Source organism: Acidovorax sp. NN32 (assembly GCF_057597245.1).
Map to the genome: position 1 here is coordinate 3,155,392 of NZ_CP199679.1, position 113,872 is coordinate 3,269,263.

At 63.5% G+C, this 113,872-nt stretch carries 107 protein-coding genes, 7 tRNA genes and 1 other RNA gene (2 of these 115 running past the window's edge); 44 read left to right on the top strand and 71 right to left on the bottom strand.

What is annotated here, in order from left to right; translation table 11 throughout:
- The 15 genes from ACT89O_RS14630 to ACT89O_RS14700 form a co-directional block, all read right to left on the bottom strand.
- Positions 1–68, bottom strand: partial view of a GNAT family N-acetyltransferase gene (locus ACT89O_RS14630; RefSeq protein ID WP_218299891.1) — the start only. Its footprint begins 391 nt before the window's first position; only the first 68 of its 459 coding nucleotides appear in the window; it begins with the start codon at positions 66–68; its stop codon lies off the left edge, out of view.
- 268 nt (positions 69–336) lie between these two features.
- Entirely contained in the window at positions 337–1,353 is a 1,017-nt protein-coding gene (locus ACT89O_RS14635; RefSeq protein WP_487260435.1) for an NADP-dependent oxidoreductase, read from the bottom strand.
- Between the two features lie 95 nt (positions 1,354–1,448).
- Positions 1,449–1,880, bottom strand: coding sequence for a PaaI family thioesterase (locus ACT89O_RS14640; protein ID WP_121420368.1), 432 nt, complete (start codon positions 1,878–1,880; stop codon positions 1,449–1,451).
- Between the two features lie 146 nt (positions 1,881–2,026).
- Positions 2,027–2,818: an SDR family oxidoreductase gene (locus ACT89O_RS14645; protein ID WP_055394014.1), complete on the bottom strand. Its 792-nt coding sequence runs from the start codon at positions 2,816–2,818 to the stop codon at positions 2,027–2,029.
- A 387-nt stretch (positions 2,819–3,205) separates the two neighbouring features.
- Positions 3,206–3,415, bottom strand: a complete 210-nt coding sequence (locus ACT89O_RS14650) for a hypothetical protein (RefSeq protein WP_487260436.1) — start codon at positions 3,413–3,415, stop codon at positions 3,206–3,208.
- On the bottom strand, positions 3,415–5,268 hold the full coding sequence (locus ACT89O_RS14655; RefSeq protein WP_487255241.1) for an acyl-CoA dehydrogenase: 1,854 nt from the start codon (positions 5,266–5,268) through the stop codon (positions 3,415–3,417). The genes ACT89O_RS14650 and ACT89O_RS14655 overlap by 1 nt, the downstream gene beginning before the upstream one ends.
- A 55-nt stretch (positions 5,269–5,323) precedes the next feature.
- The gene (locus ACT89O_RS14660) at positions 5,324–5,806 is read right to left on the bottom strand and encodes a hypothetical protein (protein WP_487255242.1); all 483 of its coding nucleotides are present in this window, start codon (positions 5,804–5,806) and stop codon (positions 5,324–5,326) included.
- A gap of 352 nt (positions 5,807–6,158) precedes the next feature.
- Positions 6,159–7,334, bottom strand: a complete 1,176-nt coding sequence (locus ACT89O_RS14665; protein WP_055394022.1) for an acetyl-CoA C-acyltransferase — start codon at positions 7,332–7,334, stop codon at positions 6,159–6,161.
- Positions 7,335–7,374: 40 nt separating this feature from the next.
- On the bottom strand, positions 7,375–9,474 hold the full coding sequence (locus ACT89O_RS14670; RefSeq protein WP_487260437.1) for a 3-hydroxyacyl-CoA dehydrogenase NAD-binding domain-containing protein: 2,100 nt from the start codon (positions 9,472–9,474) through the stop codon (positions 7,375–7,377).
- A gap of 189 nt (positions 9,475–9,663) precedes the next feature.
- Positions 9,664–10,359, bottom strand: a complete 696-nt coding sequence (locus ACT89O_RS14675; RefSeq protein WP_121420373.1) for an ABC transporter ATP-binding protein — start codon at positions 10,357–10,359, stop codon at positions 9,664–9,666.
- Position 10,360: 1 nt separating this feature from the next.
- Complete coding sequence (locus ACT89O_RS14680) at positions 10,361–11,155, bottom strand: ABC transporter ATP-binding protein (protein ID WP_055394028.1); 795 nt, start codon at positions 11,153–11,155, stop codon at positions 10,361–10,363.
- 2 nt (positions 11,156–11,157) lie between these two features.
- Complete coding sequence (locus tag ACT89O_RS14685; RefSeq protein ID WP_121420374.1) at positions 11,158–12,486, bottom strand: branched-chain amino acid ABC transporter permease; 1,329 nt, start codon at positions 12,484–12,486, stop codon at positions 11,158–11,160.
- Between the two features lie 4 nt (positions 12,487–12,490).
- The gene (locus tag ACT89O_RS14690; protein WP_055394032.1) at positions 12,491–13,444 is read right to left on the bottom strand and encodes a branched-chain amino acid ABC transporter permease; all 954 of its coding nucleotides are present in this window, start codon (positions 13,442–13,444) and stop codon (positions 12,491–12,493) included.
- Positions 13,445–13,512: 68 nt separating this feature from the next.
- On the bottom strand, positions 13,513–14,745 hold the full coding sequence (locus tag ACT89O_RS14695) for a branched-chain amino acid ABC transporter substrate-binding protein (RefSeq protein WP_055394034.1): 1,233 nt from the start codon (positions 14,743–14,745) through the stop codon (positions 13,513–13,515).
- 187 nt (positions 14,746–14,932) lie between these two features.
- Positions 14,933–16,576, bottom strand: a complete 1,644-nt coding sequence (locus tag ACT89O_RS14700; RefSeq protein WP_487260438.1) for a 3-(methylthio)propionyl-CoA ligase — start codon at positions 16,574–16,576, stop codon at positions 14,933–14,935.
- Positions 16,577–16,792: 216 nt separating this feature from the next.
- Here ACT89O_RS14700 and ACT89O_RS14705 point away from each other — a divergent pair, with 216 nt between their 5' ends.
- A complete protein-coding gene (locus tag ACT89O_RS14705) occupies positions 16,793–17,479 on the top strand; it encodes a Crp/Fnr family transcriptional regulator (protein ID WP_487260439.1) in 687 nt (228 codons plus the stop codon).
- 40 nt (positions 17,480–17,519) lie between these two features.
- Here ACT89O_RS14705 and ACT89O_RS14710 read toward each other — a convergent pair whose 3' ends face one another.
- A complete protein-coding gene (locus ACT89O_RS14710) occupies positions 17,520–19,226 on the bottom strand; it encodes a carboxylesterase/lipase family protein (RefSeq protein ID WP_487260440.1) in 1,707 nt (568 codons plus the stop codon).
- 194 nt (positions 19,227–19,420) lie between these two features.
- Here ACT89O_RS14710 and ACT89O_RS14715 point away from each other — a divergent pair, with 194 nt between their 5' ends.
- The 6 genes from ACT89O_RS14715 (at position 19,421) to ACT89O_RS14740 (ending at position 24,128) form a co-directional block, all read left to right on the top strand.
- Positions 19,421–20,470: an AraC family transcriptional regulator gene (locus tag ACT89O_RS14715; RefSeq protein ID WP_487260441.1), complete on the top strand. Its 1,050-nt coding sequence runs from the start codon at positions 19,421–19,423 to the stop codon at positions 20,468–20,470.
- Positions 20,471–20,532: 62 nt separating this feature from the next.
- Positions 20,533–22,017 (top strand): protein adenylyltransferase SelO, encoded by a 1,485-nt coding sequence (locus ACT89O_RS14720; protein WP_121420379.1) that lies wholly within the window; start codon positions 20,533–20,535, stop codon positions 22,015–22,017.
- Complete coding sequence (gene msrB / locus ACT89O_RS14725) at positions 22,014–22,427, top strand: peptide-methionine (R)-S-oxide reductase MsrB (protein ID WP_055394045.1); 414 nt, start codon at positions 22,014–22,016, stop codon at positions 22,425–22,427. The genes ACT89O_RS14720 and msrB overlap by 4 nt, the downstream gene beginning before the upstream one ends.
- 25 nt (positions 22,428–22,452) lie before the next feature.
- Positions 22,453–23,001 carry a septation protein A gene (locus ACT89O_RS14730; RefSeq protein WP_055394047.1) on the top strand — a complete coding sequence of 183 codons (549 nt, stop codon included), beginning with the start codon at positions 22,453–22,455 and terminating at the stop codon, positions 22,999–23,001.
- Between the two features lie 13 nt (positions 23,002–23,014).
- Positions 23,015–23,275, top strand: coding sequence for a BolA family protein (locus tag ACT89O_RS14735; RefSeq protein ID WP_487260442.1), 261 nt, complete (start codon positions 23,015–23,017; stop codon positions 23,273–23,275).
- A gap of 67 nt (positions 23,276–23,342) precedes the next feature.
- On the top strand, positions 23,343–24,128 hold the full coding sequence (locus ACT89O_RS14740) for a peptidylprolyl isomerase (protein WP_055394051.1): 786 nt from the start codon (positions 23,343–23,345) through the stop codon (positions 24,126–24,128).
- A gap of 150 nt (positions 24,129–24,278) precedes the next feature.
- Here the strand turns inward: ACT89O_RS14740 and ACT89O_RS14745 are convergent, their stop codons facing one another.
- The 4 genes from ACT89O_RS14745 to ACT89O_RS14760 form a co-directional block, all read right to left on the bottom strand.
- Complete coding sequence (locus ACT89O_RS14745; protein WP_487260443.1) at positions 24,279–25,073, bottom strand: acetyltransferase domain-containing protein; 795 nt, start codon at positions 25,071–25,073, stop codon at positions 24,279–24,281.
- Between the two features lie 171 nt (positions 25,074–25,244).
- Positions 25,245–25,321, bottom strand: a tRNA-Pro gene (locus ACT89O_RS14750).
- A 206-nt stretch (positions 25,322–25,527) separates the two neighbouring features.
- Positions 25,528–25,779 carry a translation initiation factor IF-1 gene (gene infA, locus ACT89O_RS14755; RefSeq protein WP_010465645.1) on the bottom strand — a complete coding sequence of 84 codons (252 nt, stop codon included), beginning with the start codon at positions 25,777–25,779 and terminating at the stop codon, positions 25,528–25,530.
- A 226-nt stretch (positions 25,780–26,005) separates the two neighbouring features.
- The gene (locus ACT89O_RS14760; RefSeq protein WP_255577660.1) at positions 26,006–27,193 is read right to left on the bottom strand and encodes an HPP family protein; all 1,188 of its coding nucleotides are present in this window, start codon (positions 27,191–27,193) and stop codon (positions 26,006–26,008) included.
- A 525-nt stretch (positions 27,194–27,718) separates the two neighbouring features.
- On the opposite strand from ACT89O_RS14760, the gene ACT89O_RS14765 reads away from it, so the two are divergent.
- The 7 genes from ACT89O_RS14765 to asd all read left to right on the top strand — a co-directional run bounded on the left by ACT89O_RS14765 (position 27,719) and on the right by asd (position 34,055).
- Positions 27,719–28,906, top strand: a complete 1,188-nt coding sequence (locus tag ACT89O_RS14765; RefSeq protein ID WP_228898323.1) for an ABC transporter substrate-binding protein — start codon at positions 27,719–27,721, stop codon at positions 28,904–28,906.
- A gap of 155 nt (positions 28,907–29,061) precedes the next feature.
- Positions 29,062–29,703, top strand: coding sequence for a LysE family translocator (locus ACT89O_RS14770; RefSeq protein ID WP_487260444.1), 642 nt, complete (start codon positions 29,062–29,064; stop codon positions 29,701–29,703).
- A 21-nt stretch (positions 29,704–29,724) separates the two neighbouring features.
- A complete protein-coding gene (locus ACT89O_RS14775) occupies positions 29,725–30,588 on the top strand; it encodes a branched-chain amino acid ABC transporter permease (protein ID WP_487260445.1) in 864 nt (287 codons plus the stop codon).
- 73 nt (positions 30,589–30,661) lie between these two features.
- Positions 30,662–31,660 (top strand): branched-chain amino acid ABC transporter permease, encoded by a 999-nt coding sequence (locus tag ACT89O_RS14780; protein WP_487260446.1) that lies wholly within the window; start codon positions 30,662–30,664, stop codon positions 31,658–31,660.
- Positions 31,653–32,426: an ABC transporter ATP-binding protein gene (locus tag ACT89O_RS14785; RefSeq protein ID WP_487260447.1), complete on the top strand. Its 774-nt coding sequence runs from the start codon at positions 31,653–31,655 to the stop codon at positions 32,424–32,426. The genes ACT89O_RS14780 and ACT89O_RS14785 overlap by 8 nt, the downstream gene beginning before the upstream one ends.
- 1 nt (position 32,427) lies before the next feature.
- Positions 32,428–33,141 (top strand): ABC transporter ATP-binding protein, encoded by a 714-nt coding sequence (locus tag ACT89O_RS14790; protein WP_228898306.1) that lies wholly within the window; start codon positions 32,428–32,430, stop codon positions 33,139–33,141.
- A gap of 62 nt (positions 33,142–33,203) precedes the next feature.
- Positions 33,204–34,055 carry an archaetidylserine decarboxylase gene (asd, locus tag ACT89O_RS14795; protein WP_055394066.1) on the top strand — a complete coding sequence of 284 codons (852 nt, stop codon included), beginning with the start codon at positions 33,204–33,206 and terminating at the stop codon, positions 34,053–34,055.
- Positions 34,056–34,115: 60 nt separating this feature from the next.
- Here asd and ACT89O_RS14800 read toward each other — a convergent pair whose 3' ends face one another.
- From ACT89O_RS14800 to ompA, 29 genes are all read right to left on the bottom strand, one after another.
- Positions 34,116–34,325: a hypothetical protein gene (locus tag ACT89O_RS14800; protein ID WP_055394068.1), complete on the bottom strand. Its 210-nt coding sequence runs from the start codon at positions 34,323–34,325 to the stop codon at positions 34,116–34,118.
- 130 nt (positions 34,326–34,455) lie between these two features.
- On the bottom strand, positions 34,456–35,274 hold the full coding sequence (hutG, locus tag ACT89O_RS14805) for an N-formylglutamate deformylase (protein ID WP_228898302.1): 819 nt from the start codon (positions 35,272–35,274) through the stop codon (positions 34,456–34,458).
- A 21-nt stretch (positions 35,275–35,295) separates the two neighbouring features.
- Complete coding sequence (locus tag ACT89O_RS14810) at positions 35,296–36,678, bottom strand: formimidoylglutamate deiminase (protein WP_228898301.1); 1,383 nt, start codon at positions 36,676–36,678, stop codon at positions 35,296–35,298.
- 3 nt (positions 36,679–36,681) lie between these two features.
- Positions 36,682–37,521 carry an alpha/beta fold hydrolase gene (locus ACT89O_RS14815; RefSeq protein ID WP_487260448.1) on the bottom strand — a complete coding sequence of 280 codons (840 nt, stop codon included), beginning with the start codon at positions 37,519–37,521 and terminating at the stop codon, positions 36,682–36,684.
- Entirely contained in the window at positions 37,518–38,801 is a 1,284-nt protein-coding gene (hutI, locus tag ACT89O_RS14820) for an imidazolonepropionase (protein WP_487260449.1), read from the bottom strand. Before hutI ends, ACT89O_RS14815 begins: the two co-directional genes overlap by 4 nt.
- 89 nt (positions 38,802–38,890) lie before the next feature.
- Entirely contained in the window at positions 38,891–39,505 is a 615-nt protein-coding gene (locus ACT89O_RS14825; RefSeq protein WP_487260450.1) for a HutD/Ves family protein, read from the bottom strand.
- Positions 39,506–39,538: 33 nt separating this feature from the next.
- A complete protein-coding gene (locus ACT89O_RS14830) occupies positions 39,539–40,429 on the bottom strand; it encodes a phytanoyl-CoA dioxygenase family protein (RefSeq protein ID WP_487260451.1) in 891 nt (296 codons plus the stop codon).
- 61 nt (positions 40,430–40,490) lie between these two features.
- Complete coding sequence (locus ACT89O_RS14835; RefSeq protein WP_431149516.1) at positions 40,491–41,285, bottom strand: amino acid ABC transporter ATP-binding protein; 795 nt, start codon at positions 41,283–41,285, stop codon at positions 40,491–40,493.
- Positions 41,282–41,950 (bottom strand): amino acid ABC transporter permease, encoded by a 669-nt coding sequence (locus ACT89O_RS14840; RefSeq protein WP_121506132.1) that lies wholly within the window; start codon positions 41,948–41,950, stop codon positions 41,282–41,284. The genes ACT89O_RS14835 and ACT89O_RS14840 overlap by 4 nt, the downstream gene beginning before the upstream one ends.
- Before the next feature lie 34 nt (positions 41,951–41,984).
- A complete protein-coding gene (locus tag ACT89O_RS14845; protein ID WP_121506131.1) occupies positions 41,985–42,734 on the bottom strand; it encodes a glutamine ABC transporter substrate-binding protein in 750 nt (249 codons plus the stop codon).
- Between the two features lie 32 nt (positions 42,735–42,766).
- A complete protein-coding gene (locus ACT89O_RS14850; RefSeq protein ID WP_228898282.1) occupies positions 42,767–43,513 on the bottom strand; it encodes an IclR family transcriptional regulator in 747 nt (248 codons plus the stop codon).
- Between the two features lie 105 nt (positions 43,514–43,618).
- On the bottom strand, positions 43,619–45,343 hold the full coding sequence (gene hutU, locus ACT89O_RS14855) for a urocanate hydratase (protein WP_487260452.1): 1,725 nt from the start codon (positions 45,341–45,343) through the stop codon (positions 43,619–43,621).
- A gap of 38 nt (positions 45,344–45,381) precedes the next feature.
- Positions 45,382–46,923: a histidine ammonia-lyase gene (gene hutH, locus ACT89O_RS14860; protein ID WP_218299912.1), complete on the bottom strand. Its 1,542-nt coding sequence runs from the start codon at positions 46,921–46,923 to the stop codon at positions 45,382–45,384.
- 65 nt (positions 46,924–46,988) lie between these two features.
- Positions 46,989–47,801, bottom strand: a complete 813-nt coding sequence (gene hutC / locus ACT89O_RS14865; RefSeq protein WP_487260453.1) for a histidine utilization transcriptional repressor HutC — start codon at positions 47,799–47,801, stop codon at positions 46,989–46,991.
- A 30-nt stretch (positions 47,802–47,831) separates the two neighbouring features.
- A complete protein-coding gene (locus ACT89O_RS14870; RefSeq protein ID WP_228898274.1) occupies positions 47,832–48,611 on the bottom strand; it encodes an ABC transporter ATP-binding protein in 780 nt (259 codons plus the stop codon).
- Positions 48,608–49,444, bottom strand: coding sequence for an ABC transporter permease (locus tag ACT89O_RS14875; RefSeq protein WP_121506125.1), 837 nt, complete (start codon positions 49,442–49,444; stop codon positions 48,608–48,610). The genes ACT89O_RS14870 and ACT89O_RS14875 overlap by 4 nt, the downstream gene beginning before the upstream one ends.
- A 22-nt stretch (positions 49,445–49,466) precedes the next feature.
- The gene (locus ACT89O_RS14880; protein WP_121422772.1) at positions 49,467–50,432 is read right to left on the bottom strand and encodes an ABC transporter substrate-binding protein; all 966 of its coding nucleotides are present in this window, start codon (positions 50,430–50,432) and stop codon (positions 49,467–49,469) included.
- A gap of 395 nt (positions 50,433–50,827) precedes the next feature.
- Positions 50,828–52,240 carry a HAMP domain-containing sensor histidine kinase gene (locus ACT89O_RS14885; RefSeq protein ID WP_121420400.1) on the bottom strand — a complete coding sequence of 471 codons (1,413 nt, stop codon included), beginning with the start codon at positions 52,238–52,240 and terminating at the stop codon, positions 50,828–50,830.
- On the bottom strand, positions 52,237–52,965 hold the full coding sequence (locus tag ACT89O_RS14890) for a response regulator transcription factor (protein ID WP_487260454.1): 729 nt from the start codon (positions 52,963–52,965) through the stop codon (positions 52,237–52,239). The genes ACT89O_RS14885 and ACT89O_RS14890 overlap by 4 nt, the downstream gene beginning before the upstream one ends.
- Positions 52,966–52,982: 17 nt before the next feature.
- Positions 52,983–53,309, bottom strand: a complete 327-nt coding sequence (locus tag ACT89O_RS14895; RefSeq protein WP_121420402.1) for a hypothetical protein — start codon at positions 53,307–53,309, stop codon at positions 52,983–52,985.
- A gap of 17 nt (positions 53,310–53,326) precedes the next feature.
- Positions 53,327–53,794 (bottom strand): Spy/CpxP family protein refolding chaperone, encoded by a 468-nt coding sequence (locus ACT89O_RS14900; RefSeq protein ID WP_487260455.1) that lies wholly within the window; start codon positions 53,792–53,794, stop codon positions 53,327–53,329.
- 151 nt (positions 53,795–53,945) lie between these two features.
- A complete protein-coding gene (locus tag ACT89O_RS14905) occupies positions 53,946–54,221 on the bottom strand; it encodes a hypothetical protein (protein WP_487260456.1) in 276 nt (91 codons plus the stop codon).
- A gap of 40 nt (positions 54,222–54,261) precedes the next feature.
- On the bottom strand, positions 54,262–54,465 hold the full coding sequence (locus tag ACT89O_RS14910) for a hypothetical protein (RefSeq protein ID WP_121420405.1): 204 nt from the start codon (positions 54,463–54,465) through the stop codon (positions 54,262–54,264).
- A 165-nt stretch (positions 54,466–54,630) separates the two neighbouring features.
- Positions 54,631–54,942: a hypothetical protein gene (locus ACT89O_RS14915; protein WP_487260457.1), complete on the bottom strand. Its 312-nt coding sequence runs from the start codon at positions 54,940–54,942 to the stop codon at positions 54,631–54,633.
- Positions 54,943–55,091: 149 nt separating this feature from the next.
- Positions 55,092–55,352: a hypothetical protein gene (locus ACT89O_RS14920; protein ID WP_121420406.1), complete on the bottom strand. Its 261-nt coding sequence runs from the start codon at positions 55,350–55,352 to the stop codon at positions 55,092–55,094.
- Positions 55,353–56,220: 868 nt separating this feature from the next.
- Positions 56,221–56,607, bottom strand: a transfer-messenger RNA (tmRNA) gene (ssrA, locus tag ACT89O_RS14925).
- A gap of 12 nt (positions 56,608–56,619) precedes the next feature.
- On the bottom strand, positions 56,620–57,285 hold the full coding sequence (locus ACT89O_RS14930; RefSeq protein WP_487260458.1) for an HAD-IA family hydrolase: 666 nt from the start codon (positions 57,283–57,285) through the stop codon (positions 56,620–56,622).
- Positions 57,286–57,295: 10 nt separating this feature from the next.
- Positions 57,296–58,006, bottom strand: coding sequence for a bifunctional 2-polyprenyl-6-hydroxyphenol methylase/3-demethylubiquinol 3-O-methyltransferase UbiG (ubiG, locus tag ACT89O_RS14935; protein WP_487260459.1), 711 nt, complete (start codon positions 58,004–58,006; stop codon positions 57,296–57,298).
- A gap of 93 nt (positions 58,007–58,099) precedes the next feature.
- Positions 58,100–58,738 (bottom strand): outer membrane protein OmpA, encoded by a 639-nt coding sequence (gene ompA / locus ACT89O_RS14940; RefSeq protein ID WP_055402503.1) that lies wholly within the window; start codon positions 58,736–58,738, stop codon positions 58,100–58,102.
- 224 nt (positions 58,739–58,962) lie between these two features.
- On the opposite strand from ompA, the gene gyrA reads away from it, so the two are divergent.
- From gyrA to mnhG, 16 genes are all read left to right on the top strand, one after another.
- Positions 58,963–61,629, top strand: a complete 2,667-nt coding sequence (gene gyrA, locus ACT89O_RS14945) for a DNA gyrase subunit A (protein WP_121506110.1) — start codon at positions 58,963–58,965, stop codon at positions 61,627–61,629.
- 106 nt (positions 61,630–61,735) lie between these two features.
- Positions 61,736–62,845, top strand: coding sequence for a 3-phosphoserine/phosphohydroxythreonine transaminase (gene serC, locus ACT89O_RS14950; RefSeq protein ID WP_121506109.1), 1,110 nt, complete (start codon positions 61,736–61,738; stop codon positions 62,843–62,845).
- A 54-nt stretch (positions 62,846–62,899) separates the two neighbouring features.
- Positions 62,900–63,997 carry a prephenate dehydratase gene (gene pheA, locus ACT89O_RS14955; protein ID WP_218300002.1) on the top strand — a complete coding sequence of 366 codons (1,098 nt, stop codon included), beginning with the start codon at positions 62,900–62,902 and terminating at the stop codon, positions 63,995–63,997.
- Positions 63,998–64,009: 12 nt separating this feature from the next.
- On the top strand, positions 64,010–64,882 hold the full coding sequence (locus tag ACT89O_RS14960; RefSeq protein ID WP_055402512.1) for a prephenate dehydrogenase: 873 nt from the start codon (positions 64,010–64,012) through the stop codon (positions 64,880–64,882).
- Positions 64,883–65,017: 135 nt separating this feature from the next.
- On the top strand, positions 65,018–67,060 hold the full coding sequence (locus tag ACT89O_RS14965) for a bifunctional 3-phosphoshikimate 1-carboxyvinyltransferase/cytidylate kinase (protein ID WP_487260460.1): 2,043 nt from the start codon (positions 65,018–65,020) through the stop codon (positions 67,058–67,060).
- A gap of 191 nt (positions 67,061–67,251) precedes the next feature.
- Positions 67,252–68,952, top strand: a complete 1,701-nt coding sequence (rpsA, locus tag ACT89O_RS14970; protein WP_304439398.1) for a 30S ribosomal protein S1 — start codon at positions 67,252–67,254, stop codon at positions 68,950–68,952.
- Positions 68,953–69,090: 138 nt separating this feature from the next.
- On the top strand, positions 69,091–69,426 hold the full coding sequence (locus ACT89O_RS14975; RefSeq protein WP_455423998.1) for an integration host factor subunit beta: 336 nt from the start codon (positions 69,091–69,093) through the stop codon (positions 69,424–69,426).
- A gap of 121 nt (positions 69,427–69,547) precedes the next feature.
- A complete protein-coding gene (locus ACT89O_RS14980; RefSeq protein ID WP_055402518.1) occupies positions 69,548–69,877 on the top strand; it encodes a LapA family protein in 330 nt (109 codons plus the stop codon).
- Entirely contained in the window at positions 69,867–71,024 is a 1,158-nt protein-coding gene (lapB, locus tag ACT89O_RS14985; protein ID WP_487260461.1) for a lipopolysaccharide assembly protein LapB, read from the top strand. Before ACT89O_RS14980 ends, lapB begins: the two co-directional genes overlap by 11 nt.
- 40 nt (positions 71,025–71,064) lie before the next feature.
- Entirely contained in the window at positions 71,065–71,529 is a 465-nt protein-coding gene (locus tag ACT89O_RS14990; protein ID WP_487260462.1) for a ComEA family DNA-binding protein, read from the top strand.
- 385 nt (positions 71,530–71,914) lie between these two features.
- Positions 71,915–74,881: a monovalent cation/H+ antiporter subunit A gene (locus ACT89O_RS14995; protein ID WP_487260463.1), complete on the top strand. Its 2,967-nt coding sequence runs from the start codon at positions 71,915–71,917 to the stop codon at positions 74,879–74,881.
- On the top strand, positions 74,872–75,237 hold the full coding sequence (locus ACT89O_RS15000; RefSeq protein ID WP_015014440.1) for a Na+/H+ antiporter subunit C: 366 nt from the start codon (positions 74,872–74,874) through the stop codon (positions 75,235–75,237). Before ACT89O_RS14995 ends, ACT89O_RS15000 begins: the two co-directional genes overlap by 10 nt.
- On the top strand, positions 75,234–76,961 hold the full coding sequence (locus tag ACT89O_RS15005; RefSeq protein WP_487260464.1) for a monovalent cation/H+ antiporter subunit D: 1,728 nt from the start codon (positions 75,234–75,236) through the stop codon (positions 76,959–76,961). Before ACT89O_RS15000 ends, ACT89O_RS15005 begins: the two co-directional genes overlap by 4 nt.
- Entirely contained in the window at positions 76,958–77,488 is a 531-nt protein-coding gene (locus tag ACT89O_RS15010) for a Na+/H+ antiporter subunit E (protein ID WP_487260465.1), read from the top strand. Before ACT89O_RS15005 ends, ACT89O_RS15010 begins: the two co-directional genes overlap by 4 nt.
- Positions 77,485–77,763 (top strand): K+/H+ antiporter subunit F, encoded by a 279-nt coding sequence (locus ACT89O_RS15015; RefSeq protein WP_055402533.1) that lies wholly within the window; start codon positions 77,485–77,487, stop codon positions 77,761–77,763. Before ACT89O_RS15010 ends, ACT89O_RS15015 begins: the two co-directional genes overlap by 4 nt.
- Entirely contained in the window at positions 77,760–78,152 is a 393-nt protein-coding gene (gene mnhG, locus ACT89O_RS15020) for a monovalent cation/H(+) antiporter subunit G (RefSeq protein WP_487260466.1), read from the top strand. The genes ACT89O_RS15015 and mnhG overlap by 4 nt, the downstream gene beginning before the upstream one ends.
- A gap of 51 nt (positions 78,153–78,203) precedes the next feature.
- Here the strand turns inward: mnhG and ACT89O_RS15025 are convergent, their stop codons facing one another.
- Together ACT89O_RS15025 and ACT89O_RS15030 are read right to left on the bottom strand one after the other, a co-directional pair.
- Complete coding sequence (locus ACT89O_RS15025) at positions 78,204–81,854, bottom strand: hydantoinase B/oxoprolinase family protein (protein ID WP_487260467.1); 3,651 nt, start codon at positions 81,852–81,854, stop codon at positions 78,204–78,206.
- 79 nt (positions 81,855–81,933) lie between these two features.
- The gene (locus tag ACT89O_RS15030) at positions 81,934–82,470 is read right to left on the bottom strand and encodes a winged helix DNA-binding protein (protein WP_487260468.1); all 537 of its coding nucleotides are present in this window, start codon (positions 82,468–82,470) and stop codon (positions 81,934–81,936) included.
- A gap of 187 nt (positions 82,471–82,657) precedes the next feature.
- On the opposite strand from ACT89O_RS15030, the gene ACT89O_RS15035 reads away from it, so the two are divergent.
- The 5 genes from ACT89O_RS15035 (at position 82,658) to ACT89O_RS15055 (ending at position 86,978) form a co-directional block, all read left to right on the top strand.
- Positions 82,658–83,641, top strand: a complete 984-nt coding sequence (locus tag ACT89O_RS15035) for a TRAP transporter substrate-binding protein (protein WP_055402541.1) — start codon at positions 82,658–82,660, stop codon at positions 83,639–83,641.
- Between the two features lie 18 nt (positions 83,642–83,659).
- Positions 83,660–84,169, top strand: a complete 510-nt coding sequence (locus ACT89O_RS15040) for a TRAP transporter small permease (protein ID WP_121420420.1) — start codon at positions 83,660–83,662, stop codon at positions 84,167–84,169.
- Between the two features lie 20 nt (positions 84,170–84,189).
- A complete protein-coding gene (locus ACT89O_RS15045) occupies positions 84,190–85,494 on the top strand; it encodes a TRAP transporter large permease (RefSeq protein ID WP_121420421.1) in 1,305 nt (434 codons plus the stop codon).
- Positions 85,495–85,606: 112 nt separating this feature from the next.
- Positions 85,607–85,993 carry a fluoride efflux transporter CrcB gene (crcB, locus tag ACT89O_RS15050; protein ID WP_487260469.1) on the top strand — a complete coding sequence of 129 codons (387 nt, stop codon included), beginning with the start codon at positions 85,607–85,609 and terminating at the stop codon, positions 85,991–85,993.
- 121 nt (positions 85,994–86,114) lie between these two features.
- Complete coding sequence (locus ACT89O_RS15055; protein WP_055402549.1) at positions 86,115–86,978, top strand: LOG family protein; 864 nt, start codon at positions 86,115–86,117, stop codon at positions 86,976–86,978.
- Between the two features lie 39 nt (positions 86,979–87,017).
- On the opposite strand, the gene ACT89O_RS15060 is transcribed toward ACT89O_RS15055, so the two are convergent.
- The 7 genes from ACT89O_RS15060 to ACT89O_RS15090 all read right to left on the bottom strand — a co-directional run bounded on the left by ACT89O_RS15060 (position 87,018) and on the right by ACT89O_RS15090 (position 95,383).
- Positions 87,018–88,214, bottom strand: coding sequence for an MFS transporter (locus tag ACT89O_RS15060; RefSeq protein ID WP_431149534.1), 1,197 nt, complete (start codon positions 88,212–88,214; stop codon positions 87,018–87,020).
- Positions 88,211–89,737 (bottom strand): DNA recombination protein RmuC, encoded by a 1,527-nt coding sequence (locus tag ACT89O_RS15065; RefSeq protein WP_487260470.1) that lies wholly within the window; start codon positions 89,735–89,737, stop codon positions 88,211–88,213. Before ACT89O_RS15065 ends, ACT89O_RS15060 begins: the two co-directional genes overlap by 4 nt.
- An 81-nt stretch (positions 89,738–89,818) precedes the next feature.
- On the bottom strand, positions 89,819–90,811 hold the full coding sequence (locus tag ACT89O_RS15070) for a 2-hydroxyacid dehydrogenase (RefSeq protein ID WP_487260471.1): 993 nt from the start codon (positions 90,809–90,811) through the stop codon (positions 89,819–89,821).
- Positions 90,812–90,980: 169 nt separating this feature from the next.
- Complete coding sequence (locus ACT89O_RS15075) at positions 90,981–92,393, bottom strand: sodium:proton antiporter (protein WP_487260472.1); 1,413 nt, start codon at positions 92,391–92,393, stop codon at positions 90,981–90,983.
- Between the two features lie 115 nt (positions 92,394–92,508).
- On the bottom strand, positions 92,509–93,729 hold the full coding sequence (gene pncB / locus ACT89O_RS15080; protein ID WP_176886269.1) for a nicotinate phosphoribosyltransferase: 1,221 nt from the start codon (positions 93,727–93,729) through the stop codon (positions 92,509–92,511).
- A gap of 230 nt (positions 93,730–93,959) precedes the next feature.
- Positions 93,960–94,445 (bottom strand): acyl-CoA thioesterase, encoded by a 486-nt coding sequence (locus tag ACT89O_RS15085; RefSeq protein ID WP_121420425.1) that lies wholly within the window; start codon positions 94,443–94,445, stop codon positions 93,960–93,962.
- Positions 94,442–95,383, bottom strand: coding sequence for a histone deacetylase family protein (locus tag ACT89O_RS15090; RefSeq protein WP_121420426.1), 942 nt, complete (start codon positions 95,381–95,383; stop codon positions 94,442–94,444). Before ACT89O_RS15090 ends, ACT89O_RS15085 begins: the two co-directional genes overlap by 4 nt.
- A gap of 199 nt (positions 95,384–95,582) precedes the next feature.
- On the opposite strand from ACT89O_RS15090, the gene ACT89O_RS15095 reads away from it, so the two are divergent.
- From ACT89O_RS15095 to ACT89O_RS15105, 3 genes are all read left to right on the top strand, one after another.
- Entirely contained in the window at positions 95,583–96,131 is a 549-nt protein-coding gene (locus ACT89O_RS15095) for a phasin family protein (protein WP_055402564.1), read from the top strand.
- 420 nt (positions 96,132–96,551) lie between these two features.
- Positions 96,552–97,604: an extracellular solute-binding protein gene (locus ACT89O_RS15100; protein WP_121506091.1), complete on the top strand. Its 1,053-nt coding sequence runs from the start codon at positions 96,552–96,554 to the stop codon at positions 97,602–97,604.
- A gap of 115 nt (positions 97,605–97,719) precedes the next feature.
- On the top strand, positions 97,720–98,478 hold the full coding sequence (locus ACT89O_RS15105; RefSeq protein WP_487260473.1) for a 3-hydroxyacyl-CoA dehydrogenase: 759 nt from the start codon (positions 97,720–97,722) through the stop codon (positions 98,476–98,478).
- A 204-nt stretch (positions 98,479–98,682) separates the two neighbouring features.
- On the opposite strand, the gene ACT89O_RS15110 is transcribed toward ACT89O_RS15105, so the two are convergent.
- From ACT89O_RS15110 to folC, 12 genes are all read right to left on the bottom strand, one after another.
- Positions 98,683–101,565: a bifunctional diguanylate cyclase/phosphodiesterase gene (locus tag ACT89O_RS15110; protein ID WP_487260474.1), complete on the bottom strand. Its 2,883-nt coding sequence runs from the start codon at positions 101,563–101,565 to the stop codon at positions 98,683–98,685.
- A gap of 143 nt (positions 101,566–101,708) precedes the next feature.
- A tRNA-Asp gene (locus ACT89O_RS15115) sits at positions 101,709–101,785 on the bottom strand.
- A 52-nt stretch (positions 101,786–101,837) separates the two neighbouring features.
- Positions 101,838–101,913: transfer RNA gene (locus ACT89O_RS15120), tRNA-Glu, on the bottom strand.
- 30 nt (positions 101,914–101,943) lie between these two features.
- Positions 101,944–102,019, bottom strand: a tRNA-Ala gene (locus tag ACT89O_RS15125).
- Positions 102,020–102,083: 64 nt separating this feature from the next.
- Positions 102,084–102,160: transfer RNA gene (locus ACT89O_RS15130), tRNA-Asp, on the bottom strand.
- Between the two features lie 52 nt (positions 102,161–102,212).
- Positions 102,213–102,288 (bottom strand) — tRNA-Glu (locus ACT89O_RS15135).
- A 30-nt stretch (positions 102,289–102,318) separates the two neighbouring features.
- Positions 102,319–102,394 (bottom strand) — tRNA-Ala (locus ACT89O_RS15140).
- 65 nt (positions 102,395–102,459) lie between these two features.
- Positions 102,460–103,881, bottom strand: a complete 1,422-nt coding sequence (gene gltX, locus ACT89O_RS15145) for a glutamate--tRNA ligase (RefSeq protein ID WP_121420429.1) — start codon at positions 103,879–103,881, stop codon at positions 102,460–102,462.
- Positions 103,882–103,999: 118 nt separating this feature from the next.
- Complete coding sequence (gene purF / locus ACT89O_RS15150; RefSeq protein ID WP_055402574.1) at positions 104,000–105,505, bottom strand: amidophosphoribosyltransferase; 1,506 nt, start codon at positions 105,503–105,505, stop codon at positions 104,000–104,002.
- 78 nt (positions 105,506–105,583) lie between these two features.
- Positions 105,584–106,072 carry a CvpA family protein gene (locus ACT89O_RS15155; protein ID WP_487260475.1) on the bottom strand — a complete coding sequence of 163 codons (489 nt, stop codon included), beginning with the start codon at positions 106,070–106,072 and terminating at the stop codon, positions 105,584–105,586.
- Positions 106,073–106,098: 26 nt separating this feature from the next.
- Positions 106,099–106,932, bottom strand: coding sequence for an SPOR domain-containing protein (locus ACT89O_RS15160; protein ID WP_487260476.1), 834 nt, complete (start codon positions 106,930–106,932; stop codon positions 106,099–106,101).
- 33 nt (positions 106,933–106,965) lie between these two features.
- On the bottom strand, positions 106,966–108,291 hold the full coding sequence (gene folC / locus ACT89O_RS15165; RefSeq protein WP_055402580.1) for a bifunctional tetrahydrofolate synthase/dihydrofolate synthase: 1,326 nt from the start codon (positions 108,289–108,291) through the stop codon (positions 106,966–106,968).
- A gap of 48 nt (positions 108,292–108,339) precedes the next feature.
- Here folC and ACT89O_RS15170 point away from each other — a divergent pair, with 48 nt between their 5' ends.
- The 4 genes from ACT89O_RS15170 to argG all read left to right on the top strand — a co-directional run bounded on the left by ACT89O_RS15170 (position 108,340) and on the right by argG (position 111,431).
- The gene (locus ACT89O_RS15170) at positions 108,340–108,726 is read left to right on the top strand and encodes an ArsC family reductase (RefSeq protein WP_487255286.1); all 387 of its coding nucleotides are present in this window, start codon (positions 108,340–108,342) and stop codon (positions 108,724–108,726) included.
- A gap of 146 nt (positions 108,727–108,872) precedes the next feature.
- A complete protein-coding gene (locus tag ACT89O_RS15175) occupies positions 108,873–109,529 on the top strand; it encodes a glycine zipper 2TM domain-containing protein (RefSeq protein ID WP_121420433.1) in 657 nt (218 codons plus the stop codon).
- Positions 109,530–109,680: 151 nt separating this feature from the next.
- Positions 109,681–109,998 (top strand): pyrimidine/purine nucleoside phosphorylase, encoded by a 318-nt coding sequence (gene ppnP / locus ACT89O_RS15180; RefSeq protein WP_121506085.1) that lies wholly within the window; start codon positions 109,681–109,683, stop codon positions 109,996–109,998.
- Between the two features lie 95 nt (positions 109,999–110,093).
- The gene (gene argG, locus ACT89O_RS15185) at positions 110,094–111,431 is read left to right on the top strand and encodes an argininosuccinate synthase (RefSeq protein WP_055402586.1); all 1,338 of its coding nucleotides are present in this window, start codon (positions 110,094–110,096) and stop codon (positions 111,429–111,431) included.
- Positions 111,432–111,561: 130 nt separating this feature from the next.
- On the opposite strand, the gene murB is transcribed toward argG, so the two are convergent.
- Positions 111,562–112,635, bottom strand: a complete 1,074-nt coding sequence (murB, locus tag ACT89O_RS15190; protein ID WP_487260477.1) for a UDP-N-acetylmuramate dehydrogenase — start codon at positions 112,633–112,635, stop codon at positions 111,562–111,564.
- A gap of 74 nt (positions 112,636–112,709) precedes the next feature.
- Between murB and ACT89O_RS15195 the strand changes: the two genes are divergently transcribed.
- Together ACT89O_RS15195 and ACT89O_RS15200 are read left to right on the top strand one after the other, a co-directional pair.
- Entirely contained in the window at positions 112,710–113,195 is a 486-nt protein-coding gene (locus ACT89O_RS15195; protein ID WP_055402590.1) for a YajQ family cyclic di-GMP-binding protein, read from the top strand.
- Positions 113,196–113,337: 142 nt separating this feature from the next.
- Positions 113,338–113,872, top strand: the 5' portion of a protein-coding gene (locus ACT89O_RS15200) for a retropepsin-like aspartic protease family protein (RefSeq protein ID WP_487260478.1). It continues 113 nt past the right edge of the window; only the first 535 of its 648 coding nucleotides appear in the window; it begins with the start codon at positions 113,338–113,340; its stop codon lies beyond the right edge, outside the window.

Here is a 113,872-nt window from a genome sequence, read left to right on the forward strand (position 1 = left end):
CGCAGCGCCAGCGCATCGTGCAGGGCGTGCACGCCCAGATCATCGAAGCGGGCCCAGGTCCAACGCATTAGAACCTGCTCCCGGCCTTTTCATGGGGTGCGTTGCCCCACAAAGGCAGTGGATGCAAGGCGCCCACCGAAAGCCGCACTGATGTGCGGCGAGGATGGGCAACGCAGCAGACGCTGCCTTTGCGGGGCAACCCGGAGGGCATGGCAGCAAACAGCCACGCTCGTCGTTGCCCACCTTGCCCAGGCCGCCAGCATGGGCTGCGGTGGACGCCTAGATCGTGACTGTTTGCTGTCATGCGCACCCCATGAAAAGGCCGGGAGCAGGTTCTTAGATCAGCTTCACCAGCTGTTTGCCGAAGTTCTTGCCCTTGAGCAAGCCCAGGAAGGCCTCGGGCGCAGAGGCGATGCCCTGCGCAATGGTCTCGCGTGGGCGCAGCTTGCCGGTGCCGACCAGCGTGCCCAGCTCCTTGAGCGCATCAGGCCAGACTTCCATGTGCTCGCTCACAATGAAACCTTCGACTTTCATGCGGTTGATGAGCATGAGCGCGGGGTTGGCCATGGGCAGCGGCGCGCCGTCGTAGCCAGCGATCATCCCGCACAGGGCAATGCGGCTGAAGGCGTTCATGCGCAGCATGACGGCGTCCATGATCCAGCCGCCCACGTTTTCGAAGTAGCCATCGATGCCGTTGGGGCACGCTTCCTTCAGGGCTTTGGACATGGCCTTCACGTCGCTGTGTTCCTTGTAGTCGATGCAGGCGTCAAAGCCCAGTTCTTCCACGGCGTACTTGCACTTGTCGGCGCCACCGGCAATGCCCACCGCACGGCAGCCCCGGGCCTTGGCCAAAGCGGCAAAGGCGCTGCCCACGGCGCCAGTAGCGGCGCTTACCACCACGGTGTCGCCTTCCTTGGGCACAATGATCTTGACCAGGCCGTACCAGGCCGTGACACCCGGCATGCCCACGGCGCCCAGGTAGTGCGACAGCGGCACATGGGTCGTATCGACCTTGCGCAGCGCGCCGGGCTGGTCGGCATTGACCACGCTGTATTCCTGCCAGCCGCCCATGCCCACCACCTTGTCGCCCACCGCGTACTTGGGGTGCTTGCTCTCGGCCACTTCACCCACGGTGCCACCGATCATGACTTCGCCCAGCGCCTGCGATGCGGCGTAGCTCTTGCTCTCGTTCATGCGGCCGCGCATATAGGGATCCAGGCTCAGAAAGTGGTGGCGTACCAGCACCTCGCCTTCCTTGAGCGCGGGCGTGTCGGTGGCCACCAGCTTGAAGTTGCTGACCACGGCTTCGCCTTGGGGGCGGTTGTCGAGAACGATTTGTTGGTTGCGTGGCATGAGAGGCTCCTTCAGAATGTCTATCACTATGAATTCAATAGCTGCCAGCGCTTATGGATAAAGCGCTAGGGGCCAATTTGGCTTAAAAATCTGACTCAATCGGTGGAAATGACCTTGAGGTCATTCACATTGCGCCCATCGACTGGCAGGCGCCGCACGTACTTGAACGTGCCGGTGGCATGGCAACACACCTTGCCCTGCGCGTCATACACCGTGCCTTCGGTAAAAGCCATGGTGGCCGTGCGGTGAATGAGCCGCCCCTTGGCCACCAGCGGCCCGCGTGCGGGCTGCATGAAGCTGGTCTTCATCTCAATGGTGACCACGCCCATGTCGGGCGTCTCGCTGCGCGCCGCCGTGGCCATGGTCACGTCCAGCAGCGTCATCGACGCACCGCCGTGGGTCACGGCAAACGAGTTCAAGTGCTCGGGCTGGGCTTCGTAATGCAGCTCAGACTCGCCGCCTTCCATACGCTGCAGCGTGAAGCCCAGGTGGTGGACAAAGGGAATTTCGACACCGAAACTTTTCAAGGGATTTCCTCAGAACACAAACCTCAAATACTGGCGCGGCCCAGACCAGGGCAGCCGAGCAAGGGCCGCCCCGCAGCGAGGGCTGCGTCCTCCTTCCCGGCGAAGCCGAGAGAAGGGGGAAGGCGCGCAGCGCCTCAGGGGGATGCTCACCCGCCGGTGACAATACTCACGCCCCCGTCCACCGCCAGCCATTGGCCGGTGATGTGCTTGCCCGCATCCGACGCGTACAACGCGCACAGGCCCTTCAGATCTTCATCATCGCCGAGACGGCCCAGCGGGGCGTGGGCGGCCAGCGCTTCCTCGCCCATGGCCTTGAGCGTACCCACCGTCATTTTGCTCGGGAAGAAACCCGGGCAGATGGCGTTGACGCGGATGTTGTACGCGCCCCATTCAGCGGCCAGTGCCCGTGTGAAGTTGATCACCGCGCCCTTGGAGGTGTTGTAAGCAATGGTGTTCATGCCCTTGGGGTTGCCGCCCAAGCCTGCGATGGACGCTACGTTGATGATGCTGCCGCTGCGGCGCGCGATCATGCTGTGCTTGGCGATGTGCTGACTCAGGATGAAGTAACCGCGCACGTTGAGGTTCATCACCTTGTCCCACGCGTCCACGGGATGGTCTTCGGCAGGGGCCCCCCAGGCTGCGCCTGCGTTGTTGACGAGGATGTCCACATGGCCCAGGCGCTCCAGGGTCTCGTCGGCCAGGCGCCGGATGTCGTCTTCCTTGGCGCAATCAGCGGCGATCCACCGTGCGTCGATACCCGCAGCCTGCAGGTCAGCGGCAGCCTCTTCCAGGTCAGACGCCTTGCGCGAGCTGAGCATGATCTTGGCACCCGCTTCGCCCAGCGCGTGGGCCAGTTGCAGCCCCAGGCCGCGCGAGCCGCCGGTGACCAGTGCGGTCTTGCCGGTGAGGTCAAACAGTTGTTGGATGGTACGGGTCATGCTGAAAGTCTCCTTCGGTTTTGGATGGATCTGTCGTTGGGTGTTTGCCCCACGCGCCCGAGGATTGTGCGATGCAATGCGGGCGCTTTGTGTCGCGGGGGTGTCGGGCGTTCAGCTAAGCGCCTGTTCAAAATTTTTCTGGAGCCGCACAAGTGCCTTGCCGGGATGGGATGCAAGGCGCGGTGCGCCGCCGATAGCCCGTGCTATCGGCAAGCGCCGCAACGCCGTAGACCGCCCGGCAAGGCACTTGCCCGAAGGGTTGGAGTGAAATCGGGCGATTGGACGCCCCGGCTGCTTGCATGGGCATGAGCCCATGCGGCGCATCCGAAGCATCCACTCATCCCGATTGCACTTCAATGCGGTCTCCAAAAAGACTTTGAACAGGCTCTAAGGGCCGGGGTCGGTGTGCAACCGGGCCCGCACCGCGATCAGCAGCACACCCACCACGGCCAGCACCCCGCCGCCCACGATGAGGCTCCAGCCCAGAGCCTCATCGGTGCGGGCGGTGGCGATGCCCAGTATCAGCGTGAGCAACCCGCCGTAAATCAGCACCCAGATGAGCTTGTGCAGGCGTTGCAGGGTGAGTTGCGCCGCCATCAAAACGCCTCTTCAGGGAAGGCCGCGCAGGTGGCATCGCGCGTGCTCACTACCTGCAGCCAGGCACCGATCTTGGGCAACTCGTAGTGGAAGAAAAAGCGCATGCCGCCCATGCGTCCCACGCTCGCGGGCTGGGCCAGATCGGCATCCCGAGCCAGCGTGGCCAGGGCCACGTCCAGCCAAACCCAGGCGAGCACCGTGTGGCCAAAGGCCTGCATGTAGGGCACGGCATTGGCCAGCGCATCGGCAGGCTGGCCCGTGGCCCAGGCGGCCTTGGTGGCGGCGCCCACGTCCTGCAGCGCCTTGCCCAGCGCGTTGGCATGTGCCGCCAGCGCGGGCACCTGGATCGCGCGCTCGATGGTGGCATTGATGCGCCCGGCCAGCAGTTGCAGGCCGCGGCCGCCTTCCATCAGCACCTTGCGGCCCAGCAGGTCCATGGCCTGGATGCCGTGCGTGCCCTCGTGGATCATGTTCAGGCGGTTGTCGCGCCAGTACTGCTCCACCGGGAAATCGCGCGTATAACCGTAGCCGCCATGGATCTGGATGGCCAATGAGTTGGCCTCCAGGCAGAACTCGCTGGGCCAGCTCTTGGCAATGGGGGTGAGCACCTCCAGCAGCAGGCGGGCTTCGTCGGCCGTCGCCGCGTCGCCCGTGTGCTGCTCGTCCACCAGCTTGGCGCAAAACAGGTTGAGCGCGAGCGCCCCTTCGCCATACGACTTCTGGGCCAGCAGCATGCGCTTGACGTCGGCGTGTTCGATGATGCGCACCTGGGGCTGGGCGGCGTCCTTGACCACGGCAGCGGCGCCATCCTTGGGGCCCTGCACCGGGCGTCCTTGGGGCCGGTTCTTGGCGTAGTCCAGGCTGGCGTAATAGCCCGCCAGCCCCAGCATGGTGGCGGCCATGCCGATACCGATGCGCGCCTCGTTCATCATGTGGAACATGCAGTGCAGGCCCTTGCCGGGCTGGCCCACCAGGTAGCCCACGGCCCCGGCCTTGCCCTCAACCGGGAACTTGCCTTCACCGAAATTAAGCAGCGTGTTGGTGGTACCGCGCCAGCCCAGCTTGTGGTTGAGGCCCGCCAGCGCCACGTCGTTGCGCACGCCGGTGAGCTTGCCTTCGGTGTCCACCAGTTTCTTGGGCACGATGAACAACGAGATGCCCTTGGTGCCCGGCACCAGCTTGCCGTCCGGCCCCGGGATCTTGGCCAGCACCAGGTGCACGATGTTTTCGGTCAGCTCATGGTCGCCCGAGCTGATCCACATCTTGTTGCCCGTGAGGCGATACCTTGCGCCCAATGGGTCGGCCTCGAAGCCATCGCCATCAGGCACTGCGCGCGTGGCCACATCCGACAGCGAGGAGCCCGCCTGCGGCTCGGACAGACACATGGTGCCCGACCAACGCCCGTTGAATTCATTGAGTGCAAACACCTGCTTTTGCGCCTCGGTGCCATGCACCATGAGCAGGTTGGCGTTGCCCGAAGTCAGCAGGTTCGAGCCGATGCTGATGGATGCCACCGCAAAGAAGCTGTTGGCGGCCGCCTCGACGGCATAGGGCAGCTGCATGCCGCCGACCTCGTAGTCCTGCGCGGCCGACAACAGGCCGGATTCCGCGTAGGCCTTGCGCGCCTCGTAAGTCGCCTGGGGCAGGATGACCTTTTCACCGTCGAAGTGTGGCTCCTCGATGTCTACGGTGCGGTTGAAGGGCGCGTACTTCTCGCGAGCGATGCGCTCGCAGGTGTCGAGCACCGCATCGAAGGTTTCGCGCGAGTGGTCTGCAAAACGCGTGCGGGCCGTGAGGGACTGGGCATCGAGCCAGTCATACAGCAGAAAGTCGAGCGTGGAACGCAGGGTCATCAGAAGGTCTCCTTGTGGCTGCGCGCATGCCCGATCTCCATTGGCCTGATAGGGCTCAGCGTGCAGGCAGCACGATGTTCTTGAAACACCAGTAGTCCATGTCCGAATCGGGCTTGGGCTGGCAATTGGCTTCTCCGAGCTGCAGGCGTGTGGCACCTGCAGGCAGTGGCGGGAACGTGATCTTGACGAGCTTGTTGCGGCCGGGCTTGACCACATCCATCTTCACGTTGCAGAAAGACAGGCCTCCAATCGACAGCTGCGGCAGCACGGTGCCGGTGCCCAGGTCCTTGAGCGTGAACGCATCGGGCGAGCCAGTGGGTTGCGCACAGGCCTCGAACGATTCATCGGTGGTGTTCTTGACGACAAGCGTCACCCGCGTCTGTTTGGCGTCCACCACGATGTCCTGCAAAACCACGTCGGAGTCCGACTCCAGCGGCAGCTGGAGCTTGTAGGTCTGGCTCTGGGCATGGGCACCGCATGCAACGGCAAGGGCCGAGAGGGCGACACAGTGGCGAAAGGAAGGAAGCAGACAACGCATGGGAGGTACCGGGTTCGGGATGGAGAAAGGAGACAGGTTCAGTGCCACAGGCAAGCCGGTGGTCGCGCGGATTCTGCCCGCGCCAACCGCGCCGAGGGGCGCATCATGCCCTGGCAAAGCAACAATTTGTAGCCAGCGTCTCTTCACCCCCTCGGCCCTGCTCGGCCCCGGTGTCTTCCTCTCATCCCCTTCTACCGGCAGTTCAGGCATCCCTCTGAAATTTGCTGGGCGGAGAGCCAACGCATGTGGTCCGCCCATGGGCCCCACCACCGCTGCTTGCGCCACCCACAAAGGGGCAAGCGCACAGGAAACACGTGAAGGTGCCGCCTGTTGCGCCGCCCCAAGCCAAGTTTTACAGCACTTCGAAAATGCCCGCAGCGCCCATGCCGCCACCAATGCACATCGTCACGCACACCTTCTTCGCACCACGGCGCTTGCCTTCGATAAGCGCGTGGCCCGTGAGGCGCTGGCCCGACACACCGTAGGGGTGGCCCACGGCAATCGCGCCGCCGTTCACGTTCAGGCGGTCGGCCGGAATGCCCAGCTTGTCGCGGCAGTACAGCACCTGCACGGCAAAGGCTTCGTTCAGCTCCCACAGGTCGATGTCCTGCACCGTGAGGCCCAGCTTTTTCAGCACCTTGGGCACGGCAAACACGGGGCCGATGCCCATTTCGTCGGGCTCGCAACCTGCCACCGCAAAGCCGAGGAAGCGGCCCAGGGGCTTGAGGCCCTTCTTGCTGGCGTACTCTTCGCTGGTCACCACGCAGGCGCCGGCGCCGTCGGAGAACTGGCTGGCGTTGCCGGCAGAGATCAAACCGCCAGGCAGCGCCGAGCGAAGGCCGCTGATGGCTTCTACCGTGGTGCCTTCGCGTGTGCCTTCATCCTTGCTCACGGTGACCTGCTTGGTGATCAGGCCCAGCGTTTTGTCGGCCACACCGGCGGTCACGGTGATGGGGGCGATTTCTGCGTCGAACAAGCCAGCGGCCTGCGCTGCGCAAGCCTTCTGCTGGCTGGCGGCACCGTATTCGTCCATGGCTTCGCGGCCGATGTTGTAGCGCTTGGCCACTTGCTCGGCGGTCTGCAGCATGCTCCAGTAGATCTCGGGCTTTTGCTTGGCCAGGGCCAGGTCCTGGATCATGTGCAGATTCATCTCCTGCTGCACGCAGGAGATGCTTTCGACACCACCGGCCACGAACACATCGGCTTCGCCAGCGATGATGCGCTGGGCGGCCATGGCAATGGTCTGCAGTCCAGAGGAGCAGAAGCGGTTGACCGTGACACCGGAAGCGGTGATGGGCAGGCCGGCCTTCAGGGCGATCTGGCGCGCGATGTTGCTGCCGGTGGCACCTTCGGGTGTGGCGCAACCCATGATGACGTCGTCCACGTCAGCGCCGTCGATGCCGGCGCGCAACACGGCGTGCTGCACGGCATGGCCGCCCAGGGTGGCGCCATGCGTCATGTTGAAAGAACCCTTCCAGCTCTTGGCGAGCGGCGTGCGGGCGGTGGAAACAATCACTGCGGAGGTCATGTGAATTCCTTTGATTCTGTAGATGGGTGCACGCGGCTATTTACTGGAAGGCCTTGCCTTCGGCGGCCAGCTTGGCCAGCAGCGGAGCGGGCTTCCAGAACGCTGCGTCATCCAGCGGGTTCTTGGCAAAACGGTCCATGGCCTGCACCACATTGAACAGACCCACTTCGCTGGCGTAGTGCATGGGGCCGCCACGGTGGATGGGGAAGCCGTAGCCGGTCAGGTACACCATGTCGATGTCGCCGGACTTGCTGGCAATGCCGTCTTCCAGGATGTGCGCGCCTTCGTTGACCAGTGCGAACACCAGGCGCTGCACGATTTCTTCATCCGAAATCTTGCGCGGCGTGATGCCCAGCTCCTTGCGGTGGTCTTCGATCATCTTGTTGACCAGGTCGCTCGGGATCGCGTCGCGCTTGCCGGCCTGGTAGTCGTACCAGCCTGCGCCGGTCTTCTGGCCGAAGCGGCCCAGTTCACACAGCTTGTCGGCCGTGCGGCTGTACTTCATGTCGGCGCGCTCGACGGAGCGGCGCTTGCGGATGGCCCAGCCAATGTCGTTACCCGCCAGATCGCCCATGCGGAACGGGCCCATGGCAAAGCCAAACTTTTCGATGGCCTTGTCCACCTGCTGGGGAGTGCAGCCTTCGTCCAGCAGGAAGCCAGCCTGGCGGCTGTACTGCTCGATCATGCGGTTGCCGATGAAACCATCGCACACGCCCGAGACCACGGAAGTCTTCTTGATCTTCTTGCCGATGGCCATCACGGTGGCCAGCACATCCTTGGCGGTCTCCTTGCCACGCACCACTTCCAGCAGCTTCATCACGTTGGCAGGGCTGAAGAAGTGCATGCCCACCACGTCCTGCGGACGCTTGGTAAACGCTGCGATCTTGTCCACGTCAAGCGTGGAGGTGTTGGAGGCCAGGATGGCGCCGGGCTTGGCCACAGCGTCGAGTTGCTTGAACACGGCTTCCTTGACGCCCATCTCTTCAAACACGGCTTCGATGATGAGGTCGCAGTCCTTGAGATCGTCGTAGCTCAGCGTGGTGCTCAGCAGGGCCATGCGCTGCTCGTACTTGTCCTGCTTGAGCTTGCCCTTCTTGACCTGGGCTTCGTAGTTCTTCTTGATCGTGGCCACGCCACGGTCCAGGGCTTCCTGCTTCATCTCCAGGATCTTGACGGGGATGCCTGCGTTCAGGAAGTTCATGGAAATGCCGCCGCCCATGGTGCCCGCGCCAATCACGCCCACCAGCTTGATGTCGCGCTTGGGGGTGTCAGAGGCCACATCAGGGATCTTGCTCGCCGCACGCTCGGCCATGAACAGGTGGCGCAGTGCGCGCGACTCGGGCGTCCACATCAGGTTGATGAAGATCTCGCGCTCGACCAGCATGCCTTCGGCGAACTTCTTCTTGGTGGCGGCTTCAACAGCGTCCACGCACTTGGCGGGTGCGGGGAAGTTCTTGGCCATGCCCTTGACCATGTTGCGCGCGAACTGGAAGTACGCGTCGCCTTCGGGGTGCTTACAGGGGAAGTTGCGCACCAGGGGCAGCGGGCGGGCATCGGCCACGCTTTGCGCGAATGCCAGGGCTTCTGCCGCCAGCGACTCGGCCGACGCGGACATCTTGTCAAACAGCTTCTGGCCGGGCACGGCGCCGATCATTTCGCTCTTGACGGGCTCGCCGCTCACGATGAGGTTGAGCGCGGCTTCCACACCAATCACGCGGGGCAGGCGCTGCGTACCGCCTGCGCCGGGGATCAGGCCCAGCTTGACTTCTGGCAGTGCAATCGAGCAGCCAGGCGCCGCAATGCGGTAGTGGCAACCCAGGGCCAGTTCCAGCCCGCCACCCATGGCCACGCTGTGCATGGCGGCCACGACGGGCTTTGCCGAGTTTTCAATGGCGGCAATCACCGACAGCAGGTTGGGTTCTTGCAGCGACTTGTCGGTGCCGAACTCCTTGATGTCGGCGCCGCCAGAGAACGCACCACCGGCACCGGTGATCACGATGGACGTGACCGCTGCATCGGCATTGGCACGGCCAAGGCCTTCGACGATGCCCTGGCGGGTCGATAACCCAAGTCCGTTGACGGGAGGGTTGGCCATGGTGATCACGGCAACGGAGCCGTGGACTTTGTATTCAGCGGTCATGGTGCTGTTGTTCCTTGGAAAGTGAAAAAGAACGATCGTGCGTTTTTATTGTAGAGACTTCAAACCCATTTGGCGTGTCAATTTGTCCCGGGCGGGACAAGGGGGTTTGCAGTGCAACATTTGGTAGAGCAAAAAAAGAGGCGCCTTCAGCTATCGGGCGCCTCTTTAGCCATGGTTTTTCAGAAATCGTCAGACTTCAAGCCATTCCTTGCGGATGTAGTTGTCGGCCCGCAGGCTGTCCGGTGTGCCCTGGAACACGATCGAGCCGTGCCCCATGACCAGCGCGCGGTCCGAGATCTTCATGGCAATGGTCAGCTTCTGCTCGATCAGCAGCACCGAGATACCCCGCGCCTTGATGGTCTGCAGGTACTGCCCCACCAGCTCCACGATCTTTGGGGCCAGGCCTTCGGTGGGCTCGTCGATGATGATCAGGTCGGGGTCGCCCATCAGCGTGCGGCATAGCGTAAGCATCTGCTGCTCGCCGCCCGACATCACACCCGCCTCGGTGTGCTGGCGCTCCTTGAGGCGCGGGAACATCTCGTACATGTCGTCAAACGACCAGCGGCTACCCTTGCCTTTGCCTTTCTGGCCCAGCAGCAAGTTCTGGTGCACGGTGAGGTTGGGGAATACATCGCGGCTTTCGGGCACGTAGCCCACCCCCAGGTGGGCGATCTCGTAAGCCTTCTTGCCATTGAGGTCCTGCCCCTTCCAGTTCAGCGTGCCCTCCCAGTCCACCAGGCCCATGATGGCCTTGGCGGTGGTGGAACGGCCCGAGCCGTTGCGCCCCAGCAGGGCCACGATTTCACCGGGTTGTACGTCGAAGGTCACGCCATGCAGCACATGGCTCTTGCCGTAATAGGCGTGGAGATTTTCGATTTTCAGCATGTCAATGTCCCGCCCCTTGCTCGTCCGCAACGACAGAGCCCAGATAGGCCTCCTGCACGCGCTGGTTGGCGCGCACCTTGTCAGGCGTGTCATAGGCAATGACCTCGCCATAGACCACCACAGCAATCTTGTCCGCCAGGCCAAAGACCACGCCCATGTCATGCTCCACCGTCAGCAGCGTGCGGCCTTCGGTCACTTCCTTGATGAGGTGGATGAAGCGCGTGGTCTCGGTCTTGCTCATGCCGGCCGTGGGCTCGTCGAGCAGGATCACGTTGGCACCACCCGCGATGGTGATGCCGATCTCCAGGGCGCGCTGCTCGGCATAGGTGAGGTTCATCGCCAGCGTGTCGCGCTTCTTGTCGAGCTTGATCATTTCCATGAGCTGCTTGGCGCGCTCATTGGCATCGTGCAGGTTCGACAGGAAACGCAGGAACGTGTACTTGTAGCCCATGCTCCAGAGCACACCGCAGCGCAGGTTCTCGAACACCGAGAGCTTGGGAAAGATGTTCGTGATCTGGAAGCTGCGCGACAGCCCCTTGCGGTTGATCTCATACGGCGCCAGCCCGTTGATGCGCTGGCCATTGAGGATCACATCCCCGCTTGTGGGGGCAAAACGCCCACTGATGAGGTTGAACAGCGTGGACTTGCCCGCGCCATTGGGGCCGATGATGGCCACGCGTTCGCCCGAGGCCACGGACAGGTTCACGCCACGGATAATTTCCGTCTTGCCAAAGCTCTTGCGCAGGTCGCGCAGTTCCAGGGCATAGGTGGTGTTGGTTGGGTTGTCAGCTGCCATGTTTACAGCGCCTCCCCACGCTTGATTTCATGTTCGATCTCTTCCTGGATCGTGCTCCACTGCCGCAGGAACTGGCGGCGGCAGAGTTCAAAAAGTCCAAAGCCCGTGACCATCACGAAAATGGCGCCAAACCAGCTCGTAAAGCCCGCGGCATTGAGCGTCGCCCCCAGGAAGGTCAGTTCTGGCCCCAGGGCCGCGTTGAGCTGCAGGTGGTAGGTCATCTCGATCATGCAGGCTGCGCCCATCACCCCCACCAGCGCCGTGCCGCCCAGCGCCAGGTAAGAACTCCAGAGCTGACGCAGCTTGCCGTACTTGGCCAGCCGCAGGTTCATCATGATCAGGCTGGCAATCCCTCCGGGCGCATACATCACCATGAACAGGAACACCAGGCCCAGGTACAACAACCATGCCTTGGACAGTTCGGACAGCAACACCGACGCCAGCACCAACAGCACCGCGCCGATGATGGGGCCGAAGAAGAACGTGGCCCCGCCGAGGAAGGTGAACAGCAGGTAGCCACCGGAGCGAATCACGCTCAGGCTGTCAGCTCCCGTGATGATCTCGAAGTTGATGGTGGCCAGCCCACCCCCGATGCCAGCAAAAAAGCCCGCGATGATGAACGCGAAGTAGCGCACACGCTGGGTGTTGTAGCCGATGAACTCGACGCGCTCGGGGTTGTCGCGCACAGCGTTCAGGATGCGGCCCAGCGGCGTGCCGGTGAATGCAAACATGGCGGCAGTGCAGACAAAACAGTACGCTGCAATCAGGTAGTACACCTGAATCGCAGGCCCGAAACTGATGCCAAAGAAGGCTTTGCCATACACCCGGTCCGTGGTGATGCCGCCTTCTCCGCCGAAGAATTCGGGGAACATCAGCGCCATGGAGGCCACCAGTTCGCCAATACCCAGCGTGATCATGGCGAAGGTGGTGCCGGACTTCTTGGTAGTGACAAAACCGAGCAGGATGGCAAAAAATGCCCCTGCCAGACCGCCCACCAGTGGGATGAAAACCAGCGGAATGTGCACAGAGCCCTTGGTGGCCATGTTCATTGCATGAATGGCGATGAACGAACCCAGGCCGGTGTAGACCGCATGGCCAAAGCTCAGCATGCCGCCCTGCCCCAGCAGGATGTTGTAGGACAGGCAGATGATGATCAGGTAGCCGATCTGCGAGAGCATGGTCAGCGCCAGGCTGCTGCGAAACAGCATGGGCGCCACGATGAGCATGACCGCGAACAACGTCCAGATGATGAGGCGCCCGACGTTCCAGGGCTTGAACCGGTAGTGCGACGTGGCGCTGGAAGCGACAGTAGTGGTTGTAGTGGAATTCATGGCATCAGTCCTCCCGCGTGCCCAGCAAGCCCTTGGGGCGGAAGATCAGGATCAGCACGAGGAACAGGTAGGGCAGGATGGGCGCGACCTGGGAAATCGTGAGCTTGAGCAAGGGGTAGCCGAAGGTTTGGTCAGTCACCGCCACGCCCACGGCCTTGAAGACATGGATCAGCGAATAGTCCAGCGCCACGGCAAAGGTCTGCACCAGACCGATGAGCAGCGATGCCAGGAAGGCACCTGCCAGCGAGCCCATGCCACCCACCACCACCACGACAAAGATGATGGAACCCACTGAGGCCGCCATCGCAGGCTCGGTGACATAGGTGTTGCCACCGATCACCCCCGCCAGGCCGGCCAGCGCGGCACCACCGCCAAACACCAGCATGAAGACGCGCGGCACGTTGTGGCCCAACGCCTCGACCATCTCGGGGTACTTGAGGGCGGCCTGGATGACGAGACCGATGCGCGTGCGTGTGAGCAGCAGCCACACCGACACCAGCATCAGCAGGGCCACGAGCATCACAAACGAGCGCGACTTGGGAAATTGCGTGCCATAGAGCGAAAACAGCGGACCCTGCAATTGCTCGGGCAGGCCATAAGGCACCGTGGAACGGCCCCAGACCAGTTGCACCACTTCCAGAATGAGGTAGGACAGGCCGAACGTGACCAGCAGTTCGGGCACGTGGCCGAACTTGTGCACCCGGCGCAGGCAATAGCGCTCGAACGCGGCCCCCAGCGCAAACACGACGAGGGGTGCCAGCACCAGCGCTGGCCAGAAGCCCACCACCCCAGAGATGGTGAACGCGAAGTAGGCACCCAGCATGTAGAAGCTGGTGTGTGCAAAGTTGAGCACGCCCATCATGCTGAAGATCAGCGTGAGGCCGGAACTCAGCATGAACAGCAGGAGCCCGTAGCTCACGCCGTTCAGCAAAGAGATCACGAAAAACTCAGGATTCATTGGAATTTTTCACTGCAGGGGTAAAAAAAAGGCCCGAGTGGTCGGGCCTCGAAGCGATTGCGCAAGGCTTACGGGCGCTTCATCTGGCACGACGTGGGCGTGCTCGCCACATAGGGCTCGTAGTACTTCACAGGCACAAAGGTGTAACCCGTGTTTTCAGAGTCGATCGGGAACTTGCCGCCAGCCTTCTCCCACTTGGAGATGAACAGGCCCTGCTGCAGTTGGTGATCGGTCTTGCGCATCTCGACTTCGCCATTGAAGCTCTTGAACTTCATGCCCTCGAACGCAGCAGCCACCTTGACCGGATCGGTCGACTTGGCCTTGGTAAAACCTTCGGACAGCATCGTGAACGCGTGGTAAACCGCGCCCGTGTACATGTCGTCGTTGAACTTCTTCTTGTAGTCCACCACGATCTGGTTCAGCGGCCCGGGCAGGTTCATGTGGGCATAGGCCACCATGTAGACGCGCCCTGCTGCGGCCGATCCCATAGCGGTGGGGCTGCCAGTGACCGAGCCGTAGTAGGTGTAGAAGTTGACGTTGTTCAGGCCCGCGTCGTTGGCGGCCTTGATCAGCAGCGCCAGATCAGAACCCCAGTTGCCGGTGATCACGCTGTCGGCGCCCGACTGCTTGATCTTGGCAATGTAGGGAGAGAAATCACGCACCTGAGCCAGCGGGTGCAGATCGTCGCCGACGAACTGCACGTCAGGGCGCTTGCGCTGCATCATTTCCTTGGCGAACTTGGAGACCTGGTGGCCGTGCGAGTAGTTCTGGTTGATCAGGTAGACCTTCTTGACCTCGGGCATGTCCTTCATGTACGTGGTCAGGGCTTCCATCTTCATGGAGGTGTCAGCGTCCAAGCGGAAGTGCCAGTAGCTGCACTTGCTGTTGGTGAGGTCTGGGTCCACGGCAGCGTAGTTCAGGAACAGGACTTCCTTGCCAGGGTTGCGCGCGTTGTGCTTTTCCAGCGCATCCATGATCGCCAGTGCGGGGCCGGAGCCGTTGCCCTGCACCACGTAGCGCGCACCCTGGTCCATGGCCGAGCGCAGGGCGCTGGTGGTTTCCTGGGGACTGAGTTTGTTGTCGATGCCGATGATTTCGAATTTGACGCCTGCAGGGTTCTTCTTGTTGAACTCTTCAGCGATGAACTGGAAGCTCTTGAGCTGGTTCGTTCCCACTGCCGCCATCAAGCCAGACAGAGGGTCGAGCCAGGCGATTTTCACCGTCTCGCCCTTTTGAGCGAAGGCCCCGCCAGCGCTTGCCAAGATTACCGAGGCTGCTACAGCCTTAATAGCGAACTTCATGCTTTTGTCTCCTTGTAAATCGACACAACGCAGCGTACCGCGTTGCAACAAAGCGATGCTCAGGGATTGCCCCTACCAGCGTCGCACACGTGACTGGCACAGCACTCCCCCGAGCGCGCACCAGCCTGGGGCAATGCAAAAAATGGCGTTCGCAAGCGATGCGCACATGTGCACTGCCCCACCCTGATCACAGGCCTGGAAGCTTGTAATCCTTGAGCTGCTCACGCAGCTTGGTCTTGAGCATCTTGCCGGTGGCGCCCAATGGAATGGCATCGACGAACACCACGTCATCGGGGATCTGCCACTTGGCCGTCTTGCCTTCGTAGAAGGCCAGCAGCTCTTCGCGCGTCACCTCGGTGCCCGGCCGCTTGACCACGGCCACGATGGGGCGCTCGTCCCACTTGGGGTGCGGCATACCCACACAGGCCGCCATGGCTATTGCGGGGTGGGCCATCGCAATGTTCTCGATGTCGATGGAACTGATCCACTCGCCACCGGACTTGATCACATCCTTGCTGCGGTCGGTGATCTGCATGAAGCCGTCAGCGTCGATGGTGGCCACATCGCCCGTGGGGAACCAGCCCCGGCCCTGCGCGTCTTTGACGAGTGGATTGCCGCCCTCGCCCTTGAAATAGCTGCCGACGATCCACGGCCCCTTGACCAGCAAATCCCCGTAGGTCTTGCCATCCCAAGGCAACTCGCTGCCGTCGCCCCCCACGATCTTCATGTCCACACCGTAGATCGCGCGGCCCTGCTTTTGCAGGATCTTCATCTGGTCATCCTTGGACATGGCCAGGTGCTTGTTCTTCAAGGTGCACAGCGTGCCCAGCGGGCTCATCTCGGTCATGCCCCAGGCGTGCAGCACCTCCACACCGTAGTCTTCCTTGAAGGCATGGATCATGGCGGGCGGGCAGGCTGAGCCACCGATGACAGTGCGGCGCAGCGTGGAGAACTTCAGACCCGCGGGCTTCATGTGGCCCAGCATCATCTGCCATACGGTGGGCACGCCAGCTGCGTAGGTGACCTTCTCGCCTTCGATCAGTTCGTAAATCGACTTGCCATCCATGGCGGGACCAGGGAACACCAGCTTGCAACCCGTGAGTGCCGCCGAGTAAGGAATGCCCCAGGCATTGACGTGGAACATGGGCACCACCGGCAGCACGGAGTCGCGTGCGGAAAGGCACATCACATCAGGCAGCGCTGCCGCATAGGCATGCAGCGTGGTCGAACGATGGCTGTACAGCGCGGCCTTGGGGTTACCTGTGGTGCCGCTCGTGTAGCACATGCTCGACGCGGAGTTCTCGTCAAACTCGGGCCAGGCGTAGTCGGGCGACTGCGCACCGATCCAGGCTTCGTAACTGGTGAGGCCAGGGATGCCTGAATCCGCAGGCAGCTTGTCGGCATCACACAGCGCCACCCACTTCTTCACCGTGGGGCACCTGGCATGCACGGCCTGCACGAGGGGCAGAAAGGTCACGTCAAAACACAGCACCTGGTCTTCGGCATGGTTCATGATCCACGCAATCTGGTCGGGGTGCAGGCGCGGGTTCACGGTGTGCAGCACACGGCCCGAGCCGCTCACACCAAAGTACATCTCCATGTGGCGGTAGCCGTTCCAGGCCAGCGTGGCTACGCGGTCGCTGAACTGCAGCTTCATTTCATCCAGCGCATTAGCCAGGCGGCGTGCGCGGACAGCCAGGTCGCGGTAGGTGTAGTGATGGATGTCGCCCTCGACCCGGCGGGACACGATTTCGGCGTCGCCATGGTGGCGCTCGGCGAACTCAATCAGCGACGAAATCAGCAACGGTTGGCTCTGCATCAGGCCCAGCATGTGTGCTCCTTGGATGTTGTAGTGAAGGGAACGATCATCGTAGCGCGGGGGTTCTCATGGCGGTGTCGCCCAGGCAAGCGGCCCCGCCAGACCGACACCCCCAACAGGGGTTCAGTGTGCGCGTGTCCAGCGTGCCTGCCAACACCTGTCGTCCCGTTGACAAAGGGCAAGGGAATACCCTGAACGTACGGCTCCCGAACAACGACAATCACGCCCATGCTCAGCTCCGCGCCGTCCGCACAGCGATTCATCGAAGCCCAGCCCTGGTTTGCAGGTGTCCCCGTGGCCCTGCAGGAGAGGCTGCGCGACGAGGTGTCCGTGCAGCACGCCGACAAGGGCACAGTCATGATGCCGGCCGGCAGCGCAGTGCAAGGCTGGCATGCAGTGTTGTCAGGCTTGGTGATGCTGCAAAGTCCCGCCAGCCAGGGCCGCGCCTCGGCGTTCATCGGAGTCCCCGATGGCGAGTGGTTTGGCGAAGGCTCAGCCATGAAACCCGAGCCCCGCCGGTACCACGTGGTGGCGCTGCGGCCCACCACGCTGCTGTGCCTGCCTCTGCCACTGTTTGCCACGTTGCGCGAGGCCAGCCTGGGCTTCAACCAGTTTCTGGTGCAGCACCTGAACATGCGCCTAGGCCAAGCCATGACGATCATCGAGGCCGGGCGCACGCAATCCCCCGAACACCGCGTGGCGCTGTACCTGAGCCGCCTGTTCTGGCGCAGCACACGGCGGCTGAACCTCACGCAGGAAGAGCTCGGCCAACTGGTGGGCCTGTCACGCCAGACGGTGAACAAGGTACTGCGCGTGCTGGAAGGCCGGGGCATCGTGTCGCTGGACTTCGGCCGTGTGGCTATCGTGGACGACGAGGCGCTGAACGCGTACCTCGCCGCCACTGCGGCACGCTGACGCACTGCAGAGTGCACAAACACGTTCACCCTCATCCCTCTCACTGCACGCTCAGGCGCACGGCCTTCTGGTCGGCGTCGAACACGAGCCGACTGGGCCACGGCGTCCAGTTTTGGTTGACCGTTGCGTTGTTCGGGTTGCCCGTGTGCACAAAGGCCCGCATGGTGTCCATCATCGCGCGCGACAGCGCCAGTCGGCCGGGCTGATTGGCCGTACTGTTGGCTGCTTTGGCAAAGACCGAAGGTCCAAAGTTGCCGAACAGGAACGGCAGGTCAAACGCATGCGCCGCGCCGTACACATCGTTCCAGGGCGCGGGCTGCTGGGCCCAGTTGAACTGGTAGCTCCATACCGTGGATTGCTGACTGCGCAGGGTATTGAGCAGGTTGTCGCGGCTCGGATCGATGAACACACTGCCCAGCAGGCGGGTGCGCGCGTTGTAGCCCGTGCCGGGCGCCGTGACCGGCAGGTAAGAGGCATCCAGGATGTCGCCAGCCGTGAGCGTGGTGGGAGCATCGGGGTTGAAGTTCTGCATCATCACAAAGCGCTCGGCGTCGGAGATCTTCATGCCCGGCTTGCCGCCCAGCAGCGCCAGGAAAGGCGCAAACAGCTTGCCCTCCTCGCCCGTGTAGCCAGACAGCACGGGCACCTTGTGATAGCGGCCAGCGCCCATTTCGGCGATCGGATCGGCGGGCACCACCACGCCATCAGGGATGGGGCCCGAGCCCGTGAGACCGTTCTTGAGCACCGTCTGCAGCACTACCCGCGCGTCCTTGCCACGCAGGTAGCTGGCTACCTGCGCAGGGGGCCATCCCGCAACGAGCGCCTGTGCATCAGCAAGCGCAGGCGCCAGGCCATCAGCCAGCGCCAGATGCGCCAGCAGCATGCCCGCCTGCGCGGTGTACCGGGAGGCCGGGTTGAGCGTGGGAATCGAACCGGGCGGCAGGTTCGTCGCCAGCGAAATTCCGCCACTGACCGGTACGAGCTTGTGGAACAACCCCGCGGCCTGGGGCGCGACCAGCAGCGCCAGCGCGTTGATGGCGCCCGCGGACTGCCCCATCAGCGTGACATTGCCAGCATTGCCGCCAAAGCTGGCAATATTGTTCTGGATGAAGCGAAGTGCCTGCACGTTGTCGAGCAGCGCGTAGTTGCCGGTGTAGGGCTGCGTGCCGGTGTGCAGTGGCGGCATCTGGAAGTAGCCCAGAACGTCGAGCCGGTAGTTGGCCGTGACCACCACGGCGTTGGCAGACCGTGCCAGCGCAGCGCCGTCGTAGACGGGATCGGCCGTATAGCCCGAGATGGCACTGCCGCCATGGAGGAACAGCAGCACAGGCAGCTTGTCTTGCGAGGTGGCTGGGCGCCAGATATTGAGGGTCAGGCAGTCCTCGCTGCCTACCGGCGTGCCCAGGGTCTCGCCAATCGTATTGTCAAACCGGTTGTTGGCACCGGGGCCGTAGATGCGGCCCATTTGCAGGCAGGCACTGCCAAAACGTGTGGCGTCACGCTCTCCGGACCAGGCGGCCGGGGCTGCGGGCGGTTGCCAGCGCAGCTCGCCCACGGGTGGCTTGGCAAAAGGAACACCTTTCCACGCGTAGGTGCCGGTCACCGCACTGTCGTCCACACCGCGCAAGGTGCCGTACACCGTCTCGCGCACCTCGGGCGCAGAGCCGGAACCACCGCCGCAGCCCACCATTGCTGCGGCCGAAAACACCGCTCCCAACCATTGCAAACGCCAGCGCGAATCGACCATGTCTTGTCTCCTTGGGGGTTTTCAGGAATGGGTCGGGCCTCTGTCTGCAGTCACACTACGGGCAGGGCACAACCTCGGAGGCGATTGTGGGAACCGGGTGGCGTTTGGCTACTATCGCAACCTTGCCAAAACACTGACTTCAGGCCACCAACGCGCGTAAACCCTGATCCGCCATTTCTTCCATTCGCCACCCCATGACCTCCCGCACAAGCTCTGCCGCCTGGGTGCGCGGCATCACCGACATGATGGCCAGCGAAGGCTTGCCTGCTGCCGAGTTATGCGCCGAAGCGGGCATCGATCTGGCGGCGCTGCAACTGCCACAAACCCGTGTTGATGTGGACAAGATCAGCCGCCTGTGGGAGCTGGCGGTGGCACGTTCGGGCAAGGTGGCGCTGGGGCTGTGCCCGCAGCTCACAGCGCGCTACGGCAATGTGGATGTGGTGGGCTACGCGCTGGCGTCCGGCCCCAACCTGTTGGTGGGTTTTCAGCACCTTACGCGCCACATGGCGGTGATCTCGGACTGCACCACCTTCGCGCTGGACCACGATGCACGCGGCTACTGGATCTCCATCGCGCACATCGGCGCCACCCGCCCCATTCCGCGCCAGCGTGTCGAATACGCCCTGCTCACACTGTTCACGCTGTGCTGCTGGCTCACACGCCGGGAGCTTCGCCCTCTGGCTGTGGAGCTGACCACGCCACAACCCGTCGCTACCGGTGAGGCGCCCTACCATGTGGCGTTTGGCATGCTGCCCCGCTTCGGGCAGGCAGCCAACCGGTTTTTGCTGGCCGAGGCCGATCTGCGGGCCGACATCCCCACACACAACCCCAGCCTGTGGGCCCTGCACGAGCGGCTGGTAGAGACCGAACTGGACCACCTGGGCCAGTCTCTCACCAGCACACGCGTGCGCACCGAGGTAGCCCGCATCCTGCACCGGGGCGAACCCCGCCGCGAAGACGTGGCCGCGCGCCTGCACCTGACGGACCGCACGCTGCAGCGGCGCCTGCAGGCCGAATCCGTCAGTTACCAGCAGTTGCTGGACGACACCCGCTGTGAACTGGCACGCCAGTACCTCAGCGACGAGCGCCGAAGCCTGGCCGAGGTGGCCGACCTGCTGGGCTTTGCCGACCAGAGCAACCTGTTTCGGGCCTGCAAGCGCTGGTTTGGCCTCCCGCCGGGCCAGTACCGCGCGCAGGTGCTGTACCCCGAGGCCGAAGGCCAAGACTCTACCCAGGCCGCATAGGCCGGGCCGTGGTCCAAGGCCCTGCAAGCGCCGGGGCATCCGGGGTGCGAGACAATCCACCCATGAACCTGCCTGCCGAAAGCGCGACCCCCACCGCCGATATCGGCCTGGCCTGGAAGCACGGATTTACCGCCCTGGGACCAGACTTTTTCACCGAACTGCGCCCCACTCCGCTGCCCGCCCCCCACTGGGTGGGCAGCAGCACTGCCGTTGCACAGCTGATCGGCCTGAACGCTGACTGGCTGCAGCGGGACGAAGCCCTGCAAGCCTTCACCGGCAATACGCTGCTTGCAGGCTCTCGGCCCCTGGCCAGCGTCTACAGCGGCCACCAGTTCGGCGTGTGGGCCGGCCAACTGGGTGATGGCCGGGCCATCTTGCTGGGAGAAACTGCGGCGGGCCTGGAAATCCAGCTCAAGGGCGCTGGCCGCACCCCCTACTCCCGCATGGGCGACGGGCGCGCTGTGCTGCGCTCCAGCATCCGCGAATTCCTGTGCAGCGAGGCCATGCATGGCCTGGGCATTCCGACATCGCGCGCACTGTGCATCACCGGTTCGCCCGCACCCGTGCGCCGCGAAGAGGTTGAGACGGCCTCCGTAGTGACGCGGGTGGCCCCCAGCTTTGTGCGTTTTGGCCATTTCGAGCACTTCGCGGCCAACGACCTGCAAGCACAGCTCAAGACCTTGGCCGACTACGTTATCGACCGCTACTACCCCGAATGCCGGGACACCCGCGACTTCGGCGGCAACGCGTATGCCGCCCTGCTACAGGCCGTGAGCGAACGCACCGCACACCTGATGGCACAGTGGCAGGGAGTGGGCTTTTGCCATGGGGTGATGAACACCGACAACATGAGCATCCTGGGGCTGACCATTGACTACGGTCCTTTCCAGTTTCTGGACGCCTTTGTGCCCGGCCATGTGTGCAACCACAGCGACAACCAGGGCCGCTATGCCTACAACCGCCAGCCCAATGTGGCGTACTGGAACCTGTTCTGCCTGGCGCAGGCTTTGTTGCCGCTGATCGGCGACCCGGAGCTGGCAAAAGGTGCCCTGGAGTCCTACAAAACCGTCTTCCCGGTAGCGTTCATGGCCCGCATGCGCAGCAAACTGGGGCTGGCCCAGGCACGCGAGAAAGATGCAGAACTGATCGACGGCATCTTGGTGCTGCTGGCCCAGAACGCCGTGGACTACACCATCTTCTGGCGCCGCCTGTCGCACGCGGTGCAGCAGAACGATTTTGAGCCGGTGCGCGACCTGTTCGCCGACCGAACCACCTTTGACGGCTGGTTGCTATCATATTCAGAGCTATTGGCGCTTAATAATCAAGCGCTGGCGGCCAATTTGATGCTAAAAACCAATCCCAAGTTCGTTTTGCGCAACCACCTGGGCGAGCAGGCCATCCGTGCCGCGAAACTTGGCGACTTCAGCGAACTCCAAACCCTGCAGCGGCTGCTGGAGCACCCCTTTGACGAGCACCCCGGGCACGACGCCTACGCAGCCTTCCCGCCCGACTGGGCCTCTTCCATCGAGATCAGCTGTTCATCATGACCTACCCCGTTCAGAAATCCGATGCCGAATGGCAAGCCATCCTCAAGGACAAGGGCGCCGAGCCCGTCGCGTTGCAGGTGACGCGCCACGCCGCCACCGAGCGGCCATTCACCGGAAAATACGAAGCCCATTGGGCCGATGGCAGCTACCACTGCATCTGCTGCGGTGCGAAACTGTTCGATTCCGTCACCAAGTTCGACGCCGGCTGCGGCTGGCCCAGCTTCTCGCAAGCCATCCCCGGCGCCATTACCGAGATCGTGGACCGCAGCCATGGCATGGTCCGCACGGAGACCGTGTGTGCACAATGCGGGGCCCACCTGGGCCATGTCTTTGAAGATGGCCCCACCCCCACCGGCCTGCGCTACTGCATGAACTCGGCCTCGCTGGATTTCGAATCCGGCAAGGACTGAGCCCCGAGACCCGCCCCCTGACCCCATGAAAATTCTGATCGACTTCTTCCCCATCCTGCTGTTCTTCGGGGCCTACAAGTTCTATGGCATCTATGTGGGCACTGCAGTGCTGATGGGTGCCACGGTCGCTCAAATGGCGCTGATCTACGCCATCGACCGGCGCCTGCAGACCATGCACAAGGTCACCCTGGTGCTGATCCTGCTGTTCGGCACGCTCACGCTGGTGCTGCAGGACGACCGCTTCATCAAGTGGAAGCCCACGGTGCTCTACGGCGCCATGTCCATCGCCCTCGCGGTGGCGGTGTGGGCCATGAAGAAGAACTTCCTCAAGATGCTGCTGGGCAGCCAGCTGACGCTGCCGGAGAGCGTGTGGCACCGGCTGAACGTCGCCTGGATCGTGTACTGCGCCTTCATGTCGGCCATCAACGCGTATGTCGTCGTCAACTTCAGCACCGAGGCCTGGGTGGATTTCAAGCTCTGGGGCTACGCCTTCCCGCTGGTCTTCCTGGTGGGCCAGGGCATCTATGTGGCGCCCCACATCAAGGGCGACGAAGGCGACGAGCCTGCTGCCTGAAGGACAACCTGCCATGACCACCCTCGCTCAGCAAATGCACCAGACCCTGGCGGACCGTCTTACACCCACCGCCCTGGAAGTGCTTGATGAAAGTGCCGCCCATGCAGGGCACGCGGGCGCCAACGGCACCGGCTTTGGCACCCATTTTCGGGTGCGCATTTCGTCACCTTTGTTTACAGGCAAGCCCCGCGTCGCACAGCATCGCCTTGTGTATGATGCGCTGCAAGAATTTATTGACCAAGGCGTTCACGCCGTCGCCATTGAAGTTCTCTGAACCGGCCCCCATATCCTCTGTTGCCGGAACTCAGCTGGCAAACAACCTCTCATTTTTTGGATTCCGCATGAAGAAACAGCTCCTGTCCGGCCTCGTGGCCGCTGCCGTGCTGGGCACGTTGGCCCTGCCCGTTTCCGCCCAGAATGTCGCCATCGTCAATGGCAAGGCCGTGCCAAAAGAGCGCGTTGAAGCCCTCAAGCAGCAGGTGGAACGCTCGGGCCGTCCTGTAACGCCTGACATCGAAGGCCAGATCAAGGAAGAAGTCATCACCCGTGAAATCTTCATGCAGGAAGCGCAAAAGCGCGGCCTGGAAGGCTCAGCAGACTACAAGGCACAAATGGATCTGGCCCGCCAGACCATTCTGATCCGCGAACTGTTCGCCGACTACCAGAAAAAGAACCCTGTGACCGACGCCGAGATCCAGGCTGAGTACGACAAGTTCGTGGCAGCCAACAGCGGCAAGGAATACAAGGCCAGCCACATCCTGGTGGAAAAGGAAGCGGATGCCAAGGCCATCATCGCCTCCATCAAGAAGGGCGCCAAGTTTGAAGACATCGCCAAGAAGCAGTCCAAGGACCCAGGTTCTGGCGCCAAGGGTGGCGACCTGGATTGGGCCAATCCTTCGAGCTACGTGAGCGAATTCACGGAAGCCCTGGTCAAGCTCCAAAAGGGCAAGATGACCGACGCTCCCGTGAAGAGCCAGTTCGGCTGGCACGTTATCCGCCTGGACGACGTGCGCCAGGCAGAACTGCCCAAGCTGGAAGAAGTGAAGCCCCAGGTGGCCCAGCAGCTGCAACAGCAAAAGCTGGCCAAGTTCCAGGAAGACCTGCGCGCCAAGGCCAAGGTCGAGTAACTGGCAAGGCAACTGCGCATCTGCTTTGGCAATACACTCAAAAAGCGCGGCCCAGGCCGCGTTTTTTTATGGGCGGGTGGAAAGCGCCCCACGGTGACCGGAGCGGCAGCGGGGCCTATGGTTGCAGACCCCAAAGCGGTCCGCGGCCCACTAACCCCTCGATATCCAGGCTACTGCCATCAGCAGCCCAATCATGACCGGCTGGTGCACCATGTAATAGCTCAGGCTCCACCGCCCCAGCAGTGCCAGCGGCTGCAAGCCTTGGGGAACCCGCCACCCCAGCCAGTGGCCCCGACCCGCAGCCATTGCCCATTGGCCGGCAGCCAGCCCCCACCACAACACCCCCAACCACGGCAGCACGGGTACGTAGTCTTCGGTAAAAGGCTTGCGCGACACCAGACCCATCCAGTTGAGCGCGCGCCCATTGAACCAGGGCGCAGCGTCAGCCCAGGCACCCGCCAAAAGCTGGTGCGCTACCGATGGCAACGCCACAGCCACCAACCCGGCAAGCCACAACCACCGCCCCCACCCTGCGGTACACCGGGCAATGAGCAGCATTACAGCCATACCGTGCAGCACGCCAAAATGGATGAAGCTGTGGGGAAACATCACGAACGACCCCGCAGACACCAGCAGCGCGCAGCCAGCGATCTGCAACCACCGCCGACCAAACCGAGGCCACCCCTGCCCCTGGTGCAGCGCAATGGCCTGCCCCAGCCCGGCGCAGAACAGGAACAAGCTCACGATCACCGTCCGCTGCGAGGTCCAGAATGGGTCGGCGCGGAAATTCTGCGGCCAGAAGCCCAGATGGCTCAGGTCAAAGCAAAAGTGGAAGACCGTCATCCACACCATTGCCAGGCCGCGCAATGCATCTACGCTGTCATAACGTGGTGACGGCTGGAGCGAGGAGAATGGGGCAAACGGCAAGGGAAGCGCACGGTTCATGGCAATACCAGCGGAAGGTGTCGGCGCGGGCACTTGCCCGCCCTATGGGCCCGATGGTACGCAAATCCAACTCCGTCTTGCCACGCGGGTCGAACCATACATTCCAACAAGCAAAAAGAATGCGGGCAAGAAAAAAGGCCTTGCAGCTTGTGCTGCAAGGCCTTCAAACATTGGTCGGAGCGGCGGGATTCGAACTCGCGACCCTCTGCTCCCAAAGCAGATGCGCTACCAGGCTGCGCTACGCTCCGACAGCTCGTATTCTAACCCGGCAATTTCCCTGTTTTTGGTTCAACGCGTGCTTTTTGTGATTTTTTTAAAAGCACGGTGCGAAGACCTGAACCGGGAAAGCACCGCCTCTGGGAGAAACAGTGCGCAGATGAAGGAACACAAGAAACCGTTTGCCCCAAGAGCCGGAACAAGCAAGCGCCAGTCCGTGTCCCCCCGGGGCCGAATATCAACGATTGCCCGAAGGGCCGGGACCGCGACCGGCCAGATGGCGGAACGTGATGCGTCCTTTGGACAAATCGTAGGGCGACATTTCCAGCGACACCTTGTCACCCGCCAGAATGCGGATGTGGTGCTTGCGCATCTTGCCGCCCGTGTAGGCGATCAGTTGGTGACCGTTGTCCAGCGTCACGCGAAAGCGCGAGTCGGGAAGGACTTCCGTCACGGAGCCTTGCATTTCAATGAGTTCTTCTTTGGCCATGTTCTATCTTTTCAAAACAAATATTCTGTGATCGGCACCTGACGCTTGTGCATCCACCACGGCAGCTACGGCGTGGTCGGTGCTCGACACACGGTGCATTGCGGGCGGTGGGAGTCGCTGCACCCGGGGCGCAGATCAGGCAGAGGGCCGGGGGAGACGGCTTCAATGGACAGGCATAAGCACTGTGCAAAGCCTGTCAATTGTACCGCGATGTACCGCGTCTTGCCTATGGGGCAGCTTGCTCTTCGGTCGGCGCACGCCCGCGCACCGAGGTGGCACCCGCAGAGCCTCCCTCGTCGCGCCCTTGCACAGCTGCTGCCAACGTCCGCACAAGGTCCGTCTGTGTGATCACCCCTACCAGACGGCCCTCGCTCTCCACAATGGGAATATGGTGGTGCCCGCCCTGGGAAAACAGAGGGACGAGATCCATGGCGTGCTGCCCCACGTGGGCCACCTGGACCGGGTGCGACATGATTTCGCCCACATTCTGGGGCTGCCCCGTACGCCCCATGACCAGCATCCGTAAACGCTGCCCCAAACCTTCATGCATATCCAGGTTGGCCAGCCGCATGAAGTCCGCCACCGTCACGATACCTACCACCAGGCGTTGAGCATCCACCACGGGCAGCGCCTTGATCTGCTGGGCACGCATCAACGCCCAGGCGTCTTTAAGGGAAATCCCCGCCTCCACCGCAAACGGTGGCCTTGACATGATGTCCGAACAGCGAACCTCCCCCAGCGTCCGCTGGAAGGCCGCACGGCCCGCCAAGTGCAACAGCCCTTCCAGATCGGCACGGCTCACGTCCAGCACCTGGTTGTAGTGTGCCAACGCTGCATCCACATCCGAGGCGGTAAAAGCGCCCTGAGCAATATCGGTTCGGGCCGCCATCCGCTGAGGATGGGGGTACCGGCGCCCTGTCAGGCCGTTGTAGACCACGGCCGAGACCAAGAGAACGATCACATTGAACAGGATGGGAAATGCGGCCAGATGCCACCCGTCCCCCGCGGTCAGCACGACATACAGCGCCATTGCTCCGCCCGGTGGATGCAGGCAACGCAGGGGCACCATCAGCGCAATAGCCAAACCCACCGCAACCGCCCCTGCAAGTGCCGGGTCTGGGATGAACGCGGAGCAAACTGCGCCCACCAGCGCAGACAAAGTACTTCCTCCCAGGACCGGCCAGGGCTGGGCCAGTGGACTGGACGGCATGCCAAACACCAGGACCGCACTCGCCCCCAGCGATGCCACCATCCAGGGACCTGCGCTGCTTCCCCCTGCCCACCAGCGGCTGAGCAATCCCGTCAGCAGTACACCGATCACGGCGCCCACAATGAAGCGAAGCCTTTCGCGTCCGTCGATACCTAACGGTGCGGGCCAGAAATGGCGCAACCACCGAGCTAGACGCACCCGCATGGATTGGGAAGTGGACGATGAAGATGGGGGTGATGAAAGGGGCATGAAGCAATCGGAAACATGCGGTTTGCCCGCCTTCCGGCGAGACGGGGCGCACCCCCTTCAAGAGCTGGCAACACCGGTCTCCAGCGTCACCCATGCCTCCATTTTGCAGGGCATTGAAGCACTCCCATCCATAGAGCCACTGCACTCGTGGCCAAACAACCCGTCAGGCTTTCAGAACCGCGCCTATGCTCGAAACTACTGATACCGGAGGCTCAAATAGCTGCTCACAGCAAAAATCACACGATCTATACTGCACAAAAAACACAAAACTGCACTTTAATTCATATACTTGGTTCTATGTCCGTCAAGCAGCCCTTGGTAAACCCATCATCGGCAGGCCTCTGCCCCCGGGCCCGATTGCAGCCCTCGGGCACCTCGCAATGCGGGAGCCCTTGCCTGACGGTACGGGTAACCCATAGGTATTCACCACCGAATGCTTGCAGTAAATTACTTTAAGCCTAAACAAAGGAGACAAGTCCAATGACCACCCGCCGCCTCGTCATCAGCCGTAGCGCCGCCCTCGTGGGCGCCGCATCTACAGGGCTGTTGCTGCCCTCCATCGTGCGTGCGCAAAGCGGCAAGGTGCGCGTGGGTTTCATGCTGCCCTACACCGGTACCTTTGCACAACTGGGGGTCGCCATCGAGAACGGCGTGCGCCTGGCCATAGACCAGCAGGGTGGCAAGCTCGGCGGTCGCGAGATCGAATGGTTCAAGGTGGACGACGAGTCCGAGCCCAGCAAGGGTGTCGAGAACGCGAGCAAGCTGGTGCAGCGCGACAAGGTGGATGTGCTGATTGGCACCGTGCATTCAGGTGTGCAGATGGGCATTCAGAAGGTGGCGCGCGATACGGGGGTTCTCAACCTGATTCCCAACGCCGGCGTGCATGCCGCCACGCGCGCACTGTGTGCCCCCAACGTTTTCCGTACTTCGTTCAGCAATTCCCAGCCAACGCTGGCCCTGGGCAAAGCCATGGTCGAAAAGGGCCACAAGAAGGCTGTGTGGATCACCTGGAAATACGCGGCAGGGGACGAAGCCTTCGAAGGCTTCAAGCAAAGCTATACCGCAGCCGGCGGCACCATCGTGAAGGAACTGGGTCTGCCCTTCCCCAACGTGGAATTCCAGGCGCTGCTGACCGAAATCGCCGCCCTCAAGCCCGACGCCGTGGCCTGCTTCTTCGCGGGCGGCGGTGCTGCCAAGTTCATCAAGGACTATGCGGCCGCAGGCCTCAAGGACAAGATTCCGCTGTACGGCTCGGGCTTCCTCACCGAAGGCGTGCTGGACGCTGCCGGCCCCGCTGCCGAAGGCATCATCACGACCATGCACTACAGCGACTCGCTGGACACACCGCGCAACAAGCAATTCCGCCTCGAATACGCCAAGGCCTTCCGCAGCCAGCCCGATGTGTACGCGGTACAGGGCTACGACACCGGCCTTCTGCTGGTGCAGGGCGCCAACGCCGTCAAGGGCGACCTGTCCGCCAAGGCTGCCGTCATCAAGGCGATGGAAAGCGCCACCATCGACAGCCCGCGCGGCAAGTGGACCATGAGCAAGGCACACAACCCCGTGCAGGACATCTACCTGCGCCGCGTCGAGAACAAGGAAAACAAGGTGATTGGCATTGCCGCCAAGGCCCTGGCCGACAGCGGTGCCGGCTGCCGCATGGGCTGACGCGCTCACCCCACTGCCCGGGCTACGGCGCGTGCTGGACCTCGGGTCCGGTTCGCCCAGCAGCTTTGACACAATGCATTGATGGACTGCCGCCATGGCAGGCCTGTCTGCTGTGCGCCCGGACTTTGCGGCCACCTTGCCCTCCACCCAATCCTATGTTGCTCAGTACCTACCTGCTCTACCTCGCCGCAGTGGCCCTGCTGGTTCTTTCACCCGGCCCGACGATGCTCATGTGCATGACCAATTCTCTGCAGCACGGCCCGCGCAAGGCCCTCGCCGCTGCTGCAGGCAGCGTGACGGCAGTGCTGGGCACCATGCTGCTTTCGGCCCTGGGCCTTGGCGCATTGCTGGCGGCATCGGAAACCGCCTTCTGGGTGCTCAAGGCTGCCGGCGCGGCGTATCTGATCTGGCTTGGCATCAAGACATTTCGCAGCCAGACCACAGTGTTTGACGAGATGCCCGCCAACGGCACGCAGACCAAGGCCGTGGTGCCCGCGCGCAAGCTCTACATCCAGGGTCTCATCGTGGGCGGCAGCAACCCCAAGGCCCTGCTGTTCTTCACGGCGTTCTTCCCCCAGTTTCTGGACCCGACCGCCGCATGGGCGCCGCAGTTTGCCGTGCTGGCAAGCACCTTTGTGGCTTTCGAATTCACGGTTCTCACGCTGTGTGCACTGGGTGTAGCACGGCTGGCACCCGTTTTGCGCTCTGGCGCACGCATGCGCTGGTTCAACCGCATTTCGGGCGGCCTGTTCACGTTGATGGGCACCCTTTTGCTGGCGACACGCCGCGCTACCTGATCCCCTGTCTGTTTGCCCACCATGGACTTCGCCACTTTCCTGATCCAGTTGCTCAACAGCGTGCAGTACGGGCTGCTGCTGTTCATGCTGGCCGCCGGCCTCACGCTGATTTTCGGAATCATGGGGGTGGTGAATCTGGCGCACGGCAGCTTTTACATGCTGGGGGCTTATCTCGGCTATTCGCTGTCGGGCCACTTTGGCAGCCTCACGCTGGCCATCCTGGGGGGTGCCGTGCTGGCCGTGTTGTTTGGCCTGGCGCTGGAGTGGCTGCTGTTTCGCCACTTCTACCACCGCGACCACCTGGACCAGGTGCTGCTGACCTTCGGCCTCATCTACATCTTTGAGGAACTGCGCTCCATCCTCTGGGGGGACGACGTGCACGGCGTCCCGATTCCAGCGATGCTGGACTGGTCCATTCCGCTCACCGACACCCTTTCCTACCCGATCTACCGGCTGTTCATCTCCGGCGTGTGCATGGCGCTGGCGCTGGGCCTGTACCTGCTGATCTCCAAAACGCGGCTGGGCATGAAGATCCGCGCGGGCGCCTTCAACCGCGACATGGCCGAATCGCTGGGGGTGAACATCAAGCTGATCCACGCCATCGTCTTTGCGCTGGGCGTGGGCCTGGCGGCCGTCGCGGGCATGGTGGCCGCGCCGGTATCCAGCGTCTATCCCAACATGGGCTCGTCCGTTCTCATCATGTGTTTTGTGGTGGTGGTGATCGGCGGCATAGGTTCCGTGCGTGGCGCCCTGATCTCGGCCCTGCTTGTGGGGCTGGTGGACACCTTTGGCAAGGTGTTGCTGCCATCGATGGCCGGAATGCTGGTCTACATGCTGATGGCGGCTGTGCTGCTGTGGAAACCCGAAGGCCTGTTCAAACAATGATGACCCCGATGCTTGCCACTGTCACTTCGCGCGCTTCCCACGCCATACACGCTTCGCAGCCCGGCGCCCCCCTATGAGTACCCCCCGCGCCAATATCGAAGTGCTGCCGCGCAGCGTGCAATTCGCCCTGGCACTGGGGCTGGCTGCGCTGCTGCTGTTCCCGGTCGTCGGCAGTGATTTCTACGTGCAGATGGTCACACGCATGATGATCATGGCCATCTTCGCAATGAGCCTGGATCTGCTGCAGGGCGTGACCGGCCTGGTGTCGCTGGGCCATGCCGCCTACTTTGGCGTGGCGGGCTATGCCCTCGCCTTTCTCACACCCGCCGATACGCCAGTGAGCCTCTGGTGGTCGCTGCCGCTGGCCGTTGCCGGTGCCGGGCTGGTGGCGCTGGTCATCGGCTTCTTTGTGGTCCGCACCCACGGCATCTACTTCATCATGGTCACGATGGCGTTCGCGCAGATGGTGTTCTACCTGTTCTTCGACAACAAGGTGCTGGGCGGCTCGGACGGGCTGTACATCAATTTCCGGCCCGACGCCTCCATCTTTGGCTGGCTGCCGTTCGACCTTGAAGGCCGTAAGACCTTCTACTACTTCACGCTGGCGCTGGTGGTCATCGTCTACGCACTGCTGCGCCGCCTGCTCTGGAGCCCGCTGGGCCGCGCACTTTCGGGCATCCGCATCAACGAGCACCGCATGCGCGCCATGGGTTTTGGCACGCAGGGCTACAAGCTCACTGCATTCACCGTGGCGGGTGCGCTGGCAGGCCTGGCGGGCTACCTGTGGGGCGCACAGACGGGCTACGTAAACCCTGAGCTGATGGGCTTTCACATGAGCGCGCACGCCATCATGATGATCATCCTGGGCGGCATGGGCAATTTTGCGGGAGCCATCGTGGGAGCGTTCGCGTTCGAGTACCTGCTGCATGTGTTCAAGGACATCACCAAACACTGGCAACTGCTGATGGGCAGCTTCATCGTGCTGGTGGTGGTGGCAGCACCGCGCGGGTTGCTGGGCATGCTGGGGCAGCGCCGGGCCACCAAGGCGCAGGAGGATTCTCACCATGGCTGATGCTCTGCTCTCGGCCCGCAAGCTCACCAAACGCTTCGGAGGCCTGGCCGCTGTCAACGGCGTATCGTTGGACCTGTGGCGTGGTCAGATCCATGCCGTGATCGGCCCCAACGGCGCGGGCAAGTCCACACTGACCAACCTGCTCTCGGGCGACCTTCCACCGAGCGCGGGCCAAGTGCAACTTGGCAGCACCGATGTGACCGGCTGGGCACCCGAGCGCATATCGCGCCAGGGCCTGGGGCGCAGTTACCAAAAGACCAACATCTTTCTGCCGCTCACCGTGCATGAAAACGTGCGCCTGGCCGCGCAGTCGCGCGATGCGCAGCAGCCCTGGAACCCGCTGCGCTGGTGGCAGGACACACGTGCAAACACTATCAAAAACAGAGCTACCAACGCCCGCCTGGAAAGCGCTATCGAGCTTTCTGGCTTGAAAGACCGGCGCATGGCGATTGCCGGTGCCATGAGCCACGGCGAGCAGCGCCAGTTGGAGATCGCCATGACCCTGGCCACCGAGCCCCAGGTCCTGCTGCTCGACGAGCCCCTGGCTGGCATGGGCGTGGCCGAGGCAGAGCGCATGGTGGACCTGCTACAGCGCCTCAAGCCCGCCCACGCCATCATGCTGGTGGAGCACGATATGGATGCCGTGTTTGCGCTGGCCGACCGTCTCACGGTGATGGTCAACGGCGAGGTGATTGCGCATGGCACACCGCCCGAGGTGCGCGCCGATGCCACCGTGCAGGCGGCCTACCTCGGAGAGGACCACTGAGATGACCACTCCATGGATCGATGCCAAGGGCATCCACACCTTCTACGGCAGCAGTCACATCCTGCACGGCATTGATTTCACCGTGGGCCAGGGCGAGACCATCGGCCTTATGGGCCGCAACGGCATGGGCAAGAGCACCCTGCTCAAGTCCCTGATGGGCCTGGTCAAGCCCCGCTCTGGCAGCGTGGCCGTGGCGGGCCGCGATATGACGGGCAAGCCACCCTATGAGGTGGCGCGCCTGGGCATCGCGTACGTGCCGGAAGGCCGTGGCATTTTTGGCAACCTGAGCGTGGTCGAGAACCTGCAGATGGCCGCGCGCGCCGGCACACGCGGCCAGCGCGATTGGACCTACGAGCGTGTGCTGGAGACCTTCCCGCGCCTGCAGGAGCGCCTAAGCCACGGCGGCCAGCAGCTCAGCGGGGGCGAGCAACAGATGCTGACCATTGGCCGCGCGCTGATGACCAACCCCGACGTACTCATCCTCGACGAGGCCACCGAAGGCCTGGCCCCGCTGATCGCCCGCGAGATCTGGCGCATCTGCAGCCTGATCAAGGACAGCGGCATCAGCAGCGTCATCGTGGACAAGAACTGGAAACACGTCACGCAGATCACCGACCGCAACATCATCCTGGTCAAGGGCCAGGTGGTGTTCGAGGGCAGTTCGGACGCACTGCACGCGCAGCCGCAGTTGCTGGACCAGTACCTCGGGGTATGAGCATGCGGTCGATGGCGCCCCGCCGATAGAATCGTTCGCTTTCGTCTTCGAGGGGTTCGCCCGTGTCCGATCGCCTGGCAGTTCTGCCGCAATACCTCCTGCCCAAGCAGGCACTGACCACCCTGGCTGGCAAATTTGCGTCGGCCCAGTTGGGCGGACTGACCACCTCGGTGATCCGCCGCTTTGTGGCCCGCTACAACGTCAACATGGCCGAGGCCGCCAACCCCGACATCACCAGCTACGCATCGTTCAACGACTTCTTCACGCGTGCGTTGAAACCCGGGGCCCGCCCGCTGGCGGCGGCAGACCTGATCTGCCCCGTGGATGGCGCCATCAGCCAGTTTGGCCCCATCGCGAAGGACCAGATTTTCCAGGCCAAGGGGCACACCTACTCCACAACCGCCTTGGTGGGCGGCGATGCGGAAGCAGCAGCCCGTTTTGACAACGGCCACTTCGCCACGCTGTACCTGAGCCCGCGCGACTACCACCGCATCCACATGCCCTGCGCGGGCGAGCTGACGCGCATGGTGCATGTGCCGGGCGATCTGTTTTCGGTGAACCCGACCACGGCACGAGGTGTGCCCGGCCTGTTCGCGCGCAATGAACGCGTGGTGTGCTTTTTTGAGTCGGCCCAGGGGCCTTTTGTGCTGGTGCTGGTGGGCGCCACCATCGTGGGCAGCATGGCCACCGTGTGGCACGGGCAGGTCAACCCGCCACGCACGGGCACGCTGCGGCAGTGGGACTACGCCAAAGGTCAGGTCAGCCTGCAGCAGGGTGAAGAAATGGGCCGCTTCCTGCTCGGCTCCACGGTGGTGATGTTGTTTCCCCAGGGGCCACTGCAATTCAACCCGCAGTGGGCTCCGATGCGGGCGATTCAGCTGGGCGAGGCCATGGCACAGCGCGGGGCGGTCTGAGCGACCGCAGCCTTGCGACAGGCAAAGGGTGGTAAGCACCCTGCCCTGTGCACCAGCCCGTCAGATCCGGTCCGGGACACGCGTCAGCTGAAACGCGGTGGGGGCCAGTTGCAGGGTGTCGGGGTGCACCGCAGTGTCATTGCCCACCAAGTAGATCATCAGCGCATTGCGGCGGATGACCACATGGCTGACCGTTTCGCGCTGCTGCTTCCACTGGACGGAAGCGCCAGGCTTGAAATGGGGCATGTAGTAATAGGCGGTTGGATCCATGGGGTGCGGCTCCTTCCGCTTGAGTGGACCAACAGGGAGCCCCCTCAGCGGCCTGGTGCCGACCGCTGAGCCATGGTAGCACCGAACCCCCATCAACAGTGAGAGGGTTAGCTCACAAGCTTGAGCAAGCTCAAGCCTTTGATGCTGACGTGGCGAAGGCCAGCGCCGCAGTCAACATGCGCTGCAGATGGGGCTGGACGCGCGCCGCAACCTCCGGCAGAAAGTCAAATGGCAAGGCCTCCTGCATGTAGCTGCACTGTGTCATTTCCAGCTGGATGGCATGCACGCCTTGCTCTGGCTGGCCGTAGTGGCGTGTGATGTGCCCGCCCTTGAAACGGCCGTTGAGTACGGCGGTGTAGCCAGTGGCTTGTTGTGCAATCGACAGCAGTTCTTGCGCCAGGGCGGGGTTGCAGCTTTCGCCATCGGCCGTGCCCAGGTTCAGGTCGGGCAGCTTGCCCTCAAAAAAGCGTGGCAGTACCGAGCGGATCGAGTGCGCGTCCCACAGCACCGCCACGCCATGCTGGGCCCTGATCCGGTCCAGCTCGGCACGCAGTTGTGCGTGGTATGGCACCCACACCGCCTCCCGCCGCGCCGCCACCTCTGCATCATCCGGCACATCCCCTTGGGCGTAGATGGGCGTGTCATCAAAGGTATCGACCGGGCACAGGCCGGTGACGCTCTGGCCGGGGTACAGGCTGGTGCCGTCGGGCGGGCGGTTCAGATCGACCACATACCGCGAATGCGTGGCCACAAGAACAGAGGCACCCAAGTCTTTGGCAAAGCCATACAGCCGCTCCATGTGCCAGTCGGTATCGGGCACCTGGCGGGCCTCGTCGGTAAAGCGGGCCGCCAGCGCCGGGGGCACATAGGTGCCCGCGTGGGGCATGGACACCAGCAGCGGTGCGGTACCGGGGTAGAGAACATAAGGTGGTGGAGAGGTATCAGTCATCACAAATCCAAAGGTATGGGTTCAATCTGGCGCGATGGTGGCGGAACGCGCGGTCACAAACGCATGGGCAGCACCATCGTGCAGTGCGTGCCGGCCAGCAGCGATGCGCCGCTGGCCCGCCACCCACACGCTGTCAATGGCAGAGGTGCGGTGGCTGCCAAACACATGGGCCGACAGCATGCTGTGCGCGGGCAGATCGCGCAGCGCCACATGCTGCGCATCGAGCGCCACCAGGTCGGCCTGCTGCCCCACCGCGATGCCGCCAATGGCGCGCCCTGCGGCCTGCGACCCGCCTGCAACGGCCTGCAAGGTCATGGCCGTCGCAACCTCGGGCTGCGCTGCATTGGCCAGCACATTGCGCTGGCGCAGCGACAGGCGCTGGCCGTATTCGAGCATCAGCAGTTCCTCGGCCGCGTTCACGCAGGCATGGCTGTCAGAGCCCACGCCCCAGCGGCCGCCGTGCTGCAGCCACAGCGGCATGTCGAAGATGCCGTCGCCCAGGTTGGCTTCCGTGGTGGGGCAGATGCCAGCCACGGCACCCGTGCGGGCAGCATCGGCGTATTCCTGCGGCGTCATGTGCGTGGCATGCACTAGGCACCAGCGCTCATTCACTGGCGCGTGCTCCAGCAGCCACTGCACAGGGCGCTGGCCGCTCCAGGCAATGCAGTCATCCACCTCCTGCGTCTGCTCAGCAATGTGGATGTGGATAGGGGCCTCGGGGTTGAGCGCCGTGAGGCCCTGCACCGCAGCGGCCAGGCTGTCGGGCGGCACTGCACGCAGCGAGTGCGGTGCAAGACCCAAAACAGCCCCTTGCGCCTGTGCAGCGGGCGTGAGCCGCTCCAATAATGAGAGCATGTTGTCCGTGCTGCGGATGAACCGGGCCTGGTCTGCACGCGGCGGCTTGGCGCCAAACCCGCTGGTCTGGTACAGCACCGGCAGCAGCGTGATGCCCATGCCCGCGTTGCGCGCTGCGCGCAGCAATGCCTGCGACAGCGTGGCATCGTCGGCATACGGTGTGCCATCCTGGTCGTGGTGCACGTAATGGAACTCGCACACCGACGTGTAGCCAGCCTCCAGCATCTCCACATACAGCCAGGTGGCGATGGCCTCCAGAGACTCGGGCGTGATGCGTGCGGCAAAGCGGTACATCAGCTTGCGCCAGCTCCAGAAGCTGTCCTGGCTTTCCCCCCTGTACTCGGTGAGGCCCGCAAACGCGCGCTGGAAGGCGTGCGAATGCAGATTGGGCATACCAGGCAGCACAGGCCCTGGGGCCACGGGAGTGCCCTGTGGCACAGCGGCTTCCGGTGTGACGGTGCAAAGGCGCCCAGCCTCATCCCATTGCAGCAGTACATTGCGCGCCCAGCCGGTGGGCAGCAGGGCGTTCGGGACAAACAGCTCATTCATTGATCACGCTCCAGAAGGGTAGGCGCTGCGCCAGAAGGCTTCCAGTGCGTCGCAAAAAGCCTGCGGCGCCTCGTCAGGCCACATATGGGTGGCCTGATGCACCACCAGATGGCGCGCCTGCGGCATGGCACGCGCCGCAGCGCTGGCGACTTCGCCAAAAACGGGGCGTGTGTCACCGCCCTGGGCAATGCACACAGGCAGCGTGATGGCCGCCAGGTCGGTGGCAGACAGCGGCAGCGGCGGCGTCTGCGACATGATGCGCGGCAGCGTGTGCGCGTTGTCCAGTTGCACGGCGCGCCGCTCTGCAGGCTGGCGGTCAAAGTACCCCGGCGACTGGCCCGAGGCATCCATGAGGATGCGGGTAGCAGCGGCCAAATCACTCCGCAACACGGCCTCGGCCAGCGGGCCGTACATGAGCTGTGCATCGGCCTGAAAGCGTGCCAGCGCTTCCGGCTCCTGCAGATAGGTAGGAAAGCCTGGCTCGTACACGAACACGCTGCGCAGCCGCGTGGCGTGGTGCCGCGCCATGTACAAAGCGGCATGTGCTGAATACGACCAGGCCACCAGATGCACCGGGCCCTGGCCCCATGCGTCGATGGCACGCACCAGGTCATCCAGATGCGCGGCCAATCCAAAGGGCGGGCCATCGTCGGGCCAAGCCTCCGTACCAAAGTAGCGCAGCGTGACGGCCAGTGTGTTCCAGCGCGCAGCCAGATGGCTCTGGTGGGCCGACCACATCCGCGCATCGGCCAGCGCACCGTGCACCAGCAGCACGGGCGCCCCCTGCCCTTGCTGGCGCCCGGGCATGGGGCCCAAGCGCAGTTCCGATACAGCCATGCTCATGCCTCACTCCTTGCCCTTGCAATACGCCCTTGCCGCACGATGGTGCAGTCGGGCTTTTGGCCCAGCCAGTAGGCCAGCTCGGCCGCCTCGCCCACAGGCCACAGCACAAAATTGGCGGGCCTGCCAGATGCGATGAGGCCGTGGGAATCTTGCAAGCCCAGCGCGCGCGCGGCATGGGTGGTGATACCAGCCAGCGCCTCGGGCACCGTCAGGCGGAACAGCGTGCAGGCCATGTTGGCCATCAGCAGCAGGCTGAGCGCGGGCGAGGTTCCGGGGTTGTGGTCGGTGGAGACGGCCATGGGCACGCCCGCTGCGCGCAGCTGCGCGATGGGCGGCAGGTGCGTGTCGCGCAGCGTGTAGTAGGCACCGGGCAGCAGCACGGCCACGGTGCCTGCGGCCTTCATGGCGGCGATGCCATCGGCCGAAAGGTGCTCGATGTGGTCGCATGACAGCGCGCCGTAGCGTGCTGCCAGCGCCGAGCCGCCCATGTCCGACAGCTGCTCGGCATGCAGCTTGACGGGAATGCCCAGCTTTTGCGCAGCCTGGAAGACCTGTTCGGTTTCGGCCAGCGTGAAGGCGATGCGTTCGCAGAACACATCCACCGCATCCACCAGGCCCTCGGCGGCCAGTGCGGGCAGCATCTCCTTGCAGACCAGATCGACATAGGCTTGGCTGCGGCCTGCGTACTCGGGCGGCAGCGCGTGCGCGCCCAAAAAGGTAGTGCGCAGCGTCACGCCAAACGCCTCGCCCAGACGGCGGGCCACGCGCAATTGCTTGCGTTCGTGCTCCAAGGCCAGGCCGTAGCCGGACTTGATCTCGATGGCGCAGACGCCTTCGGCCAGCAGGGCCTGCAGGCGCGGCGCAGCCTGGTCAAAGAGTTCGTCTTCGGTGGCAGCGCGCGTGGCCTTCACCGACGAGACGATGCCCCCACCCGCCTTGGCCACTTCTTCATAGGTGGCACCGGCCAGGCGCATGGCGAATTCATTGGCACGCTGACCACCATAGACCAGGTGCGTGTGGCAGTCCACCAGCCCGGGGGTGGCGAGTGCGCCCCGCGCATCACGGCGCGGCAATGCCTGGTAGGCGGCAGGCAACTGCGCCTCGGGCCCCACCCAGGCCATCTGGCCTTGCTGCACCACCACGCAGGCGGGCTGGCCCTCGGGCACGGGCACATCGGCCACCCACAGGCCGGGCGCGGGTTTCAGGTTCTGCCACACGCCATCGGCGTTCTGGCTGGCGGCCCATCCATTGGGGTGACTGGGGTTGTCGTTGTGTTGCATCTGCCTGCCCACCCGTGGGCTCCGTGTTGAATGCTATATAAATAATAGCTACCAGCGCTTATCCATCAAGCGGTGACGGCCATTTTTATTCAAATTTTGGGGGCTGCACCGCGCTGCAAGGCGATCCAGACCAGTGCGGGCGCATCGGCGTCGGCCCCCGCATGCAGCGGCTCCAGTTGGCCCGGCGTTGCACCACCCTCGCCCGCCCACCAAAAGCCCTGCCCTGCCGCCAGCCCGCGCGGCCCGGCGCCCTGCGCCACCCATTGCCAATCGCCCTGCAGCACCAGGCACAGGCCTGCGGGCGTGTCGCCGGGCGACTGCGCATCGCTCACCACCTGCAGCGGGCCCTGCCACAGGCCCCGCCGTTGCATGAGGTTGAAGTCCTTGGAAGTGCCGCCCAGCATGGCGCCATCCACCGCGTCATCGCCCGAAAAAGCAAACGGTTTCCAGCGCTGCTCCAGCCGGTGCTCCCAGCCCGGGCTGCGCAGGTGCAAGCCGTCACCGGCCAGCAGCATGATCTGGCGGTCGATGGCCGGGAAGACCGAGAACGGCCCGGGCCGGTCCACCGTGGCCAGGCTCACGCGCCACTCAAAGCTGTTCATGTCCGCGCCGGGGGGCCAGCAGGCCAGCTCCTGCGTGCTGCCGCCGCCGTTTTTCCAGGGCATGCTGGGCGTGGTGGCCAGGTCAAAAAAGTGCATTGCCATCGGTGTCGTTGTCGTTGTCGTCGTGTTCATCAATCAGGATGTTGCGGCAGTCTGCCCCGCGCCCGTCACCAGCAGCGGGAACAGCGGATGGTCCATCTCAGCCCCGGCAGGCAACTCATCGGCCAGGCCCGGGAACTCGGGCGACGTCTTCCACGGCCGGGGCGCATGGCGCGTGTCGTCGCCCAGGAACCGCACCGAGAACACTCGGCGGCGGTTAGTGCCCTCTACCCCACCGGCGGCATGCAGCGTGAGCATGTGAAAACACACCACGTCACCGGGCTCGATCTCCCAGCCCACGATGGGGAAGGCATCGCGGTCGGCCTCAACATTGGGCAGGTCCTGCAGGCTGCCTTCGGGGAACCACTTCGCCTGGTTGTCCATGAAAGTGCGCGGCATGAGCCATGGGCCTTTGTGTGAACCCGCCACAAATTCCAGCGTGGCCGCACGCGACACCGGGTCCACCGGTATCCACATGCTGATGTTCTGCATGCCGTCGATGTTGTAGTAGGGCTGGTCCTGGTGCCAGGGCGTGCGCTGGCGCGTGCCCGGCTCCTTCACCAGCACATGGTCGTGGTACAGCCGCACGGTGCGCGACTGCATCAGGCGCTGCGCAGCCAGCGCCAGCGGTGTCTCGCGCACAAAGCGGCCAAACTGCGGGATGTCCTGCCAGTTGCAGAAGTCCTCGAAGAAGCGGCCCGGGTCATCCGGCCTGCTGGCCACTTTGGCGCGCGGGCTGGGCGCGGCCAGGTTGGCGTCGATGCCGTCGCGCAGCAAGGCCACTTCATCGGGCGTGAGCAGCTGCTTGATGCACAGCGCGCCATCGCGGTCAAAGCGGGCAATGTCGTCTGCGGTCAGGCGCTCCTGCAAGCGCTGCTGAAAGCGTGCTGGCAAGGGTGTGTCCAAAGCAGATGAAGGCTGGGGCATCGGGGTTGTCTCCTTGATTGTTATTGACCATGGTGCACCATGCCGCTCCCAGCCTCAGGCCTCAGGCGCGCGTGAGCACGGCTTGCAGGAAAGAGCGCGTGCGCTCCTGCGTCGGGTTGGTGAAGATGGTGGCAGGTTCACCGGCCTCGATGATGCCGCCGCCGTCCATCACCACCACCACGTCGCCCACCTCGCGTGCAAAGTCCATTTCGTGCGTGACCACCATCATGGTCATGCCTTCGCTGGCCAGCAGCTTCATGACCTGCAGCACCTCGCCCACCAGCTCGGGGTCTAGCGCCGAGGTGGGCTCGTCGAACAGCATCACGCGCGGCTCCATGGCCAGCGCGCGGGCAATGGCCACCCGCTGCTTCTGTCCGCCCGACAGGCTGGCGGGCATGGCCGTGGCTTTGTGCGCCAGGCCCACCTTGGCCAGCAGGGCCTGGGCACGCTCCTCGGCCTCCTTGCGCGACAGGCCGTGCAGCTTGCGTGGGCCCAGCGTCACGTTGTCAAGCACCGACAGGTGCGGAAACAGGTTGAACGACTGGAACACCATGCCCACTTCTTCGCGCAGGGCGTTCAGGTCATGGTCAGGCAGCATGCGGCCGTCCTGCACCAGTGTGCGGCCGCAAATCTCGACCGTTCCGCCTTCGGGCTGCTCCAGCCCGTTGCAGCAGCGCAAAAAAGTGCTCTTGCCCGAGCCGCTGGGCCCGATGACCACCACCACCTGCGACGGCAGCACATCAAAGTCGATGCCGTTCAGCACCACATGGTTGCCAAACGCCTTGCGCAGCCCGCGGATGCGCACGATGGGATCGGCGGACGGGCTTGCTCCAGTTGTCACAGAATTATTCTTCATTGCACCATCCCCCCGGCACGCAGGCGCAGCTCCATGCGGCGCAGCACCAACGAAGTGACACCCGTGAGGATGAAATACACCACCGCAATCGCCAGGTACACCTCCAGCGAGCGGTACGACACACTGATGATCTTCTGCCCTTCGTGCATCAGGTCGTGGATGGTGAGCAGCGACACCAGCGCCGAGTTCTTGATCAGCGCGATGAACTCATTGCCCAGTGGCGGAATCATGCGCACCACGGCCTGCGGCAGAACCACCGTGCGCATGGCCAGGCCCGAGGACATGCCGATGGAGCGCGCCGCCTCCATCTGCCCCTTGTCAATGGACTGGATGGCGCCGCGCACCACCTCGGACACATAGGCGCCCGAGTAGATGCCCAGGCCGATCACGCCACACACGAAGGCAGGCAGGAGGATGCCAAACTGAGGCAGGCCAAAGAACAGGATGAACAGCTGCACCAGCAGCGGCGTGCCGCGTATCGCGGCCACGTAGGCAGTGCACAGGGCGTAGACCACGCGGCGCTTGGGGTTCAGGCGGCCAATGCCCACCAGCAGGCCCATGGCGCAGCCCAGCAGCAGCGAGGCGGCCGTGATTTCCACAGTGACCAGCGCGCCCGCCAGCAATTGGGGCAACCCGGCCCAGACAGGAGAAAAATCGAGTTCCATGGCTCAGTTCGGCAACGGTCAGTGGGTCAGTGGCTTACTTGGCAGCGCTGTTGCTGAACCACTTCTTGACGATGGCCGCATAGGTGCCGTCGGCCTTGAGCTTGGTGATGGCACCGTTGACGGCCTTCGTCAGCTCCGGCGTGTCCTTGCGCAGGGCCATGCCGTATTCCTCGGTGGTGAGCTGCTCGTCGAGCACGCGCAGACCCGGGCGGGTGCGCACATACTGGAACGCGGCGGGCTTGCCGGTCACGGCGGCGTCGGCGCGGCCGATGTCCACCAGGTTGAACATCTCCTGGTTCTTCTCGACCTCCACGCGCTGCACCTTGGGGAATTTTTCGGTCAGGTACGACACCGACTTGGTGCCCACCTGCACGCTGACCTTCTTGCCGTCCAGGTCGGCCAGCTTGTTGATGGCCTTGTTGTCGGCCTTCACCATCACCACCAGGCCGCCGGCGTAGTAGGAGTCAGTAAAGTCCACCACCTTCTTGCGCTCGTCGGTGATGTAGATGGCCGACACCGCCATGTCAAAACGCTTGGAAATCAGGCCGGGAATCAGGCCCTTGAAGTCGATGTCCACCCACTCGACCTGCTTGCCCATGGTCTTGGCAATGGCCTCCACCAGCTCGACATCAAAGCCTGTGCGTTTGCCGTTCTCGACAAACTCCATGGGCGGGAACGTGGCATCGGTGCCCACACGCAGGACGTTGTCCTGGGCCTGTGCACCCGTGGTGCAGAAGGCTGCGGCGGCCAGGCTGGCCAGAAGAAGGTTGCGGCGAAGGTTCATGGGGAAAGCTCCTTGGGAAGGGGTGAGGGAAATCAGGGAGAAGTGAGCTGGCGGGAGATGCGCGCTGCGGCGACGACAGCCATGCCGGTGAGCGCGGCCTCCTGCCCTTGGGCTCGCAAGATCGGGGCCATCAGGGTGATGGCCCCTGCAGCCTGCCGGGGAGATCCGAACACGGGCACGCTGACGCCCCAGACACCGGCATCCACTTCGCCGGAGCTGACGGCGTAACCCGCCTTGGCAATGCCCTCCAGCTCGGTCAGCGCCGCCTGGCGCTCAGCAGTGTCTGCGCCGTAGTGCAGGTCCAGAATGGCATTGCGCGTAGCCGGTGCCACATGGGCAAGCAGGCACTTGGCGGAGGCACCCGCGCGCAGCGGCACGCTGCGCCCTTTTTCAAACGAGCAGCGCAGGGCCTGCGTGCTGTCCACCATGTCCAGGCACACCACGCTGTCATTCACCGCCACCACCAGCCCCACGCTCTCGTGGGACTGCCGGGCCAGGGCCTGCATGTCCGGCCGCGCGTGGTGCACCAGGTGCGACGCCATGTCAAAGCCCAGGGCCAGTTGCAGGCTCAGCGGCCCGGGCGCGTAGTGCCCGCTGCTCTCCAGCACAAAGCCCCACTGCTTGAGCCGCGCGAGCTGCCGGTACAGCGTGCTGCGCGCAAGGCCCGTGGCCTCCATCAACTCGGCCGCCGACATGGGCTGCCCATGTTGCGCCAGCACCGCCAGCACGTGCAAAACACGGTCGGCAGCAGCAACGGAGGTTGGTCCACGGGTGGGCATGGACTCAGTATCAAAGGATTGCAGCGGCATTCAAACCCAACATTCCCAACGACTGGGAATGCAGTTCCCTTTTTTCACATTCCTGTCATTCCCTCCCTCGCCCCTTCACTTCACCATGGGCAGCTTCAGGCCCTGCTTCTTGGCCGTCTCCACCGCCAGTTCGTAGCCCGCATCGGCATGGCGCATCACGCCGCTGCCGCAGTCGTTGACCAGCACATTGGCAAGGCGTTGGGCCGCTGCTTCAGTGCCGTCGGCCACGATGACCATGCCCGAGTGCTGCGAGTAGCCCATGCCCACGCCGCCTCCGTGGTGCAGGCTGACCCAGGTGGCCCCGCCCGAGGTGTTGAGCAGCGCGTTGAGCAGCGGCCAGTCGCTCACGGCGTCGGTGCCGTCGCGCATGCCCTCGGTCTCGCGGTTGGGGCTGGCCACGCTGCCGGTGTCCAGGTGGTCACGGCCGATGACGATGGGGGCCTTGAGTTCGCCGTTCTTCACCATCTCGTTGAAGGCCAGGCCCGCAATGTGGCGCTCGCCCAGGCCCAGCCAGCAGATGCGTGCGGGCAGGCCCTGGAAGGCGATGCGCTCGCCCGCCATGTCGAGCCAGCGGTGCACATGCTTGTTCTCGGGGAACAGCTCCTTGATCTTGGCGTCGGTCTTGCGGATGTCCTCCGGGTCGCCGGAGAGCGCCACCCAGCGGAACGGGCCCTTGCCTTCGCAGAACAGCGGACGGATGTAGGCGGGCACAAAGCCGGGGAAGTCGAACGCGTCCTTCACGCCTTCATCAAACGCCACCTGGCGGATGTTGTTGCCGTAGTCCACCACCGGGATGCCCATGTGCTGGAAGTCGAGCATGGCCTGCACATGCACGGCGCAGGAGCGGGCAGCGGCCTTCTTCAGCACCTCGTGTTGCGTCACGTCCTGCTGCGCGGCGCGCCATTGCTCCACCGTCCAGCCTGCAGGCAGGTAGCCGTTGACGAGGTCGTGGGCCGACGTTTGATCGGTCACCAGGTCGGGCTTCAAGCCGCCGGCCTTGGCACGCTTGACGAGTTCAGGCAGCACGTCGGCCGCGTTGCCCAGCAGCGCGATGGAGATGGCCTCCTTGGCAGCCGTGTGCTGCTGGATCAGCTCGAACGCATGGTCGATGTCGCGCGCCTGCTTGTCCACGTAGCGCGTGCGCAAACGGAAGTCGATGCTGCTTTGCTGGCATTCAATGTTGAGCGACACCGCTCCCGCAAACGTGGCCGCGAGCGGCTGTGCACCGCCCATGCCGCCCAGGCCTGCGGTCAGTATCCACTTGCCTTCGAGTGACCCGCCATAGTGCTTGCGGCCCGCCTCGGCAAAGGTTTCGTACGTGCCCTGGACGATGCCCTGTGTGCCGATGTAGATCCAGCTGCCCGCCGTCATCTGGCCGTACATGAACAGGCCCTTCTGGTCCAGCTCGCTGAAGTGCTCCCAGTTGGCCCACTTGGGCACGAGGTTGGAATTGGCCAGCAGCACGCGCGGTGCGTTGGCGTGGGTCTTGAACACGCCCACGGGCTTGCCGGACTGGATGAGCAGGGTCTCGTCGTCGTTCAGGTCCTTGAGCGAGGCAAGGATCTGGTCATAACACTCCCAGTTGCGTGCGGCGCGGCCGATGCCGCCGTACACCACCAGGTCTTGCGGGCGCTCGGCCACTTCGGCGTCCAGGTTGTTCTGGATCATGCGATAGGCCGCTTCGGTGAGCCAGCTCTTGCAGGTGAGCTGGCTGCCACGCGGCGCGCGGATCACGCGGCTGGCGTCGTGGCGGGGGTCGGTGTTGGAGGCGGCGGCGATGATGGCGTCGTTGGCATTCATGGTGGGCTCCTGTGAATCAGTGGGTGTGCGTAAAAAAATCAGGCGAAGCTGGGCAGGCATTGCGTGAGCGCTGCAGGCCATGTGGACTGCTGGGCCCATGCGCGCATGGCTTCGATGTCGGTGGCAAGGTAGCGGTCTTGCTCCAGGTAGGCCACGCGCTCGCGGATGGCGGCGAACTGTGCTTCGACGAGCGGAGAGGATTTCAAGCTGCGGTCGAACTCCATGCCCTGCGCGGCCGCCATGGCCTCGATGCCCACCATCACGGCCGCGTTGCGCACCATGTCGCCCAGTCGGCGTGCGCCGTAGGTGGCCATGGAGACATGGTCCTCCTGGTTGGCCGATGTGGGCAGGCTGGTCACGCTGCTGGGGTTGGCCAGGCACTGGTTCTCGGCCGCCAGCGCGGCGGCGGTGACCTGGGCGATCATGAAGCCCGAATTCACGCCGCTGTCGCGGATCAGGAACGCGGGCAGGCCCGAGAGGCCCGGGTCCAGCAGCAGCGACAGGCGGCGCTCGGAGATGGCGCCGATCTCGGCCACGGCGAGCGCAATGATGTCGGCCACAAAGGCGACCGGCTCGGCGTGGAAGTTGCCGCCGGAGATCACGTCGCCGTTGTCAAAAACGAGTGGGTTGTCGGATGCCGCATTCGCCTCGATGGTCAGCACGCGCGCGGCGTGGTGCAGGTTATCCAGGCACGCGCCCATCACCTGCGGCACGCAGCGAATGGAGTACGGGTCTTGCACGCGGCCGCAGTTGGGGTGCGATGGGTCGATGGCGCTGCCGTCGAGCAAGGCGCGCACAGCGGCAGCCACGGCAATCTGCCCGGCCTGGCCGCGCGCTTCGTGGATGCGCGCATCAAAGGGCTTGACCGAGCCCTTGATGGCTTCGAGTGACAGGCAGCCCGCGACCAGCGCTGCAGCGAACACGCTCTCCGCGCCGAACAGCCCGGCCAGCGCGAGTGAGGTGGACACCTGCGTGCCGTTGAGCAGCGCCAGCCCTTCCTTGGGACCCAGCACAAACGGCTGCAAACCGATGGAGCGCATGGCCTCCGCCCCCGACACCACCTTGCCATCCACCTTGGCCTGCCCTTCCCCGATCAGCACACAGGCCAGGTGGGCGAGCGGCGCCAGGTCACCCGATGCGCCGACGGAGCCCTTGGCCGGAATAACAGGAAGCACATTGGCGTTGGCCATGGCCAGCAGCGCATCCACGATCTCAGGCCGGATGCCCGAATGGCCACGCGCCAGGCTGATGGCCTTGGTCGCAAGGATGAGGCGCACCACATCGTCCGCAAGCGCATCGCCCGTGCCCACGCTGTGCGACAGCACCAGGTTGCGCTGCAGCTCGGCCAGGCGCTCGTGCGCAATCTTGGTGCTGGCGAGCTTGCCAAAGCCGGTGTTGATGCCATAGACCACCTGGTCTTCGTCCACGATACGCTGCACCGTGGCCAGCGACGCCTGCATGAGGGCCCGCGCGGACGGGTCCAGCGACAATTGCACGGGCGCGGCATAGATGCTGCGCAGCGCGGCCAACGACACATGGCCGGGGAGCAGGGTCAGAGAGGAAGTGGTGGCTTTTGTCATGGCGTTGATCCTGTATATACAAGTAGGTACAAGCGAAATAATCTGGGGCTTTTGACCAACAGCCATCAACCGGCGACGGGGTTGCCGTCGGCTCGGAAGCGGCTGCCCAAACGGTAGCGGGTGGCAGGGTGCAAACACCGCACCACGGTGATGGGCACCCCGCGCGACCAGGTGCGGCGGGTGAGCAGCAGGCAGGGCTCCTGCGGAGACATCTCCAGCAGCGTGGCCTGCTCCGCGGTGGGCATGACGGCATCGACCACATGCTCGATCTGGTCGAAGGGCACGTTGCGCACCAGGTATTCGGAGGGCTGCAGTTGCGTGAAGTCCTGCGCGGCGAACTGAGGCACCTGGCGCGGGTTCACATGGCGGTCTTCGAGCTGCACAGGCAGCCCATCTTCGCGGTGGATGCACAGCGAGTGGAACACCGACTCGCCCGTGCGCAGGTCCAGCGCGGCGGCCACTTCGAGCGTTGCCGAGATGCGCTCTACCGCCAGCACGTCGCAGCGGTAGTCGTGCCCGCGCTGGCGGATCTCGCTCGCGAGGTTGGCGATCTGCAGCAGCGTGGACTGCGGCTTGTCTTCGGCCACAAAGCTGCCCACGCCCGCCACGCGCACGATGCGGCCCTGCTCTACCAGCTCGCGCAGCGCGCGGTTCACGGTCATGCGCGAGATGCCGAACTGGGTGACCAGCTCGTTCTCGGAGGGCAGGCGGTCGCCCGCTCGCCAGATGCCTTCCTGGATCTTGCGCGAGATGTGGTCCTTGACCTGCTCGTACAGCGCCATGGCCTGCGCGGGCGCAGCCGCCGAGGCCACGGCCTTGGCAGGCGTGGTGCTGCGCGGTGCAGCGGCGTTGGTGCGGCGGGATGGACGGGCGCTCATGGGTGGATGCAGGGTGGGTGCAGGTTCAGATCAGTGCAGGTCCGCCGCCATGGATTCGGCGCGAATCTCTTCGGTGAGGCGCGCCTTGAGGTCCATGAATTCGGGGCTGGTCTTTATGGTGTAGTGGCGTGGGTGCGGCAGGTCCACCGCCAGCTCGGTCTTGATGCGGCCGGGGCGGGCGCTGAACACGGCCACGCGGTTGGCCATGAAGATGGCTTCGTCGATGTCGTGGGTGACGAAGAGCACCGTCTTGCGCTCGGCCTCCCAGATGCCCAGCAGCAGCTCTTGCATGAGCACGCGGGTCTGGTTGTCCAGCGCGCCGAAGGGCTCGTCCATCAACAAAATCTTGGGGTCGTTGGCGAGCGCGCGCGCAATGGCGGTGCGCTGCTGCATGCCGCCCGACAGCTGCTTGGGAAAATGCTGCTCGAAGCCGCGCAGGCCGACCTTGGCTAGAAAATAGTCGGCGCGCTCTTTCTGCTGCGCCTCGGGCATGCCGCGCTCGCGCAGGCCAAAGCGGATGTTCTGCTCAATGGTGAGCCAGGGGAACAGCGTGTAGCTCTGGAAGACCATGCCGCGCTCGGCGCCGGGGCCTTCGACCGGCGCGCCATCCAGCAGAACGCGGCCGCTGGTGGCATGGTCCAGCCCCGCGACGATCCGCAGCAGCGTGGACTTGCCGCAGCCCGAGGGACCGAGGATGGTCACAAAGTCGTTGTCCCGCACTTCAAAGTCCACCGGTTGCAGCGCCTGCGTGCGCTGGCCCTTGGCAGTCTCGAAAACGCGCGAGACGGCTTGAATGGAAACAGAGCTCATCGCACAAAACTCCAGGCAAACAGCCGGTGGTTGAGGGCCTTGAAGGCGAAGTCGGACACCAGCCCGATAAGGCCGATGACGATGATGCCGAAGATGATCTGGCCGGTGTTGAGCAGCGACTGGCTGTCGGTGATCATGTGGCCGATGCCGCTCGACGATCCGATCAACTCGGCCACGATCACATACGTCCAAGCCCAGCCCAGCACCAGGCGCAGGGTTTCCGCAATGTCGGGGGCAGCACCGGGGATGAGCACCCGCGTGACGATGCCCTTGTGGCCCGCACCCAGGGTGTAGGCAGCCTCCACCAGGTCGCGCCGCGCGCCGCCTACGGTCACGGCCACCATCAGCGTGATCTGGAAGACCGAGCCGATGAAGATGACGAGGATCTTCTGAGCCTCGCCAATGCCCGCCCACAGGATCAGCAGCGGGATGAAGGCCGAGGCTGGCAGATAGCGGCAGAACGAAATGAAGGGCTCAAAGAACGCCTCGATGCCCTTGTAAGCACCCATGGCAATGCCCAGCGGCACGGCGATGACTGCGGCCAGGATGAAGCCGCCGAACACACGCCACACCGTCATGCCGATGTCCTTGTGAAAGCCGTACTCTGCAAACAGCAGCCAGCCCTCCTTGGCCATCGTGACGGGGCTGGCCAAAAACGTGGGCGACACATAGCCGCCCAGCGTGAAAAACGCCCACACCAGCACAAACAACACAAAAAAACCAAAGCCCAGCAACCAACGGGCGCGGGCACTCACAGGCTCCAGTGGAGCCAGTGAACGCCGCCGCACAGGGGCTTTTGGCGCGGTAACGGACAGGGGTTGCACGGCAGACATGGCGCGTTCTTCTTCCAGTTTCTTACTTGATGAAGCTCGCGTCGAAGGTGACCGCCAGGTCTTCATTCGCCTTGCGAATGATGCCGGCCTCCAGCAGGATGGCCGTGGCGTCCTTCATAAAAGCCTGCAGTTCGCCCGCAAAGAACTTCTGGTTGGCAGCCTTGTCCTGCCAGCGCAGGAAGGACGACGACTTGGCGAACTGCTCGCCCGTCTGCTTGACCGCAGCGCCCATGATCTCGTTGGACTTGGTCGGGTCGGCCTTGATCATGTCGAGCGCCTGGAAGTACGAGTTGGCGAGCGCCTGCGCGGCCTTGCCGTTGGCCTTGAGCCAGGTGGGGTCGCAGCCCACGGTGTCCATCACCATGGGGTAGTCGAGCGTGGTGGCCAAAATCTTGCCCGAGGCGGGGTTGTCGCGCACGGTGGACAGGTAGGGCTCATACGTCATGGCGGCGTCGTTCTGGCCCGCCACGAAGGCCTGCGCGGCCGCCTGGGGCGACAGCGTGGTGGTCTTCACGTCCTTGAGGCTCATGCCGTTCTTGCTCAGCATCCAGGCCAGGCCGAAGTAAGGCGCGGTGCCGGGCGCATCCACGCCGATGGTCTTGCCTTTGAGATCTGCAAAGCTCTTGATATCGCCACGCACCGCAATGCCGTCGGCGCCGTAGGACTTGTCCATCTGGAAGATCTGCACGATGGGCACGCCGTTGGCGTTCCAGGCCACATGCGTCTCGACCGTAGTGGCAGCGCACTGGATGGACTTGGAGGCCAGGGCCAGGTGGCGGTCCTTCTGCGGGATCATCTTGATCTCCACATCAAGGCCGTTCTTCTTGAAGATGCCGGCCTTGTCGGCGAGGGTGAGCGGCGCAAAGCCCGTCCAGCCGGACATGCCCAGCACAATCTTGGTGTCCTGCGCCTGGGCCGGTGCGGCCAGTGCCATCACGCATGCCGTTGCCGCTGCCAGCGACGTCCATTTCGCAACCGATCGAGTCATCATCTGCTCCTGTGTGAAGAAAGTTCGTTGGCCCACCCAGCCGGGACGCCTGCGTGCCGGTTGCCATGATGACAGCCGGAGCATACCTGTATATACAGGGTAAACGCTAGGCCCTCACCATGTGCGGAGGTAGTGCCAGGGTTAAGCAAAATCGGGGCCAGCTGATCTGGCTTGGCGGCTTGGGTCTCCATGAGCCTGGCAATTTCACTATTAAAATAATAGCTATTAGCACTTACCCATAAAGCGCTAGCAGCCATTTCAGGCATTATTTGGACACCTACCGCAAAGCACAGGGCTGCCAGGGCGGGTTGGAGCAGCACCCGTTGCGCCATCTCGATGCAGGCCACAAGCGCACCAACCGTGTGCGCCAGATATCGGCGTGGACTGCGCCGCGCTCAGCCTGGCGCGCCAGCAGTTGCCTGTGCCGCACCGTCAGGACACGGCAAGCGCGCCGTGACTCTCAGGCCCGGTTCCGCATTGCGCACCAGCAGGGTGCCGCCGTGGGCCTGCGTGACCAGGCGGCACAGGTACAGCCCCAGCCCTACCCCCCCTGTGGTGCGCTGGCGCGCCGTGTCGGGGCGGTAGAACGCCTGGGCCAGATGCGGCAGATGCGCAGGCGGCACGCCGGGGCCGTGGTCCCGCACTTCGATCTCCACCACGCCTTCGTTCATTCGCAGTTCGATCTGCGGCGGCTGGGCTGCGGGGTCGTTGTGGCGCAGGCTGTTGTCCAGCAGATTGCGCATCAGCAGGCGCACACGGGACCGGTCGAGCATGCAGGTGGGCAAAGTGCCGGGCACAAGCAGCGTGATCGCTGTTGCCCCAGGGTGGCGCACTTCCAGTTCCGCCACCACCTCACGCGCCAGCTCGGCCAGGTCAGTGGGCTCGCGGTGCAGGGCCGCATGACGCCCGGCCAGGCGCTCGCTTTCGAGCAAGTCGGTAATGAGCCGTGCCATTTCACCCAAGTCGCGCATCAGGGCTGCGCGCTGGGCAAGCACATCGGGCGATTCGGGCAACAGCTCGGTGTTCAGGCGCGCCCTCGTGAGCGGGCTGCGCAGCTCGTGGCTCATGGCCAGCAGCAGCGCCCGCTTGGCCTCCAGCATCTGGTGGATGTCTTCGCCCATGGTGTTGATGGTGCCCGCCAGCTGTCCCAGCTCATCGGGCCGGTGCGCGTGGCGCACCGGAATAGGTTCGCCAAAGTCGCCATTGCCAAAGCGCCGCGCACCATGCCGGATGTCGTCCAGGGGCCGCAACAGGTGGCGCACATACACAAAGGCCAGCGCTGTGAGCAACAGCAACACCGTGAGCGTGCCCCAGGCGATGCGCGGGCGCTTGTCCCACGATAGCGCGTTCAGCCCGAATTCGATGTGGTGGCCATCGGCCGTGGTGCGCTGCAGAAGGCGGTAGCCGGTGTCATCGCGGCTCCAGTGGTCCTGGCGCTGGACCTTGTCACTCATCCAGTCCGGGCGCGGCCGATCGGGGTGCGAATCCCAGTGGATCTGCGGCCCGTCGATGCGCAGCGTCACCGGAAGCCGGTCGGCAATGGCCTGTGCCCGCTCGATGCTGGGCGGGCTGCCAATCTCAGCCGTGAGGCGGTCCACATAGTCCATCAGCAGCGGACGTGCGGCCTCCTTCCAGCCCAGAGCAACCACCTTCTGCATGCCACCCATGAAGACCACGGCCACGGTCACGGCGAGTGCCATGAACACCAGCACCAGGCGGATGCGCAGCGAATACCCGACGGCATCGCGCGCACGTCGGTGCCATGGGCAGGCGGGATCGTGCCCGAGCTGTGAATCGGAGGGCTTCATGGCCAGGTCGATGCCGAAGAAGGGGCGCCAGGCGGAGCACTGGCCGCCCTGCGCAGTGCCAGCGAATAGCCCGCGTTGCGCAGCGTCTTGATGCAGTCCAGCGGCTCCAGCTTCTTGCGCAGGCGGCTGACCACAATATCGACCGCGCGCGTGTACAGCTCGGCCTCATGCCCGCGCAGCTGGTTGAGGATGTCGTCGCGGCTGAACACCTTGCCAGGCTCCCGGGCCAACAGGTGCAGCAGGTCGAATTCGGTGCCCGTCAGCTCCAACGCCACCCCCTGGCGCAACACGCTGCGGCGGGCTGCATCAATGCTCAGGCCTTCAAACTCCAACGTGGCACCCGAGCCGTTCCCGGGCCCGCTGGCCCGTCGGCGGCGCAGCACGGTCTGCAGTCGAGCCACCAATTCACGCGGCTCAAAAGGCTTGGGCAGGTAGTCATCGGCTCCCAGCTCCAGCCCCACCACCCGGTCCATCACCTCGCCCCGGGCGGTCAGCATCACGATGGGCAGATCGCCCTGCTTGCGAATGGTGCGGCACAGCTCAAACCCGTCCATTTCGGGCAGCATGACATCCAGGATGGCGGCATCAAATCCGCCTGTCGCCAGCTGGGCGAGCCCGTCGCTCGGTTTGAGGGCATGGATCAACTCCAGCTCGAACCGTTGGAAGTAGGTGGCCAGTGGCGGGCCCAGCTGCGCGTCGTCGTCAATAAGCAGGATGCGGTGCATGCGCAATTCTCACACCGTCAGGCATCCGCTCCGTGGGCGGGCCCCCGAGCGGTGTCCACCACACGCAATGCGCGGTGTCGCACGATAAGTTTGCGCAGGCGGCCCTGGGCACCGGAATGCAGCGTGTCAAAGTGGTCTGCGGCGGCCAGCAGCGCCGGCAGGGTCTGCGCTGCGGCTGCAGGCTGGCGAGCGACCAAGCCCAGCGCATGTTCGCGGTCAAAACGCGGCCCCCAGACCAGCGACATCAACTCGTCGTGGGGGTCGGGCATGCCCGCCAGCAGCGCAGGCCCATGTTTGCGCACGCCCTGTGCCAGGCGGTGGATGGGTTCCAGCGTAGGAGACATGTGAACGCCCCCCGCCATCAGCCGCGCGCCATCCAGCCCTTGCGCCTCTGCATCATCTCGCGCACTTTCTGCTGCTGGTCGGGGTTCAAGCTGTCGTAGAAATCGGCCAGTGCGCTGATGACTTCGGGGCTGTTGGCCTGGACCGCGCGGGTTTTCTCATCCAGCAAGGTCTGCGCCCGCGCGCGGTCAAACTTGGCGCCCGCCACAATGGCCTGCATTTCGGTGCGCGGATCCGCAGTCTTGCCGATGAAAGCTGCCCGCTGGGCTTCCATCTTGTCGGCCAGCACATTGAGCTTGAGCTTTTGCGCCTCGTTCAGGTCCAGCTTGCTGCTGACGCGCTCCACCACTTTGCCACGCACCTCGGTTATCTTCTCGGGGCTCATCGGGCCGCGGTGATGGTGGCTGCTGGAGCAGGCCGTCAAGCCGCCCACGGCAATGGAGGCGCCGAAGATGCCCATCAGGGTTTTCTTGATCCAGGGTTTCATGGTGCAGTCCTTTCATGGACGGTGTTGAACATGACCCTGATGGTGCCGACAGACCCCGCCGATGGGGTCTCGACGCAGTTTCGGTTTATTTCATTTTGTTTCACCCCCGTGCTATGCCACCCACCAGCCTGCAACATAGCTGCGAGTGCCCTTAACGGACCACGGCGGAAAGCACAACAAGCCGATTTGCTAACTCGGCAGCCTCAGTCCGCATCCGGTCGAGTGGTATGGTGCCGACGCTCCAGCCGCTATACCAGATATGGAAGGCAATCCCCCCCGCGAAGCCTTGGCCCAAGCCATACGCCTCTATCGCCTCCTTGATGCCGGGGTGCAAGGTCGGAACACCGACCAGAATTTTTCCGTCGAACACCCTTGCCAGATACTGCTGGGCACCTTCCGGGCGGACGTGCAGTGTCAGCACCGACATCGCTTTGCTCCGCAACCACCCATTTACAGGCGAAAAGTCATCAGCCCATCGCCTGCGGCTCTTGACAGTCCAGATCGGCAAACTGCAACTCCCGCTCCAGGCCGTGGCTGTCGCTGCGGCCCAGAGGCAGGTTGTCGGTTTGCTGGCGTTGCAAGAGCCTGTCTGCGGGCTGGCCCATCTGCAGAGAGGGAGCCTCTGGGCAAGCTTCCAGGTGGTGAGAAAGCGTGGGATCGTAGGACAACATTTTTACTCCTGAGGCCGGGCCGATAACGGCCGGTAAAAAGATTGGCACATACCCATGCACGAGCGCATGTCAGAGCCCAGAGAACACGGATGCGGGACAGCGCATACACGTCAAGTGCGTAAGACCAAGAGGCCGGCTTTGCAAGTGCCCTTGTCCGGAAGAGGACTACGCCGCCTTTTTCAACAAAGGAGACTCCCCCATTCCGAGTGCATCGCCTTCACCGGCCAGCAGACCAATGCAGTCCAGTGCTGTCGGGGGATCACACGGCTGTGCATACACACGCAATGCGATGTCCTGCGCTGCCGGGGAAAAGTACAGCCAGAGGTTGTCGTTCGCCTTGTCGTAGCAAGAAAAAAGTGCCCTGCCAGAACCAGGAGGACACATCAAGAACTTCGACATGAACATCTGCTGGATTCGCAAGGCAGGCTCAAAGGCCTCATCGTCGTTGCCAAGCGCCAATTTGTACCAACTGCTCATATGCACCTTTCGTCTGGCCGTGCCAGCAATACAGATGCTTCATCGTATTTTTGGCCTGCGACTATGGCCCTTCTGGTGCAGCGCAACACTCTGTAGGACGATTTCTCCCGGTGCCTGGAGTTTTTCCAGGAATCCCCTCACCAGGGACCTCAGTCGTAGGAAGACTCCAGATCGCAATGCGATTCCCGGTGGTGTATCTTGACGCGGGCTCCACAGGCTCGCAGGGTCGCACAACCGAGGCCGGTGACATACAGCACCTGGGCTTTCTGATGGGGTGAATCGACGGGCGGAAGCTGCACCTCCACCATTCCAGCCGCGCGCAGGATGCGCAGCTTGTCGATGTTGACGACATCCGATTCAATCAAGGGAAGCGCGTCGCGCTCCAGCGCTCTCAAGTACTCCATTGGCATGGTGGCCTCCGGCGTGAACGAGCGTGCATTGTGCGGCGTGAGCCCCTGAGGCTCAAGAATTGATACACGAAGCTACAACCTCGCGATCTAATCAAGCTGCGTCGCCCAGTGACAACCTGCGCCGCTTGGCGATACGGTCCGTAGACCCAAAACCCATCTTCACAACGCTGCGATTGCGATGCATGGAACAAGCGGCACTGCAGCCAAGAGCGGCGAACAACACCTAGCGCAGCGGCCCGGGCTAAGCGTTTCTTCGCAGGCAGTACAAGCCGTACAACAAGACGGGCGGCCGCCAGGGGAGTTTTGTTCGTCGCGCTAAAACCTTCAAACCCTGCTGACACGTCGGAGGCCCGTGTAAACCGGACATATTTCACGATTTACTGACCCGCCCATCGCACACCAATCGGAACCGGACTTAGGATGCACCTACCGTCAAATCTGGCGGTTCGCTCCTCCCCTGTGCGAGTGATGCAATGATTTAGCCCGCCTCGTGCGGGCTATTTTTTTCGAACCTCGCGGCTCTCGCCGCAGGCAAACAGCCCCTGCCGACCAATCTATCGCACTCAATTGCCAATATTTCCCAGGGCATCGACGGTCAGCACACCAACCCCTGGGAGGCAAACAAGGATCTTTCGGTGCAGCAGTTTCTGGAAAGAGTCTTGGAATGCATGGATGCAATAGCCCCCGAAGGAAACGCGGGAACAACTAGGCGCAGTCGGTGATTTTTCAGGTTTGTTCCCCCATCCGTTCCCCGGTTTAGCTGTGGCTACCAGCGAACTACGGCGCATGTCCATGCACCGTAAGTACCTGTTTTACCAATGAAAAAGGGCGTTCGCTGGAAATCAGCGAACGCCCTTGGACGTTATGGTGGTGGAGCTGGCGGGAATTGAACCCGCGTCCGCAAGCCTTCATCGGGCAGATCTACATGTTTAGCGATCTGATTTGAGTCTCGCCGCCTGTGTCGCGCAGTCGCACGCTACACAGGCCGCCAGCACCCTATTTTCTCGCTCCAAGCCAAGGTACCCGGATCAGAGCCAGCCCATGTAATTATCCTTGCAGCCGGGAGGCGCTGATTGCTCAGAACCCCCTTGCCCAGCCCATCGGCCAACTGTTGCAAGGCTCACTGGCAATTAAGCAGCGAGTGCGAAACGTTCGTCGTTTGCAGTTAGTTTTTTAAATCGAGATTTACGAGCGTGACTCAAGCTCGACATGCACCACACCGATTCCGAACCCACGTCGAAACCAGGACAGCCCCAGACCCTCTATTTTAGGTGCGTACAAGCAATTGCAAGAGCTCGGCCGGAGATTTAATTGCAGCATGGGCGCCCCACTCTGTCGGATTGGTCTTGGCCCCCAGGTATCCGTAGGTTGCTGCGACAGTTCCCATGCCCGCAGCGAGGCCTGCAAGAATGTCGCGCTCATCGTCCCCAACATAGATGCACTGCCCCGGCTCCAGTTTCAAGCGCGACGCCGCCTCGAGCAAAGGGGCTGGATGGGGTTTTGCATGGGGAGTGGTATCTCCGCTGATCACCGCTCCTGCGGTCGCAAACAGCGGAATGGCGCGGGTCAGAGGGTCCGTAAAGCGGGTCGCCTTGTTGGTCACCACGCCCCATGCCAGATTGCGGCGGAGGATCTGGGATACCAGCTCCGGCACCCCCTCAAAAATGCTGGTGCGTTCTGTCATGCACGACTCATAGTTCACGAAGAACTCCTCGCGCATGGTCAGAAAGTCGGGATGGTCGGGCGCCATGCCAAATGCCTCGCCCAACATGCCACGGGCACCGGCACCTGCCATCGGACGATAGCGCTCCAGCGGCAGGGAGGGCAAACCACGGTCCGTGCGCATCTTGTCGGCAGCAGCACCTAGATCAGGGGCACTGTCAATCAGTGTTCCATCCAGGTCAAACAGCACCGCGCGGATATTCTGAAACATAGGCTCGGCCTCAGGCTGCGCGCCGCGTGGCAAACAGGTAGTTCACACTGGTGTCGCTGCTCAACCAGTAACGTTGCGTAAGGGGGTTGTACTCCAGGCCTCGGGTGGTCATCACGTCAAGGCCCGCGCTGCGGCAGCTGGCGGCCAGTTCGCTGGGTCGAATCATCTTGGCGTATTCATGCGTTCCATGGGGCAGCATGTTTAATACATATTCAGCGCCCACAATGGCCAGCATGAAAGCCTTGGCACTTCGGTGTATGGTCGAAAAGAACACCCATCCGCCCGGCTTCACGAGCTCAGAGCAGGCTCGCACAACCGATGCAGGATCAGGCACATGCTCAAGCATTTCCATGCAGGTCACCACGTCAAAGCTGGCGGGTTGCTCTTTGGCGAGCGCCTCCACACTGACTTCCCGGTACTGGATGTTGGTGGTCTGTGCCTCCAGAGCGTGCAACTGGGCCACTCGCAGTGCCTTGGAAGCCAGGTCAATACCCAACACGTCCGCGCCTTTGCGGGCCATGGAGTCGGCCAAAATACCGCCGCCACAGCCAACATCCAGTACGCGCTTGCCTGACAGGCTGCACTGCGCATTGATCCAGTCGAGCCGCAAAGGATTAATCTGGTGCAAGGGGCGAAATTCACTTTCGGGATCCCACCAGCGATGGGCCAATTCCGAAAACTTGGCCAGTTCGGCCGGATCTGCATTGACGATTTCACTCATGCACTGATTCTCCACGACGAAAGGCAATGGACAAAAAACCCCAGACGCAAAAAAGCCCCGATAACGGGGCTTTTTTGGGAAGCAATACGAGGATTACTTGGAAGCGCGGGTACCAACCACTTCGATTTCCACGCGACGGTTCTTCGCACGGCCTTCGGCAGTCTTGTTGTCAGCCACGGGTTGCTTTTCGCCCTTGCCTTCAGTGTAGACGCGGTTCTTTTCGATGCCCTTGGACACCAAGTAAGCCTTCACGGCTTCGGAACGACGCACAGACAGCTTCTGGTTGTAAGCATCGGAGCCCACGGAGTCAGTATGACCCACGGCGATGATCACTTCCAGGTTGATGCCCTTGACCTTGGAGACCAAGTCATCCAGCTTGGCCTTGCCTTCTGGCTTCAGCACCGACTTGTCGAAGTCGAAGAATGCGTCAGCAGCGTAGGTCACCTTGGTAGCCACAGCAGGAGCTGGAGCGGCAGGAGCTGGAGCAGCGGCAGCAGGAGCTGGGGCAGCAGCAGGAGCGGCAGCAGCAGGAGCTGGAGCGGCGATAGCGCCATCGCAGCCAGGAGCGGCCGTTGCAGGCGTCCAGTTGGCATCGCGCCAGCAGTATTCGTTGGTGCCGTTCTTCCAGACGATGCCAGAAGCGTTTCTCCAGTTGTCAACGGTTTGTGCGCCAGCGGCGGTTGCGAGCGCTGCAGAGGCAAACAACATCGCCACTTTGTTCAGTTTCTTCATGGTTCTCCTCTTGGGGAAAAAGCCGCAGCCGCGCTGCGAATCAGGACGCTTGGAGTGACCATCACCCAAAGCGTTCAAACGATTGTGCCATACGTAACAGGGCAAAAGCGGGGGCACCCGCCTGGGGCCCGTAGGACAAAACCGGAATTGCTTCGATATGTTGCGTGGTCGCTACACGGTCTTACCTCTAAAATGGTTCTCCTTCGCCGCCACCGCAGTCCCCAATGACCCAGTTTGCCAAAGAAACCCTGCCGATCAGCCTCGAAGAAGAGATGCGGCGCAGTTACCTTGATTACGCGATGAGCGTGATCGTGGGCCGGGCCCTGCCCGACGCGCGCGACGGCTTGAAGCCGGTGCACCGCCGCGTGCTTTTTGCGATGCACGAGCTCAACAACGATTGGAACCGGCCTTATAAAAAGTCGGCCCGTATCGTAGGCGACGTGATTGGTAAATACCACCCGCACGGTGATTCCGCTGTATACGACACCATCGTGCGGATGGCACAGGATTTTTCGCTGCGCCATATGCTGGTGGACGGCCAAGGAAATTTCGGATCGGTGGATGGCGATAACGCCGCAGCGATGCGGTATACCGAAATCCGCCTGGCCAAAATCGCGCATGAAATGCTGGGCGATATCGATAAGGAAACCGTCGATTTCGGCCCCAACTACGACGGCAGCGAAAAGGAACCGCTGGTATTGCCCAGCAAGCTCCCGAATCTGCTGGTCAACGGTTCGGCCGGTATTGCCGTGGGCATGGCCACCAATATCCCGCCCCACAACCTCAATGAAGTGGTCGATGGCTGCCTGCACATGCTGCGCAACCCCGATGCCACGGTTGATGAGCTGATGGAGATCATTCCCGCGCCCGACTTCCCCACGGCCGGCATCATCTATGGCATCAACGGCGTCAAAGACGGTTACCGCACGGGGCGCGGGCGTGTGATCATGCGCGCCAAGTGCCATTTTGAGGACATCGACCGGGGCCAGCGCCAGGCCATCATCGTCGATGAGCTGCCCTACCAGGTCAACAAAAAGACGCTGCAGGAGCGCATGGCCGAGCTGGTGCACGAGAAGAAGATCGAAGGCATCAGCCACATCCAGGACGAGTCTGACAAGTCGGGCATGCGCTTGGTGATTGAACTCAAGCGCGGCGAAGTGCCCGAGGTAGTGCTCAACAACCTGTACAAGCAGACGCAGCTGCAGGACACGTTCGGCATGAACATGGTGGCGTTGATCGACGGCCAGCCCCGCCTGTGCAACCTGCGCGACCTGATCAGCGTCTTTTTGCAGCACCGCCGTGAAGTGGTCACCCGCCGCACAGTGTTCGAGCTGCGCAAGGCGCGCGACCGTGGCCACGTGCTCGAAGGCCTGGCCGTGGCGCTGGCCAACATCGACGACTTCATCGCCATCATCCGCAACGCACCCACCCCGCCGGTGGCCAAGGCCGAGCTGATGGCCCGCCCCTGGGACAGCAAGCTGGTGCGCGAGATGCTCACCCGCACGCGTGCCGACGGTGGCGTGATCAATGCTGACGACTATCGCCCCGACGGCCTCGAAAAAGAATTCGGCATGGGCCAGGACGGCCTGTACCGCCTGTCGGAAACGCAGGCCCAGGAAATCCTGCAGATGCGACTGCAGCGCCTGACTGGCCTGGAGCAGGACAAGATCGTCGCCGAGTACAAGGAGGTCATGGCGGTCATCGAAGACCTGCTGGACATCCTGGCCAAGCCCGAGCGCGTCTCCACCATCATTGGCGAAGAACTCACCTCCATCAAGACCGAGTTCGGCCAGCACAAGCTGGGAGCTCGCCGCAGCATCGTCGAGTACAGCGCGCAGGACCTCTCCACCGAGGACCTGATCACCCCCACCGACATGGTGGTCACACTCAGCCACACCGGCTACATCAAGAGCCAGCCCCTGTCCGAATACCGTGCCCAGAAGCGCGGCGGACGCGGCAAGCAGGCCACGGCGACCAAGGAAGACGACTGGATCGACCAGCTCTTCATCGCCAACACGCACGACTACATCCTGTGCTTCTCCAACCGAGGCCGCCTGTACTGGCTCAAGGTCTGGGAAGTGCCCGCCGGCTCGCGCGGATCGCGTGGCCGCCCCATCGTGAACATGTTCCCGCTGCAAGACGGCGAAAAAATCAACGTCGTGTTGCCACTGACCGGCGACATGCGCACTTTCCCGGCCGACCGCTATGTGTTCATGGGCACCAGCATGGGTACCGTGAAGAAAACGGCGCTGGATGAATTCAGCAACCCGCGCAAGGGCGGCATCATCGCCGTCAACCTGGATGATGGCGACTACCTGATCGGCGCCGCCCTCACCGATGGCAAACACGACGTGATGCTGTTCAGTGATGGCGGCAAGGCCGTGCGTTTCGACGAAAACGACGTGCGCCCACTGGGCCGTGCGGCACGTGGCGTACGCGGCATGATGCTGGAAGACGGCCAGAGCGTGATCGCCATGCTGGTCGCCGAGGACGAAACCCAGAGCGTGCTCACCGCCACCGAAAACGGCTATGGCAAGCGCACCAGCATCACCGAATACACCCGCCACGGCCGGGGCACCAAGGGCATGATCGCCATCCAGCAAAGCGAGCGCAATGGCAAGGTGGTGGCCGCCACGCTGGTGCATGCTGACGACGAGATCATGCTGATCACCGACAAGGGCGTGCTGGTGCGCACCCGCGTCTCCGAGATCCGCGAACTGGGCCGCGCCACGCAGGGTGTCACACTGATCGCATTGGACGAAGGCTCCAAGCTCAGCGGGCTGCAACGTATTGTTGAAAACGATGCCAATGTGGCTGAGGGCGAAATCGAAGGCAACGCCAACGACGGAAACCCGCCAGCCGCCGAAACCCCGGAACCACCAGACGCTTGAGTCAGACCAGCGGGTGCTGCCCCGACGGCGCAGCACCCATTGCGCTATTAAAACTGAAGCTGCTAGCGCTTATCTGATAAGCGCCAGCAGCCTTTTTGACCAAAAAATGAAACGCCCATATAACTTCTCGGCCGGCCCGGCCGCCATACCCACCGAAGTCCTGGAGCAGGCCGCCGCCGAGATGCTGGACTGGCATGGCAGCGGCATGGGCGTGATGGAAATGAGCCATCGGGGCAAAGAGTTCCTGTCGATCTACGAACAGGCGGAAGCCGATCTGCGCGAGCTTCTGGCCGTACCAGCCAACTTCAAGATCCTGTTCATGCAAGGCGGTGGCCTGGCCGAGAACGCGATCGTCCCGCTCAATCTCTCGCGGGCCGGTGTGGTTGATTTTGTGGTGACTGGCAGCTGGAGCCAAAAGTCGCAGAAGGAAGCGCGCAAATACGCATCCGAAGTGAACATCGTGGCCTCCTCCGAAGACACCGGCTTCACCACCGTGCCCGACCCGGCCTCCTGGACGGTGAGCCGGGGCGCGAGCTATTTGCACATCTGCAGCAACGAAACCATCAATGGCACCGAGTTCCACGAGTTGCCCGACCTGAAGGCGCTGGGCAGCGATGCACCGCTGATCATTGACTTCTCTTCCCATGTCGCATCGCGGCCGGTGGACTGGTCACGTGTCGGACTTGCCTTTGGCGGTGCGCAGAAGAACCTCGGGCCTGCAGGCCTCACGCTGGTGATCGTGCGCGAGGACCTGCTGGGCCACGCCCTGCCCGCCTGCCCCAGCGCGTTTGACTACCGCGTGGTGGCAGAAAACCAATCCATGTTCAACACCCCCCCCACCTGGGGCATCTACGTTGCAGGCCTCACCTTCCAGTGGCTCAAGCGCCAGACCGAAGGGGCCTTGAGCGGTGTGGCAGCCATGGAACAGCGCAACATGGCCAAGGCGGATCTTCTCTACAAAGCCATCGACAGTTCGCAGTTGTATGTGAACAAGGTGGCTGCCAACTGCCGCTCGCGCATGAACATCCCGTTCTTCCTGCGCGACGAAAGCCGCAACGAAGCCTTCCTGGTCGGCGCCAAGGAGCGCGGCCTGCTGCAGCTCAAGGGCCACAAGTCCGTGGGCGGCATGCGCGCCAGCATCTACAACGCCATGCCCCTGGCGGGCGTGCAGGCGCTGGTGGACTACATGCGAGAATTTGAACAAAAACACGCCTGAGCGGACTACGGCCCACCCACGTTTTCGCGACAGCGCACCGAAATTTCCCCATCCATGAACACTCCGCAAGCCTCACCCGACCTCGCCAGCCTGCGCGTGCAGATCGACAGCATCGACCAGCAACTGCTCACGCTGCTGAACCAACGGGCGCTCGTGGCCGAACAGGTGGGTGAAGTCAAGAAGCGCGAAGGCACGCCCTTTTTCCGACCCGACCGTGTAGCCCAGGTCATCGACAAGATCACCCATGCCAACCCTGGGCCGCTCAAGGGTGCGCACGTCGCTGCCATCTGGCGCGAGATCATGTCCGCCTGCCTTGCGCTCGAATCGCCCCAGCGTGTGGCCGTGCTCGGCCCCGAGGGCACGTTCTGCGAGCAGGCAGCGATCGAGTTCTTTGGCGGCGCGGCCGACCTGATGTACTGCGCCAACTTCGACGAAGTGTTCCACGCCACAGCCGCTGGCAGCGCGCAGTACGGCGTCGTGGGCGTGGAGAACTCTACCGAAGGCGTGGTCACCCGCTCGCTCGACCTCTTCCTGCACACCCCCACCCACGTGGTGGGCGAAGTCAGCCTGCTCGTGCGCCACAACCTGCTGCGCACCAGCAACTCACTGGATGGCATTGAGGTGGTACTGGCCCATCCGCAAGCGCTCGCACAATGCCAGGCATGGCTGTCCAAGCACCTGCCGCATGCCGAGCGCCGCCCGGTGTCCAGCAATGCCGAAGGCGCACGCCTGGCCACCACCAACCCTGCCTGGGCGGCACTCTCCAGCGAACGCGCAGCCACTCAGTTCGGCTTGCACATCGTCTCCCACGCCATTCAGGACGACGCCTACAACCGCACCCGCTTCGCCATCATCTGCCTGCCGCACACGCTGCAGACGCCACCGCCCTCGGGCAAGGACTGCACCAGCCTTGTGGTGTCGGTGCCCAACCGCCCTGGCGCCGTGCACGACCTGCTGGTGCCACTCAAGACGCACGGTGTGTCCATGACGCGATTCGAATCGCGCCCCGCCCGCACCGGCCAGTGGGAGTATTACTTCTACATCGATCTCGACGGCCATCCTGCCCAGCCCCATGTGGCCAGGGCGCTGGAAGAACTGCGCAGCCTGTGCGCGTTCTACAAGGTCCTGGGCACCTACCCTGTCTCGTCATAAGGAGCCGTCGCCATGTTCGAACAACTGGGACTGATCGGCTGCGGGCTCATGGGAGGCTCATTCGCCCTGGCCATGAAGAAGGCCGGCCTGGTCAAACGCGTGGTGGGTTACAGCAAATCACCTTCCACCACCGACCGCGCCCGTCAGCTGGGTGTGATCGATGTCGAGGCGCCGTCCGCCTTGCTGGCCGTTGCTGGCGCTGACATTGTGCTGGTGGCCGTGCCCGTGGCCGCCACCGAAGCCACGCTCAAGGCCATCAAGCACCTGGTCACCCCCCAGATGCTGATCATGGACGTGGGCTCCACCAAGGCCGATGTGGTGCAGGCCGCACGCCGCGCATTGCGCGATCAGGTGGGCTCGTTTGTGCCCGCACATCCCATCACCGGGCGCGAAGTGTCGGGCGTGGAACACGCCGAGGCCGATCTCTACAGCGGGCGCCAGGTGATCCTGACGCCCACCGAACGCACCTTCACCGCGCAGCTGCAAAAAGCCCAGGACATCTGGACGGCCCTGGGCAGCCGTGTGACCAGCATGTCGCCCGAGTCGCACGATGCGGCGTTTGCAGCTGTCAGTCACCTGCCCCATGTACTCGCCTTTGCGATGATGAACAGCATCACGGGCCAGGACACCGGAGACGACTTCCTGTCGCTGGCGGGCCCGGGGTTCCGGGACTTCACGCGCATTGCAGCCAGTGATCCCAAGGTGTGGCGCGACATCCTGCTGTCCAACCGCGACGAGCTGATCGCCCAGTCCAAACTGTTCCAGCAGGCACTGCACACCATCGAGCAGGCCATGCAAAAGGGCGATGCCCAGGCGCTGGAAGACATGCTGACGCTGGCCAGCGAGACCCGGGCGCATTGGCGCATGGGTGCGAAGAGAAAGTAACCCCCTGAGTCGCCTGCGGCGCCTTCCCCCGAGGGGGACGCACCCAGTGGCCTGGCAAAGCCAGTTCCACGGGTGCACTGGGATGGGCCTGCGCCAGTAATGACGGGCGCTTGGACCAATGGACGAAAGATACCGATGTACAGCACCGCATTTATTGACCTGCCCCCCCTGCAAGCCGCTGCAGGTGAAGTCCACCTGCCGGGCTCCAAGAGCATTTCCAACCGCGTGTTGCTGCTGGCGGCGCTGAGCAATGGCACCACCACCGTGCACGACCTGCTGGCGTCCGACGACACCCGCGTCATGCTCGATGGGCTGCGCCAGATTGGCTGCACCGTGGACGAGGCTGGCAGCACCGTGCACATCACGGGCCTGGGCGGCCGCGCACCGCAGTCGCCGGCCAAGCTCTTCATGGGCAATGCTGGCACTGCCATGCGCCCGCTGACGGCCGCACTGGCCTTGCTGGGCGGTGAATTCGAGCTGTCGGGCGTCCCGCGCATGCACGAGCGCCCTATTGGCGACCTGGTGGATGCACTGCGCCAGCTGGGTTGCCAGATCGACTACCTGGGGAACGACGGCTACCCGCCGCTGCGCATCGCCCACGCCAATGGCGTCCCTGCGCTGGCACTGGCAGAGCCAATCCGCGTGCGCGGCGATGTGTCCAGCCAGTTCCTGACCGCTCTGCTCATGGCATTGCCACTGGCGGCTGGCACCCAGAACATCGTGATCGATGTGGTGGGGGAATTGATCTCCAAGCCCTACATCGCCATAACCCTCCAGCTTCTGGCGCGCTTCGGCATCGTGGTCGAGCACCAGAACTGGCAGCGGTTCACGATTGCGGCGGGCAGCCGCTACCAGTCGCCCGGCACCATCCACGTCGAGGCCGACGCATCATCTGCTAGCTATTTCATAGCGCTTGGCGCAATCACATCAAGCGCTGGCGGCCAGAATGGCATCAAAATTCAAGGCGTGGGCCTCGATTCGATCCAGGGCGACATCCGCTTTGTCGATGCCGCCCGCGCCATGGGTGCCGTGGTCACCGGTGGCCCCAACTGGCTGCACATCCAGCGGGGTGAACCGGGCCAGGGCTGGCCGCTCAAGGCCATTGACCTGGACTGCAACCACATCCCCGATGCCGCCATGACGCTGGCCGTGATGGCGCTGTATGCCGAGGGCACCACCACGCTGCGCAACATCGCCAGCTGGCGCGTGAAGGAAACCGACCGCATCGCCGCCATGGCCAACGAACTGCGCAAGCTCGGAGCCACGGTGGAAGAAGGGGCGGACTTCATCCGCGTCACGCCACCTGCCCAAGTCCAAGACTGGAAAGCAGCCAGCATCCACACCTACGACGACCACCGCGTGGCCATGTGTTTCTCGCTGGCGGCGTTCAACCCAGCGAGCCTGCCCGTGCGCATTGAAGACCCCAAATGCGTGGCGAAGACCTTCCCGGATTACTTTGAAGCCCTGTTCTCGGTGGCAAGCACTGCCACTGGCCACATCCCGGTGATCTGCATCGACGGCCCCACCGCCTCGGGCAAGGGCACCGTGGCCGCAGCGGTTGCGCAGCAACTGGGCTACCGGTTTCTGGACTCTGGGGCGATGTACCGCATCACGGCCCTTGCCGCCCTGCGCGTTGGCTTGGTCATCAACCCCGAGCACGAAGCCCGCATCGCCGCCTTGGCGCAGACGCTGCCCGTGCGTTTCGAAGGGGGCCGGGTGTGGCTGGGCAGCGACGATGTAACGGAAGCCATCCGCACCGAAGAGGCCGGCATGAACGCATCCCGCGTCTCTGCCCTGCCCGCCGTGCGGGGGGCGCTCGTGGATCTGCAACACAGCTTCCAGCGTCTGCCGGGGCTGGTCGCCGACGGCCGGGACATGGGGACGGTGATCTTCCCGGACGCCCCTTTGAAGGTCTATTTGACGGCCAGCGCCGCCTGCCGCGCCGAGCGCCGTTATAAACAGTTGATTTCAAAGGGTTTTTCGGCTAGTATCGCAGACCTCCGCGCAGATCTGGAAGCGCGCGACGCCCGGGACAGCACCCGCAGCGTTGCACCTCTCAAGCCCGCGCAGGACGCTCTGGTCCTGGACAACTCCGATTTGACGATTGAACAAGCCGTTGAAAAGGTGCTGGCCTGGTGGCAAGAGCGTCAACCTTTCGCAGGGTCTGCGCAGGGTTGAAACGTGTGGAGCCTTTTTTAGAACGGGCTCCACAGGCAATGCTGAAAGGCCTTGCCACAGGCCCACGCAACTCCTCTCGCGCGCCAGCGCACAGGTTGTGTGGATCGATAACCTAACCCGCGGTTCTACCGCAAAAAACCACCGCAAGCAGCTATAAAAACAGTAGCAATGGTGCTACTGGAATCCTGTTTGTGGCAAGGAAACACATGTCCGAATCTTTTGCCGCCCTTTTTGAAGAATCTTTGCAGCGCACGGAAATGCGCCCAGGCGAAGTCATCACCGCTGAAGTCGTGCGCGTTGAGCACAACTTCGTGGTCGTGAACGCTGGCCTCAAGTCCGAAGCCTACGTGCCGCTGGAAGAGTTCAAGAACGACAAGGGCGAAGTCGAAGTCCAAGTGGGTGACTTCGTGTCGGTGGCCATTGGCTCCATCGAAAACGGCTACGGCGACACCATCCTGTCGCGCGACACCGCCAAGCGTCTGGCTTCGTGGATGAGCCTGGAAAAGGCCCTCGAATCCGGCGAATTCGTCACTGGCACGACCAGCGGCAAGGTCAAGGGCGGTCTGACCGTTCTGGTCAACGGCATCCGCGCATTCCTGCCCGGTTCGCTGATCGATACCCGTCCGATCAAGGATCTGACGCCGTACGAAAACAAGACCATGGAATTCAAGGTCATCAAGCTGGACCGCAAGCGCAACAACGTGGTGCTGAGCCGCCGCGCTGTGGTGGAAGCCTCCATGGGCGAAGAGCGCGCCAAGCTGATGGAAACCCTGAAGGAAGGCTCCATCGTTCAAGGCGTGGTCAAGAACATCACCGAATACGGTGCGTTCGTGGACCTGGGCGGCATCGACGGCCTGCTGCACATCACCGACATGGCATGGCGCCGCGTGCGTCACCCCTCCGAAGTGGTGACGGCTGGCCAGGAAATCACGGCCAAGATCCTGAAGTTCGACACCGAAAAGAACCGCGTGTCCCTGGGTCTGAAGCAAATGGGCGACGACCCATGGATGGGCGTGAACCGCCGCTACCCACAAGGTACCCGCCTGTTCGGCAAGATCACGAACATTGCCGACTACGGCGCGTTCGTCGAACTCGAACCCGGCATCGAAGGCCTGGTGCACGTGTCTGAAATGGACTGGACCAACAAGAACATCGCTCCCGCCAAGCTGGTTTCGCTGGGCGACGAAGTCGAAGTCATGGTCCTCGAAATCGACGAAGACAAGCGCCGTATCAGCCTGGGCATGAAGCAGTGCAAGGCCAACCCATGGCAAGAATTCGCACAGGACACGAAGCGCGGCGACCGCGTGAAGGGTCCTATCAAGTCGATCACCGACTTCGGCGTGTTCGTGGGCCTGGCTGCCGGCATCGACGGCCTGGTTCACCTGTCTGACCTGTCGTGGAACGAAGCTGGCGAAGCCGCAGTTCGTAACTACAAGAAGGGCCAGGAAGTGGAAGCCATCGTGCTGGCCGTGGACGTGGACCGTGAACGCATCTCGCTGGGCATCAAGCAGCTCGACGGCGACCCATTCACGACCTTCGTGACCGTGAACGACAAGGGCCAGACGGTGACCGGCAAGGTCAAGACCGTGGACGCCCGTGGCGCTGAAATCGACCTCGGCGAAGACATCGTTGGCTACCTGCGCGCTTCGGAAATCTCCCGCGACCGCGTGGAAGATGCCCGCAACGTGCTCAAGGAAGGCGACGAAGTCACGGCCGTGGTGGTGAACGTGGATCGCAAGACCCGCAACATCCAGCTGTCGATCAAGCAAAAGGACATGGCTGACGAACAAGGCGCCATGGCCAACCTGAGCCAACAGTCCAGCCGCGAAAGCGCCGGCACGACCAGCCTGGGCGCCCTGCTGCGCGCCAAGCTGGACAACTCGGAAAAGTAAAGCGCTGACCCGTTGAGGAGCCTCAGCGCACATTGCGCGGTAAGGCTCCTTGTACGGTCAGACTGCGGGCGCCTCGGCGCCCGCTCTTTTTTCAGCAAAGACCTGCCCACGCGCAGCCTGCCCATGCCCCAAGATTCCATGACCCGCTCAGACCTCGTTGAAGAACTGGCCGCGCGCTTTGGTCAGCTCACCCATCGAGATGCCGAATACGCCGTCAAGACCATCCTGGACGCCGTGGGCGAGGCCCTGGTGCGTGGGCACCGCATCGAGATCCGGGGCTTTGGCAGCTTCTCGGTCAACCACCGCCCACCCCGCATGGGACGTAATCCGCGCAGCGGCGAGGCCGTGGCCATCCCCGAAAAACGGGTGCCCCATTTCAAGCCTGGCAAGGCCCTGCGTGAAGCCGTGGACAAGCGCACCGCCGAGATGGAAGAAAACTCCGGTGCCGCCAGCAGCACAACCATTCAAAAATAATAGCTGCTCGCGCTTTACAGATAAGCGCCAGAGGCCTATTTGACTTGAATATTTATCCTGCAAGGGCCATGCGGCCCAGCAGGCACAAGCTCTTAGAATCGCCCCACCACTGGGGAGACCGATGAAATACCTCCTGTGGCTGCTCAAGGCAGCCATTTTTTTTACGCTGTTTGCCTTCGCGCTGAACAACCAGCAGGACGCCACCGTGCACTTCTTCTTTGGCACACAATGGCGCGCGCCGTTGGTGCTGGTGGTGTTGACCGCATTTTCAGCAGGCCTGGCCGTGGGAGTGCTGGGCATGGTGCCGCGCTGGTGGAGGCACCGCACCGCAGCGCGACGCGCCCATGCAGCGGTGGCAGCGCCCACGCCTGTGGCATCCTCCGCAGCAGCGGGCTCCATGCCCCCCGCCCCGCCACCACCGCCCGACCTGCCTTCAGCCCATGGAATTTGACCTGACCTGGATCCTGCTGGGTCTGCCCGTGGCCTTTGTGCTGGGCTGGCTGGCTTCGCGTTTTGACCTGCGCCAACTGCGTGCAGAAAACCGCCGCGCGCCCAAGGCCTACTTCAAAGGCCTGAACTTCCTGCTCAACGAGCAGCAGGACCAGGCCATCGACGCCTTCATCGAGGCCGTGCAGAACGATCCCGATACGTCTGAACTGCACTTTGCCCTCGGCAATCTGTTCCGCCGCCGGGGCGAATACGACCGCGCCGTGCGCGTGCACGAGCACCTGCTCTCGCGCGGCGACCTCTCCCGCACCGACCGCGAACGTGCCCAGCACGCGCTGGCGCTCGACTTCCTCAAGGCCGGGCTGCTCGACCGCGCGGAAGACGCCCTGCGCCGCCTGGAAGGCACGCCCTTCGAGGCCCAGGCCCGCCTGGCCCTGCTGGCCATTTATGAACGCTCGCGCGACTGGCCACACGCCGCCACCATTGCCCGCAAGATGCACGATGCCGACCAGGGCGATTTCAGCACCCGGCAGGCACATTACCTGTGCGAACAGGCACTGGCCCTGATTGCGCAGGGCGATCTGCCGACCGCCCAGGCATTGCTGGAACAGGCGGTGGCCGCCGCCCCTGAAGCTGCACGCGCGCGCATTGAGCTGGCGCGCCTGCAGCGCCTCATGGGCCAACCCGCCGCCGTGCTGGCCACGCTCAAGACGCTGGGTGAACGCAACCCTGCGGCCTTGCCTCTGGCCGCCCCGCTGATGGTCGAAGCCGCCACGGCCAGCGGGCGCACCGCCGAGGTCCATGGCCTGCTGCAGGCCCACTATGAACAGGCACCCTCGCTCGACGTGCTGGAGAGCATCGTGGCCATGGAGGCCGCCGACGCCACCACCAGCGGTTCCGCCCGGCAGCGCTATGTGGAGCATCTGGACAAGGAACGCTCGCTGGTGGCCGCCGCCAAATGGCTGGCCACCGAAAAGCTGGAGCACGAGGAGTTCCACCCCCAGGTCCAGCGGGCGCTGGAGCATGCCGTGAAACCCCTCACACGCTACCGCTGCGCGGCCTGCGGCTTTGAAGCGCGCCAGCATTTCTGGCAATGCCCTGGCTGCCAGACCTGGGACAGCTACCCCGCGCGCCGCGTCGAAGAACTCTGACCCGCCATTCCAGCCCTCCACGCCAAGGACACCCGCCACCATGCTGAAGACACTGCTGACCCTGATCGCCACTTTGCTGCTGGCCACCACCGCCGCCTTCGCCGCCGTGGACGTGAACACCGCCACCGAAGCCGAACTCGACGGCATCAAGGGCATCGGGCCCGGCCTGTCGGGCCGCATCCTGGAAGAGCGCAAGAGCGCCCCCTTCAAGGACTGGGCCGACTTCATTGGCCGCGTGGGTGGCGTGGGCAACAAAAGCGCCGTGAACTTCTCCAAAGAAGGCCTGACCGTCAACGGCAAGAAGTACAGCGCAGCAGCCGCCGCCAAGGCGGAAGCCAAGAGCAAACAGAAAGAGAAAGAAAAAACCGCCAGCCACCAGGGCACAGAACGCAAGGCCCGCAGCAGCGCAGACAAGACCGCCGCAGCACCAGCCACACCACCAACAGCGGCACCTGCAGCCCCCGCCTCTGCCGCTACCCCAGCAGCCAGCGCTAGCAAAAACTAAGCAGACTTCACAAGCAGCAAGCCCGCTCCAGCGGGCTTTTTTTTTGCACCCACCACAAGCTCGGCAGTAAGGGCTGGGCAGGGTTTTTAGGGGCTGCCCCCAGGGCGTGTCCCCCTTCAATTCCCCCACGCGAAAGCCATCCAGGCCGTGCAGTGCTAGGCGCCCTGAGCGCCGTATAGCTTGGCTACACAAGCGAAGGGCAACGACGCAATGTGCGGCCTGGCTGGCTTTCCCTTCGGGCTGGCTGCGCAATGCGGCGTCTGCTTTGTCGGGCGGCTTGCCAATAGCCAGGCTATTGGCCGCGCCCCCCTTCGCGCATCCATCCGCATTGCACCGCCAGCGCGTGGGGGAATTGAAGGGGGACACGCCCTAGAATCATTCGCGCATGCCCCTGATCACCCTCATCCTCCTCCCCTTCATCGGCAGCCTGCTGGCGGCAGTGTTGCCCGCCAATGCCCGCAACACCGAGTCCACGCTCGCCGGGCTCATTGCCTTGTTCTGCACGGTGCAGGCGGCGCTCTGCTTCCCACAGATTGCAGACGGCGGCGTGCTCCGGCAAGAGCTGGCTTGGCTCCCTGCCCTGGGCCTGAACCTCGTCATCCGCATGGATGGCTTTGCGTGGATGTTCTGCATGCTGGTGCTCGGCGTGGGTAGCCTGGTGGTGCTGTATGCGCGCTACTACATGTCGGCCGCCGACCCGGTGCCACGCTTCTTCTCGTTTTTTCTGGCGTTCATGGGAGCGATGGCGGGTGTGGTGCTGTCGGGCAACATCATCCAGATTGCGTTCTTCTGGGAGCTGACCAGCCTGTTTTCCTTCCTGCTGATCGGCTACTGGCACCACCGCAAGGATGCGCGGCGCGGTGCGCGCATGGCGCTCACGGTGACGGGCACAGGCGGGCTGGCCATGCTGGCGGGCATGCTGGTGCTGGGCCACATCGTGGGCAGCTATGACCTGGACCATGTGCTCGCGGCCGGGCAGCTCATCCAGAACCATCCGCTGTACCTCACGGCCCTGGTGCTGATCCTGCTGGGCGCGCTCACCAAAAGCGCACAGTTCCCGTTCCAATTCTGGCTGCCCCACGCCATGGCCGCGCCCACGCCCGTGTCGGCCTATCTGCACTCGGCCACCATGGTGAAGGCCGGTGTGTTCCTGATGGCCCGGCTGTGGCCCGCACTGTCGGGCACAGAAGAGTGGTTCTGGCTGGTGGGCGGTGCGGGCCTGGCCACGCTGCTGGTGGGCGGTTACGCGGCCATGTTCCAGAACGACCTCAAGGGCCTGCTGGCCTACTCGACCATCTCGCACCTGGGCCTCATCACCCTGCTGCTGGGCCTCAACAGCCCGCTGGCCGCCGTGGCGGCCGTGTTCCACATCATGAACCACGCGACCTTCAAGGCCTCGCTGTTCATGGCTGTGGGCATCGTGGACCATGAAAGCGGCACGCGCGACATACGGCGCCTGTCGGGCCTGCGCAGGATGATGCCCATCACCGCCACCCTGGCCATGGTGGCCAGCGCGGCCATGGCGGGCGTGCCGCTGCTCAACGGCTTCCTGTCCAAGGAAATGTTCTTTGCCGAGACGGTGTACGTGAACACCACGCCGATGCTCGAATGGCTGCTGCCCGTCGCCGCCACAGTGGCCGGCATGTTCAGCGTGGCGTACTCGCTGCGCTTCACGGTGGACGTGTTCTTTGGCCCACCCGCTACCGACCTGCCGCGCCCGCCGCATGAGCCACCGCACTGGATGCGCGTTCCGGTCGAACTACTGGTGCTGGCCTGCCTGGTGGTGGGCACGTTGCCAGCATGGTCTGTGGGGGCCTACCTGTCCGCTGCCGCGCGGCCCGTGGTGGGGGGCGAGCTGCCCACGTACAGCCTGGCGGTGTGGCATGGCTTTAATACCCCGTTTGTAATGAGCCTGGTGGCATTGGGCGGTGGCATTGCGCTGTATGCGCTGCTGCGGCGCCAGCGCGCGCGCGGCATGCTGGATGCACCGCCCCTCATGCACCACCTGAGCGGCCAGCGCATGTTCGAGCACCTGCTGGCCGCCCTCACGCTGGCGGGCCGCAACGGCCGCCGCCTGCTGGGCACCAGCCGCCTGCAGTGGCAGATGCTGTGGCTGGCCGCAGCGGCCCTGGTGGCGGGTACCCTGCCCCTGTGGGCGCGGGGACTGCCAATTGGCGACCGCGTGCAGTTGCCGCTGTCGCCCACGTTTGCGCTGCTGTGGCTGCTGGGCGCCGTGTGCGCCGTGGCGGCGGCCTGGCAGGCCAAGTACCACCGGCTGGCCGCCCTCACGCTGCTGGGCGGCTCGGGCCTGTGTGTGTGCCTGACCTTTTTGTGGTTCTCGGCGCCCGACCTCGCGCTCACACAGATCGTGGTGGAGATCGTGACCACCATCCTCATCCTGCTGGGCCTGCGCTGGCTGCCCCGCCGCGACGAAAGCCTGCGCGTGCCCACCCTGGCCGAAGAGCGCCGGACCCAGCTGCGCCGCTACCGGGACCTGGCACTGGCGTTGAGCGCGGGCGCAGGCATGGCGCTGTTGTCGTTCGCGATGATGAGCCGCCCTTTCCCCGACAGCACCTCCACCTTCTTCCTGGAGCGCGCCCTTACCGACGGGGGCGGCACCAACGTGGTCAACGTCATGCTGGTGGACTTCCGGGGCTTTGACACCTTTGGCGAGATCGTGGTACTGGGCATTGTGGCGCTCACGGTGTATGCGCTGCTGCGGCGCTTCCGCCCTGCGCGCGAGGTGATGGACCTGCCGCCCCAGCAGCGCGCACTGCCCGCCGATGTGGACACCGACCTGACCAACCCGCGCCAGACCGCCGACACCGCCGTCGGATACCTCATGGTGCCTGCGGTGCTGGTGCGGCTGATGCTGCCGTTTGCCACGCTGGTCGCGGTCTACCTCTTCATGCGCGGCCACAACGAGCCCGGCGGCGGGTTTGTGGCAGGGCTGGTGTTCTCGGTGGCGCTGCTGCTGCAGTACATCGTTTCGGGCACCTCGTGGGTCGAGGCCCACCTGCCGCTGTACCCACGCCGCTGGATCGGCATGGGCCTGCTGACGGCACTGGCCACCGGACTGGGGGCGTTGGCCTGGGGCTACCCGTTCCTCACCAGCCACACCGCGCACTTTGCGCTGCCTGTGGTGGGCGAGATCCATGTGGCCAGCGCGCTGTTCTTCGACATTGGCGTGTTCACCCTGGTGGTGGGCTCCACCATGCTCATCCTCACCGGCATTGCCCACCAGTCGGTGCGCAGCCACCGCTACAACAATGCGCGCGCCGACGACGAGGCGGCAGAACAGGCCGCTGCCGCCACGGTGCCCACCACCCGGGGAGAAACTGCATGGAACTGATACTGGCCCTGGCCATTGGCGTGCTCACCGGCTCGGGTGTGTGGCTGCTGCTGCGCCCACGCACCTTCCAGGTCATCATGGGCCTGTCGCTGCTGTCGTATGCCGTCAACCTCTTCATCTTCAGCATGGGCCGCCTGGGCCTCGCGATTGACAAGGAGCCCGTGCTGCAGCCCGGGGTGCCGCAAGACCTGGCCCACTATGCCGACCCCATGCCCCAGGCACTCACGCTCACGGCCATCGTCATCGGCTTTGCCATGACCGCCCTCTTCCTCGTAGTGTTGCTGGCATCGCGTGGCATGGCGGGCACCGACCATGTGGACGGCACCAAGGGTAAAGACGTGCAGGAAATGCCATGACGGGAGGCACCAGCATCACCGCATCGATCACCGCGTGGTTGATGCCGCACCTGATCCTTGCGCCCATTGCGCTGCCCCTGCTCACGGCCGGGCTCATGCTGCTGCTGCGCGAAGAGCGCCAGCGCACCAAGGTCACGCTCAACATCACCTCGACCTTTCTGGGCCTGGTGGTGGCCGTGCTGCTGCTGGTGCAGGCCAAGGACCCCAGCCTGCCAGGCGGCCTGGGCGTGTACCTGCCCGGCAACTGGCCCGCGCCCTTTGGCATCGTGCTCACCATCGACCGGCTCTCGGCCATGATGCTGGTGCTGTGCAGCACCGTGGCGCTGGCCACCGTGCTGTTCTCTGCGGCGCGCTGGCACCGCGCGGGCGTGCACTTTCACCCGCTGTTCCAGTTCCAGCTCATGGGGCTGGCAGGCGCGTTCCTCACGGCCGACCTGTTCAACCTGTTTGTGTTCTTCGAGATCATGCTGGCGGCATCCTACGGGCTGCTGCTGCACGGCTCGGGCCGCCCGCGCGTATCGGCGGGGCTGCACTACATCGCCATCAACCTCGCCGCATCTTCGCTGTTCCTCATCGGGGTGTCGATGCTGTACGGCATCACCGGCACGCTCAACATGGCCGACCTGGCCCGGAGCATTGCGGGTGTGGCCGTGGCAGACCGGGGGCTGCTGCATGCGGCCGCTGCGATTCTGGCGGTCGCGTTCCTCATCAAGGCCGCCGTGTGGCCGCTCAACTTCTGGCTGGTACCCGCCTACAGCGCGGCCACGGCGCCCGTGGGCGCACTGTTTGCGCTGATGACCAAGGTGGGCGTGTACAGCGTGCTGCGGCTGTGGACGCTGTTGTTTGGCCCCGAGGCCGGTGAATCGGCCCAGTTTGGCAGCCAGTGGCTGATTGGCGGCGGCCTGCTCACCATGGCCTTTGGCGCCATCGGCATGCTGGGCTCGCAGCGCCTGGGGCACCTGGCGGGCTTCAGCGCCGTCCTGTCGTCGGGCACGCTGCTGGCGGCCGTGGGCTTCGGCCAGAACCTGCTCACAGGCGGACTGCTGTACTACCTGCTCAGCTCCACGCTGGCGGTGAGCGCCCTCTTCCTGCTGACCGACCTGATCGACCGCTGGCGCAACGACGGCTCCAACCTCGCACCCTACGAGCAGACCGACGACGCGCCGTTCCTGTCGGCCGATCTGGTGCCCACCGAAGGCATGAACCTCGACGACAAGGAGGAGGCGCTCATCGGCGAGGTGATCCCTGCGGCCGCTGCCTTCCTGGGCCTGGCCTTTATCGCCTGCACGCTGGTCATTGCAGGCCTGCCACCCCTGCCAGGGTTTGTGGGCAAGTTCGCCATGGTGCATGCGCTGCTCAACCCTCTGGGGCTGGGCGCGTCCAGCGGGTTCCAGCTGGGCGCGGCGGGCTGGACGCTGGTGGCCCTGCTGGTGACCTCGGGCCTGCTGGCGCTGGTGGCCTTGACCCGTGCAGGCATCCGCCATTTCTGGGCCGCACATGATCGGTCGGTCCCCAAGCTGCTGGTACTGGAAGGCTTGCCGATTGCCCTGCTGCTGGGTGCCTGCGCGGCGCTGGCCTGGCAGGCCGGCTCCGTGATGCGCTACACCCAGGCAACGGCCGACGCATTGCACGCGCCCGCTGGCTACATGCGCGCGGTGATGACCGCTGAGCCCGTGCTCAACCCGCCCAAGCCCGCCACCACACCGGGGGGCAACCTGCCATGAAGCCAGAGCCCCTTCCCACATCCACATCGCCCCGGCCCTTCAAGCGGCTGGTGCCCGCACCCCTGCTGTCGCTGGCGCTGCTGGGCCTGTGGCTGCTGCTCAACCGCAGCCTGAGTGCCGGGCATTTTGTGCTGGGCAGCGTGCTGGCACTGGCGATTCCGCTGCTCACTGCCGGGCTGCGGCCGCTGCCGGTGCGCGTGCGCAAACCCGGCGCCGTGCTGCGCCTGGCCTTCACGGTGGTGGCCGACACCACCCGTTCCAACCTGGCCGTGGCGCGCCTGCTGCTGGCGCCCGGCCGCAGGCGCCACCCTGCCGGGTTTGTGCACATCCCCCTGGACGTACGCGACCCCAACGCACTGGCCGTGCTGGCGATGATCGTCTGCATCACCCCTGGCACGGCCTGGGCCGAGCTGTCGCTGGACCGCAGCGTGCTGCTGCTGCATGTGCTGGAACTGGACGACGCGCCCACCGTGATCGCCGACGTGAAGCGGCGCTACGAGGCCCCTTTGATGGAGATTTTTGAATGACCCCGATACTGGATTGGGCCCTCCCCATCGCCCTGTTCATGCTGGCCCTGGCCATGGGCTGCGCGCTGATCCGCCTGCTCAAGGGCCCCTCCGCACAAGACCGCGTGCTGGCGCTCGACTGCATGTACCTGAGCGGCATGCTGGTGATGCTGGTGCTGGGCCTGCTGTATGGCAGCAAGAACTACTTCGAGGCCGCGCTGCTGCTGGCGCTGTTCAGCTTTGTCGGCTCCATGGCCATGGCCAAGTTCCTGCTGCGTGGCGAGGTGATCGAATGACCGAAGCCGCCACCACTGCCGCCGCCGTGCTGCCGCTCTGGCTTGAAATCATCGTGGCCGTTCTGGTGCTGGCGGGCGCCGGGCTGGCGCTGCTGGGCTCCACCGGCTTGCTGCGCCTGCCCACGTTTTTTGAACGGGTGCACGCGCCTGCCATCATCGCCACGCTGGGCTGCTGGCTGATCATGCATGGCACGGTGCTGTACTTCTCGGTGGCCGACCGCAGCCTGGCGCTGCATGCGCTGCTGATCGCCGTGTTTGTGGCGATCACGGTGCCGATCATGTCGATCTTCTTGATGCGCGCGGCGCTGTTCCGCGCGCGGCAGATGGGGCTGGACGTGCCGCCCAGCCTCAGCCAGCCCAAGGCCCCCGCAGAAGGCAAAGACTCCTGATTTGATAGCTGCTTGCGCTTGATGGACGCGCGCAAACAGCCATTTTGACTCCTACTTTTGGTCTGAAGATCCAAAACCGCCGCCGCCCGGCGTGTGGATTTCAAACACGTCGCCCGGCAGCATTTCGGCCTGGCCGATATGGTCCAGCAGCTCCACCCGGCCATCGCTGCGAACCACCTTGTTGATGCCCACGGCACCCGGCTGGCCGCCTGCCATGCCAAACGCGCCATGGTGGCGGCCGTTCGACAGGATGCTGGCCGTCATCGGCTCCAGGAAGCGCACACGGCGCACGCCGCCGTCGCCGCCTTTCCACCGCCCGGCGCCGCCCGAGCCCTTGCGAATCTCGTAACCCTCCAGCCGCACCGGAAAGCGGAACTCCAGCACTTCAGGGTCCGTGAGGCGCGAGTTGGTCATGTGGCATTGCACGACGCTGGTGCCTGCAAAACCGCCAGTGAGCTGCCCGTTGGCATCCCACACGCCGCCCGCGCCGCTGCCCCCCGAGATGGTCTCGTAATACTGGTAGCGCGTGCTACCAAAGGTGAAGTTGTTCATGGTGCACTGCCCCGCCGCCATCAGGCCCAATGCGCCATACAGCGCGTTGGTGATGCAGGTGGAGGTCTCCACATTGCCCGCCACCACCGAGGCTGGGGGGTTGGGGTTGAGCATGCTGCCCGGCGGGATGATCACGTTGAGCGGCTTCAGGCAACCGGCGTTGAGCGGAATGTCGTCATCCACCAGTGTGCGGAACACATACAGCACCGCCGCCATGCACACCGCCGTAGGCGCGTTGAAATTGTTCGTCTGCTGCGCGCTGGTGCCGGTGAAATCGATGGTGGCGCTGCGACTCGCTGCATCCACTTTCACCGCCACGCTGATCTGTGCGCCGTTGTCCAGCGGCAGCGTGAACGCACCGTCCTTGAGCCGTGTGATGACGCGGCGCACGGACTCTTCGGCGTTGTCCTGCACATGGCGCATGTAGGCCAACACGACATCGAGGCCAAACTCGGCCACCATGCGGCGCAGCTCCTGCTGGCCCTTTTCGTTGGCCGCAATCTGCGCGCGCAAATCGGCCATGTTCTGCTGCGGGTTGCGGCTGGGGTACTCGCCGCTTTCGAGCAGCGCAATCATCTCTGCCTCGCGCAGCACGCCGCGCTCCACCAGCTTCACGTTGTTGATCTGCACGCCCTCTTCCTCGATGCGGGTCGAGAACGGTGGCATGGAGCCCGGCGTGGTGCCGCCCACATCGGCGTGGTGGCCCCGGCTGCCCACATAGAACGTGGGCGTGGCCTCGTCGGCGATGTAGACCGGCGTGATGACCGTGATGTCGGGCAAGTGCGTGCCGCCGTGGTACGGGTCGTTGAGGACGAACACATCGCCGGGCTGCATGCGGCCCGCGTTCTCGCGGATCACGGTCTTGATGCTCTCGCCCATGCTGCCCAGGTGCACGGGCATGTGGGGCGCGTTGGCGATCAGGTTGCCTGCGGTGTCAAACAGCGCGCAGCTGAAGTCCAGGCGCTCTTTGATGTTCACCGAGTACGCCGTGTTCTGCAGCTGCAGCCCCATCTGCTCGGCAATGTTCATGAACAGGTTGTTGAACACCTCCAGCAGCACCGGGTCCACCGTGGTGCCCACGGCATGCTGCACGGCGCGCGCCACACGGCGGTTGAGCAGCAGGTGGTCCAGGTCGGTCAGCGCGGCCTCCCAGCCGGGCTCTACTATTGTTGTAGCGTTCTTCTCGGCAATGATGGCCGGGCCGGGGATCACGTCGCCGGGACGCAGGTCCTCGCGCACCACCAGCGCCGCGTCGTGCCACGCGGGCACGCCGTCCACACCGCCGGTGTACATGCGCACGGTGCTGCGGCGCGGCACCTCGCGTGCGGGCTGCAGCGTGTGGCGTGGCTCCACGGGGGCATCGCCGGGCACCACGGCCTCGACGGACACGGCCTCCACCACCAGGCCCTTGCCCTGCATGAGGAACGCAAAACGCTGGCGGTAAGCGTTCTCGAACGCGGCGGTGATTTCGGCCAGCGAGCCAAACGGCACGATGAGTGCCGAGTCGCTGCCCTCGTAGCGCACATGCACGCGGCGGTGCACCACGGCTGTGCCCGCGCCCATCTGCTGGCGCTCCAGCTCGGTGCGTGCGATGGTGGTCAGTTGCTCCAGCGTGGCCTCAATGCCTGCCAGCGCCTCGGGCGCGAGCTTGGCCTCCACCGCCTGTTCGCGGATCACGTTCTGGTCGGCCAGGCCCATGCCGTAGGCGCTCAGCACGCCCGCCAGCGGATGCACAAACACGCGCGTCATGCCTAAAGCATCGGCCACCAAACACGCATGCTGGCCGCCCGCGCCGCCAAAGCATTGCAGCGTGTAGCGCGTCACGTCATACCCGCGCGCTACGCTGATCTTCTTGATCGCATTGGCCATTTGCTGCACAGCGATCTGGATAAAGCCGTGGGCCACATCCTCCGCGCTGCGGCCAGTCTGCGTGGCGAGGTCGCCAAACTTCTGCGCCACGGCATCGCCATCGAGTGCCTCATTGGCCGCATGGCCAAACACCTTGGGAAAGTGCGCGGGCTGGATCTTGCCCACCATCACGTTCGCATCCGTCACGGCCAGCGGGCCGCCACGGCGGTAGCTGGCGGGGCCAGGGTTTGCGCCCGCGCTTTCGGGGCCCACGCGGAAGCGTGCGCCATCAAAGCCGAGGATGGAGCCGCCCCCGGCTGCCACGGTGTGGATGCTCATCATGGGCGCGCGCATGCGCACGCCCGCCACCTGGGTCTCGAACTCGCGCTCGAACTCGCCCGCGTAGTGGCTCACGTCGGTGCTGGTGCCCCCCATGTCAAAGCCGATGACCTTGTCGTGGCCCGCGAGCCCGGCAGTGCGTGCCATGCCGACGATGCCGCCCGCCGGGCCAGAGAGGATCGCATCCTTGCCCTGGAACACCTGCGCATCCGTGAGGCCGCCCGACGACTGCATGAAGAACAGCTTCACGCCCGGCATTTCGCTGGCCACCTGGTCCACATAGCGGCGCAGGATGGGCGACAGGTACGCATCCACCACCGTGGTGTCGCCCCGGCTCACCAGCTTCATCATGGGGCTGGTGGCATGCGATGCGCTGACCTGCGTAAAGCCGATTTCGCGCGCGATGCGGGCTGCAGCCTCTTCGTGTGCGGTGTAGCGGTAGCCGTGCATGAACACGATGGCCGCGCTGCGCAGGCCCGCGTCGTAGGCCGCCCACAGGCGTTCCTTCAGGTGGGCTTCGTCCAGCGGCTCGATCACCTCGCCCCGCGCGCCCACACGCTCCTGCGCCTCGATCACGCGCTCATACAGCAGCTCGGGCAGCACGATGTGGCGGTCGAACAGACGCGGGCGGTTCTGGTAGGCGATGCGCAGCGCGTCCTTGAAGCCCTTGGTGGTGATGAGCAGCGTGGGCTCGCCCTTGCGCTCCAAGAGCGCGTTGGTGGCCACGGTGGTGCCCATCTTCACGCACTCTACCAGTGCGGGCGTCACGGGTTCGCCGGGCTTCAAACCGAGCAGGTGGCGGATGCCTGCGACAGCCGCGTCCTTGTACTGCTCGGGGTTCTCGGACAGCAGCTTGTGCGTGACGAGGCTGCCGTCCGGGCGCTTGCCCACCACGTCGGTGAAGGTGCCTCCCCGGTCGATCCAGAACTGCCAGCGGGACATGGGTGAAACTTGGTGGGACATGAATAACTATCTTTTTGATAGCTGCAAGCGCTTATCAGATAAGCGCTAGAGCATGGTTTTATTCAAAATTCTGCGCCGATCAAAGGGATGCCGCCGAGCGCGCCGCCTGGTCGTACATGCCTGAGAGCACACGCAGCAACCGGGCCAGCTCGCCGATGTCGCGGTTGAGCGCGTCGTCGGCTTTCAGGGCGTCGATCAGGCAGCTCTCGCGGATCTCGCGGTAGCGCTGCACGTAGGCACGGCCCACATCGGTGGCAGCGTAGGTCACTTCCTTGCCGTTCTTCTGCGAGGCCACGACGCCCAGGTTCTGCAGCTTTTTCAGCGCGTAGTTCACCAGGTGCGTGTCTTCCACATTCATGATGAAGCAGATGTCGGCCAGGCGCTTGTCGCGCGCGCGGTGCGTGACATGGTGCAGCACCACCACATCCAGTGGCGTCAAGTCCTTGAGCCCCGCCGCTGCCATGCAGTGCACCACCCAGCGGTGGAAGGCATTGCCCGCCACGATGAGGCCGAATTCGAACTCGCTCATTTCTGCGCTCTGTGCCGACACCAGGTGTGCCGATGACACGATGGGGCCGGAGTCGGTTTTGGCCTTGGACTTGGCGTCAGATTTCATGGAGGTTTCGGGCCTACGGGTTCTGTCATTGGCACGGGATATGCATGGGGCATTGTAGGCAAGTCGATGGTAATTTGTTGGCAATTTGTCAGCGTTTAGGCAAAACACCTATCGCAATCGGATCGGCTTCCGATACAGTGATTTGTTACATCCAATCTTGTACATACAACTCTGCGGAGCAATATCCATGAAGCGTCGAATCTTCCCCGTGACCGCACTTGCCCTGACCCTGGCGGCGGGCCTGTCTGCCACCTCGGCATTCGCCCAGACCAAGTGGGATCTGGCGGCCGCCTACCCAGCCACCAACTTCCACACCGAGAACATGGTGCAGTTGGCCGGCGATGTAGACAAGGCCACGGGCGGCAAGCTCAAGATCACGGTGCATGCCAACGCCGCGCTGTTCAAGGCCCCCGAAATCAAGCGCGCCGTGCAAGGTGGTCAGGCGCAGATGGGCGAGATCCTGCTGGCCAACTTCCAGAACGAATGGCAGCTGTTTGGTGTGGACGGCCTGCCCTTCCTGGCCGACAGCTACGACGCCTCCAAGAAGCTCTACGCTGCGCAAAAGCCCTTCCTCGAGAAGAAGCTGGCCGAACAAGGCATGGTGCTGCTGTATGCCGTGGCCTGGCCTCCGCAAGGCATCTACACCAAGAAGCCCCTGGCCTCGGCCGCCGACCTCAAGGGCATCAAGTGGCGCGCCTACAGCCCCGCCACCGCCCGCATTGCCGAGCTGGTGGGTGCACAGCCGGTGACAGTGCAGGCCGCAGAGTTCTCGCAGGCCCTCGCCACGGGCGTGGTCGAATCGACGATGACCTCGGGCGCCACCGGCGTGGACAGCAAGCTATATGAGCACCTCAAGTTCTACTACGACACCCAGGCCTGGCTGCCCAAGAACGCCGTGCTGGTGAACAAGAAGGCCTTTGACGCGCTGGACAAGCCCAGCCAGGACGCCCTGCTCAAGGCCGGTGCCGACGCCGAAGCACGCGGCTGGGCTGCCAGCGCCAAGGTCAACACCGACACCATCGCCAAGCTCAAGGCCAATGGCATGGCGGTAGAAGCGCCGCCCGCCGCACTGAAGGCCGACATGGCCAAGGTCGGCGACACCATGCTCAAGGAATGGCTGGACAAGGCCGGCCCCGAAGGCAAGGCGCTGATTGACGCCTACCGCAAGTAAGCTCGGGCATCCACGCAAATGCGTCGTCTGCTGGACTTTCTGTACGACAGCGCCGCCGCCCTGGCGGCGCTTTTCATGGTCGGCCTGCTGGGCATGGTGCTGCTGTCCATCGCCAGCCGGCAGTTCCACTTCCACGTGCCGGGCACGGATGCCTACGCAGGCTATCTGATGGCGGCTGCAGGTTTTCTGGCGCTGGCCCACACCTTGAAGCGCGGCGAACACATCCGCGTCACGCTGCTGCTCAACTTTTTGAAGGGCGGCGCAAAGAAGGCCTTTGAGATCTGGGCCCTGGCGATTGCCACGCTTCTGGCCGTGCTGTTTGCGGTGTACAGCTGCAAGCTGGCCTGGCAGTCGCACGAGTTCCACGACATCTCCACCGGCAGCGATGCCACCCCCCTGTGGATTCCCCAGATCGCCATGGCCGTGGGCACGGTGATTCTGGCCATCGCCTTCATCGACGAGCTGGTGCTGGAGGTGATGAACAAACGCGCCGACGCCCATCCCGGCGAAGCCTTGCGCAATGAATAAGACAACCAGGCCCATCTACCATGAGTGATCTCGCCATTACCGGCCTGCTGGTCCTGTCGCTGTTCCTGATTCTGGGCAGCGGTGTCTGGATCGGGCTGACCCTCTCGGGCGTCGCCTGGATCGGCATGCAACTGTTCTCGTCGCGCCCAGCTGGCGATGCGATGGCGGTGACGATCTGGGGCAGCGCCTCCAGCTGGACCTTGACCGCCCTGCCCCTGTTCATCTGGATGGGGGAAATCCTGTTTCGAACGCGGCTGTCGCAAGACATGTTCAAGGGCCTCGCCCCCTGGGTACAGGCCCTGCCGGGCCGCCTGCTGCACACCAACGTGGTGGGCTGCACGATTTTTGCGGCCGTGTCGGGGTCGAGTGCCGCCACCTGCGCCACCATCGGCAAGATGACACTGCCCGAACTGACACGCCGGGGCTACCCTGAGCACATGGTGGTGGGCACCCTGGCCGGTGCCAGCACGCTGGGCCTCTTGATCCCGCCGTCGATCATCATGATCGTCTACGGCGTATCGGCCGAAGTGTCCATCTCGCAGCTGTTCATTGCGGGCGTGCTGCCGGGCATTCTGCTGGCGGCCCTGTTCTCAGGCTACATCATGGTCTGGGCGCTGCGGCACCCCGACCAGATTCCCGCCGCCGACGTGCGCCTGACCTTTGCGCAAAAGCTGGCCGAGTCGCGCAGCCTGATCCCGGTGGTGCTGCTGATTGCGGCGGTGCTGGGCAGCATCTACACCGGCTTTGCCACGGCCACCGAAGCCGCAGCCGTGGGTGTGGTGGGCTCACTGGTTCTCTCGGCCGTGCAGGGCTCGATGAGCTGGAGCACCTTCAAGGAATCGCTGATGGGGGCCACGCGCCTGTACTGCATGATCGCGCTGATCCTGGCCGGTGCCGCATTTCTCACGCTATCGATGGGCTATATCGGTCTGCCGCGCCACCTGGCTGAATGGATTGCGTCGCTGGGGCTGAATCAGGGGCAGCTCCTCGTCGCGTTGGCCGTGTTCTTCATCATTCTGGGCTGCTTCCTGGACGGCATCTCCATGGTGGTGCTCACCATGGGCGTGCTCATGCCCACGGTGCAGGCTGCGGGCATCGACCCCATCTGGTTCGGCATCTTCATTGTGCTGGTGGTCGAGATGGCGCAGATCACACCGCCCGTGGGCTTCAACCTGTTCGTGCTGCAAGGAATGACGGGCCGCCAGCTGCCCTGGATCGCCAAGGTGGCCCTGCCCATGTTCCTGCTGATGTGCGCGGCCGTGGCGCTGCTCTATATCTTCCCCGGCATCGTCACCTGGCTGCCGCAGCAGATGGCGGCGCGCTGAGCCGCCGGCATACGAAACGGGTGTGGTCCAGAACAGGGCCACTCCGTTTTGCTCTTTTGGGGGAAGGCGCGAAGCGACCCAGGGGGACTTCATTTGCTGTGACAATCCCCCCATGCTCAATGTTCTGGCCATCTGCATCGGCGCCTGTGTGGGCGCACTGGCGCGCTGGCGCCTGGGCCTGTGGCTCAGCCCGGGCGGCTTGATTCCCTGGGGAACCCTGGCAGCCAACCTGGTGGGCGGTTATCTCATCGGCGTGTGTGTGGCTGTTTTTCACGCCCTGCCCCAGATCGATCCTGTCTGGCGGCTGGCCTTGGTCACGGGTTTTCTGGGCGCACTCACCACGTTCTCCAGCTTCTCGGCCGAGGTGGTTGAAATGCTGATGGTGCAACGCTACGCCATGGCCCTGGGCACTACAGCACTGCACCTGTTCGGGTCGCTATGCCTGACGGCGCTTGGCATACAAAGTGCTTCATATTTCATAGCAACTCGCGCATTGTAGACTTGCCCAAGGGTCCATTTTCTCTACACCTCATCCTCCATGGCATTACGCTGCCCAAGCCGGTGGCCGCAGCATTCGCCCCACCCCTTTTCCCCCTTCAGACCGACACGAAGAGTCTCTTATGGACGCCAATACCCAACTCAACGAACGCCGCCTGGCCGATGCCTGGGCGGAACTGCAGAACCACGCAGTCAACGGCAACCCCTTGCATGCAGACGCCTACCGCCTCGCATTTGCCGACCCGGAATTCCTGTTCCGCCGAGAGACACGCGGCATCCGCTTTCAGCTGGAAATGCTCAAGCCCGACCTGGGCCAGGCCGAGCAAGGCATCGAGAACACCGTGGTGGTCTACGGCAGCGCCCGGTTTGTGGCACCCGACGAGGCCGCAGCCCAGTTGGCCGAGGCCGAGGCCAGTGGCGACGAGGTGCGCCTGCAGCGTGCCCAGCAGGCCGTGCGCAACGCCCGCTACTACGACCTCGCCCGCCAGTTCGCCAAGGTGGTGGCGGAATACAGCGAGCACCAGCGCCCCGCAGACCGCATCTACATCTGCACGGGCGGCGGCCCCGGCATCATGGAGGCCGCCAACCGGGGGGCCCACGAAGCCGGTGCACTGAACGTGGGCCTGAATATCGCCCTGCCCCACGAGCAAAGCGGCAATCGCTTCATCTCGCCCTCGCTCTCCTTCAAGTTCCACTACTTCGCGCTGCGCAAGATGCACTTCATGATGCGCGCCAAGGCATTGGTGGCCTTCCCGGGGGGTTTTGGCACGCTGGACGAACTGTTCGAGGTGCTCACGCTGGTGCAGACCAAGAAAGCCAAGCCCGTGCCCATCGTGCTGTTTGGCACCGACTACTGGAGGCGGCTGATCAACTTCGAGGTGCTGGTGGAAGAAGGCACGATCTCCGCCCAAGACCTCAAGCTCTTTCACTACACCGACGACCCGCAAGAAGCGTGGGAGCTGATCAAGTCGTTCTACCAGCTGTAGGCCTTTCTTTGCCTACTGGCTCCGCACGGCAAGCGGCACTCAGCGCGGCCCCTGCCCCGGCTGTTTTTTCTCGCCCCCGATGCGCCACGCCAGCCGGGCGCCGCCCAGGCCTGCGGCGCCCACCCCCCAGAACAGGCCGCTCACGCCAATCACCGCCCCGGCCGATCCGAACATCAGGGGCATCAGCACGCTGGATGCGTTGATGGCCATGAGGCGCAGACCCAGAGCTTCGCCCTGGCGATGTGAGGGCGTGATCTGGTGCAGCAGGCTCATCACCATGGGCTGCCCCGTGCCCAGCACCAGGCCTAGCAACACCGAGCACAGCCCCATGGCCCAGGCGCTTTGCAGCATGGGGTACACCGCAAACAACACGGCCGTCACCAGCATGGCGCCGGCCATTACGCCCCGCTCGCGCAAGTGCTTGGCCACAAAGGGCATAAGCACGCGGATCACAGTGGCCGCAATCGCAAACGCCCCGAAGATGGTGCCAATGACCGCCGCCGACAAGCCGCGCTCATGCCCCAGCAGCGGCACCGCAAAGGCATGCACATCCCAGCACGACGAGATGAGCCAGTTCACGATGAGCAGGCGGCGAAACGGTGGGTCGTTCAGCAGATCCCAGGCACGCTGTGGCGGGCCATCTTTGGCGGAGGCTGCAGCCGCAGCGGGCAGATCCTGCGTGCTGCGCACACACCACCAACTGACCAGGGGCAGCAACGCCAGCAACGCAAAGGCCGCGCGGTAGCCTTCCAGGCTGCCCGGGGTGGTACCCGCATGGTCGATGGCCAGCCCCGCCGCAAATGGGCCGATGAAGTTGGACACCGCCGGGCCTATCGACAGCCAGCTGAACACCTGCTTGAGTGCGGTGGCGTCATGCACGGCGCGGCCCGCGTGGCGTTGCACGGCAATGGTGGCGCCCCCTGCGCCGGCGCCAGTCATCAAGGCCGCAACGCACAAGACCGCATAGGTCGGAAACACCACCGCCAGCCCAGCGCCCATGCACGCCACAGCCACCGAATAAGCCATCGGGCGCTTGAGGCCGTGGCGGTCTGCAAACCGGCCCGCAGGAAGGGCCAGAAACACCTGGGTGAGCGCGAACAGCGCCACCAGAAACCCCACCGCTGCCACGCTGTAGCCCTCGCGCAGCGCGAGCAGGGGCGCGGCCAGCCGCATGCCAGCCATGCTGCCGTGCACACAGATCTGCGCGGCAATCAGCCGGGCCAGTGCCCAGTTCACAGCGGATCGTCCTCGGGGTCCAGCCCCGGCAACGGCACGGTGGTGGCCCCTGGCGCAGGCAGGTCCTGCACATCCCGCAGGCGCTTCTGGATGGCGCGGGTGCGCACGCCCACCTCGTCAAACTTCTTGGCGGCGGCGTCGATGGATTTTTTGGTGGCCTCCACCACATCGCCAAACTTGGCGAACTCGGTCTTGACCATGCCCAGAAGGCTCCACACTTCTGACGAGCGTTTTTCAATCGCCAGCGTCTTGAAGCCCATCTGCAGGCTGTTGAGCATGGCGGCCAGATTGGCCGGGCCTGTGATCATCACGCGGCAATCGTTCTGCACGGCCTCGACCAGGCCGGGACGGCGCATGACCTCGGCAAACAGGCCTTCGGTGGGCAGGTACAGCACGGCAAAGTCGGTGGTGTGTGGGGGCGAGACGTACTTCGCGAAGATCTTCTTGGCTTCGAGCTTGATCGAGGTCTCGAACGCATTGCCCACAGACAAGATGGCCGCCTTGTCGGCCGCGTCCTGCGCATCCATCAGGCGCTGGTATTGCTCCACCGGGTACTTGGAGTCGATGGGCAGCCACACCGGGTGCTCGTCGCTCTTGCCCGGCAGGCGGATGGCAAATTCCACCAACTCATCGCTGCCTGGCACGGTCTTGACGTTGCGCGCGAACTGCTCGGGGGTAAGCACGTTGTCGATGATGGCGCCGAGCTGCATTTCGCCCCAGGTACCGCGCGACTTCACGTTGGTCATCACACGCTTCAAGTCGCCCACGCTGCCGGCCAAGGTCTGCATCTCGCCCAGGCCCTTGTGCACTTGTTCGAGCCGGTCGCTCACCAGCTTGAAGGATTCGCCCAGGCGCTGCTCCAGCGTGGCGTGGAGCTTTTCGTCCACCGTGCGGCGCATTTCTTCGAGCTTGGTGGCGTTGTCGGCCTGGATGGCGGCCAGGCGCTCGTTGAGCGCCGTGCGCAGTTGTTCGGCATTGTGCTGGCTGCCCTGCACCAGCCCGGTGAGCTGCTGCGACACCGCGTCTTGCAGCACCGCAAACTGGTTCTTGATCTGAAAGCTGTTGGCTTCGAGCTGGTCTTTGAGCGCTTGCGACATCACCCCCAGCTGCGACTGGGTGTCGCTCTTGAGCGAATCGAGCGTGAGGCGCGTGGCTGCGTCCAGGGCCGTGAGGCGCTGCTCCAGCCGCGCCTCGAACACGCCAAAGGCGGCCAACAGCTCAGCACGGCCGTTGCGCGATTCGGCCACCGCCTGCGTCAAACGCTCATCGACCGCGTGGCGCAGCCCCTCCAGCGTGGTCTGCGTGGTTTGGGTGAAGCCGCGCAGTTGCTGGCCCATGCCATCCAGCGCGCCATCGTTCTTGGCCACGGCCAGCTGGGTGGCCTGAGCAGTGCGCTCCAGTGCCTGCAGGCGGGCCAGCCATTCGGGCGGCAAATCCACGCGGGGGCGACGCAGCGCCAGCAGCGCGAGCGCGATGAACACCAGGGCCAGTGCGGCCAGCAGAACGAGGGTATCGGTAGTCAAGGAAGGATTACTATGGTTTCGATAGCTGCCAGCGCTTATCTATCAAGCGCTAGCGGCCAATTTCTCTTAATAGATCCGGCGTTACTGCGCCCGCAGGCCAGGCACGGGCTGGTTCACCGGAGTGAGGGGGGCACGCCCGCCCAAAAAGGCAATCAGGTTGTCCGCCGCCAGGTTGGCCATGGCGCGGCGCGTGGGCACCGTGGCGCTGGCGATGTGGGGCGTGAGCACCACGTTGGGCACGGTGAGCAGATCGGGGTGCACGCTGGGCTCGCCTTCAAACACATCCAGACCCGCCGCGGCAATGCGGCCTTCGCGCAGCGCCACGGCCAGCGCCGCGTCGTCCACAATGCCGCCACGCGCAATGTTGATGAGGGTGGCCGTGGGCTTCATCAGCGCGAGTTCGGCCGCGCCAATGGTGTGGTGCGAGGCTGCGCTGTACGGCACCACCAGCACCACATGGTCGGCCGTGCGCAGCAAGTCTTCCTTGCCCACGTAGGTGGCCTTGCATTCGGCTTCCAGGTCAGCCGACAGGCACGAGCGGTTGTGATAGAACACCTTCATGCCAAAGCCATGCGCGCCGCGCTTGGCAATGCCCTGCCCGATGCGCCCCATGCCGATGATGCCCAGCGTGCTGCCGTGGATGTCGCTGCCCGCGAACATGTCGTAGCTCCACTTCGTCCACTTGCCAGCGCGCAGGTAATGCTCGCTCTCGGTCATGCGGCGCGCCGTGGCCATCAAGAGCGCAAAGCCGAAGTCGGCCGTAGTCTCGGTCAGCACGTCGGGGGTGTTGGTGCCCAACACGCCCGCCGCCGTCATCGCGTCCACATCAAAGTTGTTGTAGCCCACGGCCATGTTGGCGCAGATTTTGAGGCGCGGCGCCGCAGCCAGCAACGCCGCGTCGATACGCTGACTGCCGGTGGTGAGCACTCCGTCCTTGTCCGCCAGGCGCACGCCCAGCTCGGCAGGGGTCCAGATCACGTCGTCGGGGTTGGCCTCCACGTCGAAGTGCTCACGCAGGCGGTCCACGATGTCGGGGAAGATCGCTCGCGCGACCAGGATGCGGGGTTTGCTCATGAATCTTCAGTCTCCAATGTATCGATACGGCTACCCTACCTTGCAACTGGCGCGGCCCGCACCAGCGGCCACCGTGCAAGGGCAGCCCCGCCGCACTGGTGGCGTCCCCCTTCCCATCGCGCAGCGATGAGAGAAGGGGGAAGCGGCGCGCCGCTCAAGGGGATGGTCACTACCTAAACCAGATGAAAGTCATAACGACAAACAGCGGCACCAGGATGCCCCCCGACCACAGCATGTAGCCAAAGAAGCTCGGCATCTTCACGCCCCGGTCTTCGGCGATGGCCTTGACCATGAGGTTGGGTGCGTTGCCGATGTAGGTGTTGGCCCCCATGAACACGGCCCCTGCCGAGATGGCAGCCAGTGTGGGCGCCAGGGTGGTCATCAGCACCGCAGGGTCGCCGCCCGCAGTGTTGAAAAACACGAGGTAGGTGGGGGCGTTGTCCAGGAACGAGCTCAGGGCACCCGTGGCCCAGAAATACATGGCCGGGTCGGGCGAACCATCTGCGCGGGTCACGGCCGACACAACGGCGCCAAACGGGCCGTTGACGCCCGCCTTGAGCATGGCGATGACCGGGATGATGGTGAGAAAGATGCCCGCAAACAGCTTGGCCACCTCTTGCATCGGCCCCCAGCCGAACTGGTTGTCTTCATGCACCTTCTTGGGCGTGAGCCACAGGGATACAAAGGTGACGATGACCAAACCGACGTCGCGCACGATGCCAGGCAGGCCAACGTCGGTGCCCGCGATGTTGAACACCACCGACGACTTCCAGAAGCCGCTGACCAGCACCAGCGCCACCACCACGCCCAGCAGGGCAAAGTTGACCTTGCCATCAAAGCCGATGGCCCGGCTGTCGGGTGTGGGGTCGGCCGTGATCACTTCTTCGCTGCGGCGGTAGTACCAGGAATCAAGCACAAAGAAGATGGCCAGCAGCGCACCCACGAGGAAAAGCGTTTCCTGGAAGATGTGGCTCACCGTCCAGAAGAAATCCACGCCCTTCAAGAAGCCCAGGAACAGCGGCGGATCGCCCAGCGGCGTGAGCGAACCCCCGGCGTTGGACACGATGAAGATGAAGAACACCACCACATGCGCCACATGCTTGCGGTTGTCGTTGGCGCGGATCAGGGGGCGGATCAGCAGCATGGACGCCCCGGTGGTGCCCATGAAGCTGGCCAGCACAGCGCCAATGGCCAGGATGGTGGTGTTGAGCCCCGGGCTGCCGTGCAGGTTGCCGCGAATGAAAATCCCGCCCGCGACAGTGAACAGCGCAGTCAGCAGGATCACAAACGGGATGTACTCCGCCACCAGCGCATGCACCAGACTCACGCCCGCCATGCCGGGGCCGAATGTGATGGCAAACGGCACCAGAAACGCCAGCCCCCAGGCTGCCGCCACCTTGCCAAAGTGGTGGTGCCAGAAGATCGGCGCCAGGAGCGGCATGAGGGCAATCGACAGCAGAATGCCCGCGAACGGAACGCCCCAGAGGACGGACAGCGTGCTGCCATCGATGTCGGCGGCCAGGGCCCAGCCGGGCAATGCCGCCAAAAGACCGGCCACTGCCAGCCCGCGCGAGAGTTTCATGGGTTGTGTCTCCATCCAGTTATAAAAATCGGGGCGCCTCACGGCGGTTTGACGTACTTCACAGCACATCGCGGCACTTCACGGAACCTCTGGGCGCTTCCGAGCGCCAGCGCGGCTACGCTGTCGCAGGGATATCAAACACCTGCCGCAGGTAGGCGAGGTATTTCTCGTCATCACACATGCCCTTGCCCGGCGTGTCCGACAGCTTGGCCACAGGCTGGTCGTTGCAACGCGTCATCTTGATGACCACCTGCAGCGGCTCGTGCGCCGGCGGGCTGCCCAGGTCATTGGTGAGATTGGTGCCAATGCCAAACGCCAGCTGGCAGCGGCCCCGGAACTGCTGGTACAGCTCGATGGTGCGCGGCACCGTGAGCGCATCGCTGAAGATCAGCGTCTTGGTCAGCGGGTCCACGCGGTTCTTGCGGTAGTGGTCCAAAAGGCGCTCGCCCCACGCGAACGGGTCGCCGCTGTCATGCCGCGCGCCGTCAAACAGCTTGCAAAAGTAAAGGTCAAAGTCGCGCAGGAAGGCGCTCATACCGTACACGTCCGACAGCGCAATGCCCAGGTCCCCCCGGTACTCCTTGGCCCACATTTCAAAGCCAAAGACCTGGCTGTCGCGCAGGCGCGGGCCCAGCGCCTGGCAGGCCTGCAGATATTCATGCGCCATGGTGCCCAAGGGCGTCACGCCCAGCTTCATGGCGTAAAGCACATTGCTGGTGCCCGCAAACTGGCCGGGGCCTGCCGGTGCGCCGGGACGGCGGTCGCCCGTGCCCAGGCGGGCCACCAGCACGCGCAGCACTTCTTCGTGCCAGGCGCGGCTAAAACGCCGGCGCGTGCCGTAGTCGGCAATCTTGAGGTCCGACAGGCCGTCACCCTGCAGCAGCGCAATCTTGGCATCCAGGCGGCGGCGGCCTTCCAGGAAGTCGGGCACTTTCTGCGTGTTGCGAAAGTAGACCTCATTGACGATGGCCAGCACCGGTATCTCAAACAGGATGGTGTGCAGCCACGGCCCCCGGATGGAGATTTCGATCTCGCCGTTGTGCTGGGGCGTGACGGTGATGTATTTCTCGTTGAGCTTGAACAGCCCGAGAAAATCCACGAAGTCGCTCTTGATGAAACGCAGGGATCGCAGGTAGGCCAGTTCGGCATCCTGGAACTGCAGGCAACACAGCGACCGGATCTCGTCGCGGATTTCGTTGGCAAACGGTGCCAGTTGCACGCCGGGGTTGCGGCACTTGAATTTGTATTCGACCTGCGCCCCCGGAAACTGGTGCAGCACGACCTGCATCATGGTGAACTTGTACAGGTCGGTGTCGAGCAGGCTGGTGATGATCATGGACAGGGCAAGCCTCAGAAATCGCGAACACGTTCCCAAGGCCTCAGACCGGGCAACGAAGCCACAAAGTGTAGGCCATCGGGGACCCTGGCACCGCGCAAGGCCAGCGGCGTCAGCCAGGTTTCAGCCGCCGCACAGCGCCTGGCCTGGTTAAGTGCCCTGTGGTGCGCCAGCGCTTATCTGTGTTGCGTTACGCGCTATCAAAACCATATCAGGCAATTTGCACGCGGTCAGCCGGGCACCACCAGAGCCTGCAGCACGGTGCGCAGCGCCTCGGGCACGGGCACCGGCCGGCGGGTTTCGCGGTCCACATACACATGGATGAAATGGCCAGCGGCAGCGGTCAGCGGCTCGCCTTGGGCAAACAGGCCCACCTCATACCTGACGCTGGAGCCGCCCAGCCGTGCCACGCGGATGCCCGCCTCCACCGTCTGCGGAAACGCCAGCGGGGCAAAGTAATTGCACTGGGTTTCGATCACCAGCCCAATGGTGCCGCCCGCATGGATATCGAGCACGCCTTGGTCGATCAGGTGGGCATTGACCGCTGTGTCAAACCAGCTGTAATACACGACGTTGTTCACATGGCCATACACGTCGTTGTCGGCCCAGCGTGTGGTGATGGAGCGAAAGGCCTGGTAGGCGCTGCGCGGCTGCGGAGACGGGCGGGCGGCCGGTGCGGACGCAGCGGCAGGGGTGGTGCTGGCGGCAGAAGTCATGGCCGCACATTCTGCCAGCGCTGGTGGTACTGCCAGGCCACGCGCCAGGTGTTGAGCTGGGCCAACACCGTGTCGTCCAGGTTGCGGCCGTAACCTCCGGCCATGGCAAAAACCAGGGGGATGCGCCGCTGCCACGCCCAGTCGAACACACGCCGGTCGCGCGCCTCCAGCCCGTCGTGCGTCACCGCCAGCCGCCCCAGGCGGTCACCCTCATGGGGGTCGGCACCTGCCAGATAGAAGATGAGCTGGGGCGCAAACCGCTGCTCCAGGGTATCGAGCGCCTGCTCCAGGGCCTGTAGATAGTCAGGGTCCGTGCAGCCATCGGGCAGCTCGACATCGAGGTCGCTGGGCTCCTTGCGGAACGGAAAGTTGCGGGCCCCGTGCAGCGACAGCGTGAACACGCTGTGGTCTCCCCGGAAGATGTGCGCCGTGCCGTTGCCCTGGTGCACATCCAGGTCAATCACCGCCACCTGGAGCGGCCGGGCGGTGCGCCCGCCGCCTCCCCGCGCCCATTCCACCTGCATCAACCGGGCGGCCACCGCCACGTCGTTGAACACACAAAACCCGCTGCCCTTGTCGGCATAGGCATGGTGCGTGCCCCCCGCAAGGTTGCCCGCCACCCCTTCGTGCAGTGCCACGCGGCTTGCAGCCACGGTAGCGCCCACAGAGCGCCGCGCGCGCTCGGCCATGGCCTCGCTCCAGGGAAACCCAATCTCGCGCTGGGCCAGGGGCGGCAGCGTGCCGTCGGCAATCGCATCGATGTAGTCGGGCGCATGGGCCAGCGCCAATTCGCGGTCGGATGCGGGCAAGGCCACCTGGAGCGACACACCCGGCAGGTGTTGGGCAATCCGGTCGCGCAGCAGTCTGTACTTGGCCATGGGAAACCGATGGCCTTCGGGCAAGGGCAGCACAAAATGGTCTGCGTAATAGGCGTGCATGACGCGATTGTGGCGAAGGGCGGATTTCTGGGTGGCCGACCCTAATTTGCTGCACCGCAACAAAAAACCCTTGCAATCGCGAACGAAGCCCCTAAAATTCAACCCATGCTGCACTGCAACATGACTTACCGAGTCAGGGCCAGCGCAGATGTCTGTGAACCACCTGGCCTTCAAGGCCCTCATTTTTAGGAGATATGACATGACGCTGACCGCTGAACAAATCCTGGCCTCGCACAAAGCCAACATCGAAACCCTGTTTGGTCTGACCACCAAGGCCTTCGAGGGCGTGGAAAAGCTGGTTGAACTGAACGTGACCGCTTCGCGCGCTGCCCTGTCGGAAGCCGCTACCCACACCCAGGCTGTCCTGGGCGTGAAGGACGCTCAAGAACTGCTGGCCCTGCAAGCCGGCCTGTTCCAGCCCCTGGCTGAAAAGACCGCCGCCTACAGCCGTCACCTGTATGACATCGCTTCGGGCACCGGCGCAGAATTCGGCAAGGCTTTTGAATCGCAAGCTGCTGATGCTCAGAAGAGCTTCACCAACTTGGTCGACAGCGCCGCCAAGAACGCACCTGCCGGCTCCGAAACCGCTGTGGCCGTGATGAAGAGCGCCGTCTCCGCTGCCAACAACGCTTTTGAATCCGTTCAAAAGGCCGTCAAGCAAGCGTCTGATGTAGCCGAAGCCAACTTCAACGCCGTGGCCAATACCGCTGCCAACGCCGCCAAGACTGCGGCTCCCCGCAAGCGCTAAGTCCAGTACCTGCGGTCTGGAGTGAAACCTCTAGGCCGCATTCAGGGAATACCCTGATAATTCAACCACGCGCTGCGGACACCCTCTGCAGTGCACCAGTTGTCTCCTTGGATCCTCTCGAAACCCCCGTTTCAGGGATCCTTTTAAAGCCCGGTTCATGACCGGGCTTTTTTTTGCCTGGACCTTCGCGCAGCGCACCGGAACTGGCTTTGCGCGGCTTCAGCGGCCGGTTCGGCGGGCAGCGGGGCCCCGTTGTGGCGGCCTTGTTGGAAATACCCGCCCCGTCCTCCCCGGCGGGCAGCCTCGCCTTTGCGCTACATCAGACGCTCGCACCAAATCCCGCTCTCTCTCGGGCGTTTATTAAGAATAATTCGTGTTTGCTTTATCATTGGCGGAGTTACAACCCCGAAAGATGCATCCATGTCGAAGACTGTGAAAGCCTTGCTGAGTGCTTGTGCCCTGGCCGCCGCTGCAGGCGTTGTCCATGCTCAGGAACAAGTCGTCAACCTCTACTCGGCCCGCCACTACTCCACCGACGAAGCGCTGTACAGCGGCTTCACCAAGGCCACTGGCATCAAGATCAACCGCGTGGATGCCGATGACGCCGGCATCCTGGCGCGCCTGAAGGCCGAGGGCGCTGCCTCGCCAGCGGACGTGATCCTGCTGGTGGACGCCGCACGTCTTTACAAGGGCGAAGTGGACGGTCTCTTCCAGCCCATCCAGTCCAAGGTGCTGAACGACGCCATCCCCGCCAACCTGCGCAGCAAGCCAGCCGCTGACGGCGGCATCGCCTGGTTCGGTCTTTCCACCCGCGCCCGCGTGATCGTCTACAACAAGGTCAAGATGCAAAAGGCGGACGTCGATACGTACGAAGAGCTGGGCGACCCCAAAAACAAGGGCAAGCTGTGCATCCGCTCCGGCTCGCACCCCTACAACCTGAGCCTTTTTGGCGCCGTGACAGAGCACATGGGCGAGCAGAAGGCCGAGGCCTGGCTCAAGGGCCTGGTGGCCAACCTGGCGCGCCCTCCCAAAGGTGGGGACACGGACCAGATCAAGGCAGTGGCTGCTGGCGAATGCGATATCGCCGTGACCAACAGCTACTACCTGGCCCGCATGATGCGTTCTACCAAGCCTGAAGATGTGGCTGTGGTGAACAAGGTGGGCGTGGTGTTCCCCAACCAGGAATCCTGGGGCACCCACCTGAACATCGCGGGCGGCGCTGTGGCCAAGCACTCCAAGAACCAGGCCAACGCGGTCAAGTTTCTGGAATACCTGGCCAGCCCGGAAGCACAGAACTACTTTGCCAATGGCAACAACGAGTGGCCTGCCGCAAAGGGTGTGACCCTGGACAACCCTGCCCTCAAGGCCATGACGGGTGGACAGCCTTTCAAGAGCGAGACCATTCCTATCAGCGCAGTGGGTGCCAACACCACGAAGGTGCAGCAGATGCTGGACCGCGTCGGCTTCCAGTAAGCCCGCCCGGCTCCTGACAAGCCCGGCCTGGCCGGGCTTTTTTTCGCCTGCAGAAAGTCGGCCTCGATGCGCCATAATTGACGTTTACGTTAACGTCACTTACAGGAGACAGCACATGGACATCAAGGGCAAGGTATTCATCGTCACCGGCGGCGCATCGGGCCTGGGTGAAGGTACGGCACGCATGCTGGCGGCCCAGGGCGGCACCGTGGTCATAGCCGACATGCAGGCCGACAAAGGCGAAGCCGTGGCCCAGGAGATCGGCGGCGCCTTTGTGAAATGTGATGTCAGCAACGAGGCCGATGGCCAGGCGGTAGTGGCCAAGGCGGTTTCGCTGGGCAAGCTCATGGGCCTGGTCAACTGTGCTGGCATTGCCCCCGCAGAAAAAACAGTGGGCAAGAACGGCGCCCATGCCCTCGCGCTGTTCAGCAAGACCATCACGGTCAATCTGATCGGCAGCTTCAATATGATCCGCCTGGCCGCCGAAGCCATGAGCAAGAACGAACCCGAATCCACCGGGGAGCGCGGTGCGCTGATCTCGACGGCCAGCGTCGCGGCGTATGACGGCCAAATTGGCCAGGCAGCCTATGCCGCATCCAAGGGCGGCGTGGTCGGCATGACCCTGCCGATCGCCCGCGACTTGGCGCGCAACGGCATCCGCAATATGACGATTGCCCCCGGCATCTTCGGCACACCGATGCTGTTTGGCATGCCGCAAGAAGTGCAGGACGCGCTGGCCGCTGGTGTGCCCTTCCCTAGCCGCCTGGGCACGCCGCAGGACTATGCCAAGCTGGTGCAGCACATCTTTGAGAACGACATGCTCAATGGCGAAGTGATTCGCCTCGACGGTGCCATCCGCTTGGCACCACGCTGAAACAATGGCCTGTGGCGCTGACAGCGTCACACCTTATTTGCTATTAAATATATAGCACACAAGGCTTTCATATAAAGCGCTACGGGCCATTTTCTTCAAACGTCTACCTTTCGCACCTCCTGAGAAGGAGGTTGTCATTGCCAGGAAGTTAGACGGCTGTCATCAGCAGCCTGTTCACGGTTTCGCATGGTCGTAAGCAGGCTCTCAGACCAGGGTGACGCGACGCTCTGTCATCCAGGCATCCAGTTGCGCCGCCGGAACCGGCCGACTGAAGTAATACCCCTGGCCGGTATTGCAACCCAAAGATAGCAAAGCTTCACACTGCGTGGCCGTCTCGACCCCTTCGGCGATGGACTCCAGGTCGAGGCTCTGTGCCAAGCCGATGATGGCGCGCACGATGTGTTGGGCGCTGCCGTCTTCGCCAAGATGGCGCACGAAGGACTGGTCAATCTTGAGCTTGTGAACCCGCAGGCGCTGGATGTAGCTGAACGACGAGTAGCCTGTGCCAAAGTCGTCAATGGACAGCTGCACCCCCAGGTCGAACAGCTGCTGGACAATGGCGATCACCTTTTCAGGGGCGTCCATGGCAATGCTCTCGGTCAACTCCAGCTCCAACATCTGTGGCGACACCCCGCTGTCAGCCAGTGCCTGCTGCACCATCTCGACCAAACCAGGATGGCGAAACTGAACCATCGACAGATTGACCGCCACCGTGAACCCGGTATGGCCCGCTTCGCACCACGCGCGTGCCTGTGCCAATGCCGTGCGCAATACCCATTCCCCAATGCCCAGAATCTGCCCACTGCTTTCCGCCACGGGGATGAACTCTGCGGGGCTGATCAAGCCGAGCTCCGGATGGGTCCAGCGCAGCAATGCCTCAACCCCGGTGAGCCTGCGGTCGCGCAAACGGATCTGGGGCTGGTAGTGCAACGCCAACTGGTTTTGCACCACCGCACTGCGCAACGCATTTTCTATCTGCAACACCCGCAATGAATGGGCTTGCATATCGGCAGAGAAAAACCGGTAGGTGTCACGCCCCGTCTCCTTGGCACGGAACATCGCCGCATCAGCACGCTGTGCCAGGGTTTCAAACTCACGGCCATCCTCTGGATACAAAGCAATGCCGATGGACGACGTCACCACCAGCTCATGGTGGCCCAACCTGCAGACCCGGCGCACCTCGGACTGCAGGCTCTCGGCCACATGGGCGGCATGCTGCGCATCCGCCAATGGCAGCACGATGATGAACTCGTCTCCCCCAGGGCGCGACACGGTATCTTCCTCGCGCAGCACCAGCTGCAGTCGGTGTGCGATCTCCACCAGCAACTCATCGCCCACCTGGTGACCCAGGGAGTCATTGACATTCTTGAAATGGTCCAGATCCAGGTACAGCAATGCAAGATGCTGTCCGCTGCGCTGGGTCAGCGCAAGCGCCTGGCTGAACCGCGACGCAAACATCGTACGGTTGGGCAAGCCCGTCAGCGCATCAAAGTTGACCAGCTTGCGGATACGCTCTTCATCGCGCTTGCGTTCGGTCACATCTTCTTGCACGGCCAGGTAGTGCGTGATCCGCCCTTGCTCATCGTGCAGCGGCGAAATGATGGCCGACTCATAGTACTCACGACCGTCCTTGCGGCGGTTGAGAAACTCGCCGCGCCAGGCACGTCCCGATGACAGATGCGCCCAAAGGTCGGCATAAACAGACAGCGGGGTTCCCCCTGCGCTGAGCAGGCGCGGGTTGCGCCCGACAACTTCGGCAAGGCTGTATCCGGTGGTGACGGAAAAAGCCGGATTCACATATTCAATGTTGCCGTCGGCTCCAGCGATGAAGATCGAATTGGGAGCCTGTTCTACGGCATGGCGCAGTTTTCGCAAGGTATCGAGCGTCTGCACCCGCTGCGTGATGTCACGGGACAACACCACAAAATGCGCCTCTGACGCCTCATCCATCACTTTGCGGGCCACGGAGAGTTCGAACCAGTGCTTGCCGTCTGGCAGATCGAGTGTGTACTGGAAATCACGGGCAACCCCGTGCTCGGCAGCCGCGTCAATGGCACGCTGTGCCACCGCAGCAGCCTGCGGTGGAAGAATGTCGTGAATGGTGCGACCCAGAACCTGTTCGGTCGGCAACAGCAGCAACTCGGGCTGGCGCGTATGGATCTCGACATAACGACCACCGCGCGTCACCTCGAACATGAGATCGGGAACCGCGTCCAGCACCGCACGCAAGGCCTTGTCGGACTGCTTCAGTGCGCGGTATGGCGCCTCAATAGTGCCCACAAAAATGGCCCGGTACAGATAGTAGTAACCCACCACCTTGTAGACATGGCCCAGCAGGTTAAAAGGATCCGTGGCAGTAACGTAGAAAGTGAAAAAGAACTCGCTCAGGGCCATCACCCACACGGCAGCGAAGAGGCGAGCCACATCAAACGATGTACGATCTCTCGCCAGACGCAGCAAGAGAGCCAGCGACGCGGCATACAAGGCAATCACGCCATATTCAGCCGCAATCTTGAACGGGGTAAGACCTGTTGATCCGTAGGTTTCGGGATACCAGTGCGGGTACCAGAAAACCAACACGTGAACCGCTGCGACAACGCCCAGGACCAGCGCCAGCACGGCAAATCGCCCCGGCCCCGCAGGCGCCGAATCCCCAGGCGCATGCCAGTGCAGCCCCAGCGCCCACAGCAGGCTTACAGCCACCAGGTAACGCGCAGGCAGCCAGAAATTGATGCCCTTGGCCACCGAATTGGCCGTGACGTAATCGGGCATGCCGGCATACGACAGCATGTGCGAAAAATCCAGCAGGGCCACACCCAAAAAACCGCAGGCGAGAATGAACACGTTCCGCTGAGGATTGATGCTGTGCGCCTTCCAGCCCACCGCAAAAACCAGTGCTGACACCACAATCGAGAGCGTTTCCAGCCCCTGGTGAATTACCAGGAAATGCCGCACTCGTTCGGGACTCGCCATCGAGAAATACGCCCAGGCGGCAACTGCTGCCCCGGTCAGCAGCCACAACACCGGCGCCACGCTTCTGAAGCTGGCGGTATGTTGGGAATGGATCTGCCACCGGGAGGGAGTCATGGGCGCCTTGTCTCTTTGATGTGCCCCACCCTCAGTGCGGCCATGCCGTTACACATTCTTGCACACCCCGTCTTCAGCCACAAACCAGGAACACAGGCGCCAAAAAAAACCGCTGCAGCCTTTCGACTGCAGCGGTTGATGACTGGCGGAGTGGACGGGACTCGAACCCGCGACCCCCGGCGTGACAGGCCGGTATTCTAACCAACTGAACTACCACTCCTGGCAGGCAGCTTTTGCTTGCATCTTTTCAACACAAGCCAAGCGCTACAACTTGGCGACCCTACGGGGATTCGAACCCCGGTACTCACCGTGAAAGGGTGATGTCCTAGGCCTCTAGACGATAGGGTCAAAACCTTGGAACTAACCGTTAACAAACTTTGGTGGAGGTAAACGGGATCGAACCGATGACCTCTTGCATGCCATGCAAGCGCTCTCCCAGCTGAGCTATACCCCCAAAATTTCTCTGGCTTACACCAAAGAAAAACCCTTGCATATCAAAGACCTGCAAGGGTTTTGACTGGCGGAGTGGACGGGACTCGAACCCGCGACCCCCGGCGTGACAGGCCGGTATTCTAACCAACTGAACTACCACTCCTGGCAGGCAGCTTTTGCTTGCATCTTTTCAACACAAGCCAAGCGCTACAACTTGGCGACCCTACGGGGATTCGAACCCCGGTACTCACCGTGAAAGGGTGATGTCCTAGGCCTCTAGACGATAGGGTCAAAACCTTGGAACTAACCGTTAACAAACTTTGGTGGAGGTAAACGGGATCGAACCGATGACCTCTTGCATGCCATGCAAGCGCTCTCCCAGCTGAGCTATACCCCCACTTAATGACTCGAAACACACCGTGTTTGTTGTCATCATCTGAGCCTTGAATTATAGACAGATTTTTAGCGGTTTCGCAAACGCGCTACAACTTTTTCACGACCAACCAATTCCAGTACGGCATCCACCGAGGGCGTGTGGGCCGTACCCACGGTCAGAACCCGTGCGGGCATGGCCAACTGGGGCATCTTCAGGCCCTGGCTAGCCAGCACCTGCTTAAACGCAGCGCTGATGGAAGCCTTGTCCCATGCACAGGCCGACAGCGCATCGGCCAAAGCATCCAGCGCGGGTGCAATGGCTTCGGTAACGTGCTGGCTGCGCTCCGCATCCACGGGCGTTACCTCACCGTAGAAGACATGCGCCCAATCGGCGAGCGCCACTGTGGTGTCGCAGCGATCCTTGAACAAGGCGCAAATCCGCGCAAGCCGCCCATCTGCCAGCGCTTCGGCAGATACACCCCGCTGCTGCAGCTGAGGCGCCACCAGCGCGGCCAGTGCGTCGTCGGCCATGGCCTTGAGGTGCTGGGCGTTCACCCAACGCAGCTTGGCTTCGTCGAACTGGGCCGCACTTCGACCCAGGTGGTCGAGGTTGAACCATTGCAGGAATTGCTCGCGGCTGAAGATCTCATCGTCGCCGTGGCTCCAGCCCAAGCGCGCCAGGTAGTTCACCATGGCATCGGGCAGATAGCCTTCGTCGCGGTACTGCGTGACGGGCTTGGCACCGTTGCGCTTGCTCATCTTCTCGCCTTGCTCGTTGAGCACGGTGGGCAGGTGGGCATACACCGGCGGCTCCTTGCCCAGAGCGCGGAAGATATTGATCTGGCGCGGCGTGTTGTTCACGTGGTCGTCACCCCGGATCACGTGGGTGATGGCCATGTCGATATCGTCCACCACCACACAGAAGTTGTAGGTGGGTGTTCCGTCCGGGCGCGCAATCACAAGATCGTCGAGTTCGTCATTGCTGATCTCGATGCGGCCTTTGACCTTGTCGTCCCACGCCACCACACCGCCTTGCGGGTTCTTGAAACGCAGCACGGGCAATACCCCCTCGGGCACGGGCGGCAGGGTTTTTCCAGCCTCGGGGCGCCAGGTGCCGTCATAGCGGGGCTTTTCCTTGGCGGCCATCTGCTTCTCTCGCAAGGCATCCAGTTCGGCCACGCTCATGTAGCAGGGATACACATGGCCTGCGGCCTGCAGCTCTGCCAACACAGTCTTGTAGCGGTCCATGCGCTGCATTTGGTAGAACGGGCCTTCGTCGTGGTCCAGCCCGAGCCATGCCATGCCTTCGATGATCACGTCTACCGCCGCCTGGCTGGAACGCTCCAGGTCCGTGTCTTCAATGCGCAGGATGAAATCGCCGCCCGTAGCACGGGCAAACGCCCAGGGGTACAGCGCAGAGCGGATGTTGCCCAGGTGGATAAATCCCGTGGGAGACGGGGCAAAACGGGTGCGCACGCGGCCCGCGCCGGAAGCAGTGGTATCAGTCATGTCAATAAGTTCTGGCCCTCGCGGGGCCAGTTTCAAGATTCAATCAATCCAGAGAGCGGGGGCAAAGCTTGCTGCCAGGTCGCCATCCAGGACAAGGCGACCTGCAACGATCCTATGCCTAAACCTCTTGGGCATTCGGCAGCGCCAGGCGGGAGGTGTCTTCCTCTCCCTCCTCCACCCCCACCCGCCCCTCGTTCAGGCTGGCGATGCCCTCGGCAGTAATGTCTCCGGTCACATAAACACCATCAAAGCAGGACGCATCAAACCCTACGATGGCGCTATTGAGGGCGCCCACCGCCTTTTTCATGCCGTCCACATCCTGGTAGATCAGCGCGTCGCAGCCAATTGCCTGGCGAATCTCTTCCACCGTGCGGCCATGGGCCACCAGTTCGCTGCTGGTGGGCATGTCAATACCGTACACGTTGGGGTAACGCACCGGCGGTGCAGCGCTGGCAAGGTACACCTTGCGCGCGCCCGCGTCGCGTGCCATCTGCACGATCTCGCGGCTGGTGGTGCCACGCACGATGGAATCGTCCACCAACAACACGTTGCGGCCCTTGAACTCGCTGCCGATCACATTGAGCTTCTGGCGCACCGACTTCTTGCGCACACCCTGCCCCGGCATGATGAAGGTCCGGCCCACATAGCGGTTCTTGACGAAGCCTTCGCGGTATGGGATGCCCAGCAGGTGAGCCAATTGCGTGGCACTGGGGCGGCTGGACTCGGGGATCGGGATGATCACGTCGATTTCGTTGGGTGGCACGGTAGACACCACGCGCTTGGCAAGGGCCTCGCCCAGGTTCAGACGCGCCTGGTACACCGAAATGCCGTCGAGCACCGAGTCCGGGCGCGCCAGGTACACGAATTCGAAGATGCAGGGGTTGAGCTGCGGGTTTTCGGCGCATTGGCGGGCATGCACCTGTCCGTCGAGCGTGATGAAGATCGCCTCGCCGGGGTCGATGTTGCGCTCGAACACATGCGATGTGCCCTCCAGGGCGACCGATTCGCTGCCCACCATCACAGTTCCATCCTGGCTGCGCCCCATGGCCAGCGGGCGAATGCCGTGCGGGTCGCGGAAGGCCAGCAGGCCGTGGCCTGCTATCAGCGCGATCACGGCATAAGAGCCCTTGATGCGTTTGTGTACCGCACGTACCGCAGTGAAGACGTCTTCAGGCTGCAGCGGCACACCCCGGGTGGCACGCTCCAGCTCGTGCGCGAACACATTCAGCAGAACTTCAGAATCGCTTTCCGTGTTCGTATGGCGGTGGTCCGTCAGGAACAGCTCGGTGCGAAGTTCGCGCGCATTGGTCAGGTTGCCGTTGTGCACCAGCACGATGCCGAACGGTGCATTGACATAGAACGGCTGCGCCTCTTCTTCGCTGTAGGCGTTGCCTGCGGTGGGGTAGCGCACCTGGCCCAGACCCACATTGCCAGGCAACGCGCGCATGTTGCGCGTGCGGAACACATCGCGCACCATGCCCTTGGCCTTGTGCATGAAAAACTTGCGGCCCTGCTGGGTCACGATGCCCGCTGCGTCCTGACCACGGTGCTGCAAGAGCAGCAAGGCGTCATAGATCAGCTGATTGACGGGCGCTGGACTGACGACGCCGACGATTCCACACATAGTTGTATTCCATCCGTTTGCGGGAACAGCCCCGCGGCAACCCAGCGGCAACGGCTTCTGGCCGCAACCGCATCGCTATCAAGAAGGCAGATGCCTTCCAAATTCTTCCGGCAGCGCCGGTTTCAAGCCCCGAAGCACTTCAGCCAGCACCGGGGCCCCTTGGGACTCCTGCCACCACAAGGCTTCGTGCAGGGGCGTGAGGCCCGCCACCACGGCCACCGCCAGCAGCAAAACCACCCCGCGCAACACCCCGAAGGCCGCCCCCAAAGTACGATCTGCAGGCCGCAGGCCGATGGCGTCCACCAGCTTTTTTGCCAGCCATGTCAAAAAGCCGCAGGCAAACACCGACGCAACAAACACCACCACAAACCCTGCGGCATAGCGCAATGCTTCGGCCGACTCGCCCATAGGCAACAACGCCGCCATGTCCTCGGCAAACCATTGCGCCACAAAAAAAGACACCACCCAGCCCAGCAGAGACAGCACCTCGAACACCAGCCCGCGCCATGCCCCTATGAGCATCGATGCCAGCAGCACCGCCGCAAAAATCCAGTCCAGCGCAGCCATGGATGCACAAACCCCTTGGCGCTGGCCTACAGAGTCAGCACAGAGGCCGACAGATCCAGCGCCTTGATGCGCGCCGCAGCCTTGTCCGCCTCAGCCCGGTTGGTGAAAGGCCCCACACGAACCCGCGTGCGCTTGCCCTCCTTAGTGTCCACCACCTGGGTGTAGGTTTTCATGCCCGCACGCTCCACTTTGGTACGCGCTTCACGGGCTTTGTCTGCGTCTGCGAAAGCACCCACCTGCACAATGAACCGGGCTTCCTCGGCGGTGGCAGCCGCAGCCGCGGGCTCTGCCGACCGGCCTTCCAGCAGCGCACGCGCGCGGGCAGCCTCGTCCGGGCGCTGCACAGGCTTGGGCTCGCTGGGCACCGGCGGCTTGGGCTCTGGCTTCGGTTCGGGTTTTGCTTCCGGTTTGGCTGGCGCTGCAGGGGCGGGTTTGGAAGCCGCGGAACGCGATCCTTGCACCAGTTCCTCGCCATCCGCGAGGCCATTGCCCACCGCACTGTTGTTGCGCTGGGGCGTGGGGCGCGGTGCGGTGGCCACGTCCTGCGAAGACGGGGTCGAAGGCTTGGCAGCCGCTGGCGCCTCAGCAACCGGAGCGGGCACCACCAAGGGCGCCACCTTGTTGCGGTCGGGGATCTCGATGGGAATATCCACCGGAATCGGCCGGGGTTGGGTGTCAAACAGCATGGGGAAACCGATCACCCCAATCAGCACCAGCACTGCGGCGCCGATCAACCGATGGCGAGCACGCCGCCGCATCACCTCGATGCTCTCGGCCTGCGGGGTGCGCGGGCGCTTGGACGGCTTTTCGGCCTGAGCTTGTTCACCCTGACCGGGCCACCGAAACTTGAAAAATGCCATGGAGTAACGACTCGTTCGGACCTCAGAACCTGTCTATTGGCCCAGATGTTTGGCGTGCAGGCGAGGTGTTCCGTTGATCAGAACACCACCCACCGTGTAAAACGAGCCAAAGACCACGATTCTATCAGCGGGGTCTGCTGCGGCGACCGCCGCCTCCAGGGCCTCCATGGGGTCTGCGTGCAGACTGGAGGTCACATCGCGGCGCCCGCCCGCCACCATCTGCACGGCGTTCCACTTCTGCTGCAGGACGGCAGCAGTCTCGGCGCGTGGGGTCGGCAGGTTGGTGAAATACCAGCGGTCCACGAGCGGGCCGACCTTGGCCAGCATGGGCCCCAGGTCCTTGTCGGCCATGGCGCCGAACACCGCATGCGTCGTGGGAAAAAACCCCATGGCATCCAGATTGGCAGTGAGTGCAGCCACTGAATGCGGGTTGTGCGCCACGTCGAGCACCAGCGTAGGCTGGCCTGGCACGATCTGGAACCGCCCCGGCAGCTCCACCAAAGCCAGGCCGTTGCGCACCGCCTGGGCCGTGACGGGAATGCGCTCGCGCAGGGCCTCCAGCGCGGCCAGCACGCCCGAGGCATTGATCAGCTGGTTGGCGCCGCGCAGCGATGGATAGGCCAGCCCCGCATAACGGCGGCCTCGCCCTGCCCAGCTCCACTGCTGCTTGTCGCCGGAGAAATTGAAATCCTTGCCGAAACGCCACAGGTCGGCACCGATTTCCAGCGCATGGTCGATGACACTCTGGGGAGCCATCGGGTCGCCCACGATCACCGGGCGGCCCGTGCGCATGATGCCGGCCTTCTCCCGACCGATGCTCTCGCGGTCTGGTCCCAGGAATTCAGTGTGGTCGATGTCGATGCTGGTGATGATGGCGCAGTCGGCATCAATGACGTTGGTGGCATCCAGGCGCCCGCCGAGCCCCACTTCGAGGATGGCCAAGTCCAGCCGCGCATGGCTCATGAGGCGCAGGATGGCCAGCGTCGTGAATTCGAAGTAGGTGAGGGAGATTTCATTGCCATTTTGGACCCTGGCGCTTTCCACAGCTTCGAAGTGCGCTATCAAATCAGAAGCATTGACAATTTCACCGTGAACGCGGCAGCGCTCCTCGAAATGCACAAGGTGGGGCGACGTGTACACGCCTGTGCGGTAGCCCGCCTGCTGCGCCACCGCCTCCAGCATGGCGCAGGTGGAGCCCTTCCCGTTGGTGCCCGCCACGGTGATCACGGGGCAGTCAAACCGCAGCACCATGCGGCGTGCCACTTCACGGACACGGTCCAGGCCCATTTCGATGTTGCGGGGATGAAGCTGCTCGCAGTGGCGGAGCCAGCCTTCCAGGGTGTGGATTTTGGTATGCATACAGGGCGGGATTGTCGCCCAGCCACAAGTTCGAGGATGATGCGCGGCATGACAACCTCACTCATCACCGTTTACGGCATACCCAACTGCGACACCGTCAAGAAATCCCGCGTCTGGTTGACTGAACACGGCGTGGACTACCAGTTTCACGACTTCAAGAAACAAGGGGTGCCCGCCCACCGCCTGCCCGACTGGATGGCGGCAGCAGGCTGGCAAAAACTGGTCAATCGGCAGGGGACCACATGGCGAAAGCTGGACGCGCAAACCCAGGCAGCTGTCACCAACGACGATACCGCCAGCGCCCTGATGCAGGCCCAACCTAGCGTCATCAAACGCCCGGTGGTGGAGTGGCGGCACGGTGGCCAGGTGCACATTTCCGTGGGTTTTGCTCCCGACCAATGGCAGATGTGGTTAGGCCGGGCTGCAGGCACCTGAACCGGCACGTGAATCAATCGCCAGGACCGGAGAAATTGCACAAATCTTTACGCAGATTTACGGCGGGCAGGCCCTGAATTGACCGTGCGGGCCTAAACTTTTCTGCAGTCTGGTGCGTTATGTACCGACCCGAAAGGAGTTTCTCCATGAAAAAGATCGTCATTTTTTCCGCCATGGCAGCCATCGCCACCATGGCCAGTGCCCAGGAACAGGGCCGCGTGCTCTCGGCCACCCCCATCGTCCAGCAGGTCGCGACGCCGCAGCAGGTGTGTGGCAACGAGACCGTCTATAGCGGTAACCGCACCACCGGAGCAGGCGCCGTGATGGGCGCGATTGCGGGTGGCGCAGCCGGCAACGCCATTGGCAAAGGCAGTGGCCGCGCCGCCGCCACAGCCATTGGCCTGATCGGTGGCGCCGTGATCGGCAACCAGATCGAAGGTGGCCAGCCGCAGTACCAGAACGTACAGCGCTGCACGACCGAGACGTATTACGAGAATCGCACAGTGGGCTACGACGTGGTGTATGAATATGCAGGGCGCCAGTACACCACCCGCACCCAGAACGATCCAGGCCGCTGGATCCCGCTGAGCGTGCAGCCTGCAGGCCAGACCTATTCCACCCAGCCTGATCCTTACGCCTCACAAGGTGTGTACAGCCAGCCGGGCGTGGTGACCTCGACCTACCCTGCGCAACCGGTGTACCAGCAGCAACCCACCTATGTGACGCCGCCCGTGACGGTGATCGAGTACGGCTACGACAGCCGTCCTTATTACCCGCACCACCGCAACCCCTACTGGCGCTAAGCCCGGGCATGCCAGCATCACCAAGAGCCCTTCGGGGCTCTTTTTTTTGCGCCCAACGGCTGATGGGGATTTTTCAGAGGCCCGCTTTGGCGGCGCTCCCCGCCCCCTGCCCTAAAATCCCGGGTTTCCCTCCACCTTTTCCAGCGCACCCATGACCACCGAAAAAATTGACGGCGTGTCCGTCACCACCCAGGCCAATGTGTACTTTGACGGCAAGTGCGTGAGCCACGGCATCACGTTTGCCGACGGCACCAAGAAGTCGGTGGGCGTGGTACTGCCCGCAACGCTGACCTTCAACACCGGCGCGCCCGAGATCATGGAATGCGTGGCCGGATCCTGCGAATACAAGCTGGACGGCACCGACGCCTGGGTCAAGTCTTCGGCGGGCGACAAGTTCAGCGTGCCCGGCAACTCGAAGTTCGACATCCGCGTGACCGAGGCCTACCACTACATCTGCCATTTCGGCTGATCGTTCGACTGCGCATTCGGCTGGAATTTGATTGATTTTGGCCTCTAGCGCTTATCTATCAAGCGCAAGCAGCTATCATTTTTGAGAAGCATTTCATGGCAACCATCCTCCAGAACCTCCCCCTCGGCCAGAAGGTCGGCATTGCATTCTCCGGCGGCCTGGACACCAGCGCAGCCCTGCACTGGATGAAGCTCAAGGGCGCCGTACCCTACGCCTACACCGCCAACCTCGGCCAGCCCGACGAGCCCGACTACGAAGCCATTCCGCGCAAGGCCATGGAATACGGCGCCGAGAAAGCACGCCTGGTGGACTGCCGCACCCAACTGGCGCACGAAGGCATTGCCGCCCTGCAGGCTGGCGCCTTCCATATCAGCACTGGCGGCCTCACCTACTTCAACACCACGCCCCTGGGCCGCGCTGTGACCGGCACCATGCTGGTGGCGGCGATGAAGGAAGACGACGTCAACATCTGGGGCGACGGATCGACCTTCAAGGGCAACGACATCGAGCGCTTCTACCGCTACGGCCTGCTGACCAACCCATCCCTCAAGATCTACAAGCCCTGGCTGGACCAGCTGTTCATCGACGAACTGGGCGGCCGCGCCGAGATGTCGGCGTTCATGACACAAGCCGGTTTTGGCTACAAGATGAGCGCCGAGAAGGCCTACAGCACCGACAGCAACATGCTGGGCGCGACGCACGAGGCCAAGGACCTGGAGTTCCTTTCCAGCGGCATCCGCATCGTGAACCCCATCATGGGCGTGGCATTCTGGAAGGAAGAAGTCGCCGTCAAGGCCGAGGAAGTGTCGGTCCGCTTTGAAGAAGGCCAGCCCGTCGCCCTGAACGGCGTGGAGTTCAACGACCCGGTGGAGCTGATCCTCGAAGCCAACCGTATCGGCGGCCGCCACGGCCTGGGCATGAGCGACCAGATCGAAAACCGCATCATCGAAGCCAAGAGCCGCGGCATCTACGAAGCCCCGGGCCTGGCGCTGCTGCACATCGCCTACGAGCGCCTGGTGACGGGCATCCACAACGAAGACACCATCGAGCAGTACCGCATGAATGGCCTCAAGCTGGGCCGCCTGCTGTACCAGGGCCGCTGGTTCGACCCCCAGGCCATCATGCTGCGCGAAACCGCCCAGCGCTGGGTGGCCCGCGCCGTGACCGGCACCGTGACGCTGGAACTGCGCCGTGGCAACGACTATTCGCTGCTGAACACCGAATCGCCCAACCTGACCTACGCGCCCGAGCGCCTGTCGATGGAAAAGGTCGAAGACGCGCCGTTCAGCCCGCTGGACCGCATTGGCCAGCTGACCATGCGCAACCTGGACATCTCGGACACGCGCGACAAGCTGGGCGTGTATTCGCGCGCTGGTCTGCTGTCGCTGGGTGGCAATGCCGCCCTGGCGCAGCTGGAAAACGACCGCAAATAAACCTTGGGCCCAGAATATGGGTCAAAAATGGCTCTAGCGCTTATCCATCAAGCGCTAGCAGCTACATATATATGAGCAAAGCCACCGGAAACGGTGGCTTTTTTCTTTGCGGGGAAGGTTGGCTGCTGGTCTAAACCACCACCGGCTCGGGCTCCAGCCGGATGCCAAAGCGCTCGTACACGCTGGTCTGGATGGCCTTGGCCAGGGTCATCACCTCGCCGCCCGTCACGCTGTCGGCGCCGTGCCCCCTGTTGACCAGCACCAAGGCCTGCTTTTCGTACACCCCCGCCTTGCCGATGGACTTGCCCTTCCAGCCGCAGGCATCAATCAGCCAGCCCGCCGCCAGCTTGATGCTGCCGTCGGGCATGGGGTAATGCACGATCTTGGGCTCGCGCGCGATGATGTCGGCGCACTGGTCGGGCGACACCGTGGGGTTCTTGAAGAAGCTGCCTGCGTTGCCCACCACGGCAGGGTCGGGCAGCTTGGCACGGCGAATGTCGCAGATCCAGTCAAAAATCTGCTGGGCACTGGGGTGCTCCACGCCCGCCTCGGCGCGGCGGCGCTCCAGATCGAGGTAGCCCAGCACGGGCTTCCAGGGCTTGGGCAGCCGAAACCGCACATGGGTGATGACCGCGCGCCCCGCCAGGCCCATGCCGCGCGGCATCCCGCTGCCGTCGGGTGCTTCAGACGGCGCATGCTTGAAGACGGAGTCGCGGTAGCCAAAGCCGCACTGCGCGGCATCCAGGCTGAACGACTGGCCGGTGGCCAGGTCGAGGGCGTCGAGCGATTCAAACCGATCCTGCAGCTCCACGCCATAGGCACCGATGTTCTGCACGGGCGAGGCGCCCACCGTGCCCGGGATGAGCGCCAGATTTTCCAGCCCTGGGAACCCGTGCGCCAGCGTCCAGGCCACAGCATCGTGCCAGACCTCACCCGCACCCGCCTCCACGATCCAGGCCTTGGGGGTTTCCTCCACCAAGCGCAGCCCCTTGATTTCCATCTTGAGCACGATAGATTTCACATCACCGGTCAGGATGATGTTGCTGCCACCGCCCAGCACAAACTTGGGTGCAGGGGCCAGGTCCGTATCGGCCAGAACGGCCTTCAGATCGGACACGGAGCGCACACGCACCAGGGTTTGGGCACGCGCAGCAATGCCAAAGGTGTTCCAGGGCTGCAAAGGGGCGTTTTTCTCGACTACCATTGGCCCGATTGTCGCACCCGCCCTTTCGGGCTCCTGCGATCTGTAGCTGTTTTCCCTGAGATTGAGAGCCATCCATGCCATCTTTTGACACCGTCTGTGAAGCCAACCTGGTTGAAGTGAAAAACGCCGTCGAGAACACCGCCAAGGAAATCGCCACCCGTTTCGACTTCAAGGGCACATCGGCCAGCATCGAGATCAAAGACAAGGACATCACGCTGATCGGCGACGCCGACTTTCAGCTCACCCAGATCGAGGATGTACTGCGCAACAAACTCACCAAGCGCAACGTGGACGTGCGTTTTCTGGACATGGGCGATGTGCAGAAGATAGGCGGCGACAAGGTCAAGCAGGTCATCAAGGTGCGCAACGGCATCGAGAGCGAGCTCGCCAAGAAGATCCAGAAGCTCATGAAGGAAAGCAAGCTCAAGGTGCAAGCGGCCATCCAGGAGGACAAGGTGCGCGTGACGGGTGCCAAGCGCGACGACCTGCAGGCGGCCATGGCGCTGATCCGCAAGGATGTAACGGACGTTCCCCTGTCGTTCGACAACTTCCGCGACTGAGATGGCGCCCCCCCTGAGTCGCTTCGCGCCTTCCCCCTCCAGGGGGACGACGCCCTCGCTGCGGGGCGGCCCTGGCTTGGCGTCCCTCGCCTGGGCCGCGCCAGTTCCGAGGTACGGGGGAGGCGCACAGCGCCATCAACGAATGACGATCCACTCCTATGCCCTGGCCGCGCTGGTTGCTCTGTGCTTGGCTCCGTCCTGGGCTCATGCGCAGGCGGTGGCGCTGGCGGGCATGCTGGGCAGCAAGGCCTTGCTGGTGGTGGATGCCAACCCACCCAAGGCGGTGGGTGCTGGGGATGAGTACCAGGGCGTCAAGGTCATTACCGTCACCAAAGAAGAAGCCACCATCGAAGTCAATGGCACGCGACGCATGCTGCGGCTGGGCGAGGCCCCGGTGAGCGTTGGCGCCCGTGGCGGAAGCGGCAAGCGCGTCGTATTGATGGCCGACAGCCGTGGGCATTTCATCAACAGTGGCATCATCAACGGGCGTGTGATGCAGTACATGGTGGACACCGGTGCTTCCACCGTGGCCATCGGGCGGCAGGATGCTGAGCGCATGGGGCTCAACTACCAGAACGGCCAGCCCGTGCGCATGAACACGGCCAATGGTGTGGCGCAAGGGTGGCGCATGAAGCTGGACTCAGTGCGCATCGGCGATATCGAGGTGTTCGGAGTCG

Coding starts and splice junctions, on each gene's coding strand:
- ACT89O_RS14840 (WP_121506132.1), bottom strand. CDS start 41,950: ATGGAACTCGATTTTTCTCCTGTCTGGGCCGGGTTGCCCCAATTGCTG.
- crcB (WP_487260469.1), top strand. CDS start 85,607: ATGCTCAATGTTCTGGCCATCTGCATCGGCGCCTGTGTGGGCGCACTG.
- ACT89O_RS14670 (WP_487260437.1), bottom strand. CDS start 9,474: ATGACCGCTGAATACAAAGTCCACGGCTCCGTTGCCGTGATCACCATG.
- ACT89O_RS15040 (WP_121420420.1), top strand. CDS start 83,660: ATGCGTCGTCTGCTGGACTTTCTGTACGACAGCGCCGCCGCCCTGGCG.
- ACT89O_RS14885 (WP_121420400.1), bottom strand. CDS start 52,240: ATGAAGCCCTCCGATTCACAGCTCGGGCACGATCCCGCCTGCCCATGG.
- ACT89O_RS14965 (WP_487260460.1), top strand. CDS start 65,018: ATGTACAGCACCGCATTTATTGACCTGCCCCCCCTGCAAGCCGCTGCA.
- ACT89O_RS14800 (WP_055394068.1), bottom strand. CDS start 34,325: ATGGATCCAACCGCCTATTACTACATGCCCCATTTCAAGCCTGGCGCT.
- ACT89O_RS14825 (WP_487260450.1), bottom strand. CDS start 39,505: ATGGCAATGCACTTTTTTGACCTGGCCACCACGCCCAGCATGCCCTGG.
- ubiG (WP_487260459.1), bottom strand. CDS start 58,006: ATGAGTGAAATCGTCAATGCAGATCCGGCCGAACTGGCCAAGTTTTCG.
- ACT89O_RS15110 (WP_487260474.1), bottom strand. CDS start 101,565: ATGACTCCCTCCCGGTGGCAGATCCATTCCCAACATACCGCCAGCTTC.
- ACT89O_RS14705 (WP_487260439.1), top strand. CDS start 16,793: ATGCTCAGCTCCGCGCCGTCCGCACAGCGATTCATCGAAGCCCAGCCC.
- serC (WP_121506109.1), top strand. CDS start 61,736: ATGAAACGCCCATATAACTTCTCGGCCGGCCCGGCCGCCATACCCACC.
- ACT89O_RS14740 (WP_055394051.1), top strand. CDS start 23,343: ATGAAGAAACAGCTCCTGTCCGGCCTCGTGGCCGCTGCCGTGCTGGGC.
- hutC (WP_487260453.1), bottom strand. CDS start 47,801: ATGAGCGCCCGTCCATCCCGCCGCACCAACGCCGCTGCACCGCGCAGC.
- ACT89O_RS14895 (WP_121420402.1), bottom strand. CDS start 53,309: ATGTCTCCTACGCTGGAACCCATCCACCGCCTGGCACAGGGCGTGCGC.
- ACT89O_RS15105 (WP_487260473.1), top strand. CDS start 97,720: ATGGACATCAAGGGCAAGGTATTCATCGTCACCGGCGGCGCATCGGGC.
- ACT89O_RS14835 (WP_431149516.1), bottom strand. CDS start 41,285: ATGAAGAATAATTCTGTGACAACTGGAGCAAGCCCGTCCGCCGATCCC.
- ACT89O_RS15160 (WP_487260476.1), bottom strand. CDS start 106,932: ATGGCATTTTTCAAGTTTCGGTGGCCCGGTCAGGGTGAACAAGCTCAG.
- ACT89O_RS14915 (WP_487260457.1), bottom strand. CDS start 54,942: ATGAGCAGTTGGTACAAATTGGCGCTTGGCAACGACGATGAGGCCTTT.
- ACT89O_RS14870 (WP_228898274.1), bottom strand. CDS start 48,611: ATGAGCTCTGTTTCCATTCAAGCCGTCTCGCGCGTTTTCGAGACTGCC.
- ACT89O_RS14850 (WP_228898282.1), bottom strand. CDS start 43,513: ATGCCCACCCGTGGACCAACCTCCGTTGCTGCTGCCGACCGTGTTTTG.
- hutU (WP_487260452.1), bottom strand. CDS start 45,343: ATGAATGCCAACGACGCCATCATCGCCGCCGCCTCCAACACCGACCCC.
- ACT89O_RS15010 (WP_487260465.1), top strand. CDS start 76,958: ATGAAGCCAGAGCCCCTTCCCACATCCACATCGCCCCGGCCCTTCAAG.
- ACT89O_RS14735 (WP_487260442.1), top strand. CDS start 23,015: ATGACCACCCTCGCTCAGCAAATGCACCAGACCCTGGCGGACCGTCTT.
- ACT89O_RS14775 (WP_487260445.1), top strand. CDS start 29,725: ATGGACTTCGCCACTTTCCTGATCCAGTTGCTCAACAGCGTGCAGTAC.
- ACT89O_RS14910 (WP_121420405.1), bottom strand. CDS start 54,465: ATGTTGTCCTACGATCCCACGCTTTCTCACCACCTGGAAGCTTGCCCA.
- ACT89O_RS14660 (WP_487255242.1), bottom strand. CDS start 5,806: ATGCGTTGTCTGCTTCCTTCCTTTCGCCACTGTGTCGCCCTCTCGGCC.
- ACT89O_RS14765 (WP_228898323.1), top strand. CDS start 27,719: ATGACCACCCGCCGCCTCGTCATCAGCCGTAGCGCCGCCCTCGTGGGC.
- ACT89O_RS14875 (WP_121506125.1), bottom strand. CDS start 49,444: ATGTCTGCCGTGCAACCCCTGTCCGTTACCGCGCCAAAAGCCCCTGTG.
- ACT89O_RS14930 (WP_487260458.1), bottom strand. CDS start 57,285: ATGTTTCAGAATATCCGCGCGGTGCTGTTTGACCTGGATGGAACACTG.
- ACT89O_RS15015 (WP_055402533.1), top strand. CDS start 77,485: ATGACCCCGATACTGGATTGGGCCCTCCCCATCGCCCTGTTCATGCTG.
- ACT89O_RS14990 (WP_487260462.1), top strand. CDS start 71,065: ATGCTGAAGACACTGCTGACCCTGATCGCCACTTTGCTGCTGGCCACC.
- ACT89O_RS15025 (WP_487260467.1), bottom strand. CDS start 81,854: ATGTCCCACCAAGTTTCACCCATGTCCCGCTGGCAGTTCTGGATCGAC.
- ACT89O_RS14715 (WP_487260441.1), top strand. CDS start 19,421: ATGACCTCCCGCACAAGCTCTGCCGCCTGGGTGCGCGGCATCACCGAC.
- ACT89O_RS15155 (WP_487260475.1), bottom strand. CDS start 106,072: ATGGCTGCGCTGGACTGGATTTTTGCGGCGGTGCTGCTGGCATCGATG.
- ACT89O_RS14920 (WP_121420406.1), bottom strand. CDS start 55,352: ATGCCAATGGAGTACTTGAGAGCGCTGGAGCGCGACGCGCTTCCCTTG.
- ACT89O_RS14960 (WP_055402512.1), top strand. CDS start 64,010: ATGTTCGAACAACTGGGACTGATCGGCTGCGGGCTCATGGGAGGCTCA.
- hutH (WP_218299912.1), bottom strand. CDS start 46,923: ATGACAAAAGCCACCACTTCCTCTCTGACCCTGCTCCCCGGCCATGTG.
- ACT89O_RS14645 (WP_055394014.1), bottom strand. CDS start 2,818: ATGACCCGTACCATCCAACAACTGTTTGACCTCACCGGCAAGACCGCA.
- ompA (WP_055402503.1), bottom strand. CDS start 58,738: ATGAAGAAACTGAACAAAGTGGCGATGTTGTTTGCCTCTGCAGCGCTC.
- hutI (WP_487260449.1), bottom strand. CDS start 38,801: ATGCAACACAACGACAACCCCAGTCACCCCAATGGATGGGCCGCCAGC.
- ACT89O_RS14980 (WP_055402518.1), top strand. CDS start 69,548: ATGAAATACCTCCTGTGGCTGCTCAAGGCAGCCATTTTTTTTACGCTG.
- ACT89O_RS14815 (WP_487260448.1), bottom strand. CDS start 37,521: ATGAGCATGGCTGTATCGGAACTGCGCTTGGGCCCCATGCCCGGGCGC.
- ACT89O_RS14995 (WP_487260463.1), top strand. CDS start 71,915: ATGCCCCTGATCACCCTCATCCTCCTCCCCTTCATCGGCAGCCTGCTG.
- ACT89O_RS14810 (WP_228898301.1), bottom strand. CDS start 36,678: ATGAATGAGCTGTTTGTCCCGAACGCCCTGCTGCCCACCGGCTGGGCG.
- ACT89O_RS15035 (WP_055402541.1), top strand. CDS start 82,658: ATGAAGCGTCGAATCTTCCCCGTGACCGCACTTGCCCTGACCCTGGCG.
- ACT89O_RS15075 (WP_487260472.1), bottom strand. CDS start 92,393: ATGAAACTCTCGCGCGGGCTGGCAGTGGCCGGTCTTTTGGCGGCATTG.
- ACT89O_RS15085 (WP_121420425.1), bottom strand. CDS start 94,445: ATGACTTCTGCCGCCAGCACCACCCCTGCCGCTGCGTCCGCACCGGCC.
- gltX (WP_121420429.1), bottom strand. CDS start 103,881: ATGACTGATACCACTGCTTCCGGCGCGGGCCGCGTGCGCACCCGTTTT.
- mnhG (WP_487260466.1), top strand. CDS start 77,760: ATGACCGAAGCCGCCACCACTGCCGCCGCCGTGCTGCCGCTCTGGCTT.
- ACT89O_RS14845 (WP_121506131.1), bottom strand. CDS start 42,734: ATGAACCTTCGCCGCAACCTTCTTCTGGCCAGCCTGGCCGCCGCAGCC.
- ACT89O_RS14780 (WP_487260446.1), top strand. CDS start 30,662: ATGAGTACCCCCCGCGCCAATATCGAAGTGCTGCCGCGCAGCGTGCAA.
- ACT89O_RS15090 (WP_121420426.1), bottom strand. CDS start 95,383: ATGCACGCCTATTACGCAGACCATTTTGTGCTGCCCTTGCCCGAAGGC.
- ACT89O_RS14635 (WP_487260435.1), bottom strand. CDS start 1,353: ATGCCACGCAACCAACAAATCGTTCTCGACAACCGCCCCCAAGGCGAA.
- ACT89O_RS14685 (WP_121420374.1), bottom strand. CDS start 12,486: ATGAATTCCACTACAACCACTACTGTCGCTTCCAGCGCCACGTCGCAC.
- ACT89O_RS14720 (WP_121420379.1), top strand. CDS start 20,533: ATGAACCTGCCTGCCGAAAGCGCGACCCCCACCGCCGATATCGGCCTG.
- ACT89O_RS14890 (WP_487260454.1), bottom strand. CDS start 52,965: ATGCACCGCATCCTGCTTATTGACGACGACGCGCAGCTGGGCCCGCCA.
- ACT89O_RS14690 (WP_055394032.1), bottom strand. CDS start 13,444: ATGAATCCTGAGTTTTTCGTGATCTCTTTGCTGAACGGCGTGAGCTAC.
- infA (WP_010465645.1), bottom strand. CDS start 25,779: ATGGCCAAAGAAGAACTCATTGAAATGCAAGGCTCCGTGACGGAAGTC.
- ACT89O_RS15100 (WP_121506091.1), top strand. CDS start 96,552: ATGTCGAAGACTGTGAAAGCCTTGCTGAGTGCTTGTGCCCTGGCCGCC.
- ACT89O_RS14655 (WP_487255241.1), bottom strand. CDS start 5,268: ATGACCCTGCGTTCCACGCTCGACTTTCTGCTGTATGACTGGCTCGAT.
- ppnP (WP_121506085.1), top strand. CDS start 109,681: ATGACCACCGAAAAAATTGACGGCGTGTCCGTCACCACCCAGGCCAAT.
- murB (WP_487260477.1), bottom strand. CDS start 112,635: ATGGTAGTCGAGAAAAACGCCCCTTTGCAGCCCTGGAACACCTTTGGC.
- ACT89O_RS15170 (WP_487255286.1), top strand. CDS start 108,340: ATGACAACCTCACTCATCACCGTTTACGGCATACCCAACTGCGACACC.
- ACT89O_RS14760 (WP_255577660.1), bottom strand. CDS start 27,193: ATGCGGGTGCGTCTAGCTCGGTGGTTGCGCCATTTCTGGCCCGCACCG.
- ACT89O_RS14695 (WP_055394034.1), bottom strand. CDS start 14,745: ATGAAGTTCGCTATTAAGGCTGTAGCAGCCTCGGTAATCTTGGCAAGC.
- ACT89O_RS14770 (WP_487260444.1), top strand. CDS start 29,062: ATGTTGCTCAGTACCTACCTGCTCTACCTCGCCGCAGTGGCCCTGCTG.
- lapB (WP_487260461.1), top strand. CDS start 69,867: ATGGAATTTGACCTGACCTGGATCCTGCTGGGTCTGCCCGTGGCCTTT.
- ACT89O_RS14900 (WP_487260455.1), bottom strand. CDS start 53,794: ATGAAACCCTGGATCAAGAAAACCCTGATGGGCATCTTCGGCGCCTCC.
- ACT89O_RS15000 (WP_015014440.1), top strand. CDS start 74,872: ATGGAACTGATACTGGCCCTGGCCATTGGCGTGCTCACCGGCTCGGGT.
- ACT89O_RS15070 (WP_487260471.1), bottom strand. CDS start 90,811: ATGAGCAAACCCCGCATCCTGGTCGCGCGAGCGATCTTCCCCGACATC.
- ACT89O_RS14790 (WP_228898306.1), top strand. CDS start 32,428: ATGACCACTCCATGGATCGATGCCAAGGGCATCCACACCTTCTACGGC.
- ACT89O_RS15175 (WP_121420433.1), top strand. CDS start 108,873: ATGAAAAAGATCGTCATTTTTTCCGCCATGGCAGCCATCGCCACCATG.
- ACT89O_RS14785 (WP_487260447.1), top strand. CDS start 31,653: ATGGCTGATGCTCTGCTCTCGGCCCGCAAGCTCACCAAACGCTTCGGA.
- ACT89O_RS15005 (WP_487260464.1), top strand. CDS start 75,234: ATGACGGGAGGCACCAGCATCACCGCATCGATCACCGCGTGGTTGATG.
- pheA (WP_218300002.1), top strand. CDS start 62,900: ATGAACACTCCGCAAGCCTCACCCGACCTCGCCAGCCTGCGCGTGCAG.
- ACT89O_RS14700 (WP_487260438.1), bottom strand. CDS start 16,576: ATGCTGGGCCTGATGCAGAGCCAACCGTTGCTGATTTCGTCGCTGATT.
- ACT89O_RS14905 (WP_487260456.1), bottom strand. CDS start 54,221: ATGTCGGTGCTGACACTGCACGTCCGCCCGGAAGGTGCCCAGCAGTAT.
- pncB (WP_176886269.1), bottom strand. CDS start 93,729: ATGATCATCACCAGCCTGCTCGACACCGACCTGTACAAGTTCACCATG.
- gyrA (WP_121506110.1), top strand. CDS start 58,963: ATGACCCAGTTTGCCAAAGAAACCCTGCCGATCAGCCTCGAAGAAGAG.
- folC (WP_055402580.1), bottom strand. CDS start 108,291: ATGCATACCAAAATCCACACCCTGGAAGGCTGGCTCCGCCACTGCGAG.
- purF (WP_055402574.1), bottom strand. CDS start 105,505: ATGTGTGGAATCGTCGGCGTCGTCAGTCCAGCGCCCGTCAATCAGCTG.
- msrB (WP_055394045.1), top strand. CDS start 22,014: ATGACCTACCCCGTTCAGAAATCCGATGCCGAATGGCAAGCCATCCTC.
- ACT89O_RS14675 (WP_121420373.1), bottom strand. CDS start 10,359: ATGCTGAAAATCGAAAATCTCCACGCCTATTACGGCAAGAGCCATGTG.
- ACT89O_RS14730 (WP_055394047.1), top strand. CDS start 22,453: ATGAAAATTCTGATCGACTTCTTCCCCATCCTGCTGTTCTTCGGGGCC.
- ACT89O_RS14650 (WP_487260436.1), bottom strand. CDS start 3,415: ATGGCGGCGCAACTCACCCTGCAACGCCTGCACAAGCTCATCTGGGTG.
- ACT89O_RS14665 (WP_055394022.1), bottom strand. CDS start 7,334: ATGACCTCCGCAGTGATTGTTTCCACCGCCCGCACGCCGCTCGCCAAG.
- ACT89O_RS15195 (WP_055402590.1), top strand. CDS start 112,710: ATGCCATCTTTTGACACCGTCTGTGAAGCCAACCTGGTTGAAGTGAAA.
- ACT89O_RS14975 (WP_455423998.1), top strand. CDS start 69,091: ATGACCCGCTCAGACCTCGTTGAAGAACTGGCCGCGCGCTTTGGTCAG.
- hutG (WP_228898302.1), bottom strand. CDS start 35,274: ATGACTGATACCTCTCCACCACCTTATGTTCTCTACCCCGGTACCGCA.
- ACT89O_RS14830 (WP_487260451.1), bottom strand. CDS start 40,429: ATGCCCCAGCCTTCATCTGCTTTGGACACACCCTTGCCAGCACGCTTT.
- ACT89O_RS14880 (WP_121422772.1), bottom strand. CDS start 50,432: ATGACTCGATCGGTTGCGAAATGGACGTCGCTGGCAGCGGCAACGGCA.
- ACT89O_RS15055 (WP_055402549.1), top strand. CDS start 86,115: ATGGACGCCAATACCCAACTCAACGAACGCCGCCTGGCCGATGCCTGG.
- ACT89O_RS14745 (WP_487260443.1), bottom strand. CDS start 25,073: ATGAACCGTGCGCTTCCCTTGCCGTTTGCCCCATTCTCCTCGCTCCAG.
- ACT89O_RS14710 (WP_487260440.1), bottom strand. CDS start 19,226: ATGGTCGATTCGCGCTGGCGTTTGCAATGGTTGGGAGCGGTGTTTTCG.
- argG (WP_055402586.1), top strand. CDS start 110,094: ATGGCAACCATCCTCCAGAACCTCCCCCTCGGCCAGAAGGTCGGCATT.
- ACT89O_RS15030 (WP_487260468.1), bottom strand. CDS start 82,470: ATGAAATCTGACGCCAAGTCCAAGGCCAAAACCGACTCCGGCCCCATC.
- ACT89O_RS15045 (WP_121420421.1), top strand. CDS start 84,190: ATGAGTGATCTCGCCATTACCGGCCTGCTGGTCCTGTCGCTGTTCCTG.
- ACT89O_RS14680 (WP_055394028.1), bottom strand. CDS start 11,155: ATGGCAGCTGACAACCCAACCAACACCACCTATGCCCTGGAACTGCGC.
- ACT89O_RS15095 (WP_055402564.1), top strand. CDS start 95,583: ATGACGCTGACCGCTGAACAAATCCTGGCCTCGCACAAAGCCAACATC.